Genomic DNA, 115,343 nt, shown 5'->3' on the forward strand with positions numbered 1-115,343 from the left:
TCTTCCGTAAATCCGGATCTAATGTCCCTTTGAGGAGAGGATCACTCCAACCGAAAAATTCATCCGCTCCTGCACCATCTCGGCACTCAGCCAGCATCAAGATGGTCCCCCCGGGTTTAACCGCCAAGGCCGCATTGAATAGGGTTTTCGTCCCTTGATAGAGAGAAATATCTTTAGGGAAGCCTCCGCAACTTGCAATCACCAGGTCAGCTTGTTTAGCAATAGGAACTCCGAACTTTTCATCGGCCCAGCGACAGCCCTCTTCCCATGCCGTCAGCCAATGTCCACCGACTAAACGAGCAATTTTACCATTCGTATGAATAATCGCATTCACCAGAAAATCCGGATTAACCAGTTCAGCCGCATCGACCATATCTTGATGCAAAGGGTTCCCTTCTAAGGCTCCCACCCCAATTAGCGGATTAGAGCGTTCAGCATTAGGATCAAGCGAGTGTAAGTGGTTCTGAGCAATCGTCTTACGACTAGCTACTCCTGGGAGAATCGATTTCCGTCCCCCACCAAAACCTGCCATCAGGTGATGAACAATCCCCCCCGTCAGAATCACTTTGCGCTCCACAACCCACTTATTGACCACAACTTCCGTTCCCCGCGGGGTTATTCCGACATGAACTAAATCAGCCTGATCACAATCATGATCGACAACCTTGATTCGATTATACAGCGCTTCCCCTACGATTTTCTTGTGTTCGTCAGGGGTTTGCCCACGATGGGTACCCGTTGCGACCAAGATCAGAATATCCTGATCCGGAATTTCCAACTCATTCAACCGTTTCACGATAAAAGGAAGAAATTCATGGAGCTTCACAAGCCGTGTGACATCACTAACAACAATCGTCACTTTATCCCCGGCTTGAAAATGGGAGTTAAAAGGAAGCGTTCCCACAGGATGATCCAAAATCATTTGAACTTCCTTTTCCACATCTTCAACACATTGAATTTCCTGAGCGTTTAGCTCCTGAATAACGTTTTCTTGTTCTAAATTAAAGGTTAAATATCCTTCACCGTATTTAAGCTTGTACTCCTGTTTCATTTTAAAAAGCCTCCTGAATAAATAATAAAAGCACCCCAAAGGGGTGCCTAAAAGACAAGACTACACCTCCTACTATACTACCCTGATTTAGTTTCCCAAATCCTACAATTATTGTTCAAAAACCAATCCGCCTACAATCCTACTGTTCTATAATAACTTAACATAGCGTAACCTGGCAAGAGATAAGTGAATAACCAATAGGGGATGAAGCACTTGAACTCAAAATTCAAGGAACTTCATCCCTTTGTTATATATATCCCATTACGATTCAATAACCCAGTCTTTTTAGATTTGCTCCGTCATCATCGGTGACTGCGGAGTTTTCCCCTTTTTTCTCCCAAAGAAACGTTTGTAACGAATATCTTCAAAGATCGTATAAATAACGGGGACCAGCAAAAGCGTGGAAAGCGTCGAGAAAGCCATCCCGAAAACAACCACGATGGCCATCGGAGCCATCGTCTCCGAACCTTCGCCAATACCTAATGCCATAGGAATCAAACCCAACACCGTCGCCAGCGAGGTCATAAGGATGGGGCGTAAACGGATTTGCCCCGCGTTTTCAATAGCATCCTCACGTCCTTCCCCTCGTTCTCGACGTTTATTAACATAATCGACGAGCACAATCGCATTACTCACAACAATACCGATGAGCAAAATCAAGCCGATAAAAGCAGGTACACTGATATTTTGCCGCGTCACGAACAACCCCAGCATCCCGCCTGAGAAACCCATTGGCAAAGACAAAATAATCGTAAACGGATGGAGTAAGGACTCAAACTGTGACGCTAACACCATATAAACCAGAACAATCGCCAAAGCCATCGCTAATCCCAATTGGGAAAAAGAATCCGTCATCTGCTTGTTCTGACCGTTTAATTCATACGTATAACCGTCAGGCATTGAATAATCCTTGAGCTTCGCTTCAATGTCCTTCGAAATACTGTTCACATCCCGATTGATGATCTGACTCGTGACATTCACTTGCCGAGTTTGACCTGTCCGACTGATCGCAGCCGGACCGCGATCCAACGTCACCGTAGCGACTTCACTTAACGGTACACTAATACCCAATAAGGTTGGAATTTGAGTTTGCTGCAAATTGGTAATGCTCGACTTCAACGTCTCATCGCCGCTAATCACAACATCAATTTCTTTGCCCTCATAGCGATAACGCGTCGCGGTCGTGCCGGAGATCGTCCCTTTAACAGCCTGAGAAATCTGTCCAGCCGTTAGACCAAATTGAGAGGCATTTTGGCGATTCACATGCACTTGAACCTCAGGAACCCCTTCATTCATACTCGTCTTAACTTCTCTCGTCCCATCAACTGAAGTGACAATCCCTTTGATATCATTACCTATTTGCTTGAGTTGATTAAGATCATCGCCTTTAATTGCCACATCGACCGGGGCCGTACTCCCCATCGACATCATATCTGTCACATTAACTTGGATCTGGGCCCCGGCGATATCTTTAGTCAAGCCCCGGATCTCATCTGCCACTTGACTCACACTACGTGTCCGTGCTTGAAGGCTCGTCAGTTGGACATTAACCGTCGCCACATTCGGGGAATTTCCACTGAGCGACAACGTTCCGCTATTACCGATCGAAGCAAAAACAGTTTTGACTTCCGCTATTTCCTTGATCTGCTTTTCAATTCGATCAACGATATCGTCCGTATCCTGCAATTTTGCGCCCTCTGGCATAGTCACCGTAACGGTCAATTGTCCAGCGTCTGTCACAGGCATGAACTCTGCCCCCAGCTGGGTCGTTGATAATCCCGTAAGCACAAAGATCACCAGTGAAATCACAACTACCGTTTTCCGATGATAGAGTGCATAATGCAAGAACTTTCGATAAGCGACCTCTAATTTTCCAAAAAGATGATCAAACCCCCGGCTAAAACGATCCATCACTCCCAAAAAACCTCGTCTGCTTTCGGGTATATTCTCAGCATTCATGATCTTTGAAGAAAGCGTGGGGACTAACGTGAGGGAAACAAGCAGTGAAGCCGCAAGAGACACGCAGACCGTTAATGACAAGTCTCGGAAAAGTGTCGCCGTCAGTCCTTGGACAAAAGCCATCGGTAAAAAGACACTAATCGTAGTCAACGTTGAAGCCATAACCGCCATCGCAATCTCAGAAACGCCTTTAATGGCTGCTTCCTTTTTATCATAGCCTTCCTGTCGAAAACGGTAGATATTCTCGAGAGCGACGACATTGTCATCCACCAAACGTCCCATCGCTAAGGATAATCCGCCCATAGTCATCATATTCAGGGAAACTCCCGCAAAATAGAGGACGATAAAGGTTCCCATAAGCGCAATCGGAATCGCCGTCGCCGTGATAAACGTCGTCCGGAAATTATGGAAAAACAGAAAGATGACGAAAACCGCCAACAGTCCGCTCATCAAGGCTTCTCTCTCAAGACTGTTAATGGATTGTTTGACATAAATAGACTGGTCCATAACCGTATTAAACTCAAGCTCTGGATAAGTCGTCTTGAGTTCAGTTAACGATTGCGCCACATCATCCGCAACTTGAACGGTATTTGTCCCGGATTGTTTTTGAATGGCTATCGTAATACTCTGCTCCCCATTGATCCGTGAGATCGCATTCATATCAGCATGGCCAAGACTGACCTCTGCAATATCCTTCAATTTAACGTGCCCGCCCGTTGACAAAGGAATGGACAGATTCTCAATATCCTCAAGCGTCTGGAATTCGCCCATCGTTCGAATGGTCAAATCCTGGTTGCCCTTTTTCACTTGCCCGCCTGGAGCATTCAGGTTCTCCGCTCCAAGTATTCCTGAAAGAGTAGCTACGCTTAAACCATACCCATTCATTTTTTCGCTATTGGTTTTGATAATAACTTGCTTTGTATACCCCCCGCTTACAGTGACGGAACCTGCCCCTTTGACGCGTTCCAAACGAGGTTTAATCTGATCTTCCACTAGGGTTTGTAAAGAAGCCAGATCCCCATCCTTTTGTGAAACCGTCAATTGAACAATCGGTGCCATCGTAGGGTCAATTTTCATAATCATCGGTGCCTGAACTTCCGACGGAAACATCCGCTTCACAAGATCGACTTTTTCCCGCATCTGCAAAGTGGCAAAATTCATATCTGTTCCATATTTAAATTGGGCAACGACCACAGAATTTCCCTCCGATGTGGTCGAAGTCACCGTGTCGATGTTTTCTACTGTGGAAAGGGCACCCTCAATCGGGTTCGTAATCGATTTCTCAATTTCCTCAGGCCCAACCCCGGTATAAGAGGTCACGACGACCGCGATCGGGATTTCCATATTGGGAAGTAAATCAATCGGCAGACGGCTAAGCGAAACTGAACCGAGCAGAATAATGATCAGCATGACCATGATGATCGTAACAGGACGTTTAACGGATACCTCAGCTAATTTCAAGATTGGCTCCCCCCCACGATCTTGACTTTACTTCCCTGTCCGACCAGAGTTTGCCCTTTAATCATGACTTGTTCGCCTGAGTTTAAACCCTTTGTAATTTCGACTTTCGCCCCCGTGTCCAGGCCTATTGTCACTTCTTTCTCGACCGCCATCTCATTTTCCACGACATAAACAAGCGATTTCCCATTCTTCGTTACAATCGCTTCGCTATTCACCGCTAAAACATCAGACCTTGATTTCGTAGCGATCTCCACCTTAGCAAACATCCCGGGTTTAATCTTGCCCTCAGGATTATCAATAGCCACTTTTATGGCATAAAGCATCGTCCGAGCATCTGCTGCAGGAGCGATGTTGGAAATTCTTCCGGTGAGTTCTTGCGCTTCTGCCGAAGGAATCGTCACTTTAGCCTCTTCTCCGACTTTTAGTGAATTCACGATATTTTCAGGGACATTAAGGGTCACATTAAGCGCATTAAGTTGAGTCAACGTCACCGAAGGCAGCGCACTTGAGGCCATTTCGCCCGGTTTGACATTAACAGCCGTCACTGTCCCCTCGGCCGGTGCTGTCATCACCGCATTACCTAATCCCTCCTGTGCCTGTTGTAAGCTCACCTTCGCCTGATCCCACTGAATTTGCACGAGTTGTAAAGGCGTCTCTGAAGCCTGGCTTTCAGCCGTTTCTAACTGAGCCTTCGAGATCGCGCCAGCCGCGAAAAGCTGTTGCTGACGTTCCAAATTGGTTTTAGCCAGATCGATTTGTTCCTTCGTCCGTTGATAATTCGTCTCCGCTGAACGTACCCCAAACGAAGCCATATCAACAGCCTTTTGCAAATCCGTTGTGTCCAGGGTAAATAACACTGTACCTGCACTGACCTTATCTCCAACTTGAATATGGACTGAACTCACTTTCCCTGGCATTTTCGGCACAAGGCTTAAATCTTGATCAGAATTTATCTTACCACTGAAATTCGTCGTCTCTACCAGGGTTTGAACCGCAGCAGGTAACACTTCTACCGGTATGTATTGCTCCTCAACCGAGGTGGCCGCCGTTTTCTGGGAGCCGCATCCCCCTGTCAAGAGAAGAAGGCCCACTCCTATTGTAGCTACTAATAATCGTACATTTGTCTGTTTCTTCAAGCCCTTACATCCTCCTCATCCTCGAACCGACCGTTCGGTCACTCATGAGTATTATACAACTCACCCTAGGAGGTTCGTCAAGCGATTCTTTATGCGGGAAACGCATGAAAAAAGCAGAAAAAAAGCCACGAAGTATTCACTCCGCAGCTCAGTTTCCCTTGACTTAAAACTTTTTAACTTGCTTATAGAAAAAGGATCCCAAAGAGAGTCCGAACATCGCCAATAAGGCAAGTCCCGCGACAACTCCAGCAACAATATAGCCAGCCGATGCCCATCTCAGCTCAAAAAGTACAAAGGAGAGGGTCAATAAAACGACTGTTAATTGATTATCAAAACGAGTTAACTCGTATGCTTGCGTTGGAACACGATCAATCCATTGGCTAAAAAAGGGTTTCGCGAAAAGAATGAACAAATTCGCTTTCATACCAAAAAGAAGTCCAACCCCTTCAATCAACCATAATATCGCAATAAATAAAGGCAGCTGTTCAAAAAAGGCAAGAATAAAAAAGGCGATAATTCCAGTCTGATTTGCTCTGATATAAGGAATGGGGACGTCTTTCATAGCTCGAACTCCTTTTCCAAAGGTTATTTAACCGTATGCAAATAGGCTTATAGCTGCTTATCTGTTTTGTTAGTGTATTCTTTTTAGACTTTCTTGTCAAACCTCACTCGAAAATCGATTCAATAAACGTGGTCCGTTCCTTAACTAAGTCATATTCCTTTGCTTTGACCTGATTTAAATCTTGGCCCGCGAGTAAGACGCGCACAATCGGGCGCATCGGTAAGCTCTTATTTTGATCGACAACAATTCCAATCTCTCCCGTATTGAGCTTAACTGTACACCCCGTGGGATAAGCTGCAATATGTTTTAAAAAGGTAACCACCAAATCATGGGGGAACAACTTGTCTGAGCAACCCATTAAAATTTCACAAGCCTCATGAGGCAACATTCGCGTATGTCCCGGTCCGTCATTAACCATATTATCATAGAAGTCAGCGATCCCGACAATCTGGGCCAACTGATGAATTCCTTCTCCCTCTAACTTTCGGGGATAACCTGATCCATTCATTCTCTCATGATGTTGAAAAGCGATATGGGCACTTAAAAGATTTAGCTCCCGTTTTGAACGCAAAATATCGAACCCTAAACTCGTATGAGTTTTATAAAGATCCTCTTCCTTCGTCGTAAACGATTCGCGCTTGCGTAATAGCTCTTTCGGCAGCTTCACGGTTCCGATATCATGAAACAATGCGCCGATCGCTAAAGCCTCTAAGTTATTTTGATCCAGTCCTAACGCCTTACCTAAGACAATCGAGAGGACACAGACGTTGACCGAATGCGCAAAGATTTGATTATCATAGCTCCGCATATCCGTCAAGCTGATAAAAATCTCTTTTTGAAATAGGATATCCTCGATGATATTGTTCACAGCCTTTTTTACCTTGAAGCCATCAAAGTCTTTCCCCACTTGAACGGCTTGTCCAGAAAACTCTAGGGAGGCCATCGCTTCACGCCGATGTTCCTCAGTAATCACATCCTCAAGGACGATATCCTTTGTTTCCTCATCATCTACATAGACAATGTTTATCCCCAGGTCTCTTAAGCGCTCAATGTAGGAAGGAGTAAAAGCAATTCCCCTACCCAGCAAAACGCGACCATCATTAGCGTAGATGGTCCGCCCCAACACATCTCCTTGTTTTAACCGATTGATACTTAACTGGCGCACTAAAAATCTTCCTTTCATGTCATATAAAGCTTCTATCTCGAAATCGTTTCTATCTCAAAATTCCCTCAGAAATAAAAAAATCGCAAGCAACAGGCAGGCGACAATAGCTCAGTATTAAAACGCTTTCGGTGGCTTGGCAGTCATCAGAAGAACTCTGGAAGACCCATAGCTTTGCGTCCTTGGCTTTCGCCAAGTTTGCTCTTGTCGATGTCCTATATTTATATAATATCATCAATTTCCAACTTAAAATAGACGTAAAATAGATCAATTCCCATTATTTCGTCATAATAATACTAATTTCATCAAGTTCCATAATTTATAAGGAACTAAAGCGAAGGAAAACTCCCCAAAAAGACGTATAATTCCTCGAGAGGGCTAGTTTAGGGAGAACTAGTTTTCCTCTTTCTCATGTAGTTGGTTTCTTTTTGGGGTCCTCGTCAGGAGGACCTTTTTTTTGCCATAGAAAAACGAAAGCTCGACCACTTTTGGTCGAGCTTTTTGCTTACCGTTGTTTAACGTTCGTTGTCTTCGCTTTCTTGTGCTTTACCAGAATTTTGATTTTTCCCCTTTGAGGCCGCATTTTCTCGCCCTTGTCCGTTATTTTCCTTCGGAGCGACTTGTTTTTGTTCGGGTTGCTTTTGTTCTACTTCCTTTTGATTCTGTTCTAACTGTTTATTTTCTACTTCCACTCCGTCATTTTGCTCTTCAAGTTTTTCTTGTTCAACAAGCTCAGTTTTTTCTTTAGGTTCCGCTTGTTTTAGCTGACCATTCGCATTCGCTTTGCTATTATCCGTTACCGACATGGTGGCTACTGATGTATCCGTTGCCACTGTGACAGGCTCCGCTGAATTTACGGCGTCAGATTCAAGACTATTCTGAAGTTCATCCAAAGAATCTTGTTCTTCTTGCGTTAATTCGCTCGTCTCGACATTTTTAGTCGCTTTTCTCAGCTCTCTAGCAAGTTCGATTTGATCTTTCTTCTCCATCTTGGCGATACTCTTTTCCATGGACCGAACAATGTTAAGAGCGACTTTTTCCGAGGCCTGAGGAGGCAGTTTATCTAAGAGACCCCCTAACGTTTGAATATTTTGAGCATGGGATTGACTCAGGGCTAACTCAAGTTTCTGAGCTGTTTCTGAATCCGTTGCCGTAAGATCGTTTAAAAAAGCTTGGGCTTCAGTTAACTTTTGCGTATAACCCTCCATGGCTGTTTGCGCCTTTTCAGTATCTCCGCTCTCAATCATGATCTCAGCTTCAGCCATTTTTTCTAAGGATTGCTTCTCTAAGAGCTGTGCCTTTGCCGCAGGATCGGTTGTTAATATCACTTGAAGCTTAGCGATTAGTTCGGTTAGCCAATAAAAAGGAGAATCAGGGAGAGTCCCCGGGTCCACGATGTCTCCGTTCGCATCAACCACTGGGTCAAGGCCCGTGCTACTGGTCGTATCTGTCGCACCCGTGGTGCTTGTCGTATCCGTAGTCGCTGTTGTACCTGTAGTCCCTGTCGTAGCTGTACCATCTACGGCCAAAGCTAATGGAGCACTCAGAGGGAGCGTACAAAGGGATAACGATAATGCAAATGCTAAAGCCTTAATTTTTTTCATCTTAGCCACTTCCTTTTAAATAACACTTTATTACACTTTTCCTTTATGATGTCATTATAGAACTATAAAATGACTAAAAATACCCTATTTTCGCAAATCGGGAGAATAAGCCTAACCAAACAGGACCTTTGGACTATCCCATAATATCCTAACTTATTTTGACAAAATGAGGGAAATTAAATTATCATACAATTAGTGCAATTGATTACATTTGAACCGGAGGAATCCTCGTGAAAAAGAAGTCATTCCTGTTAATAACGCTAATAGCGCTACTCAGTATTGTCGTTACCCTAAAATTTGTAAGCGGATCCTTCTTTAAAAACGATCCCTCTTCAGCCATCTCTGTAGAAGCACAATCAACCGACGTACAAGAAACTAGCGCTTCAATTTCCACTGCGCAACCCTCTACGGACCCATCAACTCCTCCAGCCTTTACCGAAAATCAGAAAAAAGCCCTCAGTCTATATGACCAAGGGCTTAAACTCTATTATGAGCGGCAGTTTGTTTCTGCCTTAGACCTCTTTAATGAAGCCTTAACTTTAGACCCAAACTGCTATCAAGCTTTAAATGGCAAAGGAGCAACTTACGCTTTTCAGGGCCGCACAAACGAGGGAATTGTCTTGATTAAACAAGCCCTTGAGCTGAAACCCGATTTTGTATATGCCCATTTTAACTTAGGCTTAGCCCACGAACTGGCCGGTCACTGGACTGAGGCGATTGATAGTTACCATGAGGCACTTAAGCTAGATTCCAAAGATGTCTGGAGTTATTACGGCATTGCCAGTATCTACGGCAGGCAAGGAAATGTCGGAAAAGTCATTGAATATTTAAAGCCCGCTCTTGCGCTCGAACCGGATATTTGCGAAGCTGCTCAAGAGGAAAAAGACTTTGACCCTGTAAAAGACGATCCACAGTTTCAAGCTTTACTGCAAAATCCTCCCTCGAAGATTTCCCCAGAAACGTTTTCCTCAATGACTTCTCAAGGAACAACAACCCGAGTCCCCGTTCTCTATTATCATTCCGTTATGGACGAGCCTGGCAACGAATTGCGCATGCCCCCCACAGAATTTGAGAAACAGATGGAGTACTTATCGCAAAACGGATATCACGTCATCACTCTCGATCAGCTCTATAATGCCTTCTATAACAAAGGTTCACTCCCCGATAAACCCATTGCCATCACTTTTGACGATGGCTATCGCGATAATTTCACCAATGCCTTTCCCATTATGCAAAGATATCATTTCCCCGGAACCGTCTTTATGGTATCAAGCTATATTGACGGAGAAGGTTTTTTAACCTCCGATCAGCTCCAACAATTGCAAGCTGCGGGATGGACAATCGGTGGTCATTCAGAGAATCATACCAATTTATCAGAAGTCAGCGCTGAAACTACAACAGAAGAGTTAAAAAATTCGCGTGCCATCCTCGAAAGCCTTCTGGGATACCCTCTCAAATACATCGCCTATCCCTTTGGGGGATACGATTCTCATGTAATGAAACTGACTCAAGAGGATGGTTATCTAGCAGGCTTCACAACTGCCCGAGGCTGGGCTGACCCAGAATCCAATCCGTATGCGCTCCAACGAATTTATTGTTATGCCAACATGGGAATTCCCGAACTTGAACGTCGCATAACAAATCCTCAATACTAAGGTTTGCCTTAGTCCCTTATATCAGATAAAAAATAATCCCATAAAAAGCGACCATAATCACAAGTCCGACAGGAACACCCAACCTTGCCCACTCTTTACTCTGGATATTCAATTTACTCGCCGCAATAATATTAGGAATATTCCCCGGAATGAGCATACCGCCACTGATTAAGAGTCCGAGCAAAATAGCCATAATCTGATCAAGAGACATCTTATCACTGATCTCCGCTGCCGCTAAAGTCGCATTATCTAAAATAGCCGAAATCATATTAATCCAGTACAGAATCTGACTGGGTAAACCCAGAATAAATCGATCGATGATCGGTTTGAGCCCTGTCCCCAAAAAGGTTAAAGCCATCACAAAAAGGTAGATTTTCAAGGCACGTAAAACGACTTCTTTGTAGCTTTCCTCTTCTTGTAAACTTTCTAAACCCAAAGGCTCCTGTTCCGTACGAATGAAAAAGGCAGCAAACAGACCCAGCGCGATAATCGCCGGAACGATGAGTTCTCCAAAATTACGGAATAAGTACCAGAAGTCGGCATGAAGTTTGGAAATGACGATTGTCGCTAGCGGTTCTCCAATCGGCGTTAAAGCAGCCCCTAAGCCAATCGCAAAACAACTAATAATCACGAGAGCAACTTCACTGGTGCGATCCAACTTCAGATTGTTGACAATTTCGACCAAAAGCAAAGCCGCAATAATCGCCGTAATTACACTTGACATCAATCCTAAGATAAGGACGATTAAAAACATCAATAACCGTGCTGGTACATGGCGTTGAACGCTTTGGATCATATGATTGATCTTTGTTTTAAAGATTTTAAAAATTATACCGAAACCAAGAACTGCGGCCGTAATCATAATCGGTTCTTCCAAGGCCTTCTTGAATAATTCCAGCGTCATTTGCTGTGAGATCAGAACGGACAAAAGACCCATCACAAATAGAAAAAATTCCAGGTTCTGCTCCACTTTTTTTATGGTAAACGGCAAAACCAAAACAAGTAAGATAATCAGTCCCAATCCGCCATACATAAGATTTTCTGCCAAAAACAACCTCTCCTATACATCATTCATCTACTGAAAACCCCTCTTCAGCACACCCTAATTATATCACTTAATTCTGAATTTGCTGTACATAAAAATCCACCTAAAAATGCCAAAAAAGTCCCTGCCTGATGGTTTTAACATCGGGCAGGGACTTTTTCTATACTATTTTATCCATGGACCCGTAATAGGTAGAATCGTTTTCCCATAGGCAGTATTGAGAACCATTGCCGAAGAGAGATAAATTCCTAAGATGCCCGTCATGAGCAACGCATAAGCTGCAATAGGTTTGAAGCTTCCACCGAGTAAGCCTATATCCATCAAAGCAATGAAAATAATGCCTATTTCTAAAACAACTACCGCTGTAGCCATAATGCTGGTGCCCTTGAAGTAAGCAGGACACCATAACAGAAGAACTAAGGCAAGACATAACCATGCCCATCCATCAACATGAGTATCGAGAGGAATTGCCCATTGGTTAGCGGCAGCAAAATATTTAATAAAAAATTCAATTGAACCCGTCAACATGAAGAACGCAGAGAAAAATGTAAAAACATTACCCCCAGTGCTGTTTCCTTCTTTAAGTTCAATAATTCCAACGACAATCTGAATAAAAAAGCCACCTAACAGCCAGGCCCCCATCAAGGGTAAGGCCCCTACCGTTACTTTACCGCTTAATAGTGCGTAAAAGATAAAACATGCTACAGCAAGCGCTACGAGACCTGCAGGTGCAGGATTTGCCCATTCCTTTTTCTCTGACATTTAAACGTCCTCCTTCTCATGCCTCTCCATTAACTAATCTCGTTTTTCTAAAGGGATTATTCAGGGGAAGTATTCAAGTGAGTTTGATAATCACCTCCTTCTTATATGTCAGTCGCCTCTAGGATGGGCGAATATAAATACATAATATATTTAATTTTCTAAATTTTCAATACTTTATAGTTGCCTTTGAAAATTTTTTAATAAATGATCTATTGACAAAATTTACAAATCAATTTAATATGGTCTCAATTGAACATCATATTTAATAGGTGCCCGCAAGGGACAATAGGGAACCAGGTTGAATTCCTGGACGGACCCACCACTGTAATTAGATGATGAAAATGTGCATTAGCCACTGGGATAACCGGGAAGGCGTACATCGGAGTCTATAAGTCAGGAGACCTGCCTATAAAATATCGCCAAAAGGACAATGGTAAAGTTCTAGCTTTTTGATTAAGCTAGAACTTTTTTATATTCTAACTATCTTTTATCTTTTATACTTCTATCTCTTATCTTCTATCTTACTTTTTGAGGTGTATTGCTATGAAAACGATTGCCAAAATCAAGATCGAAAAACTCATATTTCCGCAGGCAGAAAAACCAGCTCTCCAAAACATCGATTTGGAAATATATCAAGGAGATTTCCTCGTCATTACCGGCGATGTTGCCTCAGGAAAATCGGTCTTACTGCACTCCATTACAGGGGCCATCCCGCATTTTCATAACGCGGAGTTAACCGGTAAAATCACCCTCCTCGGTCAAGATGTCAAGGACCTCCCCCTCAACAAAATGTCCGATTATGTTGGCTATATGATGCAAGAACCACAGAATCAATTGATTAGTCAGGAGGTCTATGACGACGTAGCCTTCGGTCTTGGCAACCTGGAAATTCCCCTTGAGCAGATCAACAAAACGGTAAAACGTACTTTGGAATTTGTAGGTCTAGCAGGTTATGAAAGGAGACAGACCGCATCTCTTTCCGGCGGGCAGGCCCAACGTGTCGTTTTAGCCAGTGTTTTAGCCCTCCAGGCACCGCTTTTGATTCTTGACCAACCAACCGCCGAGCTCGATCCTCAGGGTCGCTTCGAGCTTTATCAGCGACTGAGTCTCTTAAATAAAACCCAGAAGCTCACGATTATTCTGGTCATGGATCGAATCGAGGAAGTCCTTAACTATGCCAACAGAGTCTTATATCTTCAAGACGGTGAAATTATCAAACAGTATTCGCCTGAATCATATTACCAAGATCAAATCCTCCATCGAGAAGGAAAATTACAATCTATCTCTGCCAACGCTAGCAGTACTGCCAGTACTCCCACCCCGCAACGCGTCGGCCCTCCAGATATAATTGCTCAAATGAACCATGTCTCCTACCATTACAAAGACAATTTATTAGGTTGTAAAGACCTCAATCTAAAAATTCATAAGGGTGATTTTTTAGCGGTCATTGGTTTAAACGGTTCAGGGAAATCAACCTTAGCTAAATTACTGGTCGGTCTGTTAAAGCCTTCTCAGGGTGAGCTTAAACGGTTTACTCAGAACGCTGGCTTCCTCTTTCAAAACCCCGACTTTCAAATCTTTGCCAGTACATTGGAAGAAGAGGTTGGATTTTCACTCAAGTTAAGAGGTGAAGCTCAGGAAATAAGGGATCAAAAAATTGAGGAGTCTCTAGAATTTTTGGGGCTGCTAAAGTATAAAAAAATGCATCCCCAACGCTTAAGCCGAGGTCAGCGCCAGCTTTTAGCCCTCACCTCTGTTCTCGTCAGCGATCCAGATTTCATCATCGCTGATGAACCGACTTCGGGTCTTGACGAAAACCAGGGCTATCGGATTATGGACAAACTCTTCGATTTATCCCAAAAAGGCAAAACCATACTATTAATTACTCATGATTTGAGCATGGCTAGCACGTATTCTAACCGCTTAGTGGCGATGCATAACCATAGACTTCAACTCGATATTGCAACACGTGATCTTGACGAACATCTTGCTGAACTTCAAGCGATAGGCCTGAATTTTCATCCGCTTATTTCCTTCAAGGAGGCTCAGAATGGAACTTTCTAAGCTCGATCCCCGGACAAAGCTGCTTTGGTATGCTCTCCTGATCTATTTCTCACTGAGCAGTGGAACCCTTGTTCAGTTAGGCCTTGTTTTCGGGGTCTGCCTTACCGCTTCTCTTCTCATAACCGGTTCTTTAAAACAGTATAAAGTCATGATTGGCATCCTGTTGCTCTTGGGATTTCAGACTCTGATTCTTCAGTTGATCTTCTGCCGGGAAGGCGAAATCATCTACCAATGGGGACTCATTACAATCTACAGCGAAGCCGTACCCCTTGCAATCACCGGCCTACTCAAGGCCTCGATTATTGTTTTTGCCAGTATGCAATTTTTCACGTCATCCTCACCTCAAGACTTTACCTTAATGCTGATGAAATTCAAAATCCCCTATCGCTTTGCTATGCTGGTGGGACTGGGCGCCCGGTTCATCCCCCTCATGAAAGAAGAATATGTGTCCATAATCGATAGCCAGCGAACTCGCGGTCTTCCCATGAACAGTGTTTGGGACAAGATCAGAGCCCTTATTCCAACCTTCCTGCCTTTTTTATATCGCGCCGTCCGACGCTCGACAGAAACGGCTCTAGCCATGGAGCTAAGGGGCTATGGACGGAGCAAAAACCGAACCTTTTCTTCCAGTATAGCGATTAAACCTTACGATATCGCCTTAATCATAAGCATGATATTGGTAATTACCCTCGACCTCGTAAATAGGGTATTTCCATTAATATAAATGATTCACCAAAATCTAAGGAGGAAAATTCAATGGAGAAAAAATTATTGAGAACAGACACTAGAGCCTTAGTTGGCTCCGTCATCGTCGGGATCGTCTTCCTGATTTCAATGCAGGTCACAGGACGGATCGACGGTATTTTAGACCCGACCCTCTTACTTTTAAATGGAACTGCTTGGTCTTTCTTTACCGGCCTCATCATTTTAATGTATAAACAACCAGCGGGTATTATTGCTGGATTATTGGAAGCCATTGTCGCCATGGCAACGGCCTATTCCCCACTCGCCTTTTTCTTCCTCTTCGCTAATACCATTGGCTCCATTTCTTACTCCTTAATTGAACGAAAGCTTTCCATGGAGAAATTAAGTCACCATATATTAGCTCAGATCGGATGTAATGTAACGGGTAACTTGTGCGTGATGGTCGGGTTGATTTATGTCATTCATCTGGACTGGAAGGTCGCTCTATTTAGTTCAGCATTAACCACCCTTGTTGCCACTATAGTTGCCGGCATCCTGACTCTAAAAGTCTACTCAGCCTTGCAAAAATCCGCCTTAATTTAGTTGTTTGGGGGTCGTTATTTGTTGATCAGACTTGACATGTCCTTTCCCGTATGCCATTTTTATTATAAAAGGAGTGTGATTTAAATGGTCCAAGAGAAAGTACAAGAAGCTCTAGTTCAACAGCTAAACAAAGAATTATATTCCGCCTACTTTTATCTCGGCATGGTCACTTATTTTTCAAATCTTAATCTCGAAGGTTTTGCCCACTATTTCCGTGTTCAAGTTCAGGAAGAACGGGATCATGCCCTTGGATTTTTCAATTACCTCTTAAAGACAAATAACCCCATCCAACTCCCTGCAATTGCACAGCCCCCGCAGAATTTTGAGAGCCCCTTACATGTATTTGAATTGGCCCTTCGTCATGAGGAGAAAGTCACTCAATCGATCTATTCTTTAATGGATGTTGCCCAAGAATTCAAGGATCATCAGACGCAAGTCTTCTTGCAATGGTATATCACGGAACAATCCGAAGAAGAGGACAATATGACCCGCGTTTATAACCGCTTAAAACTCGCTGGGAATGAAGGTTCAGGAATTTTCATGCTCGACAACGAGCTTGCCCAACGAATTTACACCCCAGCAGTTATTCCCGGTGTAACTTTAGTTTAGATGTCGAAAACGAAGCCCGATTATTAAATAATCGGGCTTCGTTTTATAACAATAAAAAGAGGGCTGTGCAACAGCCCCTTAGATTTTCCGCTTTATTCAGCAAGAATATTCTTCTTCATCAGGAATTCTTCTTCCGTGATTTCACTCCTTGCATACCGCTCTTTCAAAATGTCCAGAGCAGCATCATTTCTTCGGTAGCACTTATGCTTATGGAAAAAATCTGTTTTATAATCCCAAACTAAATATAAGCCAACCCCAAAAATAAGGATCCCTATCATCATTCAATACACCTCCTATTTCTGATCAAAATTGTATCGTCCCCTACCTCCATCTATTATTGATTAGGAGTTTGATTGGGAGTAGGAGTTGATGGGGCTGGGGCTTGATTTTGGTTGTTATTTTTGTTTTTGTTATTGAAATTGGGATTCTGGTTGAAACCTCGTTGTTGCGGATTTCTAAAACCATAATTACCGTTCATTCCCTGACGATTGGTAATCCTATGTCCAGCAAAAGCGCCCATACCACCATGTTCAACGTAACGGAAGGCTACAGACCCAGCACAAACCCCTAAACCGAGTACCATCAATAAAATTCCGCCCACAAGTTGTTTCTTCTTCTTCTTCAAGAAAGTTCCTCCTCTCTATGAGATCTGATATAATTATATCGCGGATCTAGATCAAGATTCTGATCAATTTATGATATATTTATTAAGATATTATAGAGATTTCCGAAATGGGGTTAAAGGGGACTTAAAAATAACAAGGGGATGTTACATTGAACTAAGAGTTCATCGTAACATCCCCTTTGGTTAAAGTTAAGCGTTTCAGTCAAAGAGGTGGCAAGCCACCCAATGGTCTGGAGAAATTTCCTTCAAAACCGGTGCATTTTCTTTGCATTGGTCCATTGCCTTAAAGCAACGAGAAGCGAAACGGCAACCCGCAGGCGGGTTGATCGGACTGGGTACATCACCCTCTAAGATGATCCGTTCTTTTTTCTTTTCCGGGTTAATGTTTGGAATGGCGGATAGCAAGGCTTGCGTGTAAGGGTGCATCGGGTTCGCATAAAGCTCTTTTTTCGGAGCGATTTCTACAAGCTTACCGAGATACATTACGCCTACACGGTCGCTGATATGTTTGACGACATTCAAGCCGTGCGCGATAAACAGGTAAGTCAACCCAAACTCCTCTTTTAAATCATCGAGTAGATTTAAAACCTGAGCCTGAATAGAAACGTCCAGTGCAGAAACCGGTTCATCGCAGACGATAAGCTTAGGCTGCACCGCAAGGGCGCGAGCAATGCCAACCCGTTGGCGCTGACCGCCGGAAAACTCGTGCGGATAACGGTTCCGTTGATGCTGCGCGAGTCCGACACAGTTTAACAGGTAGATCACGCGTTCTTCAACTTTATCCTTCGGCAAAAGATTGTTGATCAGAATTGGTTCAGCAATAATGTCACCAATCGTCATTCTCGGGTTCAAAGAAGCGTAAGGATCCTGAAAAATCATCTGAATGTCTTTGCAGTAGGAACGACGCGCTTTCTCATTCAACGCAGTCAGATCCTTGCCCTCAAAGAAAATCTTACCGTTTGAAGGATTGTAAAGATTAACCAAGATTTTGCCAAACGTTGTTTTTCCACATCCAGATTCTCCAACGAGACCAAATGCCTCTCCTTTTTGGATAGCCAAAGACACATCATCCACTGCTTTCAAAACAGAAACCGGCTTGCCGAGGAAATTGGTTTCGACGGTGAAATGTTTGGAAAGGTGTTGAATGTCCATCAATATTTCGCTCATTTTACCTTCAATTCCCCTTCCTTGGTTTCGTCATATAAAAAGCAACGGACCTTATGCCCATCAATCTCTCTAAGCTCTGGCGTTTCTTTCGTGCATCGTTCCATACAGTGCTCGCAACGATCGGAAAAAGAACAACCGGAGGGCATATGCAAAGGGTTAGGTACCATACCCTTAATCATATATAGACGTTCATCGCTGTCATTATCGATTTGAGGAATCGAATTCAGCAGTCCTACGGTGTAGGGGTGTAGAGGATTTTTAAACAAGCTCTTTACATTGGCTTCCTCAACAATTTTACCGCAGTACATGACGATGACGCGATCAGCTGCTTCGGCAACAACACCCAAATCATGAGTGATGAGCATCACAGCCATGTTGAATTTTTCCCTCATATTATAGAGCAGTTCTAGAATCTGAGCCTGAATTGTGACATCAAGCGCAGTCGTCGGTTCATCAGCAATCAACAGTTCAGGGTCGCAAGAAAGTGCCATCGCAATCATGACCCGCTGACGCATCCCGCCACTCATCTGATGAGGATAATCGTTAGCACGTTCCGCCGGAGAAGGTATACCCACCGTTTCCAGCATTTTTACAGTCCGTTCCAACGCCTCTTTTTTCGAAATCTCCATATGGGTTAAAATATTTTCCATAATCTGGTCTTTAATGCGATAAACCGGATTCAAAGACGTCATCGGTTCCTGGAAAATCATTGAAATCTCATTTCCCCGGATCTTTTGCAGTTCTTTTTGGTTCATCTTGTTTAAATCCTGGGATTTAAATAAAATTTCTCCGCCGGCAATCTTACCAGGGTTCTGCAATAATCCCATGATGGAAAGAGAGGTCACGCTTTTTCCGGAGCCAGATTCGCCGACAATCGCCAGAATTTCACCTTTATCGATGGTGAAACTGACGTCATCGACTGCCCTAACCGTGCCACGCTTTAGTTTGAATTCTGTTTTTAAATTTTTTACTTCCAATAACATCTAGTTCACCACCCCTACTTTACTCTGGATTTCGGATCAAGCGCATCCCGGAGCCCGTCGCCAAGCAGGTTAAACGCCAATACAGTAATGGTAATTGCGATACCAGGGAAAATCAGCGTGTAAGGAGCCGTGAAAATGAAGCCCCGTGCCCGACCCAGCATATCACCCCACTCAGCAAAAGGCGGCTGAACGCCTAACCCCAAGAAACCGAGTGCTGCAGTATCAAGTACAGCAGTCGAAATACCCAGGGTGGCCCGGACAACAATCTGAGAAACAACATTAGGTAGAATGTGCTTAAAAATAATTCGGCTGTCTGAGTTGCCAATGACCTTGGCTGCCTGAACATAATCATTTTCTTTGACCGATAAAATACTACCCCGTACAATACGGGCATACTCTGGGATAGATACCAAGCCGATCGCGATAACCGCCTTATCCAACCCTTTACCAAGCGCCGCCATAAAAGAAATCGCGAGCAAGATGGAGGGAATAGCCAGCATCATATCCATGATCCGCATGATGATCGTATCTGACCGGCCGCCGCGATAACCCGCGATAGCACCTAACACAACACCAATCGAAAGGGAGATTGAAACTGCGGCAACACCCACAAAGAGTGAGATCTTTGTTCCGTCAAGGACTCGACTAAAAATATCCCGACCCAATTGGTCTGTTCCAAACCAATGCGCACCATTTGGCGGAATAAAGCTTTGGGTCATGTCCGAATAATTAGGATCATAAGGCAAAACCTGTAATCCCAATAACTCGCTCACCCATATAACCAGGGCTATCAAAACGAGAAATCCGATGATAAACAAGCCAACAACAGCGGCTTTATTTTGTCTGAGCGTTTCCCACATTACTTTTAGCTGCGATTCCGGTTTTTCCACGTATTCGGCAGCCTGCAACAAATTTTCATCTGAAGTCGAAATTTGATCTTTTCCCATACAAGCTACCCCTCCTACTTAGAATATTTAATACGCGGATCAAGGAACGCGTAAACAATATCAACTACTAAATTAACTAACACGAAAACCGTAGCAATCAGTAAAACAACCCCTTGAACAACGGGGAAGTCAGACTTGAGGATACAGGTCACAGTATAAGCACCGATCCCCGGCCAGGAGAATACCGTTTCTGTGAGTACGGCACCGCCAAGCAGGCTGCCTAACTGAAGACCAATGACGGTGACAATAGGAATCAAGCCATTACGGAAAGCATGTTTTCGAATGACCTTACCTTCAGATATCCCCTTCGCTCTCGCTGTGCGGATATAATCCTGCTGTAACGTATCCAGCATGCTCGAACGGGTCATACGGGCAATGATGGCCATGGAATACATCGCCAGGGCAACTGATGGTAAGACCAAATGTTGCAGGGCATTAAGAAAAGCCTCCATATTGCCATCGATCAGACTATCAATCAGATAGAACCCCGTCACAGTTGCGGGCTGCAAGAGCGGATCGATTCTTCCGCTAGAGGGCAGCAAGTGCAAGCTCCCTGAGAAAAGAATAATCAACAAGATACCTAGCCAGAAGATCGGCATCGAAACACCAACCAAGGCTAAGAACATGCCGACATTATCGAAAATGGAGTTCTTTTTCACCGCGGATATGACACCAATGAGAATACCAAAGACTGCCGCGAGAATAATAGCAACTATGGCCAACTCAATCGTAGCCGGGAATCGAGACATAATCTCTTTAATGACAGGCGCCTTGGTATAGTAAGACGAACCTAGGTTACCTGTAAGCGCACCCGTAAGGAAATGCCAATATTGCAAGTAAATCGGATCGTTCAGTCCGTTAACTTGCCTCCAGGCCTCAATCGCTTCCTGCGTTGCGTGCTGTCCCAATACAATTGGAGCGGGATCTGGCGAAAAAACGCGCATGATGAGAAAAACAATGATGGAAACACCAAGCAGCACAGGAATTAACATCAAAATCCGTTTAATGATATATTTAATCATCTATAACACCTTTCAGCTCTTATGAGAATAAAGAAGACTAATGAAAAAGAAGACAAGACGGAGAGAGCGTATGCAAAGCAAAACCGGGAACCGGGTTAAAAACCCGGTTCTCGGTAGCAAAGGCAATATTTATTCAAGCCATTATTTTTTGGACACTCCAGCAAGAGGAGTAATACCTGTCATATGATAATAGAAGCCATCGATATTGGGGCGGTAGGCAGCAAGGGTTTGAGCATGAGAAATGGGCAGCCAAACCGCATCCTTTGCCGCGATCTTATCCAATTGAGTATAAATCGCATTGCGATCTGCTCCTGCAGGAGCTGCTACGCCTTTCGCAATTAATGCATTGAAATCAGCGTTTCTATAGAGAGCAACATTCATGCCAGGGTCAGTAGAAGATAACAACGTCATGAAGTTGTCCGGATCTCCGTTATCGCCAACCCAGCCATAGAAGCAGATATCATAATCGCCTGCTTTTACTTTTTGTTTATACGTAGTCCAGTCATAAGAATCGATCGTCGCGGTAATGCCAACTTTCGAGAAATAACCTTGAATCGCTTCAGCAAGGGCTTGGCCATTCGCGGAATTGTACGGTCTTGGATTGGTATAGGTAATCATGTGTACGGAAGTCAATCCAGCTGCTTTTAAAGCAGTAGCAGCAGCGGTCGGATCATAAGCGACTTGAGCCGTACTCTTATCATAGCCATCCATAAAGGTCGGGAGAATCGAAGTAGCGGGTTCAGCATAGCCTTGATACAAGCTTTTTACCATTTCCGGAACATTAATGGATTGAGAAACAGCGGTCCGGAGCTTAGCATCATTAAAAGGTTTCTTCGACGTGTTATAAGCCATGTAGTTGATATTCATACCAGGAGCTTGGAAGATTTTGTTGCTAGCATCAGTGATTTGCTTAACGACTGTGGCATCAATACCATCGATCATATCGGCTTCACCATTATTCAGAGCAACGACACGTGCCGAGTTATCTTTGATGAATTTAAAGATAACATTTTTGGTAAGGGCTTTAGTCCCCCAGTACTCATCATTGCGGACGAGAACAATGTTTTCATCCTTAGCCCATTTTACGAACTTATAAGGGCCAGTTCCAACAGGTGCTTGGTTTACATTGTTGCTATTGTCTTGGAGAGCCTTAGGGCTAACGATCGGGGCACCCATAATCATAGCCAGATTGCTGAGGAAAGGAGTGCTAGCTTCCTTCAAATTGATTTTAACCGTGTTCTTGTCAACAACTTCAACATTTTTCACTGAACCATAAACAAATTCAGCATAAGACATATCTTTTGTGACTTGTGGAGGCAATTGACGATCGATATTAAACTTCACGGCATCCGCATTAAAATCGGTACCATCTTGGAACTTCACGCCCTCTTGAAGATGGAAAGTATAAGAAAGACCATCCGAGCTTACATCCCAACTTTTAGCCAATGAAGGCTCTACTTTTGTCGTATCTTTGTTGTACTTTAAGAGTCCTTCGTAAATGTTAGACATGACTTTAGCCGACTCACCATCGCCGACCAGTGCCGGATCCAATCCTCTTGGCTCTGCACCTTGTGCATAAATTAGTGTATCACTCGCCTTGGATTGGGTGTTGCTACTTGCATTGTTGTTAGTACCGCAACCAGTCAAAGCTACAGTGCCGGCTAAAACAAGGCTTAGCGCGAGAGCAACGAGTTTTTTCCCCTTTTTCATTAGTCTTACCCCTTCTTTTCTGCATGATGTAATACAGTTTTTCGACTTCGAGTATTTTTATACTATAATACTACCATTCAATAAAAAATCTGTCAATAAAAAAAATCGGTACTCAAAGATCAGCATAACTGATGACCTGATTTCTCCCCCTCATTTTTCCAGCATAAAGAGCACGATCTGCTTTGGAAATATTATCATCAACACTGTCCTTATCCTCATATTCGGCCACGCCAAAGGTCATCGTAGCTCTCAATTCAATGGAATTCTCCCAAGGGATAACCATTTGATGTATTTCTGCCCTAATGTTCTCGGCTATTTGCAGTACTTCCTCGCGAGTTCTGTTGCGCAACATAAGCAAGAATTCTTCTCCGCCCCAGCGACAAACCGCTTCATCCTCAGTGATGTGTTTTTTTAGAATATCTGCAATTTCAATCAAGACCTTATCTCCTGCAAAATGGCCAAACGTATCATTAAATCCTTTGAAATGGTCAATATCACCTAAGATGAGGGTAATCGGAGTTAAAGTTATCCCGTTTTGATCCTGAATCAAGCTAAAATAGTCCTTAAATCCTCTTCGATTAAAAGTCTTTGTCAGAAAATCATAGTTGGCCGCATTTTCAAGAATTTGGTGGTAAGCCGTTAATTCTTCAAGCGATTGAGCAAGCTGTTTCCCGGTCTTTATCCGCTTCTCGATTTCATTAATCGTCAAAAATAACAGAATGCCAATGATCAAAATGGGAAAAGTATATAACGCTGACTCCATTACGATTGAGCTCACCGGCACACGGAAAATCATCGTCCAAGGCGAATCCGTAATGCTCATTTTATAGATATAGTCATTGCCGATTCGTTCAACCGAGCCATCTTTTATTTCTTTTAGTTTTTGAATGTCTCCCTGGGGATTATTCGGCAACACAAACAATGGGGTAATTTCTTCATTATCCTGAAATTTGTTAAGATCGCTTTGATTTTTTGCATTTTGGTTTTTAGCAATGATTGAGTTTTCCTGATCAAGGAGATAACCTTCATAGCCAGAATTGATGATCCGGCTCAATCCCATTGTGGTTAAATCCAGAGAAAGTACACCTTTAAAAACATCCTGATCATAAATTGGACTTGATAAGGTTACCATCGTCCCTTTGCCAGCACGATCTAAATATGCAGGTGTCCAAAGTGCTAATCGTTGAGGATTATTCTGAGGGTTTACATAAGTATAAAACTCAGCCTGTTTAAGTTCTTTTCTAAACGCAAAATCCTTTGAAGAAACCCAAGGATATATGTTGGTGAAGTCATTTTCACTGGTGTAGTATAACCAGGCGATTTCTGGATACTTTCCATAAAAATCTTTGAAAAACTGATTATAAGCTAAAGCAAGGTTTATTTCTTTCCTATTTATCCCGCTTTCCGGAACTTTCCCTGAGCCTGTTAAATTTCCGGCATTCTTCTGATGATCTGTTCCACCTGCAGCCTCTAAATCATAGGTGTCTGAACCGGGATTATATTTTAACAGACTCAACAGAGTTGAATCTTGGATATCCGGTCGTTTGAAAAAATCCTCGCCGTATATTGTCATCATGTCCATGAAATTAGTGCCTAATTCAACATACTTCGTGATCAAGGCTTCTTTAGAGGCTGCTGCCGCTCCGAACGTCTCAATTCTGGAATAATATTGATTGATAAAGTCCATAAAGACGACAGCGAGAATAAAAATAAGGACAAGGACTTTCTTCATTCTGCTCATCGGGTTATTACCTTTCGCAAATTCACCATTGATATAGTTATCTATATATTGTCGATTTCCTGCTAAAAAGAGCGAATTTTATAAGCCCCAGAGAGAAAATTCTCTCTGGGGCTCAGTTTGTTATTGTCAGAATTGTTCCCTATTGTGTGGAGATACGACCTCCACACAGATTCTCTCGGAAGAAGTCTGCTGGGAAATAGCGTCCCGGACATTCGGTAGCGGCCCCAGGGACTTCGCGGTGCAGCTCAATATCTTCGATACTGAGGCGGAACTCTGCCATCAACGCTTTCACCTTCTCTATGAGGCCATTCATCTGAGCTTCCGGGACCTCCTCAAGTTCGCTAAAATTCCCGACTAAACAGACCCCGATCCCGATAAAATTGCGGTGCCCTACGTTACAATGAGCTCCGGGACGATAAAGCGGTCGCCCTTCCTCACAGTGTCCATCCGGAAGAATCACAAAATGGTAGCCAATATCACTCCAGCCTCGGCTCAAATGCCATTCTCGAATCATCGCTGCATTTACAGGGATGGTATCTCTTCCTCGACGAACACTGACCGGACTTGCTGAATGATGAACTACGATTTTCTGCCAATCCATTTATTTGACCTCTCCTCTCACTTCCAGGACGGCTATGGCCTTGGCTAGCTCTGTAATGCTTGTAGATAGATCGTTCAGTTTCCCTTCGATCCGCACCAGAAGATAGGCGCTGACCACGATGGGAAACCCGAAATTTCCAATCATTGTTAAGATCTCCTCCATGCCTTAACCTCCTCTCTCCTCAATTTATACTCAAACTTCTCTGCTCCTGTGCATCCTTTAGATGAAAGAAAGAGCTGAGGGAAGGAAGGTAATAAAGCTTATACCCCTCACCTTTCCTTCACTTCTCACTCAGCCTTTCGCTTAAGCGACCGGAGCATCATAAAGGTCGTCCGTTACGGTATCCACGATCTTTACATCCCGCTTGGAAATCCATGCTCCACCCGGGCCGGTGAAGATGTTCTTAGCAATGATCAGATCCATTGCCGCTTCAATCTCCGCTGCTGTGATCCCCTCTTTGGGATCGGATAAGGTAAGACTCACTGCTCCCCCTAAAGCATTCGTAAAGGTCATTCTTAAAACTTTTCTACTGGTTGTTGCCATTTAAAATTCCTCCTTTCTTTTACGCGATATTGACGAGTTCGAAACGATTGTCACGACGCACCTCAGTGACCGGATATTGCTGTAAAGCATAAAGTGCATTGGCGACATCAAAGACATCTTGATCCGGGGCTGCCACTACGACATTGGCATGGCTTCGTTGGCGCAGGACTGGAGCGCCTAATTGGCTTAAACCAACCTGAAGGGTCACGACCATGATAGAGTCTTTGGCTGTTGACATTACGGCCATCATTAACACCTCCTTTTCAATAGCTTCAACCGATGTTCTCTACGTAAAAAAGCAGCCGGACCTGCCGACTGCTTTTCACAAGGGATATTCACGTATCTCCGGGCAGGAAGAGTTCGTGAACCGTTCCCCTGCCCGAGAACATCTGTTCTGTTATTAGTTTATCCAACTGAGCTCAATCTGTCAATAGATGACCTCGCGATGGGTGATGAATTGTCACTCTGCCTGTTCTTAATTACAGGTGATCGGGCTTTGTGCTATAAAATCTATGAGTTGGACAGTCCCCGCCAGCGTTGGAGGAATTAGCTGAAACACCTTGTATTGATTCTCTTCAGTAATTCCGTAAGTGCAAAGATATATTTTTCTTGTATATTATGACATATATCTTTAGCTAATTGCTGGCTATAGATATGTACCGTTGAATTCCTGTCACTTAGCATCGCGAGCCATAATTCTTCATCCTGTATAAGGTCGGCTGCAAAGGCTTCGCGTAATACCGTCTTAGGAGAATTTAGTCCCGTCAAACCCTCATCTTCAAAAACGATCTTCAAAGTTTTCCACGCTAGCTCAAAGGTAAACTCAAAACGCTGTATCAATCCGTCTCCTGCTAGCTCATCAGATTCATCATATTTAGCAATACCTTCATTAAGTCTGGCTAGAGCATTTTGAAAGTTATTGAATTTTTGTTTTGGATCGCTCATATAAGATTACCCCTTCTCTCTCGATATTTCTCAATAATTTAGGGTCACTTTGTTTTTCTATTATAACAACGTCTATTTTTAAGAGTGTATCAAGATCATCGAAATCGCTGGTTAACAGCCCTCTGTTACTAAACTCTGGTAATGGAAAAATCGCTAAATCTATATCGCTTTTTGGCTTATTATCCCCTCTTGCCCTTGAACCGAAAAGGACTATCTTTTCGATATCATAGTCTTGACCGATTCGTTGTATATTTTGAATAAGCCTCTTATCTAAATCAATAGTCATGTATACCCCTCCTCAGCAGGATATCTGTATAAAAAATTTAACCATATTATACCATCAATATGGTTAAAGATATAGTTACTCAATATCCAACTGGGCTCAATTTAGCAATAGGCGGCCTCACGAGGGGTGATGGATCTACACTACACTTTGCCTTCCGTTTCCTCCTCCAGTAGAGATTTCCAAGGGGTTCCCACCACCTCAGCGATCCGCATCGCCCAGGTGGCATTCATCTCCCGTCGTCCCCGTTCCAAATCACTAATAATACTTGGTGAAATTTGCGTGCGCTCAGCTAGCTCTTTCTGAGTCGCGATTCCCGCCTTTAACCGTGAAATCCTCAGTTTTCCTCCCCCATAAAATACGTTCTTTTCCATCCATTCGCTCCCCTCTCTCCACCAGGTTATCTTTGCGCCGCGAATATTAATGTTAATAATCTGCATATTATAGAATATATGTTCTATAATCATTCTATCTAAAGAACATGTTCGCGTCAATTATTATTTTCGTTCCCGTTTCTTAAGTATCCTTCCGCAATAAAAAAACGAAAGGAAGTGTCGCCAACTCCATTAAAAGCAGTTTTGCGACACTCCCCAAAGCTTGATTGGGTTCTTATTAATTTAGAGATACCTTATTTGTATCAGTAATATCTGTCACTAATCTACCCGTTTCACTTCTGAACACTTTAAGATAATTTCCTACTACATTTGAAAAGTTATTCCCATTTATAGTTGTAACTACGACCGCAGGAGCGGGATACACATCAACAGTAACAGCGCCTTCACTATACTTACCTGTAAATGTATTTCCAATAACTGTGTTAGCGGTTCCCCATCCTGCATTGAGATAGACTGCAAGTGCCGTATTCCCATTCGTATTAGCATTCATAATGTTATCACTGACCGTTACATCACCAATACCAGCATCACAATTAACACCATATCCAGTTTCTCCAATATTAATGGCAAAGCTGTCTACCGTTGAGCCATTTGAGCCTGCAATTAAGTGGATTTCCCCACTGATTATCGATTGATGATCTGCAGCCCCTTGTAATGTCACCTTTTTATTCACAGCGATATCCCCATTGTAAGTTCCAGGTGTCACGTAAATTATATCTCCCTCATCTGCCGCCGCAATTGCAGCTTGGATAGTTGAAAAGTTTTGGGATTGACCATTTTTTGTAATGACCGCAGCATTTGTTAATGATTGGTTCGACCAAATATTTACAGATTTATCTGTAATAAAATAGTTGGTATATCCAGCTGCAATTATTTCAACTGTTGCTGATGCTGTTACATGAGCACCATCCGACCAAATTTGGGTGGGTTCAGCGAGTACACCATCACCGCTCAACGCAAATGCTGAAGGTGTTGTAACTCCGCTCCCAGGATCAACATTAACCGCGCCCCATTCATTACCACTCGTATACAAGTTCTTGGCCACGATTGTTGAACCATTTACTATCAACCCAGCTCCTAATCCATTCTTAATAGTTACATCATTCAAAATCGCATATGCATTATTATAGGTATTTACTGCATGAGATTTTTGATCCGCATCGATCACGAGATTCGAAAGGGTAACAGGAGCTTCTTTCGTCCCCGCATAAATTGCAAGAAGGTGTTTAGAACCATTTTCTGTACTCCATGGAACATTAGCCGCTTTTAAAGTCACGTCTCCCATTCCTTCAAGAGTAACTGGAACTGTAATATTGAGCTCTTTTGAAAGTTCATATGTTCCTGGTGCAACGATAATCCTCTCGCTAGCAGTCGCGGTACTGATTGCTTCTTCTAATTGGGCCACGTTCGTAACATATTCATCAATCTTTTGATAAGGGCTTACATAGGTCACTCCATCAACAATGACTTTATTATCTTTACATTCCGACCAATATGCTAAATTATTGAAATTGATATACTTCCCAAAATTGTCTTTATTCACTGCAACACCATTAATCTTATTTTCAGCATCTAAGGTGAATGTTTGATTTAATCTCGCAGCAATAATTTTGGTCTTATCAGTAACATTATTAAAATTATTTCCGTTGACGTTTACTTCGGTATATGGGGTTTCTTTTCTATCAGTACTTCCCCAATACGTATTTCCTATTGCATAACCCTTAATATTTTCCCATGTGTTATTCGCAATTGTGATATTACTCGCTTTAACTCCATCTAAGGCTACAGATGCATAATTAAATAGATTGTTCTCAACCAAAATTGCCTTTGTCCCGTCGGTTCCTGCACCATTAAAATACAAGGAACCCCCTTCGTCAGCAAGGCTAGAGCTATTCGGTGTAAATGTACAATCGCGAATCGTAAATTTCTTATCTCCAACTACTTCAATTGTTTTATTCACATCAACTTTAGGCGTAAGGGTTAAACCTTCGATAGTTACATTATCACCCCAAACTGTGATCAGGTTTTGAGAAGCCCAACTGCCATTTGGCGTAACATCAGAACTCGTGAGAACAGGATCTCCAATACCGATAATCGTTAAATTATTCGCGCTAATTGGCATACACCAACCCGCCTGTCCAGAACTGGTTACGACTTGACCATTGCTATCTCGCAATGTAGTTGTATCCCTTGGTATATCAAATGGACCAGCCCCAATAACCCATGTTTGTCCGTCTGCTTGGCCCTTGATCGCAGCTTTTAGTTCATCTACAGTAGAAATAAACTGGGTTCCAGCAGGATATCCCGCAACATATTTAACAAGAGGAACTCTCCATTTTGCCGTATATTGTGCACCGAAAGTACGGGATTGGATGATCACGTAAGACGGTGCAGATACGCCATCAAAGCCTTCATCTGTTTTAATCGTGTATTCTCGGACTAAAATCCCATCGATATATTGAGAGATCTTACCCGAATCATAAACCATTTTTAGAGTATGGATTCCTTTCTCTACATTTACATTCTCTTGAGTAAGAGGAATCCAATTTCCGTCTCCGGTACTATCCCAAGATTCCCAACCTTTAGTTTTGGTGGTAGGATCATTTCTGAATTGAAGGATTGCCCAATCAAGCACATTGTTTTGAGTCGATTGTACTCCATTGACACCATCAACCTGAACCCACATTGATGTTCTTACACCCGTTCCGTTTAATAATTGATCGGTTAATTCGATTTGCGTTTCAACTTGCCATTGATCTGTCAACCCGACATTTGTTGCAGTACCACGACCTTGCCAGTCGTACCAGCTGTTCGAATTTTGTTGAGCAGATGTTGTGGTCGTAATCCAACCGTTAGATTGATCCCAACTTGCAGGTTCTGTTCTATCTTTTTTCCATTCTCCTAGACTTGCCTCAGCCATTGATTTCACATGGGTTATAGCATTTTTTAATAAATTTACAGTGTTTTGTAATGCTGCATTCGCCGCATCAATATTGCCTTGATTCCAAGGTCTAACTCGAGAAGCCGCTAAAACCGCATCCATTGCATCAGTTACAGCTATAAACTCAGCGTCTGTATCGTGACCACCCGCATGCATGTACTCACTCAACGTGGCATCTGCTTCAGTAAAATCAGGACGATATAACGTAATGGATGGTTCTTGTACCTGAAGTATGGGGCCATTTCCGTCACTATCCCCGATCACCTTAAAATCCCAACGGCCAATTTCAATATCGCGAGAGAGTGTTAATACCACCGTATCATCTTTCTTCGCAGAAACTCCAGTTAATGTAACTTTGTGTCCATTATCGCTAATGGTATCAGAGCTTATCCCCATTCCCTCAGCATTGGCTATTCTTACCAAATCGCCTTCCATGGCAACAATACCATTCGGTAATAAGAATTCAATTTGACCCTTATTATAATCTTCTCCAAGCGTGTAAGTAAGTACGGTTTCCCCAACTACTCCGCCATGTCCATTGACACCAAAGCCCCCAGCTTTCGTTCCAACATTCCCAGTTGAAACGCCGCCGCTGCTACCTCCTCCCCCAACTGATGGAGTAGATCCGCCTACACTTCCACTACCCGTTACAGGAACCTCATTTCCTTTTTTATCGAGAGTACCTATGTTTGCCCCAGAAGGTACATTAAGCTCAGCATTAACATTAGCAACCACATTTGTAACCGTCGTATTAGCCGAAAAATCAACTTGTGCTTCCTTGTTCACTTCAACCGTTGTAAATTTTCCGTCCAATGTAATTTTCTGTTCCTTATTTTCCGGTGCTATTTCTAGCTTTGCGATGTTTGCATTCGCGTCTGCTTTGATCGTTGCCGCTCCGTTTACTACGATTGGTTCAGCAAAAGTTCCTTTGAAGGTAACAACAGGGGATTGCCCCGCTATCGTTACAACTTCTACACTACCTAGACTTCCTCCAGCTGCATCAAGAATCGCATAAGAAGTAACGACCGTGTTACCTATCTTGGTCGTTCCACTCGATTCCACACGAACTTCATTAGAACTTGAAACAACGAGCGTTCCAGCTTCAGTATTCTTCAGATGAATGCTATCTTTAGCTCCAGAAAGAACGATTATTTTTCCAGCCTTAACATTATTAATGTTAGCCGTACCCTTCTCACCTGGATCAATAAACAATGTTCCTGTGATAGTAACATTATCCAAGACTACATTGTCACCCTGAATGTAAACACTGTAGGCTGTTCTAGCATTTTTTAAGGTTGCATTTTTCGCCGTAATCTTGATACTATCTGTCAATTCTTCGAGTTGATTTGCATCAGATGATCCTATAGTTGCGCCATCTTGTGCGTACACAACTACTGAGGTCAGTTGCTCAACGATACTCGAAGGGATACTCGCTTCGCCCCCGAAGGTGATGACATTTGACCCAAGGTTAAGTTTAGCAAAGTTCTTCGTCTCTGAAGGGAGTGTTGTACCGGTCAAAACTACAGGGGATGCTGTTAATGCGGCGAGTGGAGATCCTGCTAAGGCATCTGCTAAGTGATTATCTTCCCCATTGGCCAGATAGGTTTTACTATAGTTTAAATCATTGGCAAAAGTCTTAAGAACCTCAAGATTGGTACCGAAGCGGTCGAGACCTCCAATTCGAATCGCATTCGGCAAGACAATTTTCACATTATCGGTTAATGCTCCCGTCCCTCCAAGGACATAAGTTTGATCTACATTCTCCTTTACTGAATCAATATAGGCCATTACATTATTAGGAACATTATTAATGTCAGAAAGCAGAATTGGCATACCTTTCCCCGCGGCAATAGAAGCAATAGATAAAGCATCTGCATTATTCCATGCTGTAGCAACTACAAATTTATTGAAAGTCCCCATTTGCTTCGCTATATTGAGGGACGTTTCATAGCGATCACTGCCACCTAAAGGAACAACAGTAATATTCATTTCAGCGAGTTGATCTAGGATTTTCTTTGTAATCACTTTATCTCCAGTGGTTACATAAACGGTCTTTACCCCGAGACGTTTTAATTCTATTCCAGCATACTTATTTAGTTTATCCCCTTCTGTCAAAAGAATGGGGGCATTCTTCAATTTGGCCAGCGGCGCAGCCGCAAGAGCATCTACAAGATTTTCATCCATTCCTGCAGACAATACAGCATACTCTGACGTGCCCTTCCATCCCTCTTGAGCAATTTTCGCAGCCGTTTCATATCTATCTATTCCTGAAAGCCGCTGTTCAGAGCCAACCGCTCCTGACACTACCGATTGTGTCTTAGAAGTTGCTGCAAATATGTTAGAAGTAAAGACAGTCGTTATAAAAAAACTAACTGCTAAACATCCTGCAAGCAACTTTGTTGTATGCTTCTTCATCTTCAACCTCCACACTTAAATTAAATAAAAGAAATAAAGGATTGTGAGTTTACTTATTTTTGCTATACTTAAAATTGTTAAAAGCAAAGCTAACCACAAGCTATGTTGTTGGGTAATTCAACATAAACTTCTGGTCAGGTTACCTGTTACAGCAGGCTTCCTGTTTTAGCTAAACTTTTCCGCAAAGGTCTTGGACATTGCTGGGTGACAACAAACCTGTCTAAGGCCTTCCTCATCTCACCTCCTACGGAGATATACTTAGTAAACCCAAAAGTCCTACTTTGCATAGGACAAACTTCCTTTTTCTGTAAATTCTCCATTGGGCTAACTATTCCTTTACAAAAATTATGGCAAAAAATTACATGATAAATTATTTAAATTACTTTAAAATCTCAATTCGTTTAATTGTTCCATATAATTACAGATAAGCACATAATTAAGTGGCAATAAAATTAGAACAGCCCACATTTCATGATCATGAAATGTGGGCTGTTCTAATAATCGCGCGTACTTATTATTTTCGACAAATTTGGATTTTTCTCTCTATTTTTCCATGGTATAATAACCATGTTTTTGCTAGGTTCAAAGAAAAAGGCAAACCCGTTGAAAAGCGGGGACGCAAAGCGATGGGTCTAAGGCTTTTGCTAAGACTGCCAAGCTGCCATAATCCATTTAGGAAAAATAGAAGGCTCTTTCCTGTGGTTTATGGGAAAGAGCCTCATTTCATATTAAAAGGAGTGTTCGATTGATGAAAAAAATTCTAGGAGTCCTATTAACCCTTGCGATGTCCTTAGCGCTCCCGTTGAGTGCCGCGGCCTCAACCACCCCAACCCAAACCCAACAGGTTCGCCTGCAAGGAAGCAACCGTTATGAGACAGCGGTTAGTATCGCTAATGAACTCGCCAAACAACATAACATTGATTTTTCCAAGGGTGAAAAGTTCCAAAACGTTGTTTTAGCCTCGGGCAACAATTTCCCAGATGCTTTAGCCGGAGCTCCGTTAGCTAATCAAGAAAATGCGCCCATTCTTTTAGTCGATAATACCCCTGAGAATAGTACTACAACTTTTGATTTTATCCAGGCACATGTGAGTACCAGCGGAAATGTTTTCCTCCTTGGAGGTACTGGTGTCATCCCCCAAAACTTTACCGACAAGCTTGTAAGCATGGGCTTTGCCCCACAGAATATTGAACAACTCGGAGGGCAGAATCGAAATGAAACCTCATTGATTATTTCTAAACGATTGCAGAACCCTTTGAAGGAAGTTGTTTTAGTTACAGATTCTTATTTCGCAGATGCCTTAACGGTTGCCCCGACAGCTACTTCAGTTTTCACTCCCATTTTGTTGGTTGCTGATACTGGTCTTACGCCTGATCAAAAAGCCTTCTGTGACTCAATTAATAATGTAGTTATTTTTGGAACACTTGCTTCTAAAACCAACGAGATTTATCCTCGTGCTATGGGACTAACCGGCGCAAATAAATATGATTCAAATGCCATCTGGGCTAAACAAGTTAAGAATAAGCCCTTCATTGCCTTAGCTACGGGAGAGGATTATCCCGATGCTTTAGCCGGTGCCGTCTTGGTGGGAAGCCTTGGAGTTGGAGGAGGGGTAGTGCTCATGACTAATCCCAATCAATTACCCTCCGAAACCATAAGCGCACTCAATGTGATTTCTTATAATGATAAGCAAGCTTTAACCTATACCAACGCGCAAGGACAATATAGTTCTTTCCCCGCTGTCATGTACCCCACTCTATATATCTTAGGCGGAACGGGTGCTGTTTCTGATTCGGTTCAATCCCAGGCCGCTACTATCCTTAACGGACCGGGTACTGCGAAATAAATCGTCGGTAACTTTCAAGGCAAAAAATATAGCAAGCACGTCATATGTGCTTGCTATATTTTTATGATAATTCTTCTCCTTGGTGATCGTATTCCTTACTCTATCCCCATAAGAATTCTTTGAGCCTGCTGAACAAGACTAGCAGGGACAACGCCCTCTCCACCTAACGTCCGAACCGTAGGACGAATTCCTGTAGCTCGAAGTTGTTTAAGATAAGATTGGATGGCAGGAGAAAATGTTCCACTATTTTGATCGATCAGAAGAATGGGATCCCCCGTCTTCGCCGCTAAACCACTTCCTGCAAGTGCATCTGCAAAGCTATACCCATTTGCGATATAAAGGGTATCGGGACTTGTTGCAAACTCATTGACTACTGCACCCGCTGTCTCAAATCGATCATTCCCCGCTAAACGCTTAATCGCCGTCCCAGGCACTAAAGCTTTAATTTGATCTTCAACCGACTGTGAAACAACGGATATCCCACCTGCAATATACACGGTTGAAGGTTTTTGGGTTAAAATATAATCTTTTGTTTTTTCGGCAAGAAAGTCCTTCCCGACAAGCAGAGTTGGATACTGATTTGATCCTGCGAAACTAGAAACACTGAGAGCATCTGGGAAACCTTCACCCGAGGCTACTATTACGGGTGTCCCCGACTTCACGTTAGCATTATTAACAACAGCCATATTGGTTTCGTAAAGATCAAGTCCGCTCAAGCGTTCTATTGTATTACCCTTCTTAAGAATTTCTGTTTCAAACGAGTCATTAATGACGCCCGTTCCACCAATGATATATACTTTTGTAGCCGGGGTAGAATGTAAGGCAATATAGTCAAAGGCTTCTGAGGACTCTCCGACTGTAGATCCCACAAGTAAAATCGGAGCATTATACTTCTTGGATAAAATACTTGCAGATAACGCATCTGGGAAATTAGTACCCGAGGCTAAAATGATGTTATCGCATTTACCCTTATTAAAATCTTCGCTAATCGCTCTCGCTGTTTGGTATCGATCCAGTCCTGCTAAACGAGGAGGAGCTGCTAATACTTTAATTAAATCCATATAATTAAACGAATTATTTTCGTTTAGTTCTGGAATTTGAATACTAATCGGTGTATTTATGCCCGTAATATCTGTATTAAAGTTAACAGTCAGATTCACGACCCCTTTGGCATCGATAGCTGGGGCTTTTTGTCCGCTCAAGGTATTCATCAAGGAATTGATTTGAGACAGATCCACTTTAAAATTGATGAGCCCACTTTCATTAATGACATAACCATTCGAAATCGTATAGTTTATCTCGAGTCCTTTATCACCCAATAAGGACACATTCTCCAATTGAGCCATGAAACCATTAAACTGAGCTAAGAACTCCGGTGTACTCGCATCGAGCTCTTTAATCGCTTGATCAAGGTCAATGGAACTTTGGGCTTGATCTGGAACTCCACCAAGTTCAATCATTGAACTTAAATATTCCTTGATGAAATCCATAGCTTCTTTGTCTTGGGCAAAGTTATTTACAGTGTAGCTCAAAAATTCCTTTAATTGTGCATCATTGAGCTTTATCGAAAATTTTTGTGTCCCATCATTCGTGGGGACATTAACAACATCAAGATTTGGATTAAAGCGTTGAGCATAACTGGTAAGGAACTCGACTCCCTTTGTTTGGAAGTTTTTGCTGAACTCCATGAGCTTAGTCGGGTCGAGATTACTCAATTCAGAATCCTTCATATCATAGGGATTCATAACCATATATTCTTTGTTTGCAAATCGGGAAGGAAAAGACGCCGTTGCCATTGCAGGTACTTTAATGATTTCCACTAACTTTGGATTCTCTCCAGTGAGATCCATGTCAACCCACAAAGGCACATTAAGACTTAACCCCTGCATATCTAAGTTCATATCGATTTGTGCTTGACTAACCGTCTTCTGTTCATTGCCATTCGTTTTTACATTGAGATCAAGTTTAGCCGTATTAAGCAACATAGCCGTCGAATCAATTTGCTGCTGAACAGCAGGTTCAAACCCTGAACCACTCAATTCGAAGGACATCGTTGTATGCTCCTGCACCGAATTAACCTTTTGCATTTTCATAGTAGCATCAAAAAGGACCTGCTGATTCGGGGTACACCCTGTTAAAACAAAGAGCAACGTTAAGATTGATGTGATCCAGACCATCTTTTTCTTCATCGTAATATTTGTCCTCCTCTTCCAATGATAACTTACAAATGTTTACTTCTATGACTATGCGTAGAAGTCCTCCCTATATGTGTTAAAAATTATACCAATTCTGCTAATGGCTTAATCCTATTCAAATAAAAGCTATGCCAAGCACGTTATCTTGCGTGCTTGGCATAGCTTTTGTCAGAATTATTTCCCTTTGTGTGGGGGTACGACCCCCAGTTATTTGCTACGCACGGAAGGGTAGCCTAATTCAGCCTGAAAATAGGATTCGGTTCGATAGGCACTATTGTTATTAAAATCAAAGGTGACATGGCCATTATCAGGAATCGATCCAATGGTTCGATAATCCGAAATATTGTCAGCCCAAGTGGGGTCACTCGCAATCCATCCATAAGGAGGAAGATACGTTTCAACCCAGGCATGGGCAGCACCCCCTGTATTAGACCACCCATCCCCTAGCAAAGGATAGATGACAGGTACTCCTGCACCAGAGCTCAAGGCATAGCCAGAGGCAACACGAGCGGGGATCTGATTCGCTCGAAGGAGAGCAACCTCTAGGTCAGCATAGTCTTGGCAAACTCCTGTTTTGTATGTTAGAGCGGATAGAGCTCCTTTATTATCATGGCCTGAGGAAAAGGTTTCATCATAGGCTACCGTATTATAAACAAATTCATGTGTTTTCTGAACTAAATCTAATGTTCCACTCGAACTGTTCTTTAAATCCTGGGCGACAGTAAGAATATCAGGATCATCTGATTCGATAAACTTTTCAGGATTGACATACTGTGTATCAACCAAAGAGGTATCGATAGTCTGAGGAATCAAACGGGCTGAAGGATTAATCTCGACACCGCGAACTTCTACAACAAATTTATTCGTGACAGTAATCACTTCACCTGGGACGACATTATCAGCCTGGATGATTGCTTTTTCAGTACCGTTGGTATCCTCGACTACAGAGAGGGTTGCATTCCGATCCACGGAAACAGATTCAAAAACGGGCTTTTGGATAAACGTATCCGCAGGCGAAGGCAGGTTGTCTGTGATTGTGGTGCTACCCGTATTAGATCCTTTATTAGTCACCGTAAATCGCATTTCAATCGTCCATGTTGTCGGGTTTCCGTAACTCTTAGCCGTTTGATAGCCCGCTGAATAACTATCCGTGTTCTTAGGCGGAACGATAAAGGATACAACGCCAGCTGCTGGCTCGGGAGTAACTGTGCCATCGAGCAGTGCGGTAATGGATTGTAAATAAGCATCAGCAACAGCACCTATGCCCCCAAATACAGTTATATTATTGAGATTTTGAGTCTTAAACGTTTTAAGGTAATTCGAAAGGGAAGTATTAAGGCTGGAATCTTCGTTTCCTACCAATAAAATGGGGTCCCCTGTTTTTGCAGCAAGAACACTTCCCGCAAGAGCATCCGGAAAATCTAAACCACTCGCAACATAAAAATGTTGAGGATTAGTCGCAAATTCTGAATTAATCACGGCATTCGTTTCAAAGCGGTCACTGCCCGAGAGCCGACTCACCGTAGAATTTGGGGCTAATGATTGAGCTAGAGATAAAAGCGAGTCGGGAATAACTCCTTTTCCACCAACGACATAGATTTGACTGGGTTGATCCGCTTGAATAAATGTTTTGATTTGATCGGAGATCGTATTAGAATCAACCAACAAAATAGGCCACCCATTATAAGCAGCAAAGCTCGAAATGCTCAACGCATCAGGAAAGTTTTCACCATAAGTCAAGACGATAGGCGTCCCTTTGGAAACCTCCTCAGCATTGGCAATAAGACTTGAAGTTTCGTACCGATCTGCTCCACCTAAGCGAATCATGTTGTTATACCCTAAGCTTCGAAGTTTTTGATCAAATTCGGCGGGGATAACTCCGGTGCCTCCGGCGAAATAAAGGGTTGCATTTTTCGCAACATGATTGGTGATAAAGTCAAACGCTTCTGCTGAAGTTGAAACCTGGTCATTCACTAGGATAATGGGGGCATTCATCTTATGGGCTAGAACACTCCCGGATAAAGCATCAGGGAAATCTAAACCCGAAGCAATAACTAGGCTTGAAGAAAGTGAACTCCCTGTGACATTTTCGGCAATGGTCTTGGCGGTTTGAAAACGATCTGTCCCCGAAAGACGGCTTGAACTTCGCAATGTGGTTATCGTTTGTGAAGCGACATAAGGATTCGATTGTGTTTGTGATAAAGCTACCGTATTCGTGGAAAGTATAAGGCCAATTGAAAGTAGCGCAGCCAAAATTTTGTTTTTCTTCATCTACATCACTCCTCTTTTTCTATTATAACATTCACAAAGAGGGAGAACTAAACAGTAGTATAAAAACTATGCCAAGCACGTTATCTTACGCGCTTGGCATCGTTATTGTCAGAATTGTTTCCCTTTGTGTGGGGGTACGACCCCCAATTCCTCAGTTCATCGATAATATAGCTCTAGACCTATTTTGTTAAAAAGTAGAGGGATTCTTAGAATTACATCGGTATCCTTCTGCTTGTCTTCTTTAGAAAGTTGTTCCCAAGGAACCAAATTGTTGTGAACTTTTCTCGAGTTATCCCTTTTATCTCCATAGACCCAACCGTCTCTAATACGTTCCTTATACCAACGATCATGTTCAGCTTTTGATAATTCCAGTAAGTCCTCATCATTAAAGACGAACTCCTTATTCGGCAAGGTTTTCTGTCTAATAGCAATATTAGAGTCTATAAATCTTTCAATATGAAACTGAATTTGGGAAATGTTACTCTTCTGGTAAGTCTCATTTAAGTTTTTCCAATGGGTTACCGCTTGCAAATCTTTATTTGGGCTCTTTGCCAACTCCGCTTCTAGATACATTTCATGGGACATTTTGGCCAGTTCTTTGCACATCCCAAGAACCGATACTTTACTCATAAATTCCTCAGCATCGACATGGATGTCCATCTGTGATCTTGGTGGTAAAAGACTTGAATACCACTTCTTCTCACCCAATAATGGACTCATCGAAATAAAGAATTCCAACGAACGGGCACCATGTCTATAGGTTTCTGTGGTCAATAAGGCATACAAGATATTTTCATCGATATTTACTTTTTGATTGCTGTCTAGCAATTGCTTGGCACTTCGACCGATCATCGAACGCAGCAGCATTGCACGCCGAATGATATAGGCTTTATCCTCTTGATTTACTGGATTAGGGCCTTGAATATTCAAATATCCCTTTAATCGGCTAATAAAATCTGGTCCTTTGACCTTTTTAAACAGCTCTTGTTCTGATCGAATAAAATTATGAAAAGAAGTACTCGTTCCACCAGCAAAGACAAATATGGCACGCCCTAGCTGGCGTTCACGCCCATCCTCCATAAATACTCCGTCCTGCATGGGAGCTAGAAAGTACTTGAGCCATCCCAAAGCTTCGCCATTAAAAGATGAATCAAACTCATCGAAAAAGACTAAAGGTAACCGTTCCCCCTTAATCGAGGCATCTCTAATCTCTTGAAAAGACACTTCGAGCTCACTTAATTTCGTGAATTGGGAGAGATTAAAAACAAAGATTTCAAATCCTCCCAGAGTTTTCGCAATCTGCTTGATCCCAAAGGATTTACCTGAACCCGGGAAGCCAAATACGGCAAGACTTAAGGGCCTATTGTCTTTGTCTTTGGCATAATTCTGCATCAAATTAACAATTGCCCGATAATTTTCGATTTCCATGCGATCAACCGTTTGCAAACCACCATATTGACACGATGGAACAGCATCCAAAATTTCTTTTTCCCCATTGATCACAATTCTCTTGGCAGCTTCAATCAACTCAAGCCGATCCCGGCCACATACCTCATTCAAAATGCTCCAAGATTCGGGGGCTTCCAACTGGTCCAGATTAGGCAGTGCTTGAACTCCTATAGCATTAGGCAAAACTTTCGAAAACTCATATTCCTCAGTTGCTATTTGTTTAACTATTTGTGTACAAATAGCGTTCCGAATCCCTTCGTTTTCCAAAGATCCTGTATCCCCTTCAGCTTTTGCAGGTGTGAAGTAAAGGGTTAAGATATCATTTTGACGAACTAGCATTCCATCTGTTTCCAAAAGTACAACGAACACCGGAAACTTCGCCAGTAATTCTTGGCAAATTCCGTAAGATAAATCTCGTAAAAAATCAGTCGCAGTTCTCTCCCATGAAATCGCTTTACTTACTGTTGCACCATTTGCTCTTAAATCATTCATCGAGACAATGGGGATTAGCTTCGGCTTTTCAGTTTTTCTCAGGGTTGCATTCCTTAGCAAATTAATATTTCTGTGTTTAAGAAAGGCAATTGTTGTTGCGTCACAAACGGGAATATGTTGGCGTTGTGCAATATCTAGGTCATAGAGAACGACAAAATCATTCGAACTTAATTGTTGCTGGTCAATATTCCAATCGTTGATCTGTTCATTCTCAGGGATTCCATAAGTAGTTCCGTTGTTAGACGCCGTAAGTGAAACTAAGCAACTATTATCAATCTCACTACCCATCTTTTGAGCAATGCCCATCGCTCCAAGAATTTTTATATCCTCTTTTACCCTATTTACTCCGTTTTCCGTGTAAGCAATCCTGTCTATCCGTTTAGCACTATCTCCAATATAATGCAACATTCATATTCACCTGAATCCTTTCACACCATATGTAACATATGTTAGCCTATAAGAATATCTTCACTTTTGAGATCGCTGTAGGGAACGGAAAGCATATTGAATAAATTCCTTATGTGCCGCAGTTTATCTGCTTTGCTCAACGAGGCTCCCACCCTAACTTCTTTCCCCGCAATATTGATTAGCTTTGAGACTCTGAAGTAGGTGATCGATTCCGCCTTTACCTTGTCTTCATAGATTACATGATTCTGCCGCTTTATGACGTCATCTAAACGCTCCGGATGACGTTTTAGGAGTTCTTCATAAATAACGTACATAAACTCACTTTGATTTGCTACAGAATATTCTTTATCATATAGCTTAAAGTTTATACCGCTACTTTCTTTTACACTATTGCTGCTTTCTGAACTATTGGAGCTATTTTGAACTGTTGATCTAACCTCGGGTAAATTTTCATTATCAATTTTTAAAATTTTGTCTGGATCTAGATCTAGGATTTTGTAGAGCTTAGCAATTTGAACAAGCTTTTGAGGTTTTCCATAGGCCGTGCCAATCCATACTTTTTTCTGACCAACAGCAATCTCTTTCTCAGGCCTAAAGTAAACTTTCTTACTTTCGGGTACCTGGTTCGCATAGGCAACATTTTGCTGCTGTTCCACAACCAAATCCAACTTTTCAGGGTTATTATTTAAGACCTTCTCATAGACCTTTGCCATAAAATCCGCTTGCTTTAATTCATAGCTTTCACCGTACAAAGTAAATGAAATTAAATTACTGGTTTTTTCTTGAATTGGTTTATTTTCTTCTACAGTAAAGCTAGACTCTTGGTTCTTATCAACAACACCAAAATCTTGAAGTCTACGAAGTAATCCTTCATAATACTTTAGGGCATGCTCGTCAACCCCATTATCCATAATTATATCTCCATTATGCAGAAAATCCTTTTTGATTTTATATATAGTATTTAATTTCTCTTTTTCACCTTTGTACGTCTGTAAAATATAAGTATTGTACCAATTATTAATGTTATTTTCTTCTCCAAATTTTATTAATTGTATCGGTAATATTTGTATATCGATTATAGGGTGCGTAACCCTAATTTCTTCTGAACGTGAATATTCGAGCTCTTTTAACACATTATCACTAGCAAGTGAATATTCGCTGACATATAAAACAATAACCTTACAATCTACTTCATTTATCGCTGAAAAGGCTTCCTTCTGCCAGTTCGTTCCTGTTCTCATTTGAGTATCAACCCAAATATTTACACCTAATTCTCTTAATTGTTCAACATCTTTTAGAACAATGTCTTTATCTTTACTAGAATAACTAATAAATAAATAAGGCTTATTCATATTACATTTATTTTCATTATGTTCAGCATATCCCATCTTAATTTATCTTCCCCTTCCTAAATATAAAATGAAGTTTTAATCTATTTGAGTGGGTTAAATTAATTACGGCCAAAGGATTTCAGGAATTAGAGTATAGACGGATTGATCCTTATTCATGTCATCTTCACTCAATTCCTTATACGGGACTAAACAATTATGTTTTCTCTCAGGATCTGAACGATCTTTATCATATTCCCAATTGTGCAGATAGTGATATTTACACCATCGAATATGTTCAATTTCCGATAGCACTTCTTTTTTCTCCTGCGTAAGATTCTTAAGTTCTTTTTCCAGTTTTTCTTTGAGTTTTGCTCGAAAATCAGCTTCTTCTTTACATAAATCATCTATACGATAGTCCTTTTCAGTTAAGCCAAGTAATCTAAGTTTCACTTCAATATGATCGGCTTGTGAAATATTAGAATATCGTTGAAACGCATTAAGGGTATTCCAAGTTGAACACTCATTCTGATTTGTGTCCTTTTTCTTATTTGTACACTTATTCTTATTTCTACAACGGTCATTCTCATCGGACAAGTAAGTGCATCCAGGGCTTGCCTTCTTATTGCAAATATTACTCTTAAGATAAATTGCATGGATTCTCTTCGCTCTTTTTAGTAATTCTTCATTCATGACAATTTCAGGTGAGCAGATATCCTTTGGACTACCAAATGATACTATTTTAGGTTTATCTACATCTTTAGGTTTACAAAATAAAGTCTGAATAAAATCATCAGAATCAGATTTGATATGGATCTCTTTAACAGGACATAAGCTAATCAATTGACTAAGAATTTCAATATTTTTATTGGATTGGTCACAGAGAATAACTCGGTTTGCCTCTTTCAAGAGCTCTAAATCTTCATACCAAGCATCATTATGGTAAAATATCGCATCTCCATTGGGATTATGTTTATCAATGTTGGATATGCGACCAAGTTGATAATGCAATGCTTTAAAGGCATTAAAGTCACCAAAAATATGATACTCTACTCCAGTTTCTACACTAAACGTATTCTGGACAAACCCATGCGTAAACAGACTCTGGCCATATTCACCGAATCCGATAATGACTATCTTACAGGGTGCATCGATAGGATGATCCCTCCAATAAATCCTTGCGCAATTCTCAGGGAGATTAAAGACATGGATATTTTCATTTTGCAAATTATCACGAATTACATTGTTGAGATGTAAATAGATTTTCTGATTCATCCTCGGATTGCTTAAGTTCGCATTATAAAATTCGATAGTCTCATTATCATTATCGAACATAAGGATTTGTTTAGAAGCTCTTAAGGAGATATTGTTGTCAATTTTGACTGCACGTTTTCCGAGTTCTTTCTTAAGAACCGTAGCATAAATAGAACTTCCATATACAGCGCAGCTATCAGCTCTTTTCGTCCTAAATTGCAATTCTAAAAAATCTCTTACTGATTTGAATACTGTAACCACAATTCCAATCGTCGCTATAGGCGAAAGCCACCTTGCTACTTCTACGAAAACATTAATATCATTGAGATCTGTATTGAATTGATAAAGTCTTAAGGCGCTGTATGCTGCCCAGGATATATTATTGTTATAGAGCGGCATATAGCCTATAAAGCCAATGATAAATGGAATTACAAGCAATATCTTCTTGATTATACTTATTAACTTGTTGCTTTTTCTCATATCTCTCTCGCATTCTAAATTATTACCCAGGATTTGTATTATCGATTAAATTCTTTATATTTGCAAAATATCCTGCATAGGTATCGGAGTTATTTTCCATTTATATCAGATATACTCAAAGGCCTCAACCGATCGAAATCACACGGGAGTATAAAAACGATGCCAAGCACGTTATCTTACGCGCTTGGCATCGTTATTGTCAGAATTGTTTTCCTTTGTGTGGGGGTACGACCCCCAGTTCTAGTTCTACAGCAATACAATATTATCCCGATTGTTTACATTCTTAGCTGCATTCTTCGTGTCAAATACCCACCGAGAATTTTCGGCAACGAAATCATAATCAACATTTGTATGCGCCGTCGTAATAACCACTAAATCATAGTCTTTGAGGATATTGGCATCAATACTATCCAGTCCTTTAAACTTTTCACCATTAAACCGATACTCCTGGATATAGGAGTCATAGTAATCAACAGATGCCCCTTCTTTTTTCAAGAGATCGATAACCCGAAGCGCCGGGCTTTCTCGATAATCATCAATATCCTGTTTATAAGCCACACCCAGGGTAAGAATTTTTGAACCGTTAAGCGCTTTCTTGTCCTTGTTTAAAATATCGCCTGCTCTCTCAACGCAGTATTCAGGCATTCTATCATTAATCATCATCGAGCTCTCGATCATCGAGGTATGGAAACCGTACTCTCTTGCTTTCCAAGAAAGGTAATAGGGATCGAGAGGTATGCAATGTCCGCCTAAGCCGGGACCTGGATAAAAGGCTTGGAAGCCATAAGGTTTAGTCTTGGCCGCATCAACAACTTCCCAGAAATTAATGCCCATCTTATGACAAAGCATAGAAAGTTCATTGACCAATCCGATGTTAACATTACGGTAGGTGTTTTCGAGAATTTTCTCCATCTCAGCTATAGCCGGACTAGACACGGTAAATACATCTCCCGCCAGCACGGTACGATACATAGCTGCAATAACTTCAGTTGCATCTTCGCCAATAGCACCTACGACTTTAGGTGTGTTTTTCGTTTTAAAAATCAGATTGCCGGGATCAACACGTTCTGGAGAAAATCCGAGGTAAAAGTCCTCACCACATTTTAAACCAGAGCCTTGTTCAAGGATTGGCTTGATCAGTTCTTCTGTTGTACCAGGATAGGTCGTCGATTCCAACACGACCATCGTTTCTCTTTTAAGATATTTAGCCACTTCCTCAGAGGATGACTTAACATAGCTAATGTCTGGCTGCTGATGAGAATCCAGCGGTGTAGGAACGCAAATCGCAATAAAGTCAACGTCCTTTACAAAACTGAAGTCTGTTGTTGCCGAGAGCATCCCTTTTTCGACTAACTCTTTAAGGTCGCTATCCACAACATCGCCGATATAATTATGACCCTCATTAACCATATCCACCTTTGCGGACTGGACATCAAAACCAATGGTCTTAAATCCGGCTTTCGCCTTTTCGACAGCAAGAGGTAACCCAACATAGCCGATGCCTACTACACCCACTGTTATTTCTTTGTTTTTGATTTTATTAAGTAATTTTTGCTTCATTAAATTAAGCCCTCCGTATACTCTAATTTTGGAATCACTTGATCAAAATCTTTTTAACGCTTTCGGCAATAACCTCAACTTCGCTTTCACTGAGATACGGATGCATTGGCAACGATAAAACAGTATCGCAAAGTACATTGGTCACTTCAAAATCACGCTCATCAAACTCTAAACCGCTAAAAGCACCCTGCTTATGCATCGGCTTAACATAATAGATCATACTCGGGATGCCTTGCTCTTTCAATTTGGCTTGCAGTTCATCTCTCTGTTCTTTACTTTTCAGCTTAAGGGTGTACTGAGCAAAGCTTGAATAGAAGCCTTCCGGGATGACCGGTATTTCTACAACATTTTTCAGTTTCTCATTGTAAAGCTGAAAAACTCGATTCACATCTTCGAGCTCATGCTCGATGAACGCCTGCAATTTCACTTTTAAGATTGCGGCTTGAATGGTGTCGAGTCGTGAATTTAGACCCAGTCTTACATTATCGTATTTATTATCCCCTTTACCATGTACTCTGAAGGATTTCAACAACTTGGCCACTTCATCATCATTGGTAAAAACTGCGCCGCCATCTCCATAGCAGCCTAGGGGTTTAGCAGGAAAAAACGAAGTAGTAGCTGCGTCTCCAAAGCTGCAAGCGACTTGATCACCAATTCTGCCGCCGAAGCCTTGAGCCCCATCTTCCAGTACCTTTAATCCATATTTTTTGGCAATCCGTTCGATTTCAGGATAGTTTGCAGGCAATCCGAATAAATCGACGGTAATAATAACACGGGGAGTGAATTTTCCTTCTGCAATCGTCCTTTGAATGGCATTTTCTAATTTTACACTGTCAATGTTAAAGGTCTCTCGATCCACATCAACGAACACAGGTGTCGCTCCTTGCGAAGAAACAATTTCACCCGATGAAAAGAAAGTAAAGTCAGGGACAAATACTGCATCTCCCTCCTTTATATCCCATGCCATCATCATCAAGGTCAAGGCATCTGTTCCGTTAGCGCAGGTTACGCAATGCTTAACTCCAACATACTGAGCCAACTGTTCCTCAAGGTCTGCGACTTGCTTACCGCTAATAAAGTTCGAATCAAGCAATACTTCTTGAATGGCCTTATCAATCTCGGGTTTATAATTTTGGTATTGTGCTTTTAAGTCTCTGAATTCCACCGATGATGCACCTCTTCATAATTTTATATTAATCCCAGCATACTTCCCATTCTTAACACAAACTGTAGACAAACTAAATTTATTATACGACGTGGTGAAAAGGAGTGCAATTAATTTGAGTTAATTGACGATAAAATGAATTTTTTTTAGCATTCTTGTCTCCCAAATTACTAAATTCATTATACGGCTTAGTCTAAGTGAGTGCAATTGATTCAATTTCTCTGTACATATTACGAATAAAAAGCCAGAGCGCATAAAAACGTTCTGGCAGTTCTTTAATCGTTGTTAATAGCCTAATGAAGAGGATGAATAGCCAGGTCACCAACTAACCATTTACCATCAATTCGTGTAAAGGTAATTGTGCCAGAAAAATGTTCTGTGAAATTTTTACCATTTACGGTCCCTTCAAGCGAAATATCTGTGATTTCTAAAGTTGCTTCATCTCCGTTAATTGAGAAACCAGAATAGGTAATTCCTTTAACATTCTGTATAACTTTATCTCTCAACATAGTTGCATTATTGGCTGTTATGTTTTTTTCTATCCCCATTTGAAATCCTGATGAAGTAGCTAGAGCATAGAGTTCAGTTTTAGGCGTAAGATTACGATAATCGTAAGTCATGAAAATTGAAGTAAAACTGGATGCTAAATTCTCAGCATCTTGTTGAGAGATAGAATCTTGGATTAATCCATCGGTTAGCTTTGAAGTCCCATTTAGGGTTGAATCAATTGCCGAAACTAATTCTTCCGGAACAATAGCTTTCCCGCCAAATGAAATTAAGTTAGCCTTAATTCCGCTAGTTCGAAGAGAGTTTAAATAAGGTAAGCTTTGATTTGATACTTGTGTACTATTGGGGTCGACTAATAAAATGGGGGCATTCGTTTTTGCCGCTAATACACTTCCAGCGAGTGCATCAGGAAAGTTATATCCTGATGCTAAATAAATAGTGTTGGGCGCTTTATTAAAATATTGAACGATCTTAACTGCAGTTTCAAATCGATCTAATCCATCCAATCGCACTATTTCCGAATCGGGAAATAGTGTTTTAAGTTTATTTTCGATTTCTATTGAAACTGCTCCAGGACCCCCGGTAATATAAATCTTAGATGGTTTTAAAGTTTGGATATAGTCATTGACTACATTGGGTAGGTCGTTATTTACCAAAAGAATAGACCAGCCATTCTTTGCTGCGAAGCTTGATATACTCAGTGCATCAGGATAATCCTCCCCCGAACTGATGACAATTGGATTATCAGCTTTGGGAAGTATTGCTTTTGCAATGAGTACATCTGTCTCATATTTTGATTGCCCGCCTATACGGTTAATATTTTGATAGCCCATATCATTTAATTTCTTAGTAAAATCAGAGCCAATAGAACCCTCTTCACCAATTAAATAAATATTTCCTTGTAAATCAAGATGTTTAGCTAAATAATCAAAAGCAGAATCTGAGGCTTCTATAGTCGGTGCAATGAGAATTATGGGGGCATTCAATTTGCTTGCCAAAACACTGGCAGGTAAAGCATTGGCAAAACTTTCACCTGATACTAAAACAACGCTGTTTACCTTTCCAGGGTAAGCTCGTTCGGAGATAATTTTTGCAGTCTCATATCTGTCCAATCCATCCAATCTTTCTGGATTCGTCATAGAACTAGCATACACAGGTTGTAGATTAATCGTCAAAAAAGCAAGCAATAACAATAAACCGAATCGGCTAAAATGTTTCATTAAAATCTAACCCCTTCACAATCATTTTGATTTTACCCTTGTATTTCTACATTTCCTTTTATTTTCCTTTTTTGTAATTTTATCTCTAAACAAATCAGTCCCTTTGTATTGTCAGAATTGTTTCCCGCTGTGTGGGGGTACGACCCTCAAAAATTTGTCCTTCAACTTAAAGGAATTTCGGTGAAATTAGGGAAATGCTTAAATCAGATGGGATAAACTGATTACACGTAAAGGAGGCCGAAGCATGAGCGTTATTGAGATCGATAAACTCACTAAATATTACGGTAAGTCCAGGGGGATTATTGATGTAAGTTTTAAGGTTGAAGAAGGTGAGATTTTTGGCTTCATCGGTCCAAATGGGTCCGGTAAATCGACGACAATCCGGACTTTATTATCCTTGATTTATCCAACGAGCGGCAGTGCCAAGATCTTTGGAAAAGACTGTATAAAATACGCACCTGAAATTGCCCGAGAAATCGGCTATTTACCCTCAGAGGTCTTCTATTACGAAAAAATGAAGGTTCTTGATCTTCTCAAATATTCGGCCAGCTTCTATAAAAAGGATTGCAACCAAAGAATAACGGAATTATCAGAAATCATGGATCTCGACCTCAAGAAAAAAATCGAAGATTTATCCTTTGGTAACCGCAAAAAGGTGGGTATCGTCCAAGCCTTGCTGCATGAACCGAAACTCATCATCATGGATGAGCCGACCAGCGGTCTTGATCCCCTGATGCAGCAGAAATTCTTCAACGTATTACAGGAAGAAAACAAAAAAGGGGCGACCATTCTTTTATCGTCCCATATTTTAAACGAGGTCCAAAGGTTGTGCAGCCGTGTCGCTATTATCAAAGAAGGCAAGATTATCAACGTCGAAACGATCAGCAATTTAACGGAAAACACGTATAAGAAAATTAAGATTGAACTGTCCTCTGAAATCAATAGGAATTACTTCCAAATTTCCGGAGTCAGCAATCTGGAAATCAAAGATCATGTCGTCAGCTTTTTATTTAAGGGCAATATCAATTTAATCCTCAAAAAAATCTCCGAGGTCGAAATAACGAATGTCTGGGTTGAGGAGCCCAATCTCGAAGAGATTTTCATGCATTATTATGAAAAGGAGGCCTAAGGGAATGAACCTATTTCTTCATGAACTGAAGGCTTACCGCAAATCCATCCTGATATGGGCCGGTTCGATGGCCGCGGTCGCCGCTCTGTTTATCCTTATCTTTTCTTCACTTTTAGAGGAAATAGAAGCGTTTAAAGCCGTCCTTAACAGTATGCCAGAAGTCTTAAGAAGGGCGTTGAGCATCTATGTGGACAGCATCTCAACCCTTGAAGGCTTCTACTCCATTGTCTTTGTCTATATCCTTTTGTGCGGAGCCATTCAGGCGATGAATCTGGGATTATCCATCGTCTCAAAGGAAGTGCGCGATAAAACCGCCGAATTTTTATTAACCAAACCGATTAGCCGTCAACACATTCTAACCTCCAAGCTTCTAGCCGCCTTGGCTTCCCTCGTGATGACTAATCTGATTTATTGGGGGATCACCCTTCTGATGACCTTAACAGTCAAAGCGGAATTCAACCTCAAAATCTTCTTCATGATTACCGCCCCGTTATTATTTATTCAACTGATGTTTCTCTCCTTGGGTGTTTTTGTTTCGGTTGTTGCCGGAAAAATCAAATCCGTGAATTCAATATCTCTGAGCACCGTCTTTGCCTTTTTCATTATAAGCACTCTCGGCTCTGTTCTGGGGGATGAAACTGTAAGGTTTATATCGCCGTTTAAATATTTTGATTCGGCCTATATTATTAAAAATGCGGCCTACGAAAGTTCATATCCTCTGATCGGCATTCTCTTTATCCTCATAGCGATAGGGGCCAGCTACCGGGTGTATGTAAAAAAGGATATCCATACCGTTTAGAACAGCCTTGAATTTTAAGGAGGGTAGTCAGGCTTATGAATATTTTTATCAGAGAAATGAAGGCTTATCGAAAATCACTGCTTTTATGGTGCATCGGCATGTTCCTGATGATTGTCAGTGGAATGGCTAAGTATTCGTATTATGCAGAATCAGGTCAGTCCATTAGTGAAATTATCTCTACAATTCCGAAAACCTTGAGAGCGATCTTGGGATTCGGTGATTTTGACGTCACCAAAGCCAGCGGTTTTTACGGAATACTTTTTCTCTACTTGCTGTTCATGGTAACCATCCATGCTTCTATGCTGGGCGCCAATATTATTTCAAAGGAAGAACGGGATAAAACGACCGAATTTTTAATGGTGAAACCGATATCAAGAACTAAAATCTTAACTTCAAAGCTCTTGGCCGCCCTGGCCAATGTCCTGATCTTAAACCTCGTCACTCTCGTTTTATCGATTGCTATTGTCGGCAAGTATAGCCATGGTGAAGCCGTAACCAGCGAAATTCAAATGTTGACCGTTGGCATGTTGATTTTACAAGCCATCTTTCTATTCATCGGTTCAGGTATCGCGGCGATCAGTAAAAACCCGAAGAATTCGGGTTCGATCGCCACGGCAGTACTGCTTGTCGCTTTTATCTTATCCATCGCCGTCGATATGAATAGCAAGCTTGAGGGCTTGAAATATATCACGCCTTTTAAATATTTTACGGCCCAAAGTGTGATCAATGGCGGGAGATTGGAACCTCTATTTGTGATTTTATCTTTTGTCCTTATTGCAGCCCTGATAAGCATCACTTATCTATTTTATAAAAATAGAGATTTAAATGTATAGAGGCTAATTTGATCCTTTAAGATGGCTACGGCACAAGCTAATTGCTGTGGGAGGTCGGCTGACTCAAATATTATCTGGAATGGATCGGGTTACTCGAGTTTTCTAACAGTTTCTTAATTTTTATTATATCCGCTTCCATTCTATGTAAATGTTGTTGTATGTCATCAATTTCCTTTTCAGCCTTATAGTTTATCGCAAAGTCAATCAATGATTCATGTTTGTCATGTTCTGCATGTCGATTTTGGCTCATCATAATGATCGGTGCCTGGAAGGCAGCAATAAATGATAGGACAAGATTTAATAGAATGAACGGCGGTGGATCGAAATGGCCTATAACTAAAACCGTATTAGTTATTATCCATAAGGCGAGAAAACCACTAAACAGCATGATGAATTTCCAACTGCCGCCAAAAGCTGCTATCCGATCAGCCAGACGATCTGACCACTTAGTACTTCTGAGGTATTGCTTATCAAGTTGTCGTTCTATAGTGTTCTCATATTCTTTGATGATCATCTCAATACGTTTTGTATAATCTTTGAGTTGATTTTCGTCCATAATTATAACCATTCCTTTCGCTACGCTCAGGACAAAACGTGAAAAATACCAATCAAGAACGCTTCTGAAAGCAAGACCCCCGATAAAACCTTAACATGCTTTTCATTTCTTACGAAATTCGAAGTGAGAAAAAAATTATGATCTTGGAAATGAGAATAAATACTCCTTCATATTGATCCGGAAAGCCCAAAGTTGCAATGATTGAATTCATAGTTCTCTATTTTGTTGATAGTTCAAAAAATTTAAAGCCAAGGAATCTTATCCATATAATCTCCTCTTAAAATCGGGAGAAACTGGGATCTTAGCGGTTCATCCACATCTTTAAGTCTTAAATCATCCAATTTTAGAACTTCGCTTGTATCAAGATGAAGTTTATCCGCAAGGTCCTTTGCAGTTAAGTATTGATTTTTGCGTAACTCTTTAACCGTCTTCCTCATTAAAGACCAATTAAACATAGTAGCACCACCTCATTCACGAACACCAGGATATATTATACCCACTTGAATTAACAACTCGTTAAGTACTAAATTATATATTTCTTACAAATAGATTCTTCTATCTCTGATCGTCTCTGTTCATACCCGGGTCTACCCATTAAAGCATATGTACCGATTTTGCCCTCTTCTACACCAGGTTGGTCAAAAGCGTTTATATTTAAAAGTTCACCCATATACGCCGTTTCCCATTCTAGTAGTAAGAGGAGTTGTCCAACAGTGTAAGCATTAAGCTCAGGGAGAATGATATTTTGATGAAGACGACCTGCTAATGATAGCGCGTATTCTGTTGCCTTATGTTCTGCGCGCAACAAATCTCCGAGCTGATGCCCCCCTAAGAATTGAATATTCTGCTCTAAATCATCATCCTTGGGGATTAAAATTTCCTCATCAAATATCCTAACGGTTACAAAGGTAAAAATCTTATCATTAGGGCCTTCTGTATAAAGCTGCACTTGAGAGTGCTGATCTGTAACTCCTAATGCCTTAATCGGCGTCTGACCTGTCCAAATTTCCTGTTCTTGACGATCATAGCGTTTTCCTAGACTTTCCGCCCAGAGTTGCGCATACCAATCGGCCATCGTTTTCAGTCCATCCGCATATGGCATAAAAACAGAGATTGCTTTTCCCCGTTTAAGTGAAAAACATCCTAATGCCGCTCTCAACTGTGCAGGATTTTCAAAGAGATCTTTTTGTTCGCGAATCTTTTTATCCATAGCGATTGCACCGTCAAGTAATTCAAAAATGTTAATACCACATACTGCTGCAGGAAGTAACCCCACCGGAGTTAATTCTGAGAACCGCCCCCCAATCCCTGAAGGGATAACAAAACGACGATATCCTTCATTTTCAGATAAAGTAACGAGATTGCCCTTCTCTTGATCTGTGGTCACTACAATATGTTCATTAAATTGATCCTTACACACCTCTTTAAGCATCTGACGCACAATGAGGAACTGGGCCATCGTCTCAGATGTGTTTCCCGACTTACTAATGACATTAAACATCGTTTTCTCAAGATTTAAACTTTCGAGCAAGTCCTTAAAACGGGTTGGGTCGATATTATCGACGACATAGAAACGGGGTCGATGATTTCGCTTTTCAGAAGAAAGTTCGTTATAGTAATACGGCCGTAGCGCCTGATGCACGGCCTGAGGGCCTAAAGCAGACCCTCCAATTCCTAATAAAACAAAGTTCTCATAATGCTCTGACAAATAATCTGCATACTCTTGAATTTGCTGAGCCTGCCCTTTCATCTCTAATAGCAAGGCAGAAAAGTCTAATTCACCCTGGGCTCTTTTTTGAAGCAAGGCCACACGAGCGATATGCATTTGCGGTTGAAAGGAACATAGGTCCTTCTCCGAAATAGCCTTTGGATTTTTTTCACTTCTCATCATACCCGTATAGTCTAACTGGATAAGACTTTTCTTTCTCTCCTCCACGCTAGCTTCCTCTTTTCATCAATCTCATTTTCATTAACCTACCTATATCGCTACAAACGCAACTCCCAAAGCAATCAATACAACACCAGAGATTTTCCTCAAAGAAATCTCCTCTTTCAATGCGAAATAAGAAATCGCCATCGTCCAGATATAGGTAATTGACGTCAGTGGCAACACCACAGAATAAGGTAAAATCCGCAATAAGTAAATATTAATTAGTGCGGACAAAAAATACAAAATTCCACCATAGTATAGGAACCTATTTTTAAGTAGTACCATGAGGCCCTCGCTGCCGGAGGCCTTTTTTAGGCAAAAGGCAGCCACAGAGCCCATCAGCGTCATGACGATTAAATAAAACATATATTTCATTTCCCATCACCGCCTCCAATTAGGATAATACCCACAATAATAATGCTAATTCCTAGTATCTTAGAGAAAGTAATCTGCTCTCCGAGAATTGCAGATGCTATAAAAACAGTGAGTACATAATTCATACTTAGCATAGGCTGTAAAACTGATAAACTACCAAATCGATAAGCTATTAGCATCACGAGTGCGCCTAGCCCGTATAAAATGAAACCCACAAGGAGCATTGCCAACCCCTGCTCCCCTGACAGCTTCCAAAAAAGCTGTCCAAAACATACGCATAGCGAGGAAAGGAGCATCAGAAGAATACCCTTTTTATTTTTCTTAAAAGATTCTATCATGACACTCACTTCGAAATCTTATTGATGGATTCAATTAGATATTTTTGACGTTTAAAGACCAAATCCACAAGCACAGAAAGGTATTTAATTACAATTGCCTGCATGAGAAAGACTCCAGAAAAACCGCCGGAAAGCAGAAGCATAGTAGTTGTCCACCCCGCAACCGGCTGTTGCCGCCCGAAGAAAATAACGCAAGTATATATTCCAGAGGCGAGAGTGAACGCAAGAAGAAGCACACTGAGTATAATGGAAATTTTATAAGCAACATCTGTAAATAAGATCAAACTATCACCTGCCACACTCCTTCTTTTTTCACTCACGCTCTTACTATAAGTACGACTTGAAAGACTTTTCGCCTGATAAAGCAACGTATCCATCTTTAAGCCGCAGTTTGCATATAGAGCCTTACGATAAGGAATGGTTTTACTGATAGAATGTACCCTGTTAATTGCACGGCGTGACAATATACGGAATGCTTCACTACGTAGCTTATACGAACTATTTGAATGCCTATTATACAATTGATAAAATAGTTTAGACGTCATATTTCGAATTTTTTTCGGTGCTGCACTTACAATATCAAAACCCTTTAAGGAGTGAAAATACACCTTCATAATGGCATTCTCGTCATAATCCATGCAAAGCGAGTCAAATTCATACACAAAATCGCCAATGGATAAGTCACCCCCTGCGTTCATGGAGAGTTCAATTCCTTGATAAAGGCTCATATTAACAATGCTGATCATGGCATTTTCAGCCGTATCAGCAAAGTCACGGATTACCTTGACACTGTCATCTTTGGAACAGTCATTTACACATATAATTTCGAATTTCTTAAAATTATCGTTCAAAATTCTATATAAAGGTGGCAAAAACTCTGAAACTTGATTTGCGTTATCATGCACATAAAGCACTGCCGAAATAAAATTGCTTTCTTTGTTACTTTCCATTTTTAAGTACCTCATCTAAATCATATACTGTGTTTATTTTGCCTGATAGCACACTAATAAAAATAGGATTTCTAGTAAATTCCTTAATAACCGTTGGTCTGGAATCATCTATCTCCGATGCCATTAGAATCGGCTTCATGGAAAAAAGCGAAGTGATATATGAAAATCCATACTCTTCCCTAATGTACTTACGGGCGAGACTGGACATATAATCCCATGCACTTTGTGGCTTTGCCGGACAGTCGTTGCAATTTCCGAGTTGCGTAGACGAGCAGAAGCCACCACTTTTTACCTGACACTCAAAGGTAGGAACGCTATCAAAGCTTGTCATATGTGGGGTAAATGTGACTGAAGTAAGAGAATGGTACCCAGTTTTTCCAAAAGGCATAATTGAGAAAAACGGACCATCCATCACCGTCAGGCCCACATTTTTCAACTTATCGCTGACAGTACACAAAATAATTTCGCATAACTCGTATTTAATTTTAAGAGGCTCGAAGCCCAGCAAGTTCGATACCTGATTTACTGAAGCGTAGGTGGAGTTAAGAATAAAATCACTTTCTAGAATTTTTCCATCCTCTAGAATTACCTTGTAATGAGTACCTTTTTGCTCTATATTTTGTATTTTTGCATTATAGCGGATTTCGATATTGGAATATTTAGCAATATTTTCGAGGAAATATTCTTTTAAGACTTGTGCATCATAGGTATATTCGCGAGTAAGGAAAGTACCATCACATATGTCATCATTGAAGTACTTTTTCGGCGCAATATCTGCACACATTATGTTCGCGTCCTTGCAAAATTTGCGAAACTGCTCCGCATTTGTCCATGAGAAATTGGCTGAAGTCGCGTATACCTGATCAAATTCCGAGTGGATGCAAAAGCCATAATCTGCACAAAACCGTTCAAAATAGTGCGCTGATTTTATGGCAGTAGAGTAGGAGCGAGGATAATGATACCCCATATGTACCCGTGCCTGGTTAATATATGTTGCTCGCCTGAAAGGCCCATCGTCTATTTCTAAGACAATTACCTTTTCTCCTCGTTTTCCACAGAATAGTGCGGAATACAGACCGTACAGCCCAGCACCAATGATGATTTTATCGTATAGCACTGATGTTCACCCTTTCAATTTCTTTAATATGGATGACTCATCACTGGGTACAGCAATGGGGCTCTCCAACTTAACATCTGTCCATTCTTTAATTAACATTTAGGCTTATACTCTCCCCTTAGATTTTTCAGCAAAATACTCATAAGCTCACTATTTCCTTTTAGAAAACTGATTTTTGTAGGTGTTTTCCCTGTTTTAGGATAGGCTCTAGTCACAGGCAACTCACAGACTTTCAAGCCCAGTTGCGTTGCTCTAACGGAGAGATATGCAAGTAGTTCATAGGTCATAAAAATATCCCGAAAAGGCTGCACTTCAGGGTGCTCCAGATATTTTCTAGAATGTGCGCGAAAGGCGTTCGTCGTATCTGTAAAATGATATTTTGCTGTCAGAGAAATCAAAGGCGCGTGTATTAGACGCACGGACAAATGACGGATAATAGGAGTATTCACAGCGTGCCCGCCCTTAATATACCGTGAACCCTGAATAAAGTCATACCCTTGTTCTAACTTTTCAAGAAACCTCGGAATGTCTTCGATACTATCCTTGTTGTTGCCGTCAATGGTTACAATGCCGTCATAACCGCGTTGGAGTGCCCACCACATCCCCATACGCAGCTGTGCACCCTGTTTGCCCTTGTCGCGCTTTACGAGTAAGGTGTTTACCCCTAATACTTTTAATTGTTCACTTTCTGTACACCCGTCAGTCGAACCACCATCACAAATAATAATGTCCGAGGCTTTATCTATCTGATACCGTTGTGCACGCTGTAACTCATCCCATATGCGGTTTCCCTCATTAATAATTGGAATACATATGCAGTATTTTGTTCTTTTTGGTGCATATTCTTCACATTCAAATTTTGGAACACCGGGTATTTCCTCATAAATCACACAAACACCTCTTTTATATATTGCATAACATTTAATATCGTATCTAAATTATTCTGCGTTCTCATTTCAATAGATACAAAGCCCTGATAATCCTTCTTCCTTAATATTTCTGCTAATTGAGTATGCAATTCTCTCTTCTTAATAACTTCCAAATTAGGTTCACTAATATGAATATGATTGACCAATTGAATATTATCTTCAACCGAGTGCAAGCTTTCCTCATTATAAAGAATTGTGCCCGAATCCACATTAACCTTGAATCCGTCACATTTCACTACTTTCACAAAATCAAAAGCTTCCTGAGTAGAATTGATAAAATTAGTGCCATATAACACAGGGTTTGGCTCCATCGAGAATATAGTATGATGGGTCTTCGCATATTCTCCAAGCTCCCTAAAGAAAGAAGTCGCAATGTTTATATCATTATCTGTCTCATAAATTCTATTTTTAGGACAACCGAACACCAAATTATTACACCCAATTTCTTCCGCAAAGTCAATCGCTTTTTTGGTATAATCAATTAATATGTTGCGTTCCTCTGTACTGCCAAAAATTCTTTCACTTTTTCCAAACCAGATTGACTGCATAGAAGGAATGGAAAGGCCATAGTCTGCCTTTAACTGATTTGCGAACTTTTTTGCATAAATGATCTTTTCATAGGGTAATTGGGGGAAAATACGTGTAGGTGCAATTTCAAGGCCTATAAAACCTGCATTTTGCAGATAGGAATACATTTGATTATCATGTTCTGCCAACCATGCAATATTAGATATAGCTATGTTCATTTAATCACCTCTATATCATTCGGATAAGCGAATGTCTTTAAATCAGTATCTTCGGAAAAATTAGCATGTATCCACTGGGCATCAGTATCAATGCTAATAACATCTATTATTTTATCACCAACTTTTAATTGCTTAGCATCTTTGAGTATCTCGCTATTATTGCGTGTATTGTTAAATAGCAAAATAGGAACTTTAATCCCCACACCATTTCTCCAATTATCATCAGTAATGGATGCAGCCCGTATATGATTACTATTTATGTTATTCTTCTCAAGAGGAATCACTTCTATATTATTCGGATAGGCAAAAGAATTTAGATCAGTATCTTCCGGAAAATTGGCACGAATCCACCGAGCATCAGAATCAATGCTAATGATATCTATTATCTTATCGCCAACTTTTATTTGGTTAGCACCCTTGAGCATCTCGCTGTTTTTATCTGTATTGCTAAATAGCAAAATAGGAACTTTCATTCCAACACCATTTATCCAATTTCCATCAGTAATGGATGCAGGCCGTATATGATTAATATATATGTTATCCTTCTCAAATGGATTCTTTATAATTTCTTCGACCGTTACTTCAGTTATGGAAAGAGATGTTGCATCATTGGGATAGCTATCTAATTCAACTTCGCCAGAACCATCGACCAAAGTAATAGGTATATGATAGTCATCAGTATTTGGTGGAATAAAATAATTAACATAAGGTTCATTGTAAATAGTATAAGCTGTTATATCACTAACATGTACAAATTTGTTGACAAGACCTGTCTTCAAAAAGCTCTTATTAAAATTACTTTTGTAAGACAACTTAACATCAGCAATTCCTTGTATTTTTTTATCTGCTGTACAAAAAAGTTTAAATTTACTGTCAGATATCTTTTCTAGTTTGACAGAAGCATTTGCTTGAATAGTATTAGATTTAGAGCTTCTTTCCCATATAAAGCTATAAATTGTATCAAATGAAATATTATAGTCTTTATACAATTCCCTATAGAAAAACCAGTTTGCGCTTCTAATCCAATATTCCCAAGGAGTAAATTCGCCTTTTATTGTTTGTGCATATGGATATTTACTGGTAGAAAAATCCTGCAAATATTTTATTCTTGCTTTATCCCCCAATACATGAATAATGTAATCTGTTCCTGTTGGCTGAAATTGGCCTGTTATTGTTTCTAATGCTGAAGCATATGTAGAGAAAATGGGTTGGCCATTTAAATATTTTGAAGCTGTGTTTAAACTTGGTGCGTAAGAAGTGAGATATCCGCCCAATTGAGTATTAAATTCTCCATTACGTTCACCTTTTAAAGCAGTAGCCTTATTTAATATCAGCGGCAAAATTAGAAAGAAGCAAATAATAATCACTACAAATTTGATAACATCACTACTTTTTCTCGGGAAAATCTTTGTGAATAAATTACATATTAGTATATATAAATAAGAAACTAGTATTACAAATACGCATAAATAGAGAAATTCATTGTTAAAACCACCTGACATCATGCGATATAAATCGGTTGCAATGATTCCGGAAAGCAAGATATATATTATGCCACCTGAACGTAAGCTTAGGGAGTAAAACTTTTCCTTATTATTAAAAAGCTTATAGATATTATAAAAGATGATACATAATGCAATGAGAACAATAGGAGAATAGTTTAATTGGGAGAGATAATAAGCTTTATTATTAATTGATTGTCCGTAATACCATGACTGATAGCTACTAACCCCCAATGTAAATTCAAACCACGATAAGACATTTCCTCTTGTTAGAAGTGCTAAAAGTATAAAAAAAACGCAGGCAGAAACAACTATATAATAGAAAGTGACTTTCAAAATAGATAGAATATCTTTTTCAAATACATTAATCAAAAAAAGTAAGAATATCAATGATAATGCAATATATGATGAAATGCCATAATCATTAGAGTAGAGAATTCCTGCGCCTGAAAAAGCTGCTAATATAGTTATATAAATAAGTCTTAATTTGCTATTGTTTAGAAACTCATCGTTTTCCTTTTTTTGATAAAGATAAAATATAAAGATTAAACTAAATACTATAATTGGAATAACTGCGCTTCTAATTATTCTTGCAGAATTATGCGGATAAAACATAGCATCTAGGCCTATCCAGAAATCCTTTGGTATTATATTAATAATAAATTGGGGTCTGAGAATATTAACTATAGAAATAATATTTGTAATAAATAAGGCTGATTCTTTTTTCCCCATAATACAGAATGATGTTAGGTAAACACTCAAAACTGAAAAGAGAGAGGTTAATAAATAACTCGCAAATAAGCTAGCTGTAAAATTGTTTCCAAATATAAAAGTGAATAGGGAACCCAATAATAAATGTCCACTTCCCAAATAAACTGGAAATTCTTTAAAAGGTATTTGCCCCGCTAATAATCTTCTCCATACATTGTAGTTTTGAAAATCACCATTAGTGGGAAAATAATCAGAATTAATAATTCTTTGAAGCCCAGAGTTGAAGCATATTAACAGCAATAAAATAACACCTGCATACCAAATAAAACTCTTTATCTTAAATCGTTTAACGAATGGTTTTATAAACCGAGCCATTTTTATGTTTTGTGATGCTATTTTACTGTTCTGCGACAAATCGTTTGATGTCATCCTTTATAAACTCCTTATTAAATATATACCCATCTTTTCCACCTAAAAGTTCTGCATAATTAGTTTTGAAATTATAATTGGGCACAAATTGAGCAACCTCATTTACAAAGTCCGTCCCTTTAATTGAACTATACAGCTCTGAAATAGATACAGGCTCCGTGGCAAGATTTAACTTTCTGATATTAAAATATAGTGCAAGCCGGATATGCTCCCATAAAAACTCCAAATTATAAAACTGAAACGAACCTCTGCTGTCAGTAAAATTAAGAGCACTGAAACCAATATCATTAAAATACTGCTTCACCTGTATTCTTTCTTCATCAGTCAATTTGCAACACTTATAAAACCCATTATCTTGCTTCGTATAAAAAGGTTTAATAAATTCGTTTTTATTGCAAAGCGCTATAAACTTTGTCTCTGTCAACATAGAAGGTATAAGATGAATCAAATCATAAATGAAGTTCTTTTTTATATTTTTCCCATAAAGACCTGGTAATCGAATAATCAGGGCATCTAGCGCCGAGTCCTCAATCATTTTCTCAAGATAATAGCGATTTAGCCCATAAGAATTAAGATTTTCTGTATCAATAGGAACATCCTCATTGACATCCACTGGATTTTTATATACGTCAATAGTAGAAATCAGCACTAGTTTTTTAGGATTGATTTTCTGAATATTTTCAAAGGCTTCCTTTATAGTAGCATAATCCTTTTCCGGACTGTTGTTTGCTAAATACTTTTCCGCAGGAATACCAGCAAACACAAGCAAATCTGGATTTGTACTAAATGCCTCTTTGATATTCTTTGAATTATATAACCTGTCAAAATTAGCCTTCACTGCAATGTTGGAACCGACAAATCCAGTATAGCCTACTAAACTTTTCATACTACTTCTCCTTTTATCTGCTCTTAATTCCTCTTATAGGTTAAACTGGTACAACCCCAAATTGATGGTCCAGCCAAGCGCAACCCTTCGAGTTTTTATCATAAAGCTATCTCAAATTATAATACTTTAATGAATCTGCAGAAATAAAACAGAATTTGTTTATATTAACAGGTATGCTGCTAGTAATTCTTATATCTTTTTGGGGATTATTCCACCAATGATAATCTGTACTCAATCGAATAACATAAGAATGGCTACCCTTTGAAACAGTAAAATTAAACTCGCCAAGTTTACTTTGTGATTGTTCGATGTCAACTTTAGCGGACGAAGCTGCTCCGCTATCTATTTGAAGTAGTAAATACATCGGCTCATTTGATGGTATTCTCTCTGTACTTGCTGTTAAGCTAGTAATGTTGTTTTCAACAACTTGTAATTGAGGAGCTGCTAAAAATTCTTTATTCCCGTCTTTTTCCGCCCAAAGTCTCGGAATTTCGCCTAGATTACGAGCCCAAATTTCAGGCTGATTATTAATCAATTGCAGGCCTTGGGAAATGTTTAATTTCTTCAAGATCACTCCTTGAGTATCAACATCAATTCTTAGTTCATAGGGCATAGACGGCAATTCAAGTACCGCAGAATTTTGCCCCTCTGCATTAATGGTTATAATCTTTGATTGTTGCTCAGAAAATTTTTCATTTTCATTTAAAGTATAGAATAATTGAATACGGCCAGCTGATTTAGAATCAAATTCAACTTTAAGCTGTGTTGGTTTACTTACCCCAATATTATCTTTTAATTTGGGATATTTTTCTCTGAGCTGTCCCATAAATCCAAATGTATAGGGATCAATTCCAGCTGGATTGAGATCTAGCTCTCCCTCGTTCTTAATCTGACCTGAAGAATTATTATAAGAAAGTCGTTGCTTGTTAACAAAATCGAAGGAACCATCGTAAATCGTTCCGGCAAGCAATCCTCTTTTAGTCAGCTCATCAAGATATATATCTTTCTTCTCTTTTAAACTATATACATCAAACATAGGCAACCTAATGAGAGGTGTATAATTCTGATAAATATACTCTGATATCATGTAATACTTGTAATCTACAGATATGCCATCAATGTTACTCCAAAGGTTTCCATTGATAGGAACGAGGATAATAGGTGGCTTAGTTGCTTTAATTTGCTGCAATGCATAATCTTGTGTCTTATCATTACTTATCATAAGCGGTGATTGATTAACATAAACCGGGTTCTTCCTGCCGACCAAAGCATAGAAATAATTACTTGAAGTAAAATCAAAATAAGTTTCCGTAGGAATTAAAACTGTATCCAGGATACTCTTTAAACTTTGTGCATCTGACGGCATAATCGGACCTTTTACCCTGGTGCCGTTAAATGCCTGCGTAGGGGTATATTGTTCTTGATAAGACTGGGATGTTACTGCTTTTGATATAAGCGAGGGGCCCAATCCCTTATATGATGTAACATTTACATTCATCACTAATATTAGTGCAAGTGCTGCTACAAGAAACTTAAACATGTTTAACTTTGATTGTTTATTAATTACAGCAAATGATACCATTGCAAGCGGAATCGTTCCCAATATAGCTATAATTGTATTTTCGTTAAAAGAATGACGTACAATGCCCCTCGATGCATTGAAAATAAAAAACGCCGTAAAGAAAATAGACATAATCCAAGCATCTTTATTTATTATACATGTATTACTATTCTTAAATATTTCCTTTTGATTTCTAGTCAGTACTACGGTTTTGATAACTACCCAAAAAGCACAAAGAAGTGCTGTCAGTGGGAGAAGATAATACCCTATAACATAAGCAAGCATGTCTGAATTCCCAACTGAATTGTATGCCCAACTCTGATTTGATAAGCAAAGCTGAATAAATTCCATAAATCTGTTTATTGGGTTTATTCCCTTTAACCAACAGAGCAATGTAAATAGCAGTAATGCAATCCCATATGTAAATGTTCCTATTAGCACGAATAGTTTAGTGCCCGTCTTTTCCTTAAAAACAAAGCAAGTTAGATAATACACCGATATTCCGCCTAAAAGCGCCGCAAACCCTAAATCTAGCCTGTAAATACATAGAAATAATGTGGTAATCCAAAAAAGCCACATATCGAGCGTCTTATGAGAAGAAATCATTCGTATTACACAAATAGCTACTAGCCCAGACAGTATAAAAGATCCATTAAATAATGTTGTAAGAAGAGGAAAACATAAAATGATAAAAAATGAATTCATGGGCCCTATAAGTCTTCTCAATATATAAAACATGGGAATGAAATAAAGTAACCAATTGTAATTATTATATGAAAAAGCTGCCCAAGGTTCATATCCATTAATTAAAGAATACAAAAATGCGAATATTTCATTTGACATCATATGTGCATCAAAGCTTTCAATTATTGGAATACTTCCAAATCTAAAAAACTGATCTAGCGATAGACCATGATTAGCCATTTCAAAAAACTCGTTACCATCACTGGTCATTCTGAAAGGTTGAGCAATCATAACAACAAAACTAATTAATGTAACTGGTATATACAGCTTGTATATTATATCGACTGCTCTAAAACTACTAATTTTTCTTTTTTCCATGAGAAAATAAAGTAGAATTGAAGCTATAGTAGCTAGAAGCATTAAAACGAGATACATAACGCGAGGCCTGTTAAAAACAATGTTAAAATTTTTATTTAGTATGTTTAATATTTCTAGCGAAATTGATTGGACAATGCCCGTAAATAAAAAGGGTATTCCACTTATAATAATTGCAGCTTTGTATTTTTCAAATTGGTTAATGATTACAGTATTAAGAAATCTTTGTTGAATAAAGTGACAACCGATAATTGATAAAACCCAGCTCAAAATGGCAAATGCTAAATTGGGAGATAGTCCTAATTTTTGAATAATCCAATTTTGAGATAGATTGATTATGAAATCATAACGCATAAACATTACATAAATAAATATTGCAAAGGAGGCAGAAATAAGCAAAGACCAAACAAGCATATCAAAATCTTTTCCATCTTCTTTTTGTGAAAGAAATATCCAACCTAAAAGAACTGCAATACCAATAATATAAGCCGCAAAATCTTTGTTTGTCGTAAATATGCTCGCTAAAATAACTGCAATCCCAATAAAAGAGGAATCTCTAATGAATTCTTTAACTTTTTCATCTATACCAGTCTTGTAATATTTGTTGAATCTAATATATATCAATAAAAAAAAGATCATCAATAATGCCATAACACCAAAAAGCAAAAGAAAGTAACTATCTATGCGGGCTGCGATATTAAGATTTGTAGCAGATGCAGCCGACATAACGTGATCAGAAAAATCGTTAATACCGAATCTAACTTTTAAAAATCCATCGTAAACTGGTAGCACAAGTAATAAGGCAAAAAAAATACTGGTCAAAACTGTATTAAAAATAAAATCAGGTCTACTTTTAATATCAAGCTTAAGTTGGTTTATCCATTTATTCATCACAGATTATAATCTCCTTTTAAGGCTTTAACCAATTACTTTATTTAAAACTTATGCTCAACTTCAGCGGTTAAAATCCCGTCTCTCTTTCTTCCAGACAATCCTATAGATTGACCCTTATACCTTAAACTATTCTTATAATTACCTTGTGATCATATTCTCACACCTATTATTCGATCGTTTTCACGAACATTCACTAATATTCGATAATCAAAGCCCCTTCTCCTCTTTATTATCTTCGAAATCTCTCTCAAAATTAGGAAACAGTTCTAAATACTCTATGTCCTGTTCACTACAAAAAGGCACATCTCGCTCCAAACGGATGTGCCTAATCTAAAATATATTATATAAATTAACCATAATACTTATATCATCTCTAGAGCACTGATTAAAATAACTACTCCCAAAATCGTTCGTATCGATCTTGTTGGAACTTTAGTCGATAGTCCACTTGCTAATAGCACCCCTGGTATAGAACCTATGAGCAAATTTCCAGCCAGTAAATAATTAACATTACCAAAACTTGCATTTAATAATCCTGCAACAGTAACTAGGATAAAGGCATGAGTAATATCTGTTCCCACCAACTCAACAGCAGAAACCCGATACAGATAAAACATCGCCACAGCAAATAAAGATCCGGCGCCTATCGATGTCATTCCAACTATAACCCCAAATAATGCTCCTAAACCAACCGTAAGGACACGCTTTTCTTCAATCGCTTTTAATTGTATAGCATTAAGTTTCATCTTTTCATCGAAAAATATTCGAAACAACATGCTTATCGAAACTGCAATCAAGACATACCCTAAGGTATGTTTGATAAAAGCCTCACGATCCTGAGTATTATAGAAATGGAGAAAGGTTATAGCCATAGCCGCAGATGGAACACTACCCATTGAGAAATACTTAACTAATTGAAAATTGATGGACTTTTGTTGCCAATGCTTAATTATACCAAAAAACTTTGTTATTGAATTATAAAAAAGGTCAGTTCCAACAGCAATAGAGGGATTGACCCCTAATACCAAGAGAATAGGAGTCAGTAGAGTTGCTCCTCCAACACCCGTTAGACCAACCAGAAATCCGACAAGAAGTCCTATTAAAACGATACTTAAACTCATAAGTATACTCCTTATTGTATAACTATTTTTCAATTATGATTACCATTCTACACCTTCCTCTACGCTTTTATTTTCAGTGCGAATAATTGATTGTAGGTTCCTTTAAATTTTGCAAGAATCAGCTACCCCCGTTAATAAGAGACTATTCTCTTCAAGTTTAGCAATATAATGAAAAGAAAGGTTTTTGTTTTCCTGATTAAATAAGTCATATCTAAACCTTATCCAAACCCCATCTTTGACGAATTTTAAATTCAATCCTTCCGAAAATCAGCTTATCTACCGCTAACCCAATTATAATAATTACAATCATAATGGACATCACTTGGCTAATATCAGCTAAATCCCTACCCATCATCAAAATTTGTCCTAGGCCTTTAGTTGCAAAAAGCATTTCTCCAGCCATTAACGCTCTCCATGCAAAGGACCAGCCTTGTTTCAATCCGGCGATAACACTAGGCAAACTAGCTGGAATCGTAACATATCTGTAAATATCAAACCCACTAGCCCCCATAGTCTTAGCGGCACGAATATAAAGAGGGTTGACATTTTTGAGACCAGACATAATTGATAAGGTAATCGCAAAGGTTGAACCAATTGCTATGACGAAGATAATCGCACTTTCATTAAGCCCATACCACAAAATAGCAAACGGAAGCCAACAGACGCTCGGGAGTGTTTGTAGCCCTAGAATTATGGCACTTATGTTCTCATCCAGATACTTAAATCTGATGATGGTTAGCCCAACAATGACACCGATAATTACTGAGACACTATAGCCAATTATAATTCTCTTAAGACTTACTAAGATTGCAATTCCTAAAGTATTATCCTTAATTAAATTGTAAAGCGTCTTTAACACATCAAAAGGGGAAGGAAAAGTATAAGGCTTCCATATTTTTAAATACTCAACGCCTAGTTGATAGACTAATTCCCATAAAAGAATCAAAATCACGTAGAACAGGATTTTTTTGAACAGCCCCATCAATTTTGTATAAATCGCCGGCAATCTCATCCTCCTCCCAATTAAGCTCCTTCTTTATTCTGTCCACTGTTGAAATTTCGTGTTCAATCTGCCTAGGCCGTTCCACTTCTATCTCAAAAACTGTTTTAATTCTTCCTGGATTACTCGCCAAGACTACTACTCTATCTGCCAATATGACGGCTTCTTCCACGTTATGCGTAACGAATATAATTGTTTTCCTCGTTTCCAACCAAATCTTCTGCAATTCTAATTGCAAGTTAGTTTTCGTTTGGCTATCCAAGGCAGCAAATGGCTCGTCCATCAGTAGAATATCCGAATCCAGCGCTAAAGCTCTGGCTAAAGCAATCCTCTGTTTCATACCACCCGATAATTCATGAATATATGAGTCCTTGAATTTTATCAGATGTACCATTTCTAGATAGGCTAGTGCTCTTTTTCTCCGCTCTTCTTTAGGTATTCCAATCATTTTCATCCCAAATTCTACATTATCAATAACCTTTAGCCATGGAAATAAAGCAGATTCTTGGAACATAACTACTCTGTCCTTGCCTGGAGCTTTTATTTCTTTGTCATTTAATAAAATTTCCCCTTCGCTGGCAATCTCCAATCCGGCAATGATATTTAACAACGTTGATTTTCCGCAGCCGGAAGGTCCTAGAATGCAGACAAATTCTCCAGTTTGGATTTCCAATGTGATCCTGTCTAAAACATGAATTGTTTTATGCTTAGAATGAAAATTCTTACTGACATGATCAATTAGTAGGCCCATTCAAACACCTCTTCTCTAGTACAATATTGCTACTTTATAACACCTTGTCCGTTATTCTGAAGGATTTTGTTCAATGTACTAAGCTCAAACAAAGAAGATGTATCCGTTTTTTCTTTAAGAAATCCAGCATCAACCGCAAGGTTTACAAAATCCATAACTGACTCCTTAGCGGGGTCATTGGACACCGTTAGACGCGCAAACGATGCATCCAGTACATCTTTTTCGAGTGATTGCCTAGTTAACTCATAAATTTGCGAGTTAACAATTTCCTTAGCCTGTTCCTTATTACTATTAATGAAATTTGTTAATTCCACGTGAGCTCGAAGAAATTTTTCTACCAGCTCAGGATGTTCCTTCAGAAATTCAGTTCGAACGACAACCACTGCTGTACTGTAGTTTCCTCCCCGCCAAACCTGATCACTGTCTAGCAGTACATTCGCCTTAATCTCCTTCACTAATATGGAACCCCATGGTTCTGGGACCAACGCTGCATCAATATCTCCCCGATCCAGCATGAGCTTCATATCAGGGTTGGATACCTGTCGTATTTCTACTGTCCCACCTTTGGTGATGTCTTTTAAACCATATTGATCGAGTAGCGTCCTTAATGATAAGTCTTGAGTATTTCCAAACTGTGGTACTGCTACTTTTTTCCCGCTTAAGTCACTGGCATCTGTAATTTTCAAATCTTTACGAGTAACAAGTATCGCCCCACCTTTAGTAGCGCCAGCGATTATCTGCAGATCACCCCTTGATTTTACATATCCGTTAATAGCTGGTACTGGTCCAATATAGCCGATATCCACTTCACCGGCAAACAAAGCTTCAATTTCAGCTGGTCCGGCGTTAAACTGTTTCCAATCAATCTTATTAGACTCACCCAATGCCTTGGCAAAAGCACCTTTAGCCTTACCCACTAACGCTTGGGAATGAGTGATATTTGGAAAAAAACCAACCCTTACTGTTACATTATTCTTATCTTCTTTTGTCGAAGAGCAAGCTGTTAATATTAAGCTAAATGTAAAAATTATCATAGTGATTAAGATAAAATAAATCATTTTTCTCTTTTTCATAAAATGCCTCCGTTATTAAACATCACTAACCCTATCTATTAAGTAGAGTATTTATTTCTAGAATAATCTTTCGAGCACATTCTGTCAATGGTTCTCTAAAACTAAGTTTACAAAAAAAATATTACATAGTAAATTAATATTAAAGATATCTAAAGTATTTTTCGGGTAGTAATAAAATGACAATAGGAGCCGATATAATGAAACTTTCGAAAAAGAGTGAATATGCTTGCCTTGCTTTAATTGAACTTGCGAAAAATTATCAGACAGGACTTGTAACTATTACTGAAATATCAGAAAAAAACCATATCCCCAAAAAATACTTAGAGCAAATCTTACTACTATTAAAAAGTGCAAGATTCGTGCAAAGCATCCGGGGTACCAGTGGAGGTTATAAATTATCCAAAAGTCCAGAGGAAATCTCTGTTGCCGAAATCGTGCGGTTGATTGATGGCCCTCTTGCTCCTGTGGAATCCGTCAGTCACTATTTTTATTCACACACTCCTATCGAACAGAACAAAAAGCTCTTAAGTATATTTGCTGATATCAGAAATTATATTGCGGAGAAATTAGAGAATACTACTTTTCAAGATCTGATCTAATTATATGTCTAAGAACGTCTGCTTCGATAATGTTCATTATCTAATTACCTTCAACTTATTCACCCTATTTCTTCATCTCTAATCTCTATGGACTGATGTGATAGATCACTTTTCGTAATTTTTCAAGTATTCTGCTAACGCTTCTCTCCATGGGCGTAAATCTGTTAACCCATTAAGTCTAATCCCCATATGATCTAATACAGAATTCTTTGGACGTAGTGCCGGACGTGGAAACTCTTCAGTATTACAAGGATTTAAACGAATAGCTATTTCCATTTCTTCAAAAATTACCTTCGCTAATTCATACCACGTACATTCTCCAGAATTTGTTACGTGATAGATTCCGAATAATTCTGTTTGTATGATTTCAAAAATAAAATATGCAAGATCCAGAGTATATGTTGGTGCGCCAACTTGGTCGTTAACGACTTTTAACTCTTTTTTCTCCTTTGCAAGATTTAACATGGTCTTCACAAAATTTGGCCCATAATTTCCATAAACCCATGAGGTTCTCACAATAAAATATTGACTGCAAAAAGCTTGGACAAATTCTTCCCCTGCTGCTTTTGATTTTCCGTAAGTATTTTGAGGATTTCGTTTATCAAATTCAATATAAGGCATAATCTTTTGGCCATCAAAGACGTAATCTGTACTTATATAAACAAGCTTTGCACCGATCTTCTCTGCGCCCAAAGCTATATTTCTTGTGCCCATAGCATTCACCGCGTAAGCTTGATCCTGTTCCGTCTCAGCTCGATCAACTTGAGTATAGGCTGCCGTGTGAATAATAATATCAGGTCTATGTTTTTGCAGAGTTGACTGTACTTGAAGAAAATCTGTCACATCAAGTTCTTTTCTGGAAAGCGGGATTGCCTCAAAAAGTCTCTCTTGTTCCAAAAAAATTGTTAATTCCCTTCCAAGCTGTCCGCTTGCCCCAGTAATAAGAACTTTCATGAGTAATGCCTCCTGCCATCTAATGAGTTTTTAAACCACTTTTCTGTTCTTTAACTCAGTCATAATCTCTTCGACGCATTGTTCAATATTCATTTCCTCAGTCGAGACGACTATATCAGGATTTTCAGGAACTTCATAGGGTGCACTGACTCCTGTAAACTGAGAAATCTCTCCACGGCGAGCCTTAGCATAAAGTCCTTTTGCATCCCGTTTTTCACATTCTTCAATAGAACATCGCACATAAATCTCGATGAAATCGTCTCCATGAATTATATTCTTTGCCAGTTTTCGATCCACGTGGTATGGAGAAATAAACGCTGTGAGAACAAGAACTCCCGCATCTGTAAAAAGTTTTGCAACTTCAGCAATTCTACGTATGTTTTCTGCCCGGTCTTCTGGACTAAATTCCAAATCCTGATTTAACCCCTGCCGAACATTATCTCCATCCAAAATATAGGTTCGAATTCCTTCTGCAAATAACCTTTTTTCCAGTGCATTCGCCAAAGTGGATTTTCCTGCTCCTGATAATCCCGTAAACCATAAGACTCCGCTTCTATGGCCGTTTAAACTTTCACGATCTTCTCTACTAACAGTTGACTTTTGCCAATATAGTTGTCTTTCATTGATTGCTTCTTGAATAATCCCTCCACCGGCTATCTCATACTCATCAACAATGACAAAACGGCTATTTAAAGACATCTCATAATTACTGTCAATGGCAATGGGTTTGTCACATTTCAAGATACATTCTGCCGCATTGTTGATTTCTATTCTCTCCGGATGATAATTAGGATCAAGCGTTGAAGCATCCATAACCCGAATGATACCTTCAAGTTTGATTCGTCTTTTGGCCGTACCTAATTTAAGAAAATACGTTTTTCCCGGAATCATCGGATTTTTACCTAACCAAAAAAGATTAGCCCGGAAGCTTAAAACTACTTTAGGAGAAGTCTCACCTTTTTTCGTCACGAGTTCTCCTCGACTAACATAGGCCTGCTCTTCAAGTGTAAAACCCGTGGCATACCCAGCTTGGACTTCTGTTAACTCTGTCGTGGGAAAATGTTCAATCGAGTGAACACGTCCTTCCCTCCCCGAGGGATAGAAAATAAGTTCATCTCCTACTCGCAAAATACCCGACTCTATGGTTCCTGCGATTATCCGTCTTTGATCTCCATGCCCAGTAAATTTATATACATCTTGGACTGGCATTCTTAAGGCTGCATGGATTGGTTGCTTTTTAGGTTTTAATTGATCAAGAGCCTCCAAAACCGTCGGTCCAGAATACCAGCACATGTTTCCGGAAGAACTGGCAATGTTATCTCCGAAGCGACCACTTACAGGAATATAATATATTGGCTCGATTCCAATCTTCTCTAAGAATATTCTATAGGAATCAACAATCTGTTTAAATATCTCTTCCTCATAATCAACTAGATCCATCTTATTAATAAGAATAGCAACCTGTTTAACCCCAAGCATACTTAAAAGATTACCGTGCCTTAATGAGTTGATTTGGATTCCTTCTTTAGCATCAATAACCAATAAAGCAGCCTCTGCTTGGGCAGCTCCAGTCACCATGTTTTTTAAAAACTCTACATGTCCTGGAGCATCTAAAATGATATAATTTCGCTGTTTCGTCTTAAAAAACATCCGCGCTACATCAATAGTTATTCCTTGCGCTTGTTCTTCCTTCAAAGCATCAAGCAAAAATGCATATTCAAACGGTTTTGAATTCCGTCTGCACGTCTCACGAACCTGCTCTAGTTTTCCTTGAGGTAATGAGTCTGTATCTGCCATAAGACGACCAATGATCGTACTTTTCCCATGATCAACATGACCAACTATGACAATTTTCATTTCTTGATCTTGTAAATTCATGCTATATTGTCTCCTTACATATATCCGGCTTTCCGTAACTCCTCTAATCCGCCGCCATCTTCCTTGTCTTGTGCTCGCCCCGAACGCTCTGCAATGTTGGAAAACTTTCCTGTTCTTAGTTCTTCAACAATCTCCTCCACTGTCTTCGCCGTCGACTCGACAGGAGCAGTACATGGAGCACAGCCTAATGACCGATACCGAGTACCCTTCCCCTGATCGAAATATAAAGAAACGACTGGAATCTTTTCACGTCCAATATATTCCCACAAGTTAAGTTCAGTCCAGTCCAGTAATGGATGAATACGGACATGAGTTCCTGGTGCAAAGTCAGTCTTATATTGATTCCAAAACTCGGGCGGTTGTTGGGCTATATTCCACTCGTTAGCTTTATCTCGTGGTGAAAAATATCTCTCTTTTGAGCGGCTTCCCTCTTCATCCGCGCGTACACCAACTATTACACCTGTAAATGGTTCTGGATTTTGATCTACTTCATAACATTTAGTCTCATGATTTAAACGATAACGAGGCCATGTTCCATCAATCGTATGCGTTAAAGCCTCTGTCTTCAAGTTTTTACAGCACTCAAGTCGTGTCGCTAAACCATCTGGGAATGTATTTTTACTTAACAAGGCCTCTTTGTTCTCCCCATAAATCATTTCAAGATTCCATTCCAATGCCAAGCGATCCCGGTGCTCAATCATTTCTGGAATTTTATAATGAGTATCAATATGAATTAACGGAATGGGGACATGCCCAAAGAATGCCTTTCGAGCAAGCCAAAGCAGAACCGTACTATCCTTGCCCACTGACCAAAGCATGCAAAGGTTTTTAAATTCACTATATGCTTCACGCAAGATATGAATGCTTTTATTTTCTAAACGATCAAGATAATCCATTTTAAACAATTTCACCTCCACTATATTTCAGCAATTTTGCGTATCTAATTGAGAAAAGATTACTCTTATAAGGTGTGATTCCTAATTAAAAAATATTAGAAAATATCATGGAATAAATTAGTAATTAAGCCATTTAGCAAAACGCAAAATACCATCTTCAAAACTAAATCTTGGTGACCATCCTAATTCAGTTTCAGCACGACTAATGCACAATATGTTAGAGGGAACATCAAACGGGCGTCCCGAAACATAGTGACGCAAAACTGGTCGTCCGGTCACTCTTTCGATGGAGTCAAGTACTTCATTTATACTTAATCCCCTTCCAGACCCAATATTAAATATATGTTCTGGTCCACTGTACTCAAGTACAGCCAGGAATGCCCTGACAACATCATCTATATAAACATAATCTCGGATAACTGACCCGTCTCCCCAAATATCAATTGTTTCCCCCTGTAAAACCTTACCCAAAAAGACTGCAACCGCGCCCTGACTAGCATGTGTTTTCTGCCCCTCCCCAAAGGGATTGGCAAGTCGCAGAACAGTATAATCGAGACCATGTAGTTTATAAAAAAGATCTAAGTATTTTTCGATTGCAAGCTTGGTGATTCCATATGAACAAACTGGATTGTTCATATGGGTTTCTGGAATCGGAACTTGGGTAGGAACCCCGTAGACCGTCCCACCTGATGAGACGAAAACGACTTTCCTTACACCGGCTTTCACAGCGTTAGTTAGTAATCGAACTGACCCCAAAAGGTTACTTTCCACGTCGAAGACTGGGTCATCATTTGATGATTTAGGAAGGGTTGTCGAAATGAGGTGATAGCATATATCACATCCCTCTAGGGCATTCGCAACATCCGCCTCATTCATAAAATCGCCCTCAAACAGCTCAAACCTTTGATCTGTTATATGAAATTCCCCTTGCTGTGTCACTCGCCGTCGATCAAAGCAACGAACACGATAGCCTTTTGTCAGTAGGGCATCCACGAGATGGGATCCAATAAACCCACGACCGCCCAACACTAAACAACGCATCGGATTTTTCATTTTGATTCTCCTTAGATCAATACCCGAACCCAGTCTATATCTGGTTTCTTTATATCGATTATTAAATTAGAGCTGTAATTTTTCCTGATTGCATGACGTAGATAAGTCACGCTAACATAAGTAGGCTTACTCTAAGATGTTATGTGCACAGAAAACAGCAACATCAAAACGAAGCAAACTGCCCCTATGTTGTACTAAATCTATGTTCAGAGATGGTCCTACTCATGCCTCCACTGGATCTTGGAGGAAGTTTACTTGGTCAATACCGATGAATTCACGCGCTCCATACTGAATCGATGAACCTGCGTTTAGGCGTGCGATTTTAAGTCGGTGCGTCTTCTCGCAATGATCCTTTATTTCCAGAATTACTGCCGATTGACTGACTGGAAACGTAAAGTTTATAGTAAAACCAAGACGGTCTGTATTAACATTAAAACCCGTTTTTTGAAAACCATCACGTACATCCTGTCTCGACAAGAATTGTGTTGTCACGCCAACCTCACGATCTCCATCATACACGCGGATAGACATTGGATTTGACGAAGACGCAACAGCCCATCCAGTGATGTATCCATTCGCAGAAGAAGTGTTTAAGGATTCAAATTTCTGCCATCTAAAAGAAGAATTCTCACCAATAATCGGCTCTTGAGCGTAGAGTTGAAGCAATTCGTCAACATAGGCATTAATCGACTTGGGCCGTTCACAATTCCTGCTTAGTTTCATTAATAAATCAGGAGCATTAAGTAATTTCGAAATACAGGCCCTGAGCATCTGTACATCTCCCGGCTTGAACAACAATCCATTCCAGTCATCGCTTATTACCTCGGACATTCCAGGAAAATTCGAAGCGATAACAGGACACTTTCCAGCTAAAGCCGAATATACCACCAATGGTGTGTTCTCATACCAAACAGATGGCACGACAAGAACATCTATACCACTTATAATCTCTGCTATTTGGGAATTTGGGAACGTGCCACAAAACTCAATATTAGTATTATTTTCCACAACCTGATTTAGTTCTGTAACATAGTCAGGAAAATCAGTTGTATTACCATAAATCTTTAGTCTTGCATTCTCTGAATTAAGGTCAGAAAAAGCATTTACCAAAACATGACAGCCTTTATGAGGTGCCAACGTACCAATAAAGGCAAATGTAATCCTTGATTGTGCATCATAACTTCTCGGCTCGCTGTTGAAGCTGGCAATATTAATACCATAGGCAGATTGTGTAATGAGCTTCTGATTAACGCCATTTTCTACTAATACCTTGGTCATTAGCTGAGTAGGAGAAACAATTCCGTGAAGTGCATTGAGTCGTGACACGTTAAATGGCTTTCTCTGGCTCAGCGCAGCAATTTCCTTTTTAAATGGAAATGAGATAGGTAAGTGCAATTTTGCAACAGAATCGATTGCGTCGATAGCTGAGGTCGGTATATAACGAATTACAGAAGCAATCTTTTTCCAACCTGTTTGCATTGCCACATGTTTAACACAATTACCCCCATTTTGCGTTGGTCCTTGGCATACCATTCCTTCTCCTAATAGTAACTGACTAGTTGGACAAACAGCCCAAAAATCCGTTGGCGTATAAAAGGCAGGAATACCATATTGCTTTACGACATCGATTAAAGCAGTACCAAGACGGCTAAAATGGAAAAAATGTACTATGTCAGGCTCTATTTCTTTTATTATACGGACGAAATAACTTGCAACAAGGTGGTTGTTATATTCAACTTCTGATAAGACTTGTTGATCTCCCATCGGAACGAAGGAATGATAAAAACGATACACATGAATACCCTCTATATCGTATTCATCAAACCGTTCAACATCAGGGATTACTTGCTTAGCAGGAAAACCTGTCAGAACGAAAACCTGGTGTCCGCGACGTAATAACTCTTTTGCAACACTGAAGGTCAGTACTTCCGTTCCTGAAAAATAGTCTGGGAAAAATTGATGTACAGTTAGTAATAATTTCATAATTACACATCACGTACTTTCACATATTTCTTATTTAATTGATCACGAACGGCCCTATACTGAGCAAATGCACTTAGTAAATTTAGCATCGGAACCTTTAATAAGGTTAATACTTTATTTGAGAATTTGCTGTCATGACTTAAAATGTATTTTGCATCTTTTAGTGTACCGTATAGCCATGAACGAGGGATACTTCTCAAACTCAGAACGAGATGTAATCCAAATTGTGAATAGAGTTTTCGATGACATACATATGTCCGTTTGTATTCATATATTAACGATCTATTATGCGAATGAATAACCGCCGCAGTAGGTTCATAAACAATTTTATAACCACATTTTAATACACGTTCAGCCCAATCAATGTCCTCGCCAAAATTAATCAAGCCAAAATTTTCCTTTTCCCAAATTGATTTCCTTATCGCCGAGCAAACATTATCAAAATTACAAAAAAAGTATTTTTCTAATGGTGAGAGACCCTTATACCAGTCCTGGCTTTCCAATCTCTTTTCCTCCCGTTCCATTCGACCCGTAAGCCAATTATTTAGATTACGTTTTGTCAAAATGTCGGCATCGGCCTGAGGAATTTGTCGGGCATATGCACCTGCTACTTCGTCATCTTCGAAGGATTTCAGCAGCGTCTCTATTAAGTAATTATCGTTTGGGAGTGCGTCCTGTACCATAAGAATCACAAATTCGGAAGAAGCTATGGAAATTCCGAGATCTCGGGTAGCCCCATGATTAAAAGTCGTAGGATCAATTTGAACCACCTTTGCCCCCGCTTTGCGAGCGACTTCAATGGTATCATCTGATGACCCAGAATCAACAATCACAAATTCCGTTTTATTCCAATAGGTTTGGTTCTGGAGTGCGTGCACGACTCGCCGAAATAAAGGTCCTCCGTTTTTTGTTGGTATTACTAGAGAGCAATAAAAAACTTGATCAGTCATATCTTCTATCACAGAACACCTCCATAAAAGTACCTAATGAATCTTTTTATAAAATAGTCCCATTAACTGCTTAGTTAGAAATTTTATATTGCTCAATTCAGAAGTGCGTTGTTCCTGTAATAAATTAAGTTGTTTAATATATTCTTCTGTCTGATCATGATAAGCTGTAAGTTCTTTTTCTTGGTGCATAATCTGCGAATTGCCTTCAACCACCGTCTGATTAAGGCTTGATATCTGCGCATCACGCTCGACCACTAACTGGTTGAGGCTTGATATCTGTCCATCACGCTCGATCTCCACCTGATTAAGAATGGTAATCTTCCTAGTAAGCTTGTCAATCAAACATAAAATTGATTTAAGACGTTTAAATTCATTAGACCAAAGGGCTACTTGATTCTGTATCACTACATCATTCATGCGTCTTCTATCTATAGCGACATCGAGGAGGGCGGTATATATTTCGCTAACTAGAGGGTGACAAGCATCGTCTAATATCAAGTCATTTAGAGTATATACGGTATGTCTTAACCCTTCATCAAGAAATTCTGACCTGTAATTTTTCATTTCATCTGGATTAACTATTAGATCAAAACAATCAGCAATTCGTCCCAACTCTCGTTCAGGAGCCTGCATCAAAAGGTCATAATCAACAATTACACACTTATGTTCCTCTGTATTTGAAATACTCGCGAGAACATGACCTATCCAAAGCATATAACTCTTTTCAGAATCGAATCCATCCCGTTTCTCTAGAGACTTTACTACGCTCAGCGGATGACGTACTGCTAAGACATATCCCACGTCAAATTTGCAATAAGCAAAAACTTGTTTCCAAAAAGGAAGCAACTTTGCTACACGTGGGTCTTTAAATCCAAAAGTTGAAGTATTACTGAATTTTTGATTAAGTATTTCAACACCACGAAGAAAGTATCCATTTTTCCGTAGCTTCTCTACATCACTATCTTCGATAGGGGAAAGATAATCCCAATCGCTTCGGAGTGTTTGCAGTAGCTCAACATTCAATGCGTTGAGGTCGAGGTCTTCAAAAAATCCTTTAGCATTATTACCTTCCACTGGAGGCATCAAGTTATCACCAAGATTCACTCCAAGGACCTGAAGTCCTCTAGTAATTGCACTCGTACCGCTACGATGCATTCCCAGAACTACAATTAACTTCTTATTTTCTATTTTATTATTTTCTTTCAACATCACTATTGCGCCTCCTGAAGCTCAATCTCAGAAAAGCAACCAAAATCTACTATACCTGTTACAACATTCTCTGTTTCTGGTAATACCCTAAACATAGCTACATCAATCAAGCGATGAAGGTATGTTTCGCAACCATTTATATCGCCAGGTACACCTGCATTTAGAAAATACACGCCAGGATTCAGAGCACAGCGAAAGCGAAACTCAACTTGATATTTCGAACCAGCTTCTACATAAGATAAACTGTCTTTGATTGAGCTGGCAGACACACCACCACCCAATTCAACACCAGAGATGGTCTTGATAAGCATGCCAAAACGTACATTACTTGCACTTTTTGTAAACCTGACAGAGTATGTGTAACGGTATATTTCTCCGCGTTTAAGGTTATTAACCTGTTCTCCAGCCAATGTTAATATTAACGGAGATTCTATATATGCTCCATAAGATTCATATTCTATAGTACTACTAGGTTTAAGGTTAGGATCAAAAGTCTCTTTAATGGGCTGACTATCCTCAGATAACTTATTTTGCACTGACGGTAGAATCTTAGGGATGTTTACCCGAGGGCTCATGTATTGCCCATCCATTCGACGAATCTGATCACGAATAGCTTCTTGCTTGTCTGCTGGAGCATAAAGCAACTTTTGATATCTACCAACAATTTGTTTAGGTGAACCAGTAGCTAATTTCTCTCCCGCATCTAATAGGATAGCACTGTTACATAACTCAACAATAGTACTTCCAGAATGAGAAACGAAAAGAATTGTAGAACCATTATTTCGAATTGCTTCTATACGAGAAAAACACTTACGTTGAAAAAGTTCATCTCCTACAGATAATGCTTCATCTACAATCAATATATCCGGATCAACATTGATAGCTACGGCAAACGCCAAACGTACATACATACCACTGGAGTACATCTTTACAGGCTGATCGATAAACTCTCCTATATCAGCAAAAGAGGCAATATCATCAAAACGAGTGTCAATTTCCTCTTTACTTAATCCCAGTACTGCACCATTCAAGTAAACGTTTTCGCGCCCAGTGAATTCAGGATTAAAGCCAGAGCCGAGTTCCAAAAGGGCGGCAACGCGGCCATTGGTCTCCACCGTACCGCTCGTTGGAGTAAGAGTACCACAGATAATTTGCAGTAGTGTTGATTTTCCCGAACCGTTACGGCCGATAATGCCTACAGTTTCACCCTTTTTAACCTCGAATGAAATATCCTGGAGCGCCCAGAACTCATGATAGTAATTATGCGATTCCCTTCCTATAAGTCTTTTGAGACGTGGCATAATAGATTGCTTAAGGCGATCCTGTGGCCGGTCATAAATAGAGTAACATTTTGAAAGATTATTAATTCGGATTGCTACATCATTAGAGGACATCCGCGAACCCCTTTCGTGTTTTTTGAAACCACCAAAAGCCGGCGCTAGCAATAACTAGACTTACTAAAAAAGCAATCCCAAGAGAAAGCCAATCAGGTAGATTTCCATAGATAAGTACCTTCCGGCTTTCTTCTATAATAAGTGTAAGTGGATTTATTTGAAGCAAGATTTGATATTTCTCTGGTAAAGCCGAAATTGGATAAAAAACTGGCGATAAAAACATAAGAACAGTAGTTAAAATACCTGTAATCTGTCCTATATCTCGTAAGTAAACCCCTAAAGCTGCAAAAAGCCAAGTCAAGCCCATTATTCCAAGTGCTAACGGTAATAAAACCAGAGGATATAGTATGATAGTCCACATTATTGAATGGTTAATAATAAGCTGTGCTAACAACAGTACACTTACACTTACAAGGCTATAAAAGAGTGCAGATTCCAAGGCCACCCAAGGCAAAATCTCTAGTGGAAAGACAACCTTCTTGACATAATTAACATTAGAAATAATCAACCCCGGTGCGCGATTGATACATTCGGCAAAAATGCCCTGGACGATCATGCCCACGAAAAGAATAATAGCGAAGTCTGCTCTACTCTCCTGTGTACTTACACCCCATTTTGACTTAAATACAACTGAAAAAACGAAGGTATACACAAAGAGCATCAACATGGGGTTGAAAAATGACCAAGCCATGCCCATGAATGAACCCCGGTATCGACTAGCTACATCTCTTCGGGTCATCTGCCAAATAAGTTGGCGGTTATGCCAAAAACTAGTAAACATGTCCACTGGGGTAGCGGGATGATTTTGATGCGGGTTCATGTAGTTACCTCCCGCTGTTTATACATTTTCTTATAATATTCCTGATATTCCTGATATTCCTGATACTCCTGATACTCACCGTTAATAATGTGTTCCCACCATGGTTTGTTATCCAGATACCATTGAATAGTCTTCTTAATGCCCTCATCAAATTTAGTCGTAGGAAGCCAGCCTAAATCATTATGAATCTTTGTAGGGTCAATTGCATAGCGCCTATCATGTCCCGCGCGATCTTTTACATACTTGATTTCGCCCTTACCCAGTTCCTTGATGATGGTCTGAACAACTTCCAAATTGGTTCTTTCATTATGTCCGCCTATATTGTAAATCTCACCTACTCTACCCTTATAAATAATTAAATCGATGGCACTGCAGTGGTCTTCTACATACAACCAGTCACGTACATTTTCTCCAGTACCGTACACAGGTAATGACTTATCATTTAATACATTGGCTATCATCAACGGAATGAGTTTTTCCGGAAAATGATAAGGGCCATAGTTATTTGAGCAGCGTGAAATCGTCACCGGTACTCCATAGGTTCGGTAATAGGCCTGCACAAGCAAATCAGCACTGGCCTTACTCGCTGAATAAGGGCTAGACGTATGTATCGGTGTTTCCTCAGTAAAGAATAAATCCGGTCTATCCAACGGCAAATCCCCGTACACCTCATCGGTAGATACTTGATGATAGCGATCAATACCATATTTTCTACAAGCATCAAGTAACACCTGTGTGCCCATCACATTGGTCTGTAAAAAGATAGCTGGATCTTCGATTGAACGGTCGACATGACTTTCTGCCGCAAAGTTGACAATGATATTTGGTTTTACCGCTTCAAATATCTTGTAAACGACCTCTCGGTCTGTAATATCAGCTTTAATAAATTTAAAATGAGGGTTATTCATTACTGACTCTAAGGTTTCCATATTGCCTGCATAAGTTAGTTTATCCAAGCAGACAATTTCATAATCGGTATACTTATTCAGCATGTAATGAACAAAATTACCGCCGATGAACCCCGCTCCCCCAGTTACAATAATCTTCATTTTGACTTCTCCTCATAAATAAAATCCACATCACAATCACATAATTTCGGAGCATTTGCATCTTTTTCAGATAAGATGGGATCTTCTGCACCCCAAGCCACATTTATTTCTTCATCATTCCAGATAATATTTCGTTCTGACTCTTGGCAGTAATAGTTATCAGCCTTATACAAAAATTCCACATCATCCGTAAGGGTTAAAAAAGCGTGAGCAAAACCCCTCGGAATTAAGAGCTGCCGTTTATTCTCTGCGGATAATTCTACAGCCACCCATTTCAGATAAGTCGGTGAACCTTTTCTTAAATCAACGGCCGCATCCAAAACTGTTCCTCGTCCGCAACGTACCAATTTTGCCTGCGCAGCCGCTCCTTTTTGAAAATGCAGGCCCCTTAGCGTTCCTTTTTGTGCAGAGAAGGACTGATTATCCTGGACGAAATTATAATAAAGGCCTGCTTCTTCCATTTTCCGATTAGACCAGGATTCCATGAACCAACCGCGATTATCACCAAACACCTGCGGTTCTAAAATATAGACATCCGAAACTTCTGTCTTGATTACGTTCATTGATTTCCCCTCTTAATATAAGATTTTTCCGTCAGCAACCGTCTTTAAGTGTGCCCCATATGAGGATTTTCCATATTTCCTGGCAGACTCTAACAGTTTATCTTTTGAAATCCAGCCGTTGCGAAAAGCAATTTCCTCCACAGCTGATATTTTTATGCCTTGGCGTGTTTCGAGCACTTTGACAAACTCTGATGCTTCCGTTAAGGAATCAATCGTGCCGGTGTCCAGCCATGCGTAACCGCGTCCTAGTGTCACAACATCTAGGTTACCTTGCTCTAAGTAAATACGATTTAAATCCGTAATTTCTAGTTCACCTCGCGCAGATGGTTTTAAACTCTTCGCATATTCACAGACATGATGGTCATAAAAATAAAGACCGGTAACAGCATAATTTGATTTTGGATTTCCGGGCTTTTCTTCCAATGAAATGGCCTTACCATCCTGATCAAACTCTACAACCCCGAATCTCTCCGGATCTTCCACATAATAGCCAAATACGGTCGCGCCCTCCACCTGCTGCGCTGCCTTGCGCAAATGTGGAGTTAAACCACCGCCGTAAAAGATATTGTCACCTAGAACCATAGCACTACTTTCGCCATCAATGAATTTTTCACCAATTATAAAAGCTTGAGCGAGTCCATCTGGAGACGGCTGTTCCTCATAGCAAAGATGAATGCCTAAACTAGAACCATCGCCTAAAAGCCGTTCAAAATTTGGCAGATCCTGAGGAGTCGAGATAAGAAGAATATCCTTAATTCCTGCTAACATAAGGGTCGAGAGCGGGTAATAAATCATCGGCTTGTCATAAACCGGTAGGAGTTGTTTTGACGTTACGAGTGTCAAAGGATATAATCTTGTGCCTGAACCTCCAGCAAGTACTATACCTTTCAATGCAATTTCTCCAATCTGTAATATATTAAATGGAATTGAATATTTCTGTAATTCCATTTCTGACAAATCACTATATCAAATAAAAATAGTAATTTTCTCTTTTTGATGCTCTTTAACTAAATAAAACTTGTCCATATTTTCTTGCTATTCCTGATTTCCAGAAATCATAATGGTGAATAGTTTGAATGCGCTTAATTTTTCCATATTTAGGAATCAAGACATAGGCTTTAACCACTTTTACAAGTTCAGGGGAAAGCTGCTCTCCATAAGTCATAAAAAAAACTTCCGCTTGTAAATAAGTATTCCTCAGAACTGACTTGGATCGTTCCTTACTAAGCATTCTCTTTAGATTATATTGAAAACTTCTTGTATTTTCCGAGCCGATTTCATTATGGTCATGCTGACGGTATAGAACTGTTGGCTCGCTTATAAAGCCAATTTTTCCAAAGGCAGATGCTAATAAGGCAAACCATCTGTCATGCATAATCGCTTGCTCTGGGACTTTATCTGCCAACACTATCAAAGCATGATTTACCATCATCGTGCAGCCTGTCACGATATTCTGTACTAATAAATTATTAAATTTATCTCTACTGCTGTCCAAATTCTGTTGATGAAACAAGGAATTATCTATTGCCTTCAGCTTTTCATCGACAACTTTTAAATCAGTATGTACTAGCAAAGGTTTATCTTTGCCATACTTTACTTCCAACTCCTGCATCTTCTTAAGCGTAAGTTCTATCTTTTTAGGTAGCCATACATCATCCTGATCGCAGGTCATCGTGTATTCGCTGTCGGAGAATTGAAGCATGCTTGAAAAGTTATTCTTCGCCGAGCCAGACGAAGTTTCACGCTCTTTGAACTTTATCATGCTTGGATACCTTTCTGCGTAGGCTTGAGCAATTTTTGCAGTCCCATCCGAAGAGCAGTCATCCTGAATTATAAGTTTCCAACACGACTCTGTTTGATTTAAAATTGACTCTATTTGTTCAGCAATATACTCTTCACCATTATAGGTCGCCATCAGAATCGTAATCATGACTTCCCCAACTTCATTTTCAAAAGGGTTAGCATATATTTCGCCTTAATAGCAAAATAAACCAATGCTGTTATAAAGAGATTGTATCGATGTAGATAATGCTTTTTATAGAACAAAAGCATCGCATTATAAAAGTGGAATATTACGGTTTGCGACTTTATATGCAAGCCGCTTTGGCCTTTCAAATGGGTGATAGCAGCCTTTCCATAATACATCACAGAAAAGCCAAGCTCTTTTACACGGTAACACAAATCCAAATCTTCGCCATACATAAAGAAGGTTTCGTCATATCCATCAAGTCTATCGAAAACAGATCGTGGCATCATAAGAAATGAGCCGGCAACTGAGTCCACTTCGCTGATTGCATCTTCTGTAATGAACGTCTGACGATAGACTCCATACCTTTTACTGTCCGGATGTCTTTTATCCATACCGCAAAAATAGTAAAGTGACGACCTTGGCGTTGGAAAGCCGCGTTTACACGCATGGTCAAGAGTCCCATCCTCTAATAAGGTGCGCGTACCGAGTGCTCCAACCTGTGGGTACTGCCGCAAATAGTGTACGCAAGACTCTAATGTGCCCTTGTGCATGATCGTGTCATTATTTAAAAACAGAATGTATTTACCACTCGATCTTTTAACTCCAATATTACATGCATTGCCAAAGCCTTTATTTTCAACACCTTTGATAACAATTACTTCATCATGATTATCGTTGTACTTCTGCGAAGAATCACTACTGTTATCAACCACAATGATTTCAAAGGGGATCTGTGGCACACAAGCGAATATAGAATTGATAGATTGTCCAGTTAGTGTTGCATTATTATAATTTATCATGACAATAGATAGATCCAAAGTTTTTTTCATTATGTTCCATGCCTTATAATTTTGTTTGCCGGTTTTTTTACTTTAATATGCATTCTTATTTACAAAACCTTTAAATACCGTTAAAAGAAGTATTTTCAAGTCAAACATAAAGGTCCAATTTTCAATGTAGTAGATATCAAATTCAATTCTTTTACGAATTGAAGTATTCCCTCGCCAACCGTTAACCTGTGCCCAGCCAGTAATGCCTGGACGAACATGATGTTTTATCATATATCGAGGAATTCTTTCTTTAAATTGTTTTACGAAATAAGGACGTTCCGGTCTGGGGCCAACCAAACTCATTTCTCCGATCAAAACATTCCAGAGCTGAGGCAACTCATCAAGACTAGTTTTCCGGAGTAAACCGCCTAATCGGGTCTTACGTTGGTCTTCTTCTGTCGTCCAGACATGATCTGAGTTTTCCGTAGACTGTACCTTCATCGATCGAAATTTATACATCATAAAACTCTTTTTATTGAGTCCCACTCGCTCTTGGGCAAAAAATACTGGGCCTGGTGAATCAAGTTTTACACTAATTGCTATCAAAGCAAACAAAGGCAAGCAAATACTTATACCTAAGAATGATGATACAATGTCGAATGTTCTTTTCGAAAATGTTTTTATAAAGTTATCTAGGGGAACATGCCTAATATTGATCAGGGGAATTCCATCGATTTCATCAATTTCGGGCTTAGCTGGAATAAATTGCGCGTAGTCTGGTACAATTTGAGTTCGAACTCCGCTTTTTTCGCACACATGAATGATTTGTCTGAATTTATCATAATTCTTGGTGGAGATAGTAATGAAAATATCATCAATTTTTAGGGTTCTAATTAGGGTTTCAAGCTCCCTTATCTCTCCAAGAATTGAAACCTCTTCAAGCTTTTTACCAATGGTTGTATCATCGTCGATGACTCCTGTAATTTCATAACCCAAATAACTATTTTCTTTTAGTTTTCTTATCAATCTTCTTGCGAGTCTCCCAGTTCCAATCACTAAAACATGTTTTTTGTTATAGCCCTGTCTGCGAATATGATTTAAAAATATTCTTAGTACAATTCTTTCAATGGTTGTTAAGATACTTGTTATAATCTCAAATAAGATAATGACTTGCCGAGAGTAATCTATTGCTTTAATAAGATAAAGAAGGCTAAACAATATCAACATGCTTAGAAAATTTGCCTGAATAACCTTCACAATCTCAAAGGATAGGCTTTTGCGACGTCTCGGCTCGTAAAGTCCAAGTAGATAGTACAAGAAAAACTGCAGGGGGACTAACAAAATAAGCGTAGGTAAGTAGCTAGTAAGAGATAAATGACTATCCTGATAATCTAGGAATCTTAACCAATATGCTACTAGTAACGATATAGCAACCATCGCTTGATCAAGGATTATCTGAAAATTATTTAGTATTTTTTGGTTCTCCCTAATCATTTATAAATCTCCATACAATTAGTTTTTCAAGTTTATTTCGACAGAAACCTAACAAATCCTTTTTATTATATATGGCATCAAATTTATGACAATGTTGTATTTATTGTTTCTTATCACATTGTTTAATAACATTACGATTGATTGAAATACCTAAGCCAAGTAAAATCCAGAAGACAGGAGAAACCGAAACTACACTATCATTAAAGAAACCTGTAACTAAATATCCATATATTCCGAAGAATATACCAAACCCCAAAATTGTGATAAACACATTTGATCTGCGCCTAAAATAGGCCTTAACGCTTGTAGTCGTATACATTGCAATAAGAACAAGAAACGAAATAAGCGATAAAACTCCTGTGTTAATTGCCATTTGTAAGTATAAGTTATGAGGTTTATCTACAATTTGCCACATATCATTACTATACGCATACATTTTTCCTTTAAAATCATACTGAGGAAAATAGATTGCAAAAGTATCCGGACCATGACCAATGAACAACGTATCCTTCAATAACGGAATTGATCTAGACCATATGTATCCTCTTGAGGAACCAATAAGTTCCATTCCATTGAAACCCCAGCTCTGAATCGGCTTAAGTTCAACAATTTGCCCTTTATTATCCAGAATCTTTATTTCAGCTCCAATTAGCCCAAAATTCAACTTAATGGGGCCCTTGATTACTTGTACAATTCTTGTTTCCTTTTGTTTTGTTGTTATAATGGTGTAATCTTTATATCTACTATCCTGTAGTTGGATTTTACCGTTGTTATCAATATTCAAGTTTAATGGCTTTTCATCAGAATCAAAGAATTTAAGGCCCTCCTTGTCGTAGACTAGTGTTAAAGTCTCACTGTCCGTTTCAACAATAGCCTTGTTTTCACTAACTCTTAAATTCTTTAGAGGTACATTATAATTATCATCACCCTTAGAATTACTAGAAAAGACTAATTTGACATCTTGGTACAATGTTCCGATTCGTTTTTCTATTACGCGTCCAGATACAAAATTCAAACCGATAAGGCAAATAAATAGTATTATAACAAATCCAACCACTAATTTCCGATGTGCAAAAATATCACGATATGAAAAAGATAACATTAACACGATAGCTACGGCTAATCCTACTAGTCCGGCCCTAGATCCCGAAGCGAACAGAGTTACTACCATCAACATGCTAACAAGAGCAGAAGTCCATTTATATACCTTGTTTTTTGTTAAAAATGCAATGGCAAGTGTAATTGGAATTATCAGTGCGCCAAAACTTCCATAATAATCGTAATGGTACAAAGTTGAATAAACTGCATGGTCACCAAGTGAAAATTTTAATTTTCCTAGATTATCAATATATTGACTTGGTAAAATTAAATGGCCGCCTATAGTTGAACGCCAAAAGTCTAACCCAAAATACTGAAATAGTCCAATTATGCCAACTACTGTTGAAGTAAATGTCAGAGCGTAAAAAAACTGTTTAGCTTGGCGTTCTTTAATATCTGTTAAAATCAAAACTGTACAAATTATTAGATATCCTAGAAGGACATACATTCCTTCATAGCGATCTGGAAAACCTTGCAGGGCAATCTCTTTATGTTCAGAAAGCATACTTGATAAAGTAATAAGCAAACCGTAAGCTGCCAGTGGAATAAGTATGTAATACTTTGGTATGCCTTCAGCTTTTAAAAAAACTCTATCTACAAAGTATAGTATAAGTGCTGAACAAGAAAGAAGAATCAGAAAAATACTTTTATAATATGAAAAGAAATCTAAATTTTCAGAATCTCCAGTCCAATAATTGAATAAATCTCCCGTAAGTGGCACTACTTTTAGATGCACAATTAGTGGCACAATCATTAGAACCAAAATAACAGGCCAAAGGTATTGTGGCATTTTTTCAAATTTTGTTGCAAGTTGCTTCAACTCTACTCCTCCCAAACTCATTTAAACAGTAAAATATATCTTTTGTTATTATAGCACTACAAACTAATCTGTTCATGTGCAATTTAGTAATTTCTTAGTTCTAACTAGCATTTTATGAATACCCATGTATATAATATTCGGCTTGAGAATCTAGAGAATTTAGTGATTTTAAATATTAAATTAAAAAAAGAGGGCGGTTTAAACCGCCCTCCCTATTATTAGCAATTACAGAGTTTTTTCTGTAACACTAATAACAGTACCTTCTGTTAAGGTGTTGTGGAGTGTAGAAGCATCTTTAGTGCCCATCGTAGTATCAGTTTGATCAGCTGCTTTCACAACTTCAACAGATACAGCTTGAGACATGTTAATCGTGCTTGCTAGAGTGAGAACTACATTTTTGTCGGTTCCGTTAACTGAGATAGAAGCAACATCAATCTTAACACCATTTACAGTAACCTTGAAATCATCTTTGTCAGAAGCACTGATAATTTCATTAAAGGTTAATTTGATGGTTTGAGTTGTAGTATCCGAGAGTGTAGAAATTACAAATTTACCAGATGATAATACTGGTTTAATGTTATCTGTAAGAGATACTAACATAGTTTTTTGAGTACCATCACTGTTTTTGATTACATTACCACTGTCAGTGGTAATTGCAGTACTGAAAGCAAGAAGCTTGTTAGTATTATTGTCAATCGTGCCTGCAGGGAACTTAATCACAACAGATTGCTTGGAAGCATCAGTGAAATATGCAGTTGCGCTAGTAGGAAGTGGCATTCCATCTAATTGATAATTATTGATGTCAGCTGCAATAGCAGACATCGTAGTATTGTAGTTAATTTGAAGGAGATCAGCACTTCCACTCGTGGAGGCTGAAGTAGTTATAGTACCTGTGTAAGCTGTACCAGCACTGTTTGAAACGACAACAGTTGTATTCAACGCAAGGTTACCATTTCCAACAGTATCTTTGACTGTACTGCTAGCTAGGCTAACATTGTACGTTCCATCAGATAATGAATTTGAAAGAACAATGTTCAATGCCTTGGTACCCGTAGTTGTAGAACTAGTTGTATTTTGAAGCACACCATCTTTAACAACAGTGATTTTTGATGCATCATAGCTGAAAGCACCCAAATCTTCGTTGAAGCGTACTACTAGGGTATTAGTACCAGAAATAGTATTTACCGCAGAAGATACAATCGCAGGACCAGTAGTATCTTTTGTCAGCGTAATTGTTGCATCATATTCCGCGCCATAGAGATTTGAACCATCATGATAATTTTTCACAGCTACATTTAAAGTAGTTGATGTGGCATTTGTGTCATAAAGCGAAACATCAGATGTTCCATCTACGTATACGGTATAAAGTGACTTATCTGAGGAATCTTGGCTAAAGCTCGTAGTAGTAATCGTAGCATTACCTTTTTTAACTACAAAGTTGCTCGTTGTAAGTGTGGCGGTATCAATTGCTTCGCTAAATTGAACTTTAAAAGAATTACCACCATCAGCAACAACACTAACAACTGAAGGAGCGGTCGTATCATCCGTTACTGTATAAGTTACAGTTTGAATAGGGCTAACATTGCCAAGCCCAGCCCAGTCCTTTGCGTTGTATACGATTACATTATGGGTTCCAGTTTTTAGAGCATCAGCGGAAACGGTGACATCAGCAGTTGTAGCTCCAGCAGTAGTGCTAGGGGTAACAGTGGTAGCTTCTTGAACTCCATCGACTTTTACAGTCATTGAGCCTTGAACGGCTTCGTCAAATGTCAAGCGAAGTTTTCCGCTTTTCACTGCTGCAGATTGAAGTACAGGCGCAGTTGTGTCATTAAACAAGTGCCACGAATCCGTATACTTTGTCATTGGAGCAAAATTGCTATCAAGGACACCGTCAACACTAACCTTGTATGATTGACCATTGTAGAAGTTACCTGTCAGCGGAATAGTAACACTAGTCAAGTCATCAGAAGTTTCCCATGTGCTAGTATCTGAATTAAGTGTAATTGACGAGCCTGTTGTGACTTTGAAGGTAAAGTTATTGTATGTTTTTAAGGAGTCCTTATTAGCAGCCTTATTAAAGGTCACCTTAAGGTCTTTACCATCAATCGCAGTTACAGATTGAACAGCTAAAGTAGCAGGTGCTACATAAGCAACACTATTTTTAACTGCATCAGAAACTACACTAGTTCCGCCAAGAGCAACAGTTGTGCTGTCTGGAGCCATTTTGCCACCCAAAGCAGCTGCGGCTTTAACAGTCGTTCCGTCAGTCAAAGCAATTGGAGATTGGGTTTGGCCAGCAAGTACAGAAGCAACGAGAGCATCTACAAGAGTCTCACCGTTTGCTACATAGACTGTGCCATACTCATAAGCGAGTTGTGCAAGAACTTTTTGATTGGTTTCATAGCGGTCAGCACCGTAAATACGGGTTGCAAGAGCTACGTCTTTAACAAGAGTAGGTCCGCCAAGAACATAAGTTGTTCCAACAGCAGCTTGACCATCAGGAATGCTACCATCTGGGTTAGCAACTACGATAGCGTAGTTGTTTGCAGCTGCGAAAGAAGCAGCAGACATTGCATCAGCAGTAGCATTGTAACCCACTACGAAGGTTCCTTTAGGAGCCGTCAACTTAGCGTTGATCAATTTTGTAGTTTCGGTACGATCAGCACCTTGGATTTTTTCAACTGTGAAACCAGCAGCTGTTAACTCGTCAACAACAGCTGTGCTAGCAGCAGCACCAACAACATAGACTGTCTTAACGCCGAGCTTAGAAAGTTCAGCTTTAACATCGTCGTTCATGTTAGCTTTGTCTGTTAACATAATTGGAGCTTTTTCTTGTGCAGCCAAAGGAGCTGCAGCAAGAGCGTCAACAAGATTGTCCTCGTTCCCAGCTGCGATTACAGCGGAGGTAGCAGTAGTGAATGCTTTTTCAGCAACTGCGATTGAAGTAAGATATCTGTCTGCACCCGCAATTCGAGTTGCATCTGTAGTTGTTGCTCCAAATACACTTAGTGGAGCCATGGAGAGTACCATACCAGCGATAGCTAGGGAGGCTATGGCTTTTTTCGTCTTTCTCATGTAGTAAATTTCTCCTCTCTTATTATGGTGAATACCATTCTGTCTTGGGAGTTTCAGGCTACTTGTGCACTTTTTAATTTTAAAGGCCAATTTTATGTACCTGACTCCTCACCTAGTTGCACGATGCTTGGTTGGCCTTCACCCCCTTATTGTAAGCCGCAAATCTTTAGACATTGCGCAATATCTAAAGGCATCCCACCCCTTTTACGGAGGCGTCCCCCCTAAGAGACATATTTGCCTCACGGGTGGCCTACCCTTTAGAACGCATATAATGAGAAACCTATAATAGGTTCTACATTCGTTATAAATATTCTGTGCGGGAATCAATATTCCTGCAAGTTCCGAAAAAATTTTTCAGATTTTTTAAGAACTCTTATTTCTAACGATGCTAAATGTAATTTTACCGAAAAACCACCAAGATTACTAGACCCTTAAGAAATTCTTAATAACCTTGATAAGCGAGTATTCCGCTATAGATTCCTTCGGCCGCTTTCTTTTGGAAATCAGCAGAACTGAGAAGCTTCTCCTCAGTCGGATTTGAGATGAATCCAAGTTCAACCAAAACCGCGGGCATGCTCGTATTTTTAATAACATAGAAGTTGGCACTCTTAACATTCCGATTATATAACCCGAGCTTTTTAACCACCTCTTGCTGAATATCCGCTCCTAAGGCGCTTGATTGACTGGCGACTGGGCTGTCTACCGAATAATAGGTCGTGGTTCCTCCAGCGTCTGGATTGCTGAACGAATCATTATGAATACTGACGTATAAATCGGCCTTATTCTGATTGGCCATATTGACGCGAGCCTTCAAATCATTGATTTCGGTATAATCGCCCCCCGCTGGAGATACATCCGATGAGCGCGTCAGGATCACATTAGCCCCAGAGGATCGGAGCAAATCCGCTAAGTCAAGTCCAACCGGCAAGGTGTTATTCTTCTCATAGGTTCCGCTTGGTCCGATAGCCCCTGTATCAGGTCCCCCATGGCCAGGATCGACGATAATCGTCTTCCCTGCTAAGAGGGTGGGCGGTAGAATCGTCCCCGCAACCATCTCTTGAACTTGGGTTGAAAGAACGCCAGTGCCTCCTACGAGGATGACCCAGAGCCGATCTCCCCCCGTTGCATTAATCATCGCTGAATAGGTTACGCCCGATAAGCTATCCTTCTGGGCCATAAACAGCGGTGTATTTTGTTTCGCAGCGAGCGCTCCCGCCACTAAGGCATCGGGAAAATCTTCTCCTGTAACCAAATACGCTTTAGGTATTCCACTTGTGGGGGTCTTGGATAAATTTTCTTGAGAAAACCAATAAACACGAGATGCCGTCTCATAGCGATCTTTTCCATAAAGACGCTGCACTCCGGTTAACCCCTGAGTAATATTCGACGAGACGGCGCCCTCTCCACCCACCACAAGGGTTTCCGTAGCGGCCAACTTCTTCAGTTCGGTTTGAGTCGATTGCGGTAATTGTGACGCTTGAGTCAAAAGAATCGGAGTTTCAGTTGCTCCCGCATACGGACCAATGGCTAAAGCATCGGGGAAGGTGTCCCCATTCGCCAAGATCGCTTGTCCATTTCCGCCTAACCGCTCAGCCACTAAAGCTGCGGTCTCATAGCGGTCCTGACCCCCAATCCGTTCCCACTGAATCCCGGCTTGATCAAGTGCATTTGTGATCGGGGCTCCCATGACTCCTTCACCCCCGAGCAGGATCACGTGATTTGCCCCTAAACGCTGGATTTCCTGGAGTACATTGGAATCCATTTGTTCCGGATAGGTCAAAAGGATGGGCGCATCTAAACGCTTGGATAGAGGAACCGAAACCAGGGAATCGGGGAAGTTATCTGCCCGGGCTAGAAGGACTGTCGAGGCCCCTGTCCAACCATTTTGGGAGATTTTGATGGCGGTTTCAATGCGGTCTGATCCATAAATGCGTGTTGTATCTGCTGTTAAAGGAGATGCACTCACTGGATTTTGCACACCAAGCCAAAACACCAATCCGAGAAACAGTAATGCGCTCCCTTTAACGAGTCGTTGCCACAAAAATATCCCTTCTTTTCTTATTGGATTTTTACACAAGTTCTAAATTTCGACACTACTCTTTATAATCCTGCCCTCATTGCAGAGAACTTTTGAATCACTGTAACATCCTTTGAATTTGGTCAAGAAGTGAATCTGAAACGACACCCTTCCCTCCGAAGGCGAAGACTTTTTTCCCGCTCCACCCTTGTAATACGTTCTGTTCGCCCCCATTCAGTCCTGTTGGAGAGACCAAAACGAGATTCGTACTATTTAATGCGGCAAATACCCCTCCGGTCAAAGCATCCGGGAAATTCTCACCGGTCGCTAGGAAGGTCATCCCCCCTTGAGGTGGAAACGCTTTTAGCACTTGTGCGGCAGTAGCATAGCGATCTTGACCTGCAAGACGAAACGAATTAGGGAGCAACTCGAACGTGTGTGTTGAAATCACCCCTTTTCCCCCTACCACGACTGTCCCCGTCACGGCAAGCTGTCTTAAGAGTTGATCTGTTTCTTGAGGTAAATCATTGACCGCTGTTAAAAGAATCGGGACTCCGTATTGGGCTGCGATCGAAGACATTGAAATGGCATCGGGAAAATTATCCCCATTCACCACGACGGCCTCTCCTGTCATCCCCAGTTCATTGGCAATTTGCTGGGCTGTAGCATAACGATTCGCTCCGCCCAACCGCCGGACACTGTACTGGCTCTGAAGTTCTGTTTCGATTTCAGCAGAAACGGCTCCGGTCCCCCCCAAAAGAAGGATCTGTTGAGGGTTCAGTCGTTGAATTTCCGTCAAGACACTTTCCGGTAAGGTTGTTGAATTCGTCAGTAAAATCGGGGCATGTTTTTTATACGCTAGGGGTGCACCGGCTAAAGCATCAGGAAAATCTTCCGCTCGCGCCAGGAGAACTGTATCTGCGCCGTCTGGAAATCCAACTTGAGAAATCTGAAGCGCCGTTTCAATCCGGTCTGCCCCGGCCAATCGAGTTACTTGGGGAAGTAAAGCCGATCCGAGCTGATAGATCCCCGGCTCTGTGATTCCAACCGTCACTGTACCCGAATTCATGCCTCCTCCCACTTTAAGCCAGCGCGTTCCTGACCAGTGGTATATATAGAGGAAACGATTTGAATCCGGTGCAAAGCTTTCCGGATCGGTTGAGAGGGAAAGTTGGAGGTACTTTTGGACGGGAGGACTTGCTTCCCACGCCAGTTCCAGAGGCTCCCCGACGGGATTGACTCCGGCAGGCAGACTTACTGCCCCTGTGGTTGTATTCATACTCAATTGAATCGTTTGCTTCTGATCTGTTCCGAAGGCTCGTGAAGGAATCTCGACTTGAGCGGAAGTCTGAGTCGGATCTCCCTGGACAATCCCCCCAGCCCAAGAAACTTGAGCCGGTGCAGATAGGATTGCCTTCTCCGCTGCGAACTTGACCGCCCAATACGCATCGACTCGGCCATACCCAAATGAGGAATCTCGACCAACCGGTCCTAAATCTAGCGCTGAATCTTCAAGGTCCTGACGGACCTGACTCGCGGAAAAGTCGGGATGTTGACTCCACACCAATGCGGCCACCCCAGCAACAAAGGGAGAGGCCATCGAGGTCCCATCTGAGGTAGCATAACCTGAGCCATCTTGCCAATAGTCACTCAAAATATCTGTCCCGGGTGCCGCCAAACTCGCATTGGGACCGGTTAAGGAGAACGAGGCTAATTGATCCGCCTTATCCGTTGCGGTAACCGCTAAAACCTGGGGATCGGCGGCTGGAAAAGTGATGGTTTTAAAGTTTGATTGTTCATCCTTATTCCCCCCTGCGGCGATAATTAAGCAGCCCTGATCGTTAGCATACTGGATTGCTTCATATAAGATTTCCGCCTGGGTATCTGTACCGATACTTAAGTTAATAATCTTAGCCCCGTGATTTGCTGCCCAAACAATGCCGTCAGCAATGACATCATCGCTTCCTTCACCGTGACGATCCATCGCTTTTATCGGCATAATTTTCGATTGATAGGCTACACCGATGATTCCGCTTCCATCCCGCTCCGCGCCGACAATTCCTGCAACATGCGTACCATGTCCGTTATTATCCTGAGTCGCCGTCAGTCCCGTCTGCCCGGTGATCGCATTGTAACCGGGAACGAGGTTGCCCTGAAGATCCGGGTGCCCGACATCGACACCGGTATCGATGATGGCCACGATTATTCCATCCCCTGTTGCTCCTAAATCCCAGGCTTTCGGCACCTGTGCTTGAGTCAGCCCCCATTGTTGAGAATAATAGGGATCCGTTACCGCTGTAGACGCTACCGAAGATGATATTTTCATCTGCTGACTGGGGCTGACACTTAATACATCCGGTATCGCTTTAAGCTTAGTCATGACTTCCTCTATTCGACTGGGCTCAAGCGCAAGCGTTATATACTGTAGGGGACCTTTGCGAGCAAGTTCGGCTTGAACCGATTGGGCAATGGCCTCAGGTGATGTCCCCGGGCTCAGCTTGACAATAAGGCGTCCTTCCGGGCCTTGGATTTGTCCCTCGGCGTCTAATAAGCTTGGATTCACCAGAGTCTTCTCTGAATCTGAAGTTTGTAAAGATACCTGTGCTGCTGTAGAGCCGGGGACACTTCCGAAAAGAAGGATTAAGGACAATCCCAACCCTAGCCCTTTATTTAACATCTTAAACATCATTGCTTGCTCCTCACTCTACCTACTCAACGGTCCACACCGAAATCCTCTCTAGACTTCGCTACCGACAGGGTTTTTTCCTTTTCGACACAGGAAATCCTCCAGATTTCGCGAATAGTTACCAATGAACATTTTCGAAGGAGCTGATGATGCTACCGTGTTGAAATTTAAAACAGGTTTCCGTAAAAAAGTCGTCTTAACCTTAGTTACCTCGCTGACAACCTTAACTCTTTTTTTCTCAAACTGGATTGTTCCCCCTTCTGTCCTAGCCGGATCCACTCCTTCTCAAACCTCACGCCTCGCAGGGAGCACACGCTTTGAAACGACGCTTGAAATTTCCAAAACAGGTTGGACTCAAGCTTCAACCGTGATCTTAGCCCGCGGCGATGATTACCCGGATGCCTTAGCCGGAGCCGTGCTCGCCAATAGTCCGCAAGCCAAAGGACCTCTTCTCTTAACAGATTCTGCGTCGCTGTCTGAGGGCGTTCTTGCGGAAATCCAACGTCTTGGCGCGAATAAGGTCTACCTCCTCGGAGGAACAGGTGCCGTTTCCCCGGCGGTTGAAGCCACGCTAAAAGCTCAAAACCTTACGGTCGAGCGTTTAAGCGGCGAAGATCGCTATCAAACGGCAGCTGCTATCGCTTTGAAAGCTGTTCCTCAAGCCACTCAGGCTTACCTTGCCTCGGGTAATTCCTTTGCCGATGCGTTAAGTATTTCTTCCTACGCCGCGAACAAAAACATACCGCTTCTGTTAAGTGAACAGAAAACGGTTCCCGAAGTGACATTGAATGCCTTAAAAACTCTCGGTGTGACGAACGTGGCTCTCATTGGAGGAGAGGGAGTCCTTGAGCCTTCTGTGGAAGACACTTTAAAAGCTCAAGGAATCAGCGTAACCCGCATGTCCGGTGTTGATCGCTATGCAACAAACCTTGATGTACTCAATAAGTTGACTTATGATCGTTCGAGTATCTATGTGGCTACCGGGGAAGACTTCCCCGATGCGCTAGCGGGCGCTGTTTTAGCCGCTAAGCAGAACAATCCCATTCTCCTGGTCCCGAAAAATGCGGAAGACCTCAGTTCTAATTCGGTGAGCTATCTCAGTGCTCAACGGACCAGCGGAGCTTCCTTTACGCTGCTTGGAGGATTAGGTGTGATTTCTTCTGGCCTGGAAAGCCTTGTCCGTACAGGCTCACAACAGTCCCGAATCTCTCTGCAATATCTGCAAGCCTATGGCAGTGGTTCTAATCCTGCAAAAGCGCTCTATGACAATTATGTAGAAGAGATCAACAGCATCCCCGGAAATGCAACCGATTCCGTCGATTGGCTCGCTCCGAACTGGTATCGCATCAATACCATTCCCGACGGGCAATCCGCTGCAGACGGTTCCTTTAGTGGGCCTTGGGCAACAGCGAATGAATTCTATGCTCCGCTCACAGTCAAAGCAGCCCATGATCGAGGACTGAAAGTTCTCCCCAGTGTTACAGCCGATTATAATAGTAAGGGCCAAGCCGCTTTGGATTCCATCCTTGCAAGCTCGGCTACCCGACAAAATCTCATTCAAAATATTAACCAAATGCTCCAAACGACAAATGGCGACGGCGTAGTCATTGACTTCGAATACATCAGTGATGCTTCCGGGCCAAACCTTACTCAGTTCATGAAAGAGCTCTACGCTTCTCTTCATTCGCAAAATAAACTCGTCGTCGAAGCTGTAAACGCTCGTACTTCACCTACCGACTGGAACCAAGAATACAATTACCATGATCTTGCGCAATATGTGGATTATCTCAATATCATGACGTATGACTACAGCACAACTTCACCCGGTCCGATTGCCCCGCTTAGTTGGGTTAAATCGGTCTTAAACTTCACCCAGAGCCAAGGTGTGGACATGAACAAAGTCTTGCTTGGCATCCCTTACTATGGACGAAATTGGTATCCGCTTGCTACCTCAACTCCTGAAAAGCCCCTCTATGACCAAGATGCAGTGAGTCTCACGGGGGCCCGCAACCTGAGTGCTAAGTATAACGCGTCGCTGCAGCGCGAAACGTCGCCAACTGATCCGGTCGGAATCCCCACTTTCACGTATACGGATGAAAACCAAGTCGCCCACACCGTGTATTATGATGACATCCAGAGTTTGAGCGCTAAGCTTGACCTGCTTGATGAGTATCACCTCGGTGGAGCTGCTGCCTGGTCACTCTTTTGGGTAGACACCGATAGCGCAAAAGAGATTTACCCGCTGTTACAGCAACATTTAAGGTAAAGAAGACATACGAAACGAAACCGCCACCGACTTATCACCCGATAAGTCGGCGGCGGTTCTTTATGTTAAGTTTGTTTCACTCATGGACATACTGATTGATCACCTTGTCCACCTCGGCCCACCCTTTTGTACCGATGTGCCACATATCCTGCATAAAGTAAGGTTCATATTCCTGAGAGGAAAAATCGGCAATCTCAAACCCTTTAGCTTGAATCATCGACCGCATCCGCTGATAATAGTCCTGCCGTTCTTGAGGGGAAAAACCAGCATAATCTGCCCACAGACCGTTCGCTGGGATCAGAACAAAAAGCGGTTTCACTCCTTTTTGCTGGAGCACTCTCAACATTAAATCAAAATCGTCATACTCCTTTGAAGGATATAGCTTAAGAATGGACCAAGCCTTTTTAGTTTCCGGTTTTGTCGTCTTCTCATAAAGCGAATCCAAGATATTCAATTTATTTGAGATCAGGGCTTTTCCGCGTTGCTCCGATTTCTTGATCACGGTATTCCAAGGCTGGTTCGCTATTTCCGGGGAAACGGGAATACTGGGGTGCTCTTTCACAACATTAAGGAGATAACGGATCTTCAAAGCATCTTGCACCTCGAGAGCTGCACATTCAATTTCAGCTTGTGGCCAATAGGCAATGCGCTTTATTTGAGAGAACATTCCGGGGGCTTTGTAGGCTTGAAGATATTGTTCTAAGAAAGGATCATCTTGAAGCACCTGAGGGATGTCCAGAATCCGCTGCGCAATTTCTCGTTTCAGCTCAGCGGGAAGACTTGGGCTCAACATCGTCTGATAGATATGGAGTGGCGAGGAGTTCATGGCCAATCGATCATTCTCTAAGCCATGACGCTCAGCAAACCAGTCCGGCGAAAAGGTAAAAACCATCTTTCGTCCCTGCAAATGATCTTGACCCGCGAGGTTAAGAATGTTGACAAGAGACTGGACTGAGCCACGCCCAATGATGAAGGGCTTGAACCCTTCATCACGCTGATTAAAAAGAGTTGAGGGATTAAATTCAAATCCAGTCCCTAACTCAGATGAACCATAGAAAGGCAAAACCTCAGGGGTTGCCAAAGCCTTGGCTTGGAGAACATTACCCAGCATGACTTCATCATAAGCCCGCCTCCCCACCGCTTCAATCGTCCCAGGATGATTAAGCCAGAGCTGATTACAAACATATTCCGTTAGGGGTTTCATCCCAACTAGGGTTAACCCAAAAAGCAGGAATCCGAGCAAAATCGGCCCAAAGCGCCGGATAAACATCATACATCTCCTCACTTACTCTGATAAAACTGATATAGTGTCTGATCAACATCGAGCCAGCCCCTCCACGCCAGGTGCCAGGGATCCCGAAGATAGTAGTCATCCTTTTCATGGGCAGAGTAATCAGCTAGGGTAAATCCTTGCGCCTGAATCATCTGAGCTATTTTTTGATAACAAACTTGACGTACCGTCGTTGGAATTCCAGTATAATCCGACCAGCGGCCATTCATCGGAAGGATCACGAACAGGGGTTGCGCTCCCTCTTGCTTTAAAACGTCCAGCAAAAGTTGTAAATCCCCATACTCCGGAGATGAAACGTATTCTGCATCTTTACTGGAGTCCTTTTGAGCTTGAAGATTAGGAAGAATATTTTTGGTAAAAAATCCATTATCCATTTCAAACGGATTATTGTTTGTTGAATTTTTCGCTTGCTCAGTTGCTTGCGCCCGTAATTCATCCCACTGAGGTTCCGTCTGTACAGCTGTCGAAGTGGTAGCATAATGCGCTACGGTCTCGGTGGGTAGCTGGTTGATGTACCAATTTGTTTTTGACGCATCTTGCAATGCCAGAGCGGCATATTCAGTTTGGGCAGGGAGAGCATAGAGAATTCTCAAAAGCTGAGAACTCAAACCCGATTGCCCTTGAAGGAGGAGCATTTTCTTGAGGTAAGGGAAATCTTGATAAGCCTTCGTAAATTGGAGGAATCGCTGTGCGACTTCGGTCTTTAATTTCCCAGAAAGCGCAGGATTCTTTAGAATCTCATACCCATGCAAGGCTGAAAAATTCCCCGCAAAGGTATCCTCAGAAATCCCGCCCGGTCCATACCATTGAGGCGTCAGAAAAATCGCCAGCTTCTTGCCGCGCACTTCTTCACCCAAGGCTGCTACATTTAAGAGCTGAATAAGGGTCTGAGCTCCCCCCTTACCCACGAGAAACGGTGTAACCCCCGTCTCTGGGGTTAAAACATTGGCCGGATGATAATCAATAATCATCGACATTTCGGAGGACCCATAAAGGGGTAAGATGCGCGGATTCTCAAACGCCTGTTTTTGTACGATCGAGCCTTGGAAGATTTGAGATTTAGGGGTAATTCCCATGGTCGCAACGGTTCCTGATTTCAAAACAAAGGTATCTACCCAGAATTCGCTGAGAAAAGGCAAGGCATAGATTGTCCCTATGAATAGGCCTATAGCCATTAACAAGGCAAAAAACGGGGTTTTCAAGAACTTTAGCCTTGGCCCTAAAGGCACATATAAAAGCTTTACGCTCATCGTAGTTTCCTCGCTTGACATTATCTTCATAAATTCTAAGATCTTAAAAATGATCTCAACACAAGTTTGTTCGACAAAATTCTCGAATTTCCTTCGTGAGACAAAGAAAAACCCAAGGTTTTATCCTAAGCCAAAGCTTAAGTATCCCTTGGGTTCCATTAGAGATCTAAAAGAGTCTCCCCGAAAAGATCAGGAAGCCGAAGAAAACAAAATGCGCGGTAACCACAATAGCTAAGCTATCCCAAGCCCAACCTTTTCCCCAAACGTTCCGGGTTTTGTTTTTCCGTTCCAGCCAATCATAGCCAATCATCAAGAGCGCATGATAAAGGCCATACACAATGTAATGGAGCTCCGTTCCATGCCAAATTCCCATGATCCCAAAAAGCAAGAGATTTCCAACATAGGCGGTAGTGTATTTATTCTTGAAGCGCTTTTTCTTCGCTGAATCTAAGACAAAACGCATATAGATATAATCCCGGAACCAAGAAGATAACGAAATATGCCAGCGATTCCAGAAGTCTTTAATATTCTTCGATATAAACGGCTTGTTAAAGTTTTCAGGAGTCTGGATGCCGAGGATATAACTCACCCCAACGGCAAACGCACTATACCCAGCAAAATCGAAGAAGAGATAAAAGCTATAGACATACATGTATTGAAGCGTCGCAGTCCACGTAAAATCCGTGCTCAAACGGATGAGTCCATACTTATTGATCAAATAAGCAATAACAAATTTATAGAGAAACCCACGAAAGATATGATCGATTCCCTCCGCGAGATTCTCCCCATACTCCTTACGGGTGAGTTTTTTCTCCAAGTCTCCAAGAAAACGCCGGTAACGATCAATCGGACCAGAAGCCAACGTCGGGAAAAAGAGGACATAGGAAAGAAAATCGATGAACTTCACGTCCTTGATTAGCCCATCCCGAATCTCAATCACGGTCCCCACCGTACGGAAGGTCACATAGGAAATTCCCAAAAAGCCAAGCGGGGATTGCCAGATTCCGAGAGCATTGACGTAAGGATTAAGTTTAACGAGCGCTAGCGGCAAAATCGCCGCAAGGAGTGCAAAATGATAAACCCGTTTCAGAGTTTCCTGTTGTTTTCCCCGCTCACTTTGTTTAAGTCGTAAAAAGAAATAAACGATCAGATAGGCCCAGAGAAAAAAAACGGTCACTTGAAATAAAGCGGCGATCGGTCGATAGATTACGCCGACCATAAACAGGGTTGAAAAAATCAGCCAAAGGGAACGGATTCGTCCCGATACCCCCAAGAATCCAAGCAAAACCGCGGGAGCAAGAGGAACAAGCATCCAGATAAAAAACGTAAAATTCTCATAGGGTGTCATCGTGCCCCTCCTCCCAGCGCCCGACGGTCAACCTTACCGTTTGGCGTCATAGGCATCGTCTCTAGAAACGTAAAGCGCCGTGGAAGCATATAATCAGGCAAGGTCTTATGTAGCTCTTCTCTGAGATGCTGAGACATCTGAAACGATTCTTTAACGGGTTCTGAGGTGGTGATAAAAGCATGAAGATAATCCACTTTACCCCGGCGCTCTATGGGCAGAACAACCGCATTCTCCACTCCGGGAACTTTACGTAAATTCTCTTCGATATCTCCCAGCTCGATCCGGTAGCCATGAAGTTTGACTTGGAAATCAAGGCGTCCGAAGAAGAAAAGCATCCCCTCTTCCAAGATCCCGGCATCTCCGGTTCGGTAAGCCTGCCATTCCTTGCCCTGATCATCACACCACGTGAAAAAGGACTTCTGTGTCTGCTCAGGCCGATTTAAATAGCCGACACTGACATTCGGGCCTGCGATCACGATTTCTCCCCGCGTGCCCTCAGGCAGGGACTGAGGAGGGCAAGAAAGCCTGCGGAGACTTTCAACGATGTCTTGCTGCTGTCCCTCTTGAGCCTTCGTTATCTGTTCCTCCTGGGTGAACGCTTCATTTAAAGCCTCTGTATCGCAGATTAGGATTTGGGCATCCCGTTTGACCCTTCCAACTGGGAGTGGATTATACCGCTCTAGGACTTCTGGCGTAATCGTGATTGTCGTTACCGCCACGGTCGCTTCTGTGGGGCCGTACAGATTCTCAACGAGAGCTTGTGGGAAACGTTCCCGCAGCTTTGAAGCCGTGTCATTGGATAGCACTTCGCCACAGAACAGAAAGCGTTTTATATTCGGTAACAACTCTTGGTTAAAACTTTTATCCATTAGACAAATATCTGCAAAGGACGGGGTCGAAACCCAAAAGCTCACGTTCGAACGCGCAAAGGACTCAAAGAGTTCTCGTGCATTGGCTATTTGTTGTTTGTCAATGCTCCAGAGTGTTCCGCCGTTACTCAAGGACATATACAGATCCATGACCGATAAATCAAACGAAAAAGGGGCTTGATTAAGAAAGACTTCCTTCATCTTTTCCGGGCCATAGGTTGGATTCACCCAGTTGAGGTAGCTTTCCAAAGCCTTAAGCGTAATTTGAACCCCTTTTGGCTTCCCCGTACTCCCGGACGTGAAAATGATGTAGTAAACCTCGTCTTCGCTGACACGCCAATCAGGATCTGGGGTTTGACCGAGATAGGGCGCAAGAAAATTAGACGAACATCCAGTTTCAGTATGATCTTTTGTGTTTAGCTGGGCCTTAAAATTTTCCTGTATTGTTACCCCTGCAGGCTTTAACTCTTCCGGAACACGTTGAGGAGATAAGAGCAGCGATGTCCCCGAAGCCTCAAGAATTTGCCGCACTCTTTCCAAAGGTACCGAGGTATCCACAGGCACATAAGCATGTCCCGCTTTAGCACACGCCAAAAAGGCCACAAGCATTTCATTCTCTTTATGGCCATAAACGACGATCGGAGCTTTATTGACCGAATCCACTTTATCCCCTTCAAGCGCTTCATGTAGCCAGAGGGCTAAGGCATCCGAATTCGTTTTCAAATCTGAGTAAGTAAGAGATTGTTCCCGATATTGGTGAGCCACCCGTTCTGGACAAGTCAAGGCCCATTGATCAATTACTTCTATTAGCATATATTTAACCTCTTTTATTAGAGTAAGTTAAGTTTGGGTCATGTAGCCCCTCGCACATCCGTTCACTTAGCGCTCCGGGGCTGGCACACTTGCTTCCATAGCAGCTTCGCCAAACCTCAGGGTAATACCTGAAGTGAACCAAGTGGCTACGCTACGCTATGAAAGCGTCGTGCGCCACAGCGCCCCTCCGTGCAAATCGTTCACTACTGTGCGAGGGGCTACGCTTACAGGTCTTTAGTAGCTTAAAAAGCGTTATAAATATAGGGGGCTGGGGTGTGTTCTTTTTGAACAAAGTAGAGGAAGAAAAGGGCCATAAAAATGGCATAGTAGTAAAATACGCGTCCCCACCAAACGAGCGTAGGGTTCCATCCTTTAGGACCTTTCATGATAGAACTGATCCATTGCTTGATCAACTGCGACCCATCCTTTCCAGCCAAGATGCATGATATCCTGAAGAAAATAGCGGTCATATTCGTGTTGGGAAAAATCCGCAACTTCAAATCCATTGTGTTGACTCATTTCCCTTATCCGGGTGTAATAGGCCGTTCTTTCTTGAGTTAAAAAACCTATATAATCATACCAAAATCCATTGACAGGAACAATAACGAACAGCGCCTTTGCCTCTTGTTCTTTTAAAACCTTCATCAAAAGCTGGAGATCTTGATATTCGGGTGAGGGATTGAGCTTCGCTCCCTTTTCCGAGCCGAAGCTTTGAGCCAACTCAGGCTCAATATACTTTTTATAATACGAATCGACGATCCCCCATGAATTACTTTTCGTGGATTCAAGCCCTCTTTTTTGGGCATTTTCCCTGAGTTGTACCCAATCTAAAGTTTGAGGAGGGAGACTCACCGCATTTCTAGCAATAGCCTCTCGGTTCACTAAAGGAACAAAGGTTGCCACCTTGTATAGATCCTGGACTTCCAAACGCCACTTATCAATCCGTCCAACCCCAATCATCAGAAAGGATCGTATAGCATTCGGGGTTTCTTGCTGACTGTAGAGAACTAGGTTATTTTTGAGGATAGGGTATTTTTTGAGAACCTCAGGAAACTCCAACAAACGGTGACTCAATTCCTGTTTGATTTGTTCCGAAAGATTCGGATCGTAGAGAATCTGATAGGCTTGAAGCGGAGAAAAGTTCTGATCCAAGTAGGACGTCGCTATTCCCCCTGTCACAAACCACTGAGGCGAAAGAATAACCACCACTTTTTTATCGTGTAATGTTTCACCTTGAGCTGCCAAACTCAAGACATGAACAAGGCTCTGACTCCCCCCTCTCCCCAGGAGAAAAGGAACGAACCCCGTCGGTTTAGCGTCGAAGAGCTTGGAGGGGTGAAACTCTGACTCGGCTGAAAACTCTGATGAGCCATACACGGGTAGAATATCGGGCGCGATCAGAGCTTTCTCTTGAAATAGAAGTCCTTGAAAAGCAACAGGCGTTTGCGAGGAAGCAATTGCTTGTAAAACACCTGACTTAAACGCAAAACGATCCAGAAGTATACGACCGATAGGAACGATCGACCCCAGTGTTAATGTGAATAAAACAAGTGATAAGCCAATTGCCACCCAACGCCTCTTTATCATTGGCCTGAGCGCTTCTCAAGATATGTAATAATCATATTCGGAGTGGCCCACTCTTCCCGTGTGACCTCAGTCGGGGCTATCTCAATATTTAATTCTTCCTGAATCGCCACAAAAAGCTGAATGATCCCAAAGGAATCCAATAATCCTGTGCTAAAAAGCTGGATATCTGAATTCTTCTGAATCTCATCCGTTCCACAGATTTCAGTTAACGTTTCCAAAATTTTTTCCCGAATCATGATTATTCCTCCAAAATTAAATCTATATTAATCAAAACACTAAATAAAGTTCTCTATTTCCTACGCGATTCCTCTTTATTTATCCTCTTTATAGCTATATTGTGTCATTTTTTAGGTCTTCTCAATCAACCTTTTTGTGAGGGTCCAAATTAGATAAACGTTTCAATCCGGATCACCTCTACAATATTAGTATCAAATATGTTCTTATAATTTCATTTTCTATACCTATAGTAGTATAACGACACTATATTCTCAATATATACCATATAAAATAGAGGGTCAGGACATCGTTTCAGAAATGATGTACCCGGCCCCCTACAATAAGAACAATAAGAATGATTAATAAGCTCCTTTGCCCGTTAAAACAACGAAAAAGGTCTTGACCAGAATCTTAAGATCAAACCAAAAGCTCCAACGCTGAACATACTCAAGATCGTATGCCATCGTTTCCCCGACTGTTAATTCACTGCGCCCATTCACCTGAGCTAAACCCGTCACCCCAGGCATCACTTCTAAGCGCTGATGTTGCTCTGCTGTATAAAGCTTTACGAGCTCAGGCACTTCCGGTCGAGGGCCAACAAGGCTCATATTTCCCTTTAAAATATTCAGCAGCTGAGGCAATTCATCCAAACTGAGCTTCCGTAAGAAACGACCACTCGGTGTAATCCGTGGATCATCCTTGTCCTGAAAAACGAAGTTCTCCAAATCCTTGACCTCCGCTAACTTCACCTTCATCATCTCGTCCGCATTCGTCACCATCGTTCGAAATTTATAGATCGTATACGTTTCTCCGTGTAAGCCCACCCGGACTTGTTTGAATACTACCGGTCCAGGTGAATCGATCCGAATCCAAAGCGCGATTAAAAGCCAGAACGGAGAAATCAAAATCAGCAGGACAAGAGATATCAACAGATCCAGCCCTCGCTTTGCCGCTAGCTGCCACCGTGGATAAGACTTCCAGACCTCTTTATGCTCCTCATGAACATTCTTACGTGCTGCCGAATTCTGGCTCATTCTTTCACATCCTCAAATCATTGTGTACGCAATATTATGTCTTTATGTTTATTCCGCGGTAATTATGTAGGTTATGTTGTGTATGCTGTTACTTCGAAGGGGTCTGGGGCTGACGCGGTTCGTTAGCAGTCGCTCCGAAGATTCTTGCATGTAAGCCTTCGGGTCCTTCTTTTGATAAGTCATCATGCGTTCCGATGGAACGCGATGACCGCTTAAGTTACCTCGTCGTTGCTCTTCTGCGTCTCCGAAGCCTCCGAAGCAGGATGAGCTGGCAAGGCGCGAGCGACTTTTAGCGAGTTGCTACCAAACTCTGCGAAGGGATCCCTGGAGAAGGGGCTGAACACAGGACGTGTTCAGCGGGCAACCGAGACATGGATGTCGATTTGCCCGGAACCCCTTCGGAAGGAAGCCCTGAGCAGCTAGTTTGGTTAGCGAGCGCCTCGGAGGGAGCGCATTGACAGCTCATCCGCGGCCCGAGCAGACCCACAATCAGACCTGAGCCGACCCGCAACCACGCGCTTATCTCTTCCTGACCCCCGATTTCTTCCGGAGCACCCCACGATAAAGCTCTTCCATTTGCGAGACATTCTCCTCCCAAGCATAGTTGCGCAACACGAACTCGCGACCCGCCTGCCCCATACGCACTCGATCCTCGGGATGATCGATCATGAACTTCATGGCCTCTACGAGCTTCTCCACATTTTCAGGCTCCACCATGATCCCTGTCTCGCTATCAATGACCACTTCCGGCAATCCCCCGACCCGGCTCGCAATGATCGGCCGTGCACAGGCTGAACCTTCAACAGCCGTAACTCCAAAGCTCTCCTGACGGGAAGGGACCACAACCACATCCAGATCCTGATAAAAGCGCGCAATCTCAGCGTTCGGCATTGCGCCTAACCATTCCACTTGCTCTGTGATCTCCAACCTCGCGGCTAACAATTGAAGCCTTGAATACTCTGGTCCGTCTCCAGCTATCTTCAGCAACGCTTTTCCTGGATCATTCTTGTCCAGTTGAGCGAACGCTTTGAGCAACAGATCGAGACCATATACCGGTTGAAGATATTTGGCCACACCAAAAATGACTTTTTTTGAAAGTTCGATGTGAGTCCCCTCCGGGGGCGCGAATTGGTTAATATCCACTCCGAAAGGAATCACGTCAATCTTCTGACCCAGCTCTAAATGGCCCTGCATTTCTTGGGCCATTACATGACTCGTTGAGCAAAGGTAATCCGCCTTGCCTAAGATCCAATCCAGTAAACCCCGATGGAAAGGTGACTTCTTAGGGAATGAGAAGATATCACTCCCCCAGGCAGAAATAATAAAGGGGTGAACGGAGCAGAGCGCTCCCAAAAAGCCGAAGCTTGTCGCATAATGAGCATGCAGAATGTCAGGATTCAGTTCTCGGACTTTTTCTTTAACCCATAAGACACGGAGGATGAAATCCATTTTTGTTCCAAAAACTTTAGGAACAAGATGAACCTTAACCCCTGGTATCTGAGCCGGGAGGAAACTAATAAGCTCAACTGACCAACCCCGCTGCGAAAGCGCGAGTGCCCATTTTTCCGTATGCGGACTTGCCGCGTTCGCGAGCAAGCAGATCTTTGGCATGTTCAGTTCCCTCCTTTCCATTTCTATCTACTGAGTTTTTAAAGTCCTAAATCCCGAAGCCAATGACTCACGATCGATTTCCAAGAATAGTTTTTAATAACAAACTCCCGACCATGCTCACCCTGTGTCTGACAACGTCCTGGATCTTGCTGTAACATAAGAATCGTCTCGGCGAGAAGCTGGGGTTCTTCCGGTGGAATAACCACCCCGCCTCCACTTTCTTCTACAATTTTAGCGCCTTCCCCTTCACCCACATAGATCAAGGGTTTCGCACTAGCTAATCCCGGGAAGAGCTTCGAAGGGCGTACCCCCTCCGAGAGTTTATAGCGTCGTAGTGTCGAAAGGCTAATATGAGCCAGGCTATAATAGCGCTGCATTTGGGTAATCGGCTGAAAATCGACCCAGCGCACATTGGTAAGCTTCATTTCCTGAGCCATTTCCATCAGTCGCGGTTTTTCTGAGCCATCCCCAACCAAAAGGAAGGCGATCTCTGGATGGTCTTTTTCTAAACGCTCGGCTGCTTGCAAGGCAACTTCGAGACCATGGGCGTATCCCATCGTACCCGCATAAAGGATCACATATTTTCCACGCAGGTTCAGTTTCTCAAGCAGTTGCTCATCCTGTTTTATCGGGGCAAAGAGATCAGGATCGACACCATTGGGTAAAAAGACGATTTTCTCACCCGGAATTCCTCGATCTTTTAAGGATGAAATAATGCCTTCAGTCTGCGTCGAAATTCGCCACGAGGACTTATACATCCAACGTTCCAACCCCTCAGCCAAGGTGATCAATGTTTTGTTGGTGACTAGCCCTAAGGAAACCGCTGATTCCGGCCAAAGGTCAGATACATTTAAGATGAGCTTCGCTCCTTTAACCCACTTGGCAAAGATCATCGTAAAACCGATAAACAGGGGTGGCGATTCCACAAAGATATAGTCCGCTTTGCCGGCTTTTAAAACACCATAAAACGCTGAAAACACAAAGGAAAAATAATTAAGCAATCGTTTCCAAAACTTTCCCCGTTGAACCGGATAAATCCAAGTCCGATGTACAGGGATGCCTTCTATTGAATCCTTCATATAGAACTTTCCTTGATACTCGGGAGGGATAATCCCATTCGGGTAATTCGGGAAAGCGGTCACAACTTCTATGTCATGCCCTTGATTACGGATCGCCTTCGCCACCTCAAAGAGGCGAACTTGTGCCGCTCCGGTCTCGGGCGGAAAATACTGAGTAAGCATCAAAATTCGCACAACATGTTCTCCTTTTTTCGCAATCCTTCGTGGGTTAACCCTGAAACAATTTGGCGAGTTGCCCGGCTAGATTCACACGGCTGAATTCAACACAACGCTTTGCTCCTTGGGAGCTCAGCGCAATCTTCGCAACGTCCTCTGCATCCTCAAGCCATTGTACATAATACGTCCTGATCGCCCCAGCTAAGCCCTCTGCATCGCCTAATGAGACCACTGTTCCTAGCTGGCGTTCACGAATAAGCTGAGCAGCAACCCCTTCCGGCAGAAGCCCAAGAATGGGTTTACCTGTGCCGATATAGTCAAAAAGTTTGCCGGAATAGGCATTATCAACACTCTGATCAAAGGTCATAAACTGCAGGTGCGCTCCCGCAAGAAACTCCAATACGTTTTGATGGCTCATGTATGGCAAAAACCGGTAGGTCTCCCCTAACTTTTGCTTCAAAAGCGCATCATAGTGTGGAGGAACATACCCGATAAAGAGAATTTGGACATTTTCCCGCGCTGAAGGAACCTGTTCTAAAAAATGGTGCACACCCTCAACAAAACTTTCAATATCATAGGCGTCGGCAATGATCCCCGTATGGATCAGCGTGAATTGTTGCTGTTCAACTGGGGTAACCTTCGCAAAATCCTCGGGGTCAAACCCATTCGTAATCGTCACCATTTTGTGCGCATATTGGGGATAACGCTGTTGGTACATTTCGGTAATGGAAGAGGTCACATTGATGATATAATCGGCTTCCTCCACAACCTTGCGTTCCATCCACGCATCCAGCTTCTTACGAAAAGGAATATCCTTCTGCATGGCCTTGTTGCCTACCCAGGGATCCCGGAAATCGGCGATCCAAGGCTTAGGATAGAATTTATGAACTCCACGCGCAATCCAATGCACCGTATAGGGATAAGAAGACGAAAAGAGGAAATCCACTTTTTCCTGACGCGCAACCCGTAAGGATTTCAAAAAACCGAACGGAAGCCAACGCACTTTGGAATCTGGGATAAAAAGATAGTTATCGATGAACTCAAAAATCCGAGTTTTTAGGGATTTTTGATCCGATTCGGACTTCTGCTCCTGAACCTGACCCGTTGCTTCGGGCTTTTTCTCCCCGAGCTCCGAAGATACCTGACTCTTACCCGATTCTATTTCACCTTCAGATGGACTTTCATGGGTACTTCTCAAGCTCGCTAATTTATCGAGTACCTCTCGCAGCCACAACGTCTCTAAACTACTTGAGCGATAAACGTTAACTCCCTTGGGAACCTCTTGAAGCAAGCTCTCATCGTAAGCAAAATTATACCCGCTTTTGACGGTACTCACGACCGGTAAGATCCCAAACTGAGGCAAATATTTAACAAATTTTAAGGTTCGCTGTACTCCGCTTCCCCCTAAGGGCGGAAAGAAGTAGGCGATCATGAGGGCTTTTTTCATCCTGTTCCTCCGCACTTCTTAGTTACCCTTTTTTCACACTGGGCACATAACTGCTTTCATTCCGGATCGAAAGCTTATGACGGACCTTATAAGCGGTGGCCAGCCAGTATCGGATAAAGCTTTGTCTACCTTTTTCCCAGAGCTTGGCTTGCTGAGTAAACAGGTCGTCTCCTGTCAGCAAAGCCATGGCCTTTAACTGCTGAATATGAAGCTTATGATAAAAAATACTCGCAATATCAGCCACCTTAAATGGATATAGATCATAGCGTGACCAATTCAGATAAGATACTTGATACTCAGGCAGTACCTTTTTTAAGGTTGCGAGGCCTACCAGATAACGTTCTTTGGCCTCATCTTGCTGACTCAGCAGGTAAAACTCCTCTAATCCCCATAAGGCAAAGATAAAACCATTGAGTACAAAGGAAGGTGTTTGCGAAGGATATTCTTCATAGTAATCAAGACCCCGATAAAGGGCGAGAAATCCACCCTCAGCAACCGGAACAGAAAACGCCTTCAGTGCTCTTTTTCCTGTCTCCAAATAACTATCCTCATGGGTTTCCTGATACGCTCTGGCTAATACGGAAAGCGCTTGCCCCTGGGACAGAGCCGAAAGCCAAGGCTTTTTCAGATGATACATCTCTTTATCATGGTCATTCAGCCAACCCCATTGACCGGGTTTGTATTCCACAAGGTTTTTTTGCAGCCAATTGGCAGCACGAAGAAAGCGCTCCCGAAAATGAGGTTGCTGTGTATCGATCCACTGGTCATAATTTCCCAAGGCGTACTGGGCTATTGTCACCGGAAGATAGCTAAGATGTCCATCGACATCGACCAGTGGAATCTCTTCAGCATCAAATTCACCCGCATATTCGGCCTTAGCACTCATATCCACAGGGTATTTCCGAACCTGTTCTGCGGTAAGTTCAATATTTACATTCATATCGGGGTGCCAATAATCGGTTTTGCCGAAAACCATCCCCCCATACGCCTTAATCATCTGGATAATATTCATGAAATCCTCACTTCTTCATCGTGTTAAGTCGCGATAGAGTTCTTCCATCTCGCGCATGTTATCTTCCCAAATGGCTTTGTCCTTCACGCGCTGTTTATTGATCGTTTGAGCCTTTTCGCGCAGTTCTTTTTCCTCTAGGGCTCGGACCAAGGATTGCGCCAATGCAGGTGCGTCCTTAGCGGGAACGAGAAGTCCGTTCACTTCGGGATCAATCCATTCGCGATTAGCTGGTAAATCTGAAACCACCGGGAACGATCCACAAGCCATCGTCTCCAGCAAGGAAACCGCCGTCGCATCGGAGGAGGGAACGCTCACCGAGATAGAAGACTCATTTAAATAGGTTTGCACCGCAGCATGAGGGAGTTGCCCCACAAAGTCAATACTTTTTTCAAGTCCCAAGGAAGAGGTTAACGTTTTAAGAGCTGAGGTTTCCGGCCCTTCTCCTGCCACGACCAGTTTCGCTTGAGGAATCTTCTGAATCACTTGAGCCATCGCCTCAATAATGATATCAATATTATAAATTTCTTGGTGCCCTCGCAGACTTAAGATCTGGAACTCCTTCTTTTCTCCTTCAGGAATCTCCTCAAACCAAGCTTTGGACACGCCCATCGTTACCGTTTTAAGAACCTGCTCCTGCCCCTTTAACAATTCACGCATCCGTTCTGACATATAAGCGGAATCAGAGGTCAACGCATCTGCATGTCTTAAAACCTGCTCCACGATCATCCGCAGAAAAACAGACTCTTTCGGAGCAACCAAGACATCGGAGCCCCACGCCGAAACCACCAGTGGCTTAAAGCCGCTCAAGAGGGCCAGCAAGCCAAAGCTCGTGGCATAGTGTGCATGGAGCAAATCGGGCTGAATCTCGCGCAGAAGTCCGCGAATCTTAGCCAGTGCTTCAATATAGGCTAAACGTCCACTCCGTCCGTGAGCTAAAAGATGGACTTTGGTGCCCTTGATTTCACAGGGTCGAAACGAAATAACCTCGACTTCATAACCTGCTTGGACAAAATAATTGATCCAGCGTTGCAAGTGAATACTTCCCGCGTCTCCAAGAAAGCACAAGCGCATTTTAGCTCACCTCCTCAAAATCCTGAATTGCTGCTCCATAACCGACTAGAACCCAAAAATAGGGATCTTCGAAGAATCGTCCCTCACCTTGAGCGCTCAAAAAGATAGCTGTCACGGCGAGTACCATGAAGAAAACTCGATGAGAGGATTCGGAACTTATCCCATGGTGCTGCGCAAATTTTTGAAGTTTAATAGCCCGTGGGATTCTTTCGTATAGAAAAACGAAGAAAATACCCAAAATCCCTAACCCTATAATTCCCATTTCAGCTGCTGTTGTAATCAAGGCAGTATGAGAAAGGCTCACATTATTCTGGATGAGTTCTGCATACTGGGTCAGCATGACATGCTGAAAACCGCCCAGGCCTACACCGCGAACAGGATGGCCTCTAAACATCTCGATGCCTGCAGTGATCAAGTACTGCCGCTGCGTTATAGCGGCTCCAAAATTCTGCTTAAGTTCAAGCGCTCGTGCCCAAAGATCCGGGTTTAAGAAAACCGCAACGATGGCGAGCCCAATCCCCAAAAATACCGTGATGATCAGCGGACGTTTCGGGATGAGAAAGGCTAAGGCAATGACGACGATCATCATCGCGAACCAGGCTGTGCGTGAACCAGTCCCTAACAGCGCCAAAAGTTGCAAGATAAGAGCAAATCCTCCGACCAGCTTGGCACTCCAGAAACTCGTCACCATTAAAATGATCGTAGCTAAGCAACCGATCATCAGAAAACGGGCATAAATATTCGCATCTACAAACGTAGCATTGATTCGACCGATGGGCTGGTAAATTTCGCTTAACCAAATGAAGCGATGAGAGATCATTTCCACGACTCCGATTCCAGCCAGTGCAGTGGAAACAGTAGCAAAAGCAGCGGGAACCCAAAAGACTCCCTCTTTTCTTTTCACCAAGTCATAAACAGCTGCGCCCAGAACCCAAAGTAATCCCAAACGGGCAACGCTGACAAGGGTATGCATTTTGTCAACTGACCAGAGAGCAGACACTGCCCCCCAGATGAGATAGGCCATTAAGGAAAGAAAAAGTGGGGATTTGATGAGATTAAGAAACGAGTTGCGCGCATGAACGAAAAAGTAAGCGACGACAACCAAGGTGAAGATGCGCCCGAAATAAATCACGCCCACAAATTCACCGAGCTTATCCAAGAACGATAAATGGGGAAACCACTCTCTCGAGATCTCTAAGGGTAAAGCCAGGATTAATAAGGGCAACAAGTAGCGAGGGTTTTTCCAACCCCATAGAATGGCTAATAGCGTAACCCCTAAGATGATCCAATCCACAGCTTTCCCTCCCTTCTTTTCTCTACTCTTAGCGATGCAGTTTATTCTTCACGAATCGTATAATCTGACTGATATCGCTCTTCTTGATAATCAGGATGTCCACCCACCGCGCCTCAGTATAACGCGTATAGAAGATAATGGTCATTACTGTGAAAGAAATATAGGATATACTCGTGGCGATTG

At 41.3% G+C, this 115,343-nt stretch carries 93 protein-coding genes and 3 riboswitches (2 of these 96 only partly in view); of the genes, 11 read left to right on the forward strand and 82 right to left on the reverse strand.

Translation table 11 applies throughout. The features are described 5' to 3' along the window. The 6 genes from larAH10 to DESME_RS15455 form a co-directional block, all read right to left on the reverse strand. On the reverse strand, positions 1 to 1,051 hold the 5' portion of the coding sequence (larAH10, locus tag DESME_RS13440) for an NPN-dependent 2-hydroxyacid racemase, LarAH10 family (protein ID WP_006715721.1). Its footprint begins 236 nt before the window's first position; the window shows 1,051 of its 1,287 coding nt (coding positions 1-1,051); the start codon lies at positions 1,049 to 1,051; its stop codon lies beyond the left edge, outside the window. Positions 1,052 to 1,336: 285 nt separating this feature from the next. After that, on the reverse strand, positions 1,337 to 4,471 hold the full coding sequence (locus DESME_RS13445; protein ID WP_006715720.1) for an efflux RND transporter permease subunit: 3,135 nt from the start codon (positions 4,469 to 4,471) through the stop codon (positions 1,337 to 1,339). After that, positions 4,468 to 5,607 carry an efflux RND transporter periplasmic adaptor subunit gene (locus DESME_RS13450; protein ID WP_006715719.1) on the reverse strand — a complete coding sequence of 380 codons (1,140 nt, stop codon included), beginning with the start codon at positions 5,605 to 5,607 and terminating at the stop codon, positions 4,468 to 4,470. The genes DESME_RS13445 and DESME_RS13450 overlap by 4 nt, the downstream gene beginning before the upstream one ends. Before the next feature lie 163 nt (positions 5,608 to 5,770). After that, entirely contained in the window at positions 5,771 to 6,169 is a 399-nt protein-coding gene (locus tag DESME_RS13455) for a DUF4395 domain-containing protein (RefSeq protein ID WP_006715718.1), read from the reverse strand. 103 nt (positions 6,170 to 6,272) lie between these two features. Beyond that, positions 6,273 to 7,334, reverse strand: a complete 1,062-nt coding sequence (locus DESME_RS13460) for an HD-GYP domain-containing protein (protein ID WP_006715717.1) — start codon at positions 7,332 to 7,334, stop codon at positions 6,273 to 6,275. A 124-nt stretch (positions 7,335 to 7,458) separates the two neighbouring features. Continuing rightward, a riboswitch (cyclic di-GMP riboswitch) is annotated at positions 7,459 to 7,544 on the reverse strand. Between the two features lie 302 nt (positions 7,545 to 7,846). Further along, positions 7,847 to 8,935, reverse strand: a complete 1,089-nt coding sequence (locus DESME_RS15455; RefSeq protein ID WP_006715716.1) for a DUF5667 domain-containing protein — start codon at positions 8,933 to 8,935, stop codon at positions 7,847 to 7,849. Positions 8,936 to 9,165: 230 nt separating this feature from the next. Here DESME_RS15455 and DESME_RS15460 point away from each other — a divergent pair, with 230 nt between their 5' ends. Then, the gene (locus tag DESME_RS15460; protein WP_006715715.1) at positions 9,166 to 10,590 is read left to right on the forward strand and encodes a polysaccharide deacetylase family protein; all 1,425 of its coding nucleotides are present in this window, start codon (positions 9,166 to 9,168) and stop codon (positions 10,588 to 10,590) included. A gap of 16 nt (positions 10,591 to 10,606) precedes the next feature. Here the strand turns inward: DESME_RS15460 and DESME_RS13480 are convergent, their stop codons facing one another. Then, positions 10,607 to 11,638: a DUF1646 family protein gene (locus DESME_RS13480; RefSeq protein ID WP_006715714.1), complete on the reverse strand. Its 1,032-nt coding sequence runs from the start codon at positions 11,636 to 11,638 to the stop codon at positions 10,607 to 10,609. 162 nt (positions 11,639 to 11,800) lie between these two features. Next, positions 11,801 to 12,397 (reverse strand): acetate uptake transporter family protein, encoded by a 597-nt coding sequence (locus DESME_RS13485; RefSeq protein ID WP_006715713.1) that lies wholly within the window; start codon positions 12,395 to 12,397, stop codon positions 11,801 to 11,803. 250 nt (positions 12,398 to 12,647) lie between these two features. Further along, positions 12,648 to 12,821, forward strand: a riboswitch (cobalamin riboswitch). Between the two features lie 119 nt (positions 12,822 to 12,940). Between DESME_RS13485 and DESME_RS13490 the strand changes: the two genes are divergently transcribed. The 4 genes from DESME_RS13490 (at position 12,941) to DESME_RS13505 (ending at position 16,357) form a co-directional block, all read left to right on the forward strand. Continuing rightward, positions 12,941 to 14,461, forward strand: coding sequence for an ABC transporter ATP-binding protein (locus DESME_RS13490; protein WP_006715712.1), 1,521 nt, complete (start codon positions 12,941 to 12,943; stop codon positions 14,459 to 14,461). Beyond that, complete coding sequence (locus DESME_RS13495) at positions 14,448 to 15,185, forward strand: energy-coupling factor transporter transmembrane component T family protein (RefSeq protein WP_006715711.1); 738 nt, start codon at positions 14,448 to 14,450, stop codon at positions 15,183 to 15,185. The genes DESME_RS13490 and DESME_RS13495 overlap by 14 nt, the downstream gene beginning before the upstream one ends. A gap of 32 nt (positions 15,186 to 15,217) precedes the next feature. After that, the gene (locus DESME_RS13500) at positions 15,218 to 15,748 is read left to right on the forward strand and encodes a hypothetical protein (RefSeq protein WP_006715710.1); all 531 of its coding nucleotides are present in this window, start codon (positions 15,218 to 15,220) and stop codon (positions 15,746 to 15,748) included. 84 nt (positions 15,749 to 15,832) lie between these two features. After that, positions 15,833 to 16,357, forward strand: a complete 525-nt coding sequence (locus tag DESME_RS13505) for a ferritin (protein WP_006715709.1) — start codon at positions 15,833 to 15,835, stop codon at positions 16,355 to 16,357. A 92-nt stretch (positions 16,358 to 16,449) separates the two neighbouring features. Here DESME_RS13505 and DESME_RS13510 read toward each other — a convergent pair whose 3' ends face one another. From DESME_RS13510 to DESME_RS15465, 16 genes are all read right to left on the reverse strand, one after another. Continuing rightward, the gene (locus DESME_RS13510; RefSeq protein WP_006715708.1) at positions 16,450 to 16,638 is read right to left on the reverse strand and encodes an SHOCT domain-containing protein; all 189 of its coding nucleotides are present in this window, start codon (positions 16,636 to 16,638) and stop codon (positions 16,450 to 16,452) included. Positions 16,639 to 16,691: 53 nt separating this feature from the next. Next, positions 16,692 to 16,982, reverse strand: coding sequence for a hypothetical protein (locus DESME_RS13515; protein ID WP_006715707.1), 291 nt, complete (start codon positions 16,980 to 16,982; stop codon positions 16,692 to 16,694). Positions 16,983 to 17,180: 198 nt separating this feature from the next. Further along, complete coding sequence (locus DESME_RS13520) at positions 17,181 to 18,149, reverse strand: ABC transporter ATP-binding protein (protein WP_006715706.1); 969 nt, start codon at positions 18,147 to 18,149, stop codon at positions 17,181 to 17,183. After that, entirely contained in the window at positions 18,146 to 19,132 is a 987-nt protein-coding gene (locus DESME_RS13525) for an ABC transporter ATP-binding protein (RefSeq protein WP_006715705.1), read from the reverse strand. The genes DESME_RS13520 and DESME_RS13525 overlap by 4 nt, the downstream gene beginning before the upstream one ends. A 14-nt stretch (positions 19,133 to 19,146) precedes the next feature. Next, the gene (locus tag DESME_RS13530; RefSeq protein WP_006715704.1) at positions 19,147 to 20,079 is read right to left on the reverse strand and encodes an ABC transporter permease; all 933 of its coding nucleotides are present in this window, start codon (positions 20,077 to 20,079) and stop codon (positions 19,147 to 19,149) included. A 14-nt stretch (positions 20,080 to 20,093) separates the two neighbouring features. Then, the gene (locus DESME_RS13535; protein WP_006715703.1) at positions 20,094 to 21,101 is read right to left on the reverse strand and encodes an ABC transporter permease; all 1,008 of its coding nucleotides are present in this window, start codon (positions 21,099 to 21,101) and stop codon (positions 20,094 to 20,096) included. A gap of 141 nt (positions 21,102 to 21,242) precedes the next feature. After that, the gene (locus DESME_RS13540; protein ID WP_006715702.1) at positions 21,243 to 22,811 is read right to left on the reverse strand and encodes an ABC transporter substrate-binding protein; all 1,569 of its coding nucleotides are present in this window, start codon (positions 22,809 to 22,811) and stop codon (positions 21,243 to 21,245) included. Between the two features lie 112 nt (positions 22,812 to 22,923). Beyond that, positions 22,924 to 24,552 (reverse strand): sensor domain-containing diguanylate cyclase, encoded by a 1,629-nt coding sequence (locus DESME_RS13545; RefSeq protein ID WP_006718084.1) that lies wholly within the window; start codon positions 24,550 to 24,552, stop codon positions 22,924 to 22,926. A gap of 139 nt (positions 24,553 to 24,691) precedes the next feature. Then, positions 24,692 to 25,153 (reverse strand): peptidoglycan recognition protein family protein, encoded by a 462-nt coding sequence (locus DESME_RS13550; RefSeq protein ID WP_006718083.1) that lies wholly within the window; start codon positions 25,151 to 25,153, stop codon positions 24,692 to 24,694. After that, positions 25,154 to 25,315, reverse strand: a complete 162-nt coding sequence (locus tag DESME_RS15760) for a YvrJ family protein (RefSeq protein ID WP_006718082.1) — start codon at positions 25,313 to 25,315, stop codon at positions 25,154 to 25,156. A gap of 141 nt (positions 25,316 to 25,456) precedes the next feature. Continuing rightward, the gene (locus tag DESME_RS13555) at positions 25,457 to 25,696 is read right to left on the reverse strand and encodes a DUF2922 domain-containing protein (RefSeq protein ID WP_006718081.1); all 240 of its coding nucleotides are present in this window, start codon (positions 25,694 to 25,696) and stop codon (positions 25,457 to 25,459) included. A 19-nt stretch (positions 25,697 to 25,715) separates the two neighbouring features. Then, positions 25,716 to 25,943 carry a DUF1659 domain-containing protein gene (locus tag DESME_RS13560; RefSeq protein ID WP_025248817.1) on the reverse strand — a complete coding sequence of 76 codons (228 nt, stop codon included), beginning with the start codon at positions 25,941 to 25,943 and terminating at the stop codon, positions 25,716 to 25,718. A 299-nt stretch (positions 25,944 to 26,242) separates the two neighbouring features. After that, the gene (locus DESME_RS13565; protein ID WP_006718079.1) at positions 26,243 to 26,641 is read right to left on the reverse strand and encodes a nucleotidyltransferase substrate binding protein; all 399 of its coding nucleotides are present in this window, start codon (positions 26,639 to 26,641) and stop codon (positions 26,243 to 26,245) included. Further along, positions 26,613 to 26,927 carry a nucleotidyltransferase domain-containing protein gene (locus tag DESME_RS13570; RefSeq protein WP_006718078.1) on the reverse strand — a complete coding sequence of 105 codons (315 nt, stop codon included), beginning with the start codon at positions 26,925 to 26,927 and terminating at the stop codon, positions 26,613 to 26,615. Before DESME_RS13570 ends, DESME_RS13565 begins: the two co-directional genes overlap by 29 nt. A 140-nt stretch (positions 26,928 to 27,067) precedes the next feature. Further along, entirely contained in the window at positions 27,068 to 27,298 is a 231-nt protein-coding gene (locus DESME_RS13575) for a helix-turn-helix domain-containing protein (RefSeq protein WP_006718077.1), read from the reverse strand. Between the two features lie 238 nt (positions 27,299 to 27,536). Beyond that, a complete protein-coding gene (locus tag DESME_RS15465) occupies positions 27,537 to 32,675 on the reverse strand; it encodes a cell wall-binding repeat-containing protein (RefSeq protein WP_006718076.1) in 5,139 nt (1,712 codons plus the stop codon). A gap of 583 nt (positions 32,676 to 33,258) precedes the next feature. Then, a riboswitch (cyclic di-GMP riboswitch) is annotated at positions 33,259 to 33,341 on the forward strand. An 82-nt stretch (positions 33,342 to 33,423) separates the two neighbouring features. Here DESME_RS15465 and DESME_RS13590 point away from each other — a divergent pair. Continuing rightward, positions 33,424 to 34,521, forward strand: a complete 1,098-nt coding sequence (locus DESME_RS13590; protein WP_006718074.1) for a cell wall-binding repeat-containing protein — start codon at positions 33,424 to 33,426, stop codon at positions 34,519 to 34,521. Positions 34,522 to 34,616: 95 nt separating this feature from the next. Here DESME_RS13590 and DESME_RS13595 read toward each other — a convergent pair whose 3' ends face one another. From DESME_RS13595 to DESME_RS13630, 8 genes are all read right to left on the reverse strand, one after another. Beyond that, positions 34,617 to 36,710 carry a cell wall-binding repeat-containing protein gene (locus DESME_RS13595; protein WP_006718073.1) on the reverse strand — a complete coding sequence of 698 codons (2,094 nt, stop codon included), beginning with the start codon at positions 36,708 to 36,710 and terminating at the stop codon, positions 34,617 to 34,619. A 213-nt stretch (positions 36,711 to 36,923) separates the two neighbouring features. Next, entirely contained in the window at positions 36,924 to 38,987 is a 2,064-nt protein-coding gene (locus DESME_RS15470) for a cell wall-binding repeat-containing protein (protein ID WP_006718072.1), read from the reverse strand. 156 nt (positions 38,988 to 39,143) lie between these two features. After that, positions 39,144 to 41,336, reverse strand: a complete 2,193-nt coding sequence (locus tag DESME_RS13605) for a RyR domain-containing protein (RefSeq protein WP_006718071.1) — start codon at positions 41,334 to 41,336, stop codon at positions 39,144 to 39,146. A gap of 41 nt (positions 41,337 to 41,377) precedes the next feature. Beyond that, positions 41,378 to 42,724 carry a toll/interleukin-1 receptor domain-containing protein gene (locus tag DESME_RS13610; RefSeq protein ID WP_006718070.1) on the reverse strand — a complete coding sequence of 449 codons (1,347 nt, stop codon included), beginning with the start codon at positions 42,722 to 42,724 and terminating at the stop codon, positions 41,378 to 41,380. A 66-nt stretch (positions 42,725 to 42,790) separates the two neighbouring features. Further along, complete coding sequence (locus tag DESME_RS13615; RefSeq protein ID WP_167998847.1) at positions 42,791 to 44,356, reverse strand: RyR domain-containing protein; 1,566 nt, start codon at positions 44,354 to 44,356, stop codon at positions 42,791 to 42,793. Between the two features lie 288 nt (positions 44,357 to 44,644). Next, a complete protein-coding gene (locus tag DESME_RS13620) occupies positions 44,645 to 45,958 on the reverse strand; it encodes a nucleotide sugar dehydrogenase (RefSeq protein WP_006718068.1) in 1,314 nt (437 codons plus the stop codon). Positions 45,959 to 45,992: 34 nt separating this feature from the next. Next, entirely contained in the window at positions 45,993 to 47,123 is a 1,131-nt protein-coding gene (locus DESME_RS13625) for a DegT/DnrJ/EryC1/StrS family aminotransferase (RefSeq protein ID WP_006718067.1), read from the reverse strand. Positions 47,124 to 47,416: 293 nt separating this feature from the next. Continuing rightward, positions 47,417 to 48,850 (reverse strand): cell wall-binding repeat-containing protein, encoded by a 1,434-nt coding sequence (locus tag DESME_RS13630; RefSeq protein ID WP_006718066.1) that lies wholly within the window; start codon positions 48,848 to 48,850, stop codon positions 47,417 to 47,419. 244 nt (positions 48,851 to 49,094) lie between these two features. On the opposite strand from DESME_RS13630, the gene DESME_RS13635 reads away from it, so the two are divergent. Genes DESME_RS13635 through DESME_RS13645 form a run of 3 tightly spaced genes read left to right on the forward strand, consistent with a single transcriptional unit; the run spans position 49,095 to position 51,611 of the window. Further along, positions 49,095 to 49,979, forward strand: coding sequence for an ABC transporter ATP-binding protein (locus tag DESME_RS13635; RefSeq protein ID WP_006718065.1), 885 nt, complete (start codon positions 49,095 to 49,097; stop codon positions 49,977 to 49,979). Between the two features lie 4 nt (positions 49,980 to 49,983). Next, a complete protein-coding gene (locus DESME_RS13640; protein WP_006718064.1) occupies positions 49,984 to 50,778 on the forward strand; it encodes an ABC transporter permease subunit in 795 nt (264 codons plus the stop codon). Positions 50,779 to 50,813: 35 nt separating this feature from the next. Continuing rightward, complete coding sequence (locus DESME_RS13645) at positions 50,814 to 51,611, forward strand: ABC transporter permease subunit (protein WP_006718063.1); 798 nt, start codon at positions 50,814 to 50,816, stop codon at positions 51,609 to 51,611. 70 nt (positions 51,612 to 51,681) lie between these two features. Here the strand turns inward: DESME_RS13645 and DESME_RS13650 are convergent, their stop codons facing one another. From DESME_RS13650 to DESME_RS13725, 16 genes are all read right to left on the reverse strand, one after another. Further along, positions 51,682 to 52,167: a DUF1003 domain-containing protein gene (locus DESME_RS13650; protein WP_006718062.1), complete on the reverse strand. Its 486-nt coding sequence runs from the start codon at positions 52,165 to 52,167 to the stop codon at positions 51,682 to 51,684. Positions 52,168 to 52,409: 242 nt separating this feature from the next. Continuing rightward, positions 52,410 to 52,622, reverse strand: coding sequence for a hypothetical protein (locus DESME_RS13655; protein WP_006718061.1), 213 nt, complete (start codon positions 52,620 to 52,622; stop codon positions 52,410 to 52,412). Positions 52,623 to 52,690: 68 nt separating this feature from the next. Further along, on the reverse strand, positions 52,691 to 54,103 hold the full coding sequence (locus tag DESME_RS13660; RefSeq protein ID WP_006718060.1) for a glucose-6-phosphate isomerase: 1,413 nt from the start codon (positions 54,101 to 54,103) through the stop codon (positions 52,691 to 52,693). A 42-nt stretch (positions 54,104 to 54,145) separates the two neighbouring features. Then, on the reverse strand, positions 54,146 to 54,472 hold the full coding sequence (locus DESME_RS13665; protein WP_006718059.1) for an EamA family transporter: 327 nt from the start codon (positions 54,470 to 54,472) through the stop codon (positions 54,146 to 54,148). Beyond that, entirely contained in the window at positions 54,469 to 54,810 is a 342-nt protein-coding gene (locus DESME_RS13670; RefSeq protein WP_025248820.1) for an EamA family transporter, read from the reverse strand. The genes DESME_RS13665 and DESME_RS13670 overlap by 4 nt, the downstream gene beginning before the upstream one ends. Positions 54,811 to 54,815: 5 nt before the next feature. Further along, the gene (locus tag DESME_RS13675) at positions 54,816 to 55,760 is read right to left on the reverse strand and encodes a glycosyltransferase (RefSeq protein ID WP_006718057.1); all 945 of its coding nucleotides are present in this window, start codon (positions 55,758 to 55,760) and stop codon (positions 54,816 to 54,818) included. Next, positions 55,750 to 56,877: an FAD-dependent oxidoreductase gene (locus DESME_RS13680; RefSeq protein WP_006718056.1), complete on the reverse strand. Its 1,128-nt coding sequence runs from the start codon at positions 56,875 to 56,877 to the stop codon at positions 55,750 to 55,752. Before DESME_RS13680 ends, DESME_RS13675 begins: the two co-directional genes overlap by 11 nt. Positions 56,878 to 56,969: 92 nt before the next feature. After that, complete coding sequence (locus DESME_RS13685) at positions 56,970 to 57,767, reverse strand: glycosyltransferase family 2 protein (RefSeq protein WP_006718055.1); 798 nt, start codon at positions 57,765 to 57,767, stop codon at positions 56,970 to 56,972. Then, positions 57,764 to 58,552 carry a sugar phosphate isomerase/epimerase family protein gene (locus DESME_RS13690; RefSeq protein WP_006718054.1) on the reverse strand — a complete coding sequence of 263 codons (789 nt, stop codon included), beginning with the start codon at positions 58,550 to 58,552 and terminating at the stop codon, positions 57,764 to 57,766. The genes DESME_RS13685 and DESME_RS13690 overlap by 4 nt, the downstream gene beginning before the upstream one ends. Then, the gene (locus DESME_RS13695) at positions 58,549 to 61,194 is read right to left on the reverse strand and encodes a hypothetical protein (RefSeq protein ID WP_006718053.1); all 2,646 of its coding nucleotides are present in this window, start codon (positions 61,192 to 61,194) and stop codon (positions 58,549 to 58,551) included. Before DESME_RS13695 ends, DESME_RS13690 begins: the two co-directional genes overlap by 4 nt. Then, complete coding sequence (locus tag DESME_RS13700) at positions 61,163 to 62,080, reverse strand: NAD-dependent epimerase/dehydratase family protein (RefSeq protein ID WP_006718052.1); 918 nt, start codon at positions 62,078 to 62,080, stop codon at positions 61,163 to 61,165. The genes DESME_RS13695 and DESME_RS13700 overlap by 32 nt, the downstream gene beginning before the upstream one ends. Before the next feature lie 106 nt (positions 62,081 to 62,186). Further along, positions 62,187 to 65,594 carry a hypothetical protein gene (locus tag DESME_RS13705; RefSeq protein ID WP_006718051.1) on the reverse strand — a complete coding sequence of 1,136 codons (3,408 nt, stop codon included), beginning with the start codon at positions 65,592 to 65,594 and terminating at the stop codon, positions 62,187 to 62,189. A 362-nt stretch (positions 65,595 to 65,956) separates the two neighbouring features. Continuing rightward, positions 65,957 to 66,715, reverse strand: coding sequence for a sulfite exporter TauE/SafE family protein (locus DESME_RS13710; protein ID WP_006718050.1), 759 nt, complete (start codon positions 66,713 to 66,715; stop codon positions 65,957 to 65,959). A gap of 211 nt (positions 66,716 to 66,926) precedes the next feature. After that, on the reverse strand, positions 66,927 to 67,697 hold the full coding sequence (locus DESME_RS13715) for an ABC transporter permease (protein ID WP_174377965.1): 771 nt from the start codon (positions 67,695 to 67,697) through the stop codon (positions 66,927 to 66,929). Further along, the gene (locus tag DESME_RS13720) at positions 67,621 to 68,466 is read right to left on the reverse strand and encodes an ABC transporter ATP-binding protein (protein WP_006718048.1); all 846 of its coding nucleotides are present in this window, start codon (positions 68,464 to 68,466) and stop codon (positions 67,621 to 67,623) included. Before DESME_RS13720 ends, DESME_RS13715 begins: the two co-directional genes overlap by 77 nt. Positions 68,467 to 68,495: 29 nt before the next feature. Then, entirely contained in the window at positions 68,496 to 69,539 is a 1,044-nt protein-coding gene (locus DESME_RS13725) for an aliphatic sulfonate ABC transporter substrate-binding protein (RefSeq protein ID WP_006718047.1), read from the reverse strand. A 197-nt stretch (positions 69,540 to 69,736) separates the two neighbouring features. Between DESME_RS13725 and DESME_RS13730 the strand changes: the two genes are divergently transcribed. After that, positions 69,737 to 70,138, forward strand: a complete 402-nt coding sequence (locus DESME_RS13730; protein ID WP_006718046.1) for an RrF2 family transcriptional regulator — start codon at positions 69,737 to 69,739, stop codon at positions 70,136 to 70,138. A 105-nt stretch (positions 70,139 to 70,243) separates the two neighbouring features. Here DESME_RS13730 and rfbD read toward each other — a convergent pair whose 3' ends face one another. From rfbD to DESME_RS13825, 19 genes are all read right to left on the reverse strand, one after another. Beyond that, a complete protein-coding gene (gene rfbD / locus DESME_RS13735) occupies positions 70,244 to 71,092 on the reverse strand; it encodes a dTDP-4-dehydrorhamnose reductase (protein WP_006718045.1) in 849 nt (282 codons plus the stop codon). Positions 71,093 to 71,122: 30 nt separating this feature from the next. Next, positions 71,123 to 72,970: an adenylyl-sulfate kinase gene (cysC, locus tag DESME_RS13740; RefSeq protein ID WP_006718044.1), complete on the reverse strand. Its 1,848-nt coding sequence runs from the start codon at positions 72,968 to 72,970 to the stop codon at positions 71,123 to 71,125. 14 nt (positions 72,971 to 72,984) lie between these two features. Then, the gene (cysD, locus tag DESME_RS13745; RefSeq protein WP_025248821.1) at positions 72,985 to 73,866 is read right to left on the reverse strand and encodes a sulfate adenylyltransferase subunit CysD; all 882 of its coding nucleotides are present in this window, start codon (positions 73,864 to 73,866) and stop codon (positions 72,985 to 72,987) included. Positions 73,867 to 73,983: 117 nt separating this feature from the next. Next, positions 73,984 to 74,919, reverse strand: a complete 936-nt coding sequence (locus DESME_RS13750) for an NAD-dependent epimerase/dehydratase family protein (protein WP_006718042.1) — start codon at positions 74,917 to 74,919, stop codon at positions 73,984 to 73,986. A 222-nt stretch (positions 74,920 to 75,141) separates the two neighbouring features. Further along, complete coding sequence (locus DESME_RS13755) at positions 75,142 to 76,902, reverse strand: glycosyltransferase (RefSeq protein WP_006718041.1); 1,761 nt, start codon at positions 76,900 to 76,902, stop codon at positions 75,142 to 75,144. 2 nt (positions 76,903 to 76,904) lie between these two features. Next, positions 76,905 to 77,864 (reverse strand): glycosyltransferase family 2 protein, encoded by a 960-nt coding sequence (locus DESME_RS13760; protein WP_006718040.1) that lies wholly within the window; start codon positions 77,862 to 77,864, stop codon positions 76,905 to 76,907. A 21-nt stretch (positions 77,865 to 77,885) separates the two neighbouring features. Next, the gene (locus DESME_RS15475; protein WP_025248823.1) at positions 77,886 to 79,064 is read right to left on the reverse strand and encodes a sulfotransferase family protein; all 1,179 of its coding nucleotides are present in this window, start codon (positions 79,062 to 79,064) and stop codon (positions 77,886 to 77,888) included. Further along, the gene (locus DESME_RS13770; protein ID WP_006718038.1) at positions 79,064 to 80,455 is read right to left on the reverse strand and encodes an ABC transporter ATP-binding protein; all 1,392 of its coding nucleotides are present in this window, start codon (positions 80,453 to 80,455) and stop codon (positions 79,064 to 79,066) included. Before DESME_RS13770 ends, DESME_RS15475 begins: the two co-directional genes overlap by 1 nt. Beyond that, the gene (locus DESME_RS13775; protein ID WP_006718037.1) at positions 80,445 to 81,275 is read right to left on the reverse strand and encodes an ABC transporter permease; all 831 of its coding nucleotides are present in this window, start codon (positions 81,273 to 81,275) and stop codon (positions 80,445 to 80,447) included. Before DESME_RS13775 ends, DESME_RS13770 begins: the two co-directional genes overlap by 11 nt. Continuing rightward, the gene (gene rfbB / locus DESME_RS13780; RefSeq protein ID WP_006718036.1) at positions 81,272 to 82,324 is read right to left on the reverse strand and encodes a dTDP-glucose 4,6-dehydratase; all 1,053 of its coding nucleotides are present in this window, start codon (positions 82,322 to 82,324) and stop codon (positions 81,272 to 81,274) included. The genes DESME_RS13775 and rfbB overlap by 4 nt, the downstream gene beginning before the upstream one ends. Continuing rightward, positions 82,321 to 82,887, reverse strand: coding sequence for a dTDP-4-dehydrorhamnose 3,5-epimerase (rfbC, locus tag DESME_RS13785; RefSeq protein ID WP_006718035.1), 567 nt, complete (start codon positions 82,885 to 82,887; stop codon positions 82,321 to 82,323). Before rfbC ends, rfbB begins: the two co-directional genes overlap by 4 nt. Before the next feature lie 12 nt (positions 82,888 to 82,899). Next, complete coding sequence (gene rfbA, locus DESME_RS13790) at positions 82,900 to 83,778, reverse strand: glucose-1-phosphate thymidylyltransferase RfbA (RefSeq protein ID WP_025248824.1); 879 nt, start codon at positions 83,776 to 83,778, stop codon at positions 82,900 to 82,902. A 112-nt stretch (positions 83,779 to 83,890) separates the two neighbouring features. Then, positions 83,891 to 84,817, reverse strand: a complete 927-nt coding sequence (locus DESME_RS13795) for a glycosyltransferase family 2 protein (RefSeq protein WP_006718033.1) — start codon at positions 84,815 to 84,817, stop codon at positions 83,891 to 83,893. Beyond that, positions 84,814 to 85,686: a glycosyltransferase family 2 protein gene (locus tag DESME_RS13800; protein ID WP_006718032.1), complete on the reverse strand. Its 873-nt coding sequence runs from the start codon at positions 85,684 to 85,686 to the stop codon at positions 84,814 to 84,816. Before DESME_RS13800 ends, DESME_RS13795 begins: the two co-directional genes overlap by 4 nt. 42 nt (positions 85,687 to 85,728) lie before the next feature. Further along, on the reverse strand, positions 85,729 to 87,120 hold the full coding sequence (locus tag DESME_RS13805) for an undecaprenyl-phosphate glucose phosphotransferase (RefSeq protein WP_006718031.1): 1,392 nt from the start codon (positions 87,118 to 87,120) through the stop codon (positions 85,729 to 85,731). Between the two features lie 100 nt (positions 87,121 to 87,220). After that, the gene (locus tag DESME_RS13810) at positions 87,221 to 89,038 is read right to left on the reverse strand and encodes an O-antigen ligase family protein (protein ID WP_006718030.1); all 1,818 of its coding nucleotides are present in this window, start codon (positions 89,036 to 89,038) and stop codon (positions 87,221 to 87,223) included. A 225-nt stretch (positions 89,039 to 89,263) separates the two neighbouring features. Further along, complete coding sequence (locus DESME_RS15480) at positions 89,264 to 92,113, reverse strand: cell wall-binding repeat-containing protein (RefSeq protein WP_006718029.1); 2,850 nt, start codon at positions 92,111 to 92,113, stop codon at positions 89,264 to 89,266. A 442-nt stretch (positions 92,114 to 92,555) separates the two neighbouring features. Then, the gene (locus DESME_RS13820; RefSeq protein ID WP_006718028.1) at positions 92,556 to 94,154 is read right to left on the reverse strand and encodes an N-acetylmuramoyl-L-alanine amidase; all 1,599 of its coding nucleotides are present in this window, start codon (positions 94,152 to 94,154) and stop codon (positions 92,556 to 92,558) included. Between the two features lie 94 nt (positions 94,155 to 94,248). Further along, positions 94,249 to 96,816 carry a S8 family serine peptidase gene (locus DESME_RS13825; protein ID WP_025248826.1) on the reverse strand — a complete coding sequence of 856 codons (2,568 nt, stop codon included), beginning with the start codon at positions 96,814 to 96,816 and terminating at the stop codon, positions 94,249 to 94,251. A gap of 124 nt (positions 96,817 to 96,940) precedes the next feature. Here DESME_RS13825 and DESME_RS13830 point away from each other — a divergent pair, with 124 nt between their 5' ends. Continuing rightward, entirely contained in the window at positions 96,941 to 99,082 is a 2,142-nt protein-coding gene (locus DESME_RS13830) for a cell wall-binding repeat-containing protein (RefSeq protein WP_025248827.1), read from the forward strand. A gap of 76 nt (positions 99,083 to 99,158) precedes the next feature. Here DESME_RS13830 and dltD (DESME_RS15485) read toward each other — a convergent pair whose 3' ends face one another. The 15 genes from dltD (DESME_RS15485) to DESME_RS13900 form a co-directional block, all read right to left on the reverse strand. Next, the gene (gene dltD / locus DESME_RS15485) at positions 99,159 to 100,352 is read right to left on the reverse strand and encodes a D-alanyl-lipoteichoic acid biosynthesis protein DltD (protein WP_006718025.1); all 1,194 of its coding nucleotides are present in this window, start codon (positions 100,350 to 100,352) and stop codon (positions 99,159 to 99,161) included. Positions 100,353 to 100,363: 11 nt separating this feature from the next. Then, entirely contained in the window at positions 100,364 to 101,623 is a 1,260-nt protein-coding gene (dltD, locus tag DESME_RS13840; RefSeq protein WP_006718024.1) for a D-alanyl-lipoteichoic acid biosynthesis protein DltD, read from the reverse strand. Positions 101,624 to 101,789: 166 nt separating this feature from the next. Next, positions 101,790 to 102,971: a D-alanyl-lipoteichoic acid biosynthesis protein DltB gene (dltB, locus tag DESME_RS13845; protein WP_006718023.1), complete on the reverse strand. Its 1,182-nt coding sequence runs from the start codon at positions 102,969 to 102,971 to the stop codon at positions 101,790 to 101,792. Beyond that, positions 102,968 to 104,653: a D-alanine--poly(phosphoribitol) ligase subunit DltA gene (gene dltA / locus DESME_RS13850; RefSeq protein ID WP_006718022.1), complete on the reverse strand. Its 1,686-nt coding sequence runs from the start codon at positions 104,651 to 104,653 to the stop codon at positions 102,968 to 102,970. The genes dltB and dltA overlap by 4 nt, the downstream gene beginning before the upstream one ends. 242 nt (positions 104,654 to 104,895) lie before the next feature. Next, positions 104,896 to 105,123 (reverse strand): teichoic acid D-Ala incorporation-associated protein DltX, encoded by a 228-nt coding sequence (locus DESME_RS16460; RefSeq protein WP_427846176.1) that lies wholly within the window; start codon positions 105,121 to 105,123, stop codon positions 104,896 to 104,898. Continuing rightward, positions 105,026 to 106,240: a D-alanyl-lipoteichoic acid biosynthesis protein DltD gene (gene dltD, locus DESME_RS13855; protein WP_025248828.1), complete on the reverse strand. Its 1,215-nt coding sequence runs from the start codon at positions 106,238 to 106,240 to the stop codon at positions 105,026 to 105,028. Before dltD (DESME_RS13855) ends, DESME_RS16460 begins: the two co-directional genes overlap by 98 nt. Further along, a complete protein-coding gene (gene dltC, locus DESME_RS13860; protein WP_006718019.1) occupies positions 106,237 to 106,476 on the reverse strand; it encodes a D-alanine--poly(phosphoribitol) ligase subunit DltC in 240 nt (79 codons plus the stop codon). Before dltC ends, dltD (DESME_RS13855) begins: the two co-directional genes overlap by 4 nt. A gap of 339 nt (positions 106,477 to 106,815) precedes the next feature. Continuing rightward, complete coding sequence (locus DESME_RS13865; RefSeq protein WP_006718017.1) at positions 106,816 to 107,490, reverse strand: sugar transferase; 675 nt, start codon at positions 107,488 to 107,490, stop codon at positions 106,816 to 106,818. A 519-nt stretch (positions 107,491 to 108,009) separates the two neighbouring features. After that, positions 108,010 to 109,101 carry a glycosyltransferase gene (locus DESME_RS13870; RefSeq protein ID WP_006718015.1) on the reverse strand — a complete coding sequence of 364 codons (1,092 nt, stop codon included), beginning with the start codon at positions 109,099 to 109,101 and terminating at the stop codon, positions 108,010 to 108,012. A gap of 38 nt (positions 109,102 to 109,139) precedes the next feature. After that, complete coding sequence (locus tag DESME_RS13875; protein ID WP_006718013.1) at positions 109,140 to 110,354, reverse strand: glycosyltransferase family 4 protein; 1,215 nt, start codon at positions 110,352 to 110,354, stop codon at positions 109,140 to 109,142. A gap of 34 nt (positions 110,355 to 110,388) precedes the next feature. Beyond that, positions 110,389 to 111,783, reverse strand: coding sequence for a glycosyltransferase (locus tag DESME_RS13880; protein WP_006718011.1), 1,395 nt, complete (start codon positions 111,781 to 111,783; stop codon positions 110,389 to 110,391). 22 nt (positions 111,784 to 111,805) lie between these two features. Then, entirely contained in the window at positions 111,806 to 112,795 is a 990-nt protein-coding gene (locus DESME_RS13885) for a D-glucuronyl C5-epimerase family protein (protein ID WP_006718009.1), read from the reverse strand. Between the two features lie 15 nt (positions 112,796 to 112,810). After that, a complete protein-coding gene (locus DESME_RS13890; protein ID WP_006718007.1) occupies positions 112,811 to 113,866 on the reverse strand; it encodes a glycosyltransferase in 1,056 nt (351 codons plus the stop codon). 1 nt (position 113,867) lies between these two features. Then, entirely contained in the window at positions 113,868 to 115,160 is a 1,293-nt protein-coding gene (locus tag DESME_RS13895; RefSeq protein ID WP_006718005.1) for an O-antigen ligase family protein, read from the reverse strand. 28 nt (positions 115,161 to 115,188) lie between these two features. Next, on the reverse strand, positions 115,189 to 115,343 hold the 3' end of the coding sequence (locus tag DESME_RS13900; RefSeq protein WP_006718002.1) for a flippase. It continues 1,141 nt past the right edge of the window; only the last 155 of its 1,296 coding nucleotides appear in the window; its start codon lies off the right edge, out of view — the gene reads right to left on this strand; it ends in the stop codon at positions 115,189 to 115,191.

This window comes from Desulfitobacterium metallireducens DSM 15288, assembly GCF_000231405.2.
Lineage (GTDB): Bacteria > Bacillota > Desulfitobacteriia > Desulfitobacteriales > Desulfitobacteriaceae > Desulfitobacterium_A > Desulfitobacterium_A metallireducens.

Coding starts and splice junctions, on each gene's coding strand:
- DESME_RS13485 (WP_006715713.1), bottom strand. CDS start 12,397: ATGTCAGAGAAAAAGGAATGGGCAAATCCTGCACCTGCAGGTCTCGTA.
- dltC (WP_006718019.1), bottom strand. CDS start 106,476: ATGATTCGGGAAAAAATTTTGGAAACGTTAACTGAAATCTGTGGAACG.
- DESME_RS13525 (WP_006715705.1), bottom strand. CDS start 19,132: ATGTTATTGGAAGTAAAAAATTTAAAAACAGAATTCAAACTAAAGCGT.
- DESME_RS13520 (WP_006715706.1), bottom strand. CDS start 18,149: ATGAGCGAAATATTGATGGACATTCAACACCTTTCCAAACATTTCACC.
- DESME_RS13665 (WP_006718059.1), bottom strand. CDS start 54,472: ATGAAATATATGTTTTATTTAATCGTCATGACGCTGATGGGCTCTGTG.
- DESME_RS13755 (WP_006718041.1), bottom strand. CDS start 76,902: ATGAAATTATTACTAACTGTACATCAATTTTTCCCAGACTATTTTTCA.
- DESME_RS13870 (WP_006718015.1), bottom strand. CDS start 109,101: ATGCCAAAGATCTGCTTGCTCGCGAACGCGGCAAGTCCGCATACGGAA.
- DESME_RS13655 (WP_006718061.1), bottom strand. CDS start 52,622: ATGTTTAATTGGTCTTTAATGAGGAAGACGGTTAAAGAGTTACGCAAA.
- DESME_RS13880 (WP_006718011.1), bottom strand. CDS start 111,783: ATGAAAAAAGCCCTCATGATCGCCTACTTCTTTCCGCCCTTAGGGGGA.
- DESME_RS13630 (WP_006718066.1), bottom strand. CDS start 48,850: ATGAAACATTTTAGCCGATTCGGTTTATTGTTATTGCTTGCTTTTTTG.
- DESME_RS13675 (WP_006718057.1), bottom strand. CDS start 55,760: ATGGAAAGTAACAAAGAAAGCAATTTTATTTCGGCAGTGCTTTATGTG.
- rfbC (WP_006718035.1), bottom strand. CDS start 82,887: ATGAACGTAATCAAGACAGAAGTTTCGGATGTCTATATTTTAGAACCG.
- DESME_RS13795 (WP_006718033.1), bottom strand. CDS start 84,817: ATGATTACGATTCTGATGGCGACCTATAATGGTGAAGAGTATATTGCT.
- DESME_RS13540 (WP_006715702.1), bottom strand. CDS start 22,811: ATGAAAAAGGGGAAAAAACTCGTTGCTCTCGCGCTAAGCCTTGTTTTA.
- DESME_RS15760 (WP_006718082.1), bottom strand. CDS start 25,315: ATGGAGGAGATCTTAACAATGATTGGAAATTTCGGGTTTCCCATCGTG.
- dltA (WP_006718022.1), bottom strand. CDS start 104,653: ATGCTAATAGAAGTAATTGATCAATGGGCCTTGACTTGTCCAGAACGG.
- DESME_RS13645 (WP_006718063.1), top strand. CDS start 50,814: ATGAATATTTTTATCAGAGAAATGAAGGCTTATCGAAAATCACTGCTT.
- DESME_RS13590 (WP_006718074.1), top strand. CDS start 33,424: ATGAAAAAAATTCTAGGAGTCCTATTAACCCTTGCGATGTCCTTAGCG.
- DESME_RS13725 (WP_006718047.1), bottom strand. CDS start 69,539: ATGAAAAAGAGAAAAATGATTTATTTTATCTTAATCACTATGATAATT.
- DESME_RS13605 (WP_006718071.1), bottom strand. CDS start 41,336: ATGTTGCATTATATTGGAGATAGTGCTAAACGGATAGACAGGATTGCT.
- DESME_RS13695 (WP_006718053.1), bottom strand. CDS start 61,194: ATGACATCAAACGATTTGTCGCAGAACAGTAAAATAGCATCACAAAAC.
- DESME_RS15470 (WP_006718072.1), bottom strand. CDS start 38,987: ATGAAGAAAAACAAAATTTTGGCTGCGCTACTTTCAATTGGCCTTATA.
- DESME_RS13560 (WP_025248817.1), bottom strand. CDS start 25,943: ATGGCCGTAATGTCAACAGCCAAAGACTCTATCATGGTCGTGACCCTT.
- DESME_RS13715 (WP_174377965.1), bottom strand. CDS start 67,697: ATGGGGCTGTTCAAAAAAATCCTGTTCTACGTGATTTTGATTCTTTTA.
- DESME_RS13750 (WP_006718042.1), bottom strand. CDS start 74,919: ATGAAAAATCCGATGCGTTGTTTAGTGTTGGGCGGTCGTGGGTTTATT.
- DESME_RS13505 (WP_006715709.1), top strand. CDS start 15,833: ATGGTCCAAGAGAAAGTACAAGAAGCTCTAGTTCAACAGCTAAACAAA.
- DESME_RS13805 (WP_006718031.1), bottom strand. CDS start 87,120: ATGATTAGGGAGAACCAAAAAATACTAAATAATTTTCAGATAATCCTT.
- DESME_RS13535 (WP_006715703.1), bottom strand. CDS start 21,101: ATGATTAAATATATCATTAAACGGATTTTGATGTTAATTCCTGTGCTG.
- DESME_RS13710 (WP_006718050.1), bottom strand. CDS start 66,715: ATGAGTTTAAGTATCGTTTTAATAGGACTTCTTGTCGGATTTCTGGTT.
- cysD (WP_025248821.1), bottom strand. CDS start 73,866: ATGGATTATCTTGATCGTTTAGAAAATAAAAGCATTCATATCTTGCGT.
- dltD (WP_006718024.1), bottom strand. CDS start 101,623: ATGAGCGTAAAGCTTTTATATGTGCCTTTAGGGCCAAGGCTAAAGTTC.
- DESME_RS13500 (WP_006715710.1), top strand. CDS start 15,218: ATGGAGAAAAAATTATTGAGAACAGACACTAGAGCCTTAGTTGGCTCC.
- DESME_RS13825 (WP_025248826.1), bottom strand. CDS start 96,816: ATGTTTAAGATGTTAAATAAAGGGCTAGGGTTGGGATTGTCCTTAATC.
- DESME_RS13775 (WP_006718037.1), bottom strand. CDS start 81,275: ATGAACCCGCATCAAAATCATCCCGCTACCCCAGTGGACATGTTTACT.
- DESME_RS13530 (WP_006715704.1), bottom strand. CDS start 20,079: ATGGGAAAAGATCAAATTTCGACTTCAGATGAAAATTTGTTGCAGGCT.
- DESME_RS15465 (WP_006718076.1), bottom strand. CDS start 32,675: ATGAAGAAGCATACAACAAAGTTGCTTGCAGGATGTTTAGCAGTTAGT.
- DESME_RS13565 (WP_006718079.1), bottom strand. CDS start 26,641: ATGAGCGATCCAAAACAAAAATTCAATAACTTTCAAAATGCTCTAGCC.
- DESME_RS13455 (WP_006715718.1), bottom strand. CDS start 6,169: ATGAAAGACGTCCCCATTCCTTATATCAGAGCAAATCAGACTGGAATT.
- DESME_RS13570 (WP_006718078.1), bottom strand. CDS start 26,927: ATGACTATTGATTTAGATAAGAGGCTTATTCAAAATATACAACGAATC.
- DESME_RS13890 (WP_006718007.1), bottom strand. CDS start 113,866: ATGCGCTTGTGCTTTCTTGGAGACGCGGGAAGTATTCACTTGCAACGC.
- dltB (WP_006718023.1), bottom strand. CDS start 102,971: ATGACACCCTATGAGAATTTTACGTTTTTTATCTGGATGCTTGTTCCT.
- DESME_RS13545 (WP_006718084.1), bottom strand. CDS start 24,552: ATGAGCAGAATGAAGAAAGTCCTTGTCCTTATTTTTATTCTCGCTGTC.
- DESME_RS13610 (WP_006718070.1), bottom strand. CDS start 42,724: ATGGGATATGCTGAACATAATGAAAATAAATGTAATATGAATAAGCCT.
- DESME_RS13770 (WP_006718038.1), bottom strand. CDS start 80,455: ATGTCCTCTAATGATGTAGCAATCCGAATTAATAATCTTTCAAAATGT.
- DESME_RS13550 (WP_006718083.1), bottom strand. CDS start 25,153: ATGGATTGGCAGAAAATCGTAGTTCATCATTCAGCAAGTCCGGTCAGT.
- DESME_RS13670 (WP_025248820.1), bottom strand. CDS start 54,810: ATGATAGAATCTTTTAAGAAAAATAAAAAGGGTATTCTTCTGATGCTC.
- DESME_RS13635 (WP_006718065.1), top strand. CDS start 49,095: ATGAGCGTTATTGAGATCGATAAACTCACTAAATATTACGGTAAGTCC.
- DESME_RS13650 (WP_006718062.1), bottom strand. CDS start 52,167: ATGGACGAAAATCAACTCAAAGATTATACAAAACGTATTGAGATGATC.
- DESME_RS16460 (WP_427846176.1), bottom strand. CDS start 105,123: ATGACCGCTATTTTCTTCAGGATATCATGCATCTTGGCTGGAAAGGAT.
- DESME_RS13575 (WP_006718077.1), bottom strand. CDS start 27,298: ATGGAAAAGAACGTATTTTATGGGGGAGGAAAACTGAGGATTTCACGG.
- rfbB (WP_006718036.1), bottom strand. CDS start 82,324: ATGAAGATTATTGTAACTGGGGGAGCGGGGTTCATCGGCGGTAATTTT.
- DESME_RS13555 (WP_006718081.1), bottom strand. CDS start 25,696: ATGGCAACAACCAGTAGAAAAGTTTTAAGAATGACCTTTACGAATGCT.
- DESME_RS13690 (WP_006718054.1), bottom strand. CDS start 58,552: ATGAACATAGCTATATCTAATATTGCATGGTTGGCAGAACATGATAAT.
- DESME_RS15455 (WP_006715716.1), bottom strand. CDS start 8,935: ATGAAAAAAATTAAGGCTTTAGCATTTGCATTATCGTTATCCCTTTGT.
- DESME_RS13730 (WP_006718046.1), top strand. CDS start 69,737: ATGAAACTTTCGAAAAAGAGTGAATATGCTTGCCTTGCTTTAATTGAA.
- DESME_RS13510 (WP_006715708.1), bottom strand. CDS start 16,638: ATGATGATAGGGATCCTTATTTTTGGGGTTGGCTTATATTTAGTTTGG.
- DESME_RS13495 (WP_006715711.1), top strand. CDS start 14,448: ATGGAACTTTCTAAGCTCGATCCCCGGACAAAGCTGCTTTGGTATGCT.
- DESME_RS15480 (WP_006718029.1), bottom strand. CDS start 92,113: ATGAGAAAGACGAAAAAAGCCATAGCCTCCCTAGCTATCGCTGGTATG.
- DESME_RS13720 (WP_006718048.1), bottom strand. CDS start 68,466: ATGGGCCTACTAATTGATCATGTCAGTAAGAATTTTCATTCTAAGCAT.
- dltD (WP_025248828.1), bottom strand. CDS start 106,240: ATGATAAAGAGGCGTTGGGTGGCAATTGGCTTATCACTTGTTTTATTC.
- DESME_RS13620 (WP_006718068.1), bottom strand. CDS start 45,958: ATGAAGCAAAAATTACTTAATAAAATCAAAAACAAAGAAATAACAGTG.
- DESME_RS13640 (WP_006718064.1), top strand. CDS start 49,984: ATGAACCTATTTCTTCATGAACTGAAGGCTTACCGCAAATCCATCCTG.
- cysC (WP_006718044.1), bottom strand. CDS start 72,970: ATGAATTTACAAGATCAAGAAATGAAAATTGTCATAGTTGGTCATGTT.
- DESME_RS13885 (WP_006718009.1), bottom strand. CDS start 112,795: ATGAATATTATCCAGATGATTAAGGCGTATGGGGGGATGGTTTTCGGC.
- DESME_RS13700 (WP_006718052.1), bottom strand. CDS start 62,080: ATGAAAAGTTTAGTAGGCTATACTGGATTTGTCGGTTCCAACATTGCA.
- rfbD (WP_006718045.1), bottom strand. CDS start 71,092: ATGAAAGTTCTTATTACTGGGGCAAGCGGACAGCTTGGAAGGGAATTA.
- DESME_RS13830 (WP_025248827.1), top strand. CDS start 96,941: ATGAACATTTTCGAAGGAGCTGATGATGCTACCGTGTTGAAATTTAAA.
- DESME_RS13490 (WP_006715712.1), top strand. CDS start 12,941: ATGAAAACGATTGCCAAAATCAAGATCGAAAAACTCATATTTCCGCAG.
- DESME_RS13595 (WP_006718073.1), bottom strand. CDS start 36,710: ATGAAGAAAAAGATGGTCTGGATCACATCAATCTTAACGTTGCTCTTT.
- DESME_RS13865 (WP_006718017.1), bottom strand. CDS start 107,490: ATGAGCCAGAATTCGGCAGCACGTAAGAATGTTCATGAGGAGCATAAA.
- dltD (WP_006718025.1), bottom strand. CDS start 100,352: ATGTTTATCCGGCGCTTTGGGCCGATTTTGCTCGGATTCCTGCTTTTT.
- DESME_RS13800 (WP_006718032.1), bottom strand. CDS start 85,686: ATGAAAAAAACTTTGGATCTATCTATTGTCATGATAAATTATAATAAT.